Genomic DNA, 115343 nt, shown 5'->3' with positions numbered 1-115343 from the left:
GCGTGAGAAAACAGCCAACGATGAGCGCGATGAGGCGCTGCGTGAAATCGAACGCCTCGAGGCAAGCATCACGACATTGCGCGAGCACGGCCACCAGGATGAGAAGCGCATCGAGCAGCTGACGGCCGAAAACCACAACCTGATGACGGAGAATGCCACGGCCAAGCAAAGGGCGGCGGATGCTCTGGAGCGCGTCACCGATCTGCATAACCAACTTGCCCGCCAGAATGAGCAGCTGGAGACCATGCGTGGTGAAGGTCAGCGGCAACAAGCACTGATCGACAAGCTGCGAGACGAGAAGGCCGAGACCAGTACCCGATTGGCTACCCTCGAAAGCGAACTCAAGACCGCTACTCGGGAGCTGGAGGCTGCCAACCAACGGGAACTGCGGCTTCAGCAGACCCTCGAATCGGTCAACGAAGACCTGTCTTCCCTTCAGCAGGACTATGCCAGCCTGCGTGCAGAAAATGCCTCGGCAGTGAAACGCAATGAGGAGCTGCAGAGCGAGAATGCCGCGCTTCGTACTGACCTAGACACATTCAAGGCCTCGGCCAGTGAAGCACGTAGCGAGCTGAAGACAGCGAATAAGCGGATCGATGAGTTAGCTCACACCCAGCAGGAGCTGACCGAAGCCAGAACTCAACTGGCGATCATCCAATCTCGAGAAGAGGATTTGCGCCAGCAACTGGCTGACCAAAAGGCACGGCAAACGCCGACGACGAAAAGCAAAGGATCGAAGGAAGACAAATGATGCGCAGAATACCTCGCGTGCTTGCCGGGCTCTTGCTGGCGCTGGCGCCAGCCGTGGCCACCGCGGAGATGATCGTAGGTAGTTGGGAGGTTTTTTGCCGGAGCGCCCCAACCAGGCCTCCTGTCTGTCATTTAGAACGAAGCCACTTGGTATCAGTTAGACAGGTGCACCTACTACCTACGTCCCGCACCACGTTCCATCAACTCTCGCCTTCGTAAGCTGCTGGGACGCAGAAGGTGGAGGGAATACTGCAATCGCAATTGGTAATGTTTTGCAACATCCAGATTCAGCTGTACCGCCTAACTTCTGAGTAGCTCAGGGTTCGCTATTGGTGAGAGTATGAAACCAAGAAAAACCAGCCGACACTGTCAGCTGGCTCTTGTTGCATGAACTATCGGCTGATGCCGTAGCTCAGTCTTGAAGATATAAAGTACCTAACCAGGCTTATTGGCGAATACCTTCAAGCACAACATATAACTCGACTTCATGCATGACTTCGGGGAATTGGCTCATATCGATACCGTAATCAGCCAGCTCCAATGTGGTGCTCCCCTCGAAGCCTTGGGGCAGCATCTCCCAGGGAATGCCCGAGCGCAGCACAAACAGGATGCCCGTCAAGGCTGCGCGATTGGAGATGGGAGGCCGGCCACCGCGTGGCCTGGGCGTCGGTGGTGGCAGCAGTGGCTCGACAATGGACCAGAGTTCGTCGGATACGATTTTCTTAGCCATACCGAAAATCTAGGAATGACTGAAGGGGTTTTCAAGGTTTTGAAAGGCACTCTTAGTCATTCGCATCTCTTTCACTCCTTTCACGCAATTAACCAATATCAATACTGAACAAAAGTCAAAATATTCCCACAATCTACCGCCATGAATCAAGCATAAAGACGTCCCACTTTCCCCCTTTACCCTTCTTCAGAAAATGGCTGTGCTTCCACACCCTTTAGGCCAACAACAATCAACCCCCCAATGTTCAGCGCCATTTCAGCTTGGCTGCGCAGACTGACAGCTGACAAGGGTCAAGAAAAGAATCCTTAACCACTTCCTCACTTTACCCTTGAGCAACCCATAGGTTGTATCCTGATAACAAGCTCGCATTCGCAACGTGGCGATAGGTTGACGGCAGACGGCAAAGGACAGCGACGATGAACAGGCTGGTGCTGTTCATGCCACAGGCAGGAATCACCTGAAGCCCCCTCTTCTGAGCTGCACAGGCTATAGTGCCTGGGCTCATAGAATCACCGCAGCACCGTTGACTACACGGTAGAGGCAGGAGAGCCAGACGACTACCGAGGGGCCGCACTGGATTCCACCCACCGAAGACGTGGATCCCGTGTGTGGCAAAACCGTCAGTACCGAACAGGCCAAGCCGAGTGTTCACGATGGCCATGACTACTTTTTCTGCTCCCGTGACTGCCATTGAGGACGAGCAGGACAAAACATGCGCCGCTGTGGGTGCTCGGCGTGAAGGTGCCACTGGCGATTGCCACCGCCCTGGGGCTTCGTCCACTGAAGCAGGCACAGCATGAGGAAAGCGCTCGGGCTTTGATGGCATCTGCCAGCCGGCTGTCATTCATCCCCAAGGAGGCCGAGTGGGTGCAACGACAAGCGTGGGAGATCGGGATTGGAAAACATGGCCAGGCAGAAGAAGCCGGAAGACGGCGCCCCTTCCCGCTTATCCCAAGCCTCGAGGCGGCGCATCCTGTGTGGCGTTGGGCTGCTTGCCGCCTTCCTTGCCACCACCCTGCTGCTGTGGCGCACCGGGACGCTGGAAACCCTGCTGACCGGCGACACCCTCGAGCAGGCAGTGATACGGCTTGGCCCGTTGGGGCCGGTCCTGGTCATCGGCCTGATGACCCTGGCCATCGTCATGAGCCCGATTCCCAGCGCCCCGATAGCGCTTGCCGCCGGCGCGGCCTATGGCCATGCCTGGGGGACGCTCTATGTCGCCATCGGCTCCGGCACGGGGGCGCTGATCGCCTTCTCCATTGCCCGCCTGCTGGGATATGACGCCCTGAGGACCTGGTTGGGCGTGCGCCCTACTCCAAACCTGCTACACCGTTTCATCGGCTCGCAGAATGCCCTGATGGTCGCGGTTTTCGCGACCCGGCTGATGCCGTTCCTGTCCTTCGACGTCCTCAGCTACGCGGCCGGCCTCACCCCCCTCAAGGCCTGGCGCTTTGCCGTCGCGACGCTGCTCGGGATCATTCCGGCGAGCTTCCTGCTGGCGCATTTCGGTGACGAGCTCGCCTCCAGCGATCTGCGCCGCGCGGGCCTCACGGTGCTCGCGCTCGGCACCATCACCCTGCTCCCCCTGGCCTGGAAGGCGGCTCCGGCGCGCTATCGCGCGACCGTAAGGCGCTGGCTGCATCTCGGGTAGCCGAGTCTCAGCCCCGCCAAGCGCCCTGCTTGAAGCGTCAATGATGGGGTTCTGGCATGGGGTACGGGGACGCCTAACCCGGCATGCCTAGCCGACATCCCAATGACATGACGCCCCAACAGGCTCCGCCCATTCAGGGTTGGTTCAGCTTTGCCATCTAGGCTAGGGGTGAGCCTCACAAAACCGGAAATTGCATGACATCGATCAAGGTTCGGAGCTATCCGCAACCCTGGTGCTCCCCACTCGCTTGACCTTTGCGTTACCCAAGGGCTTTAGGCTTCGAGCAAATCGGCGGCTTCCCAGCGTCCAGGTATCGCCAGAGGCCTAGGGCCGGCGACGGCATCAAGGATGCCCTGGGCCGAAGGGGGAGTAGATCAGTATCGTCATTGCGATCAGCTCGGTGTCGGTGGCGGGCAATGCTCCGCACTTCCACCAGATGTGGATCTACCCGTGCATGACGAAATGGCAGAAGGGAGAGTTTCGTATGTCAAAGAACGAACACCGCCTCGGCGTCTCCGAGGTCAATCTAGTGACTCGCAAGCTGAAGCTCGAGCCCTGCGATCAGGATGAGTTACGCGTCGCCATGGACGAGATCGATGGGCTATACGGGCTCGAGCGAGTCACCTATGACACCGAGAAGCACAAGCTCAGTATGGCCTATGATGCGACGCGGCTGTGCATCGACCATATCGAGGCGATCCTCGCCTGGCACGCCATCGAGATCAGCCATGGCTGGTGGACGCGCTTCAAGGAAGACCACTACCGGTTCGTCGACCAGAACATCAAGGACAATGCCAGCAAGGAGCCATGGAGTTGCCATTGACTGCTCTCTTCATCGCCGCCGCAGCCATGTCGTTCGGCTCGGTATCGGTGATACGACACTCCCTGCGCTCGAGCCAAATGAGGATCTGACCACGAGGTCTGTCGATGGCTATTGATCGATGTCGATCTCATCGACGTTTTCCATAGCCCCGACCGTCTGCTGACGGTCGCCCACGCCCCACAGGGGCCTCAATACTTAGGACATGTCTCTCATGAAGAACTCTCTGCACAGTTCTTGGCTGGCTAGTCTCATGGCCGGCATCGCCCTCGCAGCCTCAACGACCGCCCTGGCGGCGAGCGACCGGGCCTTCGTGCCGATGGGGACGGCAGATGCCGTGGGTATCATCGACCTGGAGCGTCAGGAGGTGATATCGACCGTGACCGATACGATCAATACGCACGGCTCCGCCCTCACTCCTGACGGACGACACCTCATCGTGGGGAGCCTTTCCCCGCAGGATGCCGGTCGCGAGATCGTTCGTCCCGAGGGGGTGACGGAAGACGAGCACGCGGCCCATCATGGCGATGGCGCAACGACCTCCCCGGAGGAAGCGAGTACCGGCCTGCTCTACGTCGTCGACACGGCCACGAGCCGCATCGTCAGAACCCTGGAAGTGCCAGGGGCCGTGCATCATGTGCTGGTCACGCGAGACGGGCGTCATGCCGTCTCGACCCACCCCACGGGCGGAGGCATCAGCATGGTGTCGCTGGATAGCGGCCAGGTCATCGCCTCCCTGGCCACGGGGCCGAATCCGAACTACCTGGTTCAGCACGAGGAGGGGGGTAGCATACTGGTCAGCAACGCCGGTAACGGCACCATCAGCGAGGTGGATCCTCAGCACTGGTTCGTGCGGCGCAACATGCGCGTCGGCGGGAACCCGGAACACATGGTGCTCTCGAAGGACGGTAAATCCCTCTACGTCAACGATCATGCCGGGGGCCGCGTCCTGGCGGTGGATCTGACGACAGGCAGTGTGGCGGAGGATTATGAGATCGGCACGGCGCCTCACGGCATCGACCTGAGTCCGGATGGCCAGACGCTCTATGCGACGAGTCAGGGCGACAACCGCCTCGTCAGGATCTCCCTCGAGGAGGGCACACGGCATGCCGCCGAGCTGGCACCGGCCCCCTACCATCTCGCCGTTTCGCCCACCGATGGGCGGGTGCTGGTCACCAGCCGCGCCGAACCCCACCTGTGGATCATCGCCCCGGACACCCTCGAGGTGTTGCAGACCGTGGAGCTGGGGGGCATCGGTCACCAGATATCTCTCGGGGCATCGCCTTCCAGGTGAACCAATGAGTTGGTGACCGCGAAGTCTGCTTCCGCACCTAGGCCGGCGACCCTGACGATCGCCGGCCGATAGCCATTCCCTTCATTTCACCCAGGTAGAAGCTCTGTGGAAACGCTCTCCTCCATCGGCCTGATCGGCGCCCTCTTCGGCGGGCTGCTGTCGTTCTTCTCGCCCTGCACCCTGCCCTTGCTGCCCGCCTATCTGTCGGTGGTCACCGGCGGCAGTGCCGGCAAGGCGGATCGGCGCTTCGAGGCGTTGCTGCTCAGCACCTTCTTCGTCTTCGGCTTCAGCGTGGTCTTCATCCTGATGGGCCTGGGGGTCACCAGCATCGGCCAGCTGCTGCGTGGTTATCGCCAGGAGCTCAACTGGATCACCGGCAGCATCGTCATCGTGCTCGGCCTATTCATGACGGGCGTGTTCCGGCTGCCCGTCCTGCAGCGCAGCTTTCAGTGGTCGCCCGAGCTGAGAGGGGGCTCTCCCATGGCGGCGACCTTCTTCGGCATCTCCTTCGCCATCGGCTGGACGCCCTGCATCGGCCCGATCCTGGGGGCGATCCTGATGGCCACCTCGACCACCGCCAATGCCCAGGCCGGCATGCTCTACCTGGCGACCTACTCCCTGGGCCTGGCCCTGCCCTTCCTGGCCAGCACCCTGCTGCTCAACAGGTTCAGCCACTACCGGGGCCGCCTCGGTAAGTGGAGTGCCTATGCCCGACCAGTCGCCGGAGTGATCCTTATCCTCATGGGGTTGCTGATCGTCTCCGGGACGCTCACCCGGCTCTCCAGCATCCTGGTGGACTGGTTTCCGGCCCTGGCCACAATCGGCTGAGGGCGTTGATCGACATCCAACCGTCGAGTCTCCTGCGACTTCTCAACGTATCGCCCCACGTGTTCCGTGTCAGACGGCGGCACCTCTGCCGGGGAGAAGCACTCGTCATGCCCCGGTGCATGGGCAGATGAGGGTCAATCCAGCACGATCAGATGATTGGGCAGTTCGTTGCGCTCGTGGGTGGCTGGTACCTGCTCCTTGAGATGTTCGCCGCATGCCTCGATGCACGCCAGGAAACCCCGCAGGGTCTCACCTGCCTTCACCTGCTGGGTGAACGCCGCCACGATGGATTGCCAGGTCTCGTCGCTGATACGTGCCGAGATGCCCCGGTCAACCAGGATTTCCACATACCGCTCGGCTTCGGAGACGAAAATCAGCATCCCCGTTCCCCCCTCGGTGTGGTGCAGCTCCTGTTCCAGGAACTGCCGCCGGGCGAGGTTGGCCGCCCGCCAATGACGAACCGATCGCGGGATCAGCCGGGTGGTGATGGCGGGGATGCGAAACACCAGTCCCAGCACGATGAAGGTCGCCCACTGCACCAGCGTCAGCTCGTAGGCCGTCAACCAGCCGGGAAAGTAATTGACCGCACCCGGTACCACCAGGGCCAGCAGGCCGGCCCAGAGCAGCGGGATATAGGCATAGTTGTCCGCTCGCGGAGCCAGCACGGTGACCAGCTCGGCATCGGTGTCGCGTTCGACCCGATGAATCGCCTCGGCTACCTGGCGTTGCTCGTTTTCACTCAGTAAGGCCATGGGGGTTGTGATCTCCGAATCCTGATTGTCATGTCGGTGTCGCCACCGGCGGGAAGGCTGGCTTACCAGCCGCCGGAAGCGCCGCCGCCACCGAAGCCGCCGCCGCCACCGCCGAAGCCGCCCCCGCCGCCGCCGCGCGACCTGCCGCCGAGCGCACCGCCCAGCAACATGCCGGCCAGCAGGCCGCCGCGACCGCCCCGTACCAGCGTCATGACGATGACGAACATCACGAAGAAGAGAATCGATGCCGGTCCTTCAGGTCCCTGTTCCCGAGCCGGGGCGCTGGCGGTGGCACTGGTGTCCATGGGCTCGCCACCCAGCACCTGGATCATCGCCTCCACGCCCTCGGTGATGCCGCGGGCGTAGTCGCCCTCACGGAAGGCCGGCGTCAGGGTCTGGTTGATGATCACCGAGGACTGGGCGTCGGTCAGTCGACCCTCGAGGCCATAGCCGACCTCGATGCGCACCTTGCGCTCCTTCGGCGCGACGATCAGCAGGGCGCCGTTGTCCTCCTCTTGCTGGCCGATGCCCCAGTGGCGCCCCAGCTGATAGCCATACTCCTCGATGGTGACGCCCTGCAGGTCCGGCAGGGTGGCCACCACCAGTTGCTCGGTGGTGGCTTCTTCGTGGGCCGCGAGCCTCTCGCTCAGGCGTGATTCGGTGGCCGGATCCAGCAGCCCGGCCTGGTCCACCACACGACCGGTCAATTCGGGAAAGTCGAGTTCCTGTTCCTCAAGCTCCTGGGCCTGGAGGCCTTGTGCCTGAAGGCCGAGGCCCCCCGACAGCAGCAGCGCCAATAGCGGGATGCGCAGAAGATCGCTCATTCAAACTCCACCTGGGGGGCCTGGTCCGCGTTCTCGGTCGTGGCTTCGAAGGTCTCGCGCAGCGGCATGTCGCTGTAGAGGATGCTGTGCCACAACCGCCCGGGGAAGGTGCGGATCTCGGTGTTGTAGCGCTCGACCGCGGTGATGAAGTCGCGCCGCGCCACGGCGATGCGGTTTTCCGTACCCTCCAGCTGGGACTGCAGGGCCAGGAAGTTCTGATTCGACTTCAGGTCGGGATAGCGCTCGGACACCGCCATCAAGCGGCTCAGTGCCCCGGTGAGTTGCTGCTGGGCCTGCTCGAACTGGCGCAGCTTTTCCGGGTCGTCGAGCGACTCGGCGTCGATCTGGATGGACGTGGCCTTGGCCCGCGCCTCCACCACGGCGGTCAGGGTCTCCTGCTCCTGGCGGGCAAAGCCCTCGACCGTCTCGACCAGGTTGGGCACCAGGTCCGCGCGTCGCTGGTACTGGTTCTCCACCTGCGCCCAGGCCGACTTCACCTGTTCGTCATAGGTGGGGATGTTGTTGACGCCGCAACCCGTCAACAGCATCGCCATGATCAGCACAAGGACAAACCGCCAGACGCGAGGGTCGGGAAGCGTGGTGTATCTCGTCAGCATGGGGTCAGTCATCCCTGTCATTGCGAATCGATGAGGTCCAAGGTACAGCTCAGCTTGATGCGAAGGAAGCGATGCCATGCCGCCACGAAGCCGACAACGTACATCAGGCCATACCAGTGAATCTGCACCGGCCCGATGGCGATGGCAACCGGATCGATCTGAGGATACTGCAACCGAGGTTTGCAGCGCCATCTGACTTGATCTGGATCAATCGACAGGATCCGGTTCTGGGCTATATGGTGGGGACATAACCTGCCACAGGAGCCCTGCAACATGGCCAGGCATGCCCTCTTTCCCAAGCATTCCACGCGGCCTGACGTCGCCTGGCCGCGCCTTGGGATGGGCATCCTGCTGGGCATGGTGCTGGTGCTTCTCTTCAGTGCCGCCACGGCGGCGCCTGTGCCTTCCTCGACCGCGTTTGGCCAGGTTGGCGTCGAGTTTCTCTCGGACACGCACTCGAGCGCCGAACGCATCGACACGGAACACCCTCGGCCGCGCTGCCACCATGGCCATGGCGCTCGCCATGCCGGCAGTGCCCTGTTGCGCCTGGAACGCCAGGACCTCGAGTGCAAGCTTCTTCCCTTGAGCATGGCTGCCCCGACCATAGCGCCCCGGGTTGTCACCGCCAGCGGCACGCCACGTGCCCTTCCCGCCCCTTCTCCGGTTGCAGTCTACCTGTTGAGCCAACGCTTCAGAGTCTAAGTCATCCCCATTTCCCCAGCCCCACGACTCCAGACGGATACGCGGGGAGATAACTCGTGCCCGCCCTCGTATCGAACCAGGCGACTGCCGGAGTGGCCGCTGTGCGTGCAGAGACTCTTCCCACCAGACTTATCAGCATCTCGAGCTATAAACCACTGCCAGGCGTCGGGGTGCTTCGCTTTTCAGCGTCAATTCAGTTTCGTTGCGTATGCTTTGAGACACTCCGCGAAACCGAGAGGCGTAGGGCAGCGACTCCGGCCTTGACCATTGTGTCACACATAGGCTCTAGCCTTTCTCTGGACAGCTTCTCGGCATAACGAAGAAGGCGGCCGATATGACACGGGTCCCGATAATGAAATAGCAGGAGAGAGTCCATGAACGAGCTCGTATATTTCATGCTCTGGGCGGGAATCATCTTTCTGATGATGCGCTTCGGCTGCGGTGCTCACGTGATGGGTCATGGTCGTGGCAAGGCCAAGCATGGCGAGGGGGCATCAGAGAGGCAGGCGACCACCGAGAGCCTGCGCTGGATTCCGCCAGCCGAGGACGTCGATCCCGTCTGTGGCAAGACCGTCAGCACCGAAAAGGCCAAGTCGAGCGTCCACGAGGGCCATGTCTATTACTTCTGCTCACGTGACTGCCGAGAACGCTTCGAGGCCGCGCCCGAGCAATATCTCGCCGCTGAAGCCATGAGCCCGCCCGCCCAGCCGGAGAATGAACATGCCTGATGCCGATGTTCCGCCGACAGCCAAGCCGCATTACGGAACCCGCTTGCCGGTTCAAGCCGTGCCGCGGATCCCGGTGATCGCACTGGGTATGAGCCTGGGGCTGTTTCTGGCCGTGACCTTCATCCTGTGCGTCGGCTTCGGCCTGCTGTTTCCCGACCGGGCGATGTATGAGAGCTGGCTGCGCCTGCTGCCTGGCTTCACCTGGTTGAGTTGGCCAAGCTTCTTCCTGGGCCTGGCTGAAAGCTTCGGCTACGGCTGGTACGTGGCCCTGGTCTTCGGCCCGCTCTACAACTTCTTTGTCACACGCCTCAACCGGCGCAGCGGAGCGTAGGCCATGAACGAATCCCTCAACCATACCGGCGCCTGGGGCCTCGCGCTGATCGTCATCGTCTTGGTGTCCTGGTTCTTCTATCGCTATTTCGCACCGAAGAACTGGCGCGAATGGACCGGTGCCGGCGCGGTGCAGGCCTTTATCATCGCGCTTTACGCCGAGATGTATGGCTTTCCGCTCACTATCTATCTGTTGGTGCGTTTCTTCGGTCTGGATAGCGAGTATGTCAGCGCCAGCCTCTGGTCGACGCTGGTGGGGCTGGGAGAAACCGGCATGCTTGTCTCCATGCTGCTTGGCTACGGGCTCGCGTTTACCGGCATCGGGATCTTTATCCAAGGCTGGCGGCAAGTCTACAAGGCACGGCGCGAGAACCACCTGGTGACCGGCGGACTCTATTCCCTGGTACGGCATCCCCAATACACCGGCTTGTTCATCGCCTTGTTCGGCGAAGGTGTGGTGCATTGGCCGACACTATTCTCGATCGGCCTGTTTCCAGTGATCGTGCTTGCCTATACCTGGCTGGCCCACCGCGAGGAACGGCAGATGCTGGCCTGGTTCGGTGACGCCTATCGCGCCTACCAGCGGCGGGTGCCGATGTTCATTCCTCGCTGGGGACAGTGGCGGAAGCTAGCGGGTAGCTCACGCAATACTCACGATGAGCCGGGGGTTCACTGACATCCTGGATTCACACATCAACACACGCGGGCGGCGTTGATTTCATCCCACTGAAGATGCCGAACGTTGACCGGGATCAAGAGCCGCATGCTTTCACCTCATATTATCTTGACCCTTGGGTCTCCCACAGGTTTTAGCCTGATATCAGGATGATTCAACTTGAAAGGAGATCCGACCATGTGGGACGACATGACGGCGTATATGGGGAGTTACGGCTGGGGACATATGCTCTTCGGCGGGGTCATGATGGTGTTGTTCTGGGGCGCCGTCATTGCCTTGGCCGTTCTCCTGGTGCGTGGCCTGACCCGAGGCCGGGGCGAGCCATTTTCTCAACGGCGGCCAACGGCCCTGGACCTTCTTCAAGAACGCTACGCCCGGGGAGAAATCGACCGCGAGGAGTACGAGCAACGCAAGCGCGATCTTCTGCTTTGATCGCACCTCCTGATTATTGGATACGGCACTATTAGTTTCGACCCTATCGAGATAGGGCCACGAGGTTGAATCAAGACGCGGAAGCGACGGAGACGATTCCATGACGCAACACCAACACGACCATTGTCACGGGCACTCCTCGCACGAGGCACCGACACGAGGCAGCGGCGATACGGACCAACACGCCGCCGGCAGCCAGGGTGGCGCCCAATACACCTGCCCGATGCACCCGGAGGTCGTCTCCGACCAGCCGGGTGACTGCCCCAAGTGCGGCATGCACCTCGTGCCCGTGGGAAGCGACGACTCGCAGACGCATGACGGGCATGGTCATGGGGCCTCCGCGCCGGCCCACGGCGGCAAGTACGACAAGGTGCCGGCCGGGCATGCCGGCGCCGTCTACACCTGCCCGATGCACCCCGAGGTGCGCCAAACCACTCCCGGTGCCTGCCCCCTGTGCGGTATGGGTCTGGAGCTGGAATCGGCGGCGGTCGGCGATGAAGGGCCGAATCCCGAGCTGGTCGATTTTACCCGACGCTTCTGGGTCGCGGCCGTGCTCACGCTTCCGGTCCTGATTCTGACGATGAGCCCCTACCTGGGCCTCGGGGCCATTCGCGACTTCTTCGGTGAACGCAACGCGATGTGGATCGAGCTGGTGCTCAGCACGCCGGTGATCCTGTGGTCGGGCTGGCCGTTCTTCGTGCGCGGCTACAACTCCTTCCGCACCATGAACCTCAACATGTTCAGCCTGATCGGCATGGGGGTCGGCGCGGCCTATCTGTTCAGCATCGTGGCGGTGCTGGTGCCGGGCGTCTTCCCCGACGGCTTTCGCCGGGAAGACGGCACCGTCGGCGTCTATTTCGAGGCCGCGGCGGTGATCGTCACCCTGGTACTGCTGGGTCAGGTGATGGAGTTGCGCGCCCGTGAAGGCACCGGCAAGGCGATCCGCGCGCTGATGGACATGGCCGCCAAGACCGCGCGGGTGATCCGGCCCGACGGCAGCGAAGAAGAGGTCGCGCTGGAAGACGTGCAGGTGGGCGACCACCTGCGGGTGCGCCCCGGCGACAAGGTGCCGGTGGACGGCGTGGTGGTCGAGGGCCGCTCCTCGATCGACGAGTCGATGATCTCGGGCGAGCCGGTGCCGGTGGAAAAGGTCAAAGACGACAAGGTCACCGGGGCCACGATCAACGGCACCGGCAGCCTGGTCATGGAGGCCACCCGCATCGGCGCCGACACCATGCTCAGCCAGATCGTCGAGATGGTGGCTGCCGCCCAGCGCAGCCGCGCACCGATCCAGAAATTCGCCGACAAGGTGGCGGGCAAGTTCGTGCCCGCGGTGATCGGCGTCGCCATCCTCTCCTTCATCGCCTGGGCGATCTGGGGGCCGGCGCCGGCGCTGTCCTATGCGCTGGTCTCGGCGGTGGCGGTGCTGATCATCGCCTGCCCCTGTGCACTGGGGCTGGCCACGCCGATGTCGATCATGACGGCCACCGGACGCGGCGCGCAGGCCGGCGTACTGATCAAGAATGCCGAGGCGCTGGAAGGCTTCGCCAAGGTCGATACGCTGATGGTCGACAAGACCGGCACCCTGACCGAAGGCAAGCCGAAGCTGGTGGCGGTGCTGCCCGAGGAAGGGCATGACGAGGCCGAGGTATTGCGCCTGGCGGCCAGCCTCGAACGTGGCTCGGAACACCCACTGGCCGAGGCCATCGTCGCCGGCGCCGAGGAGCGCGGCGTATCCCTCGCCGATGCCACCGATTTCGAAGCCGTGACCGGCATGGGCGTCAAGGGGGTCGTGGACGGCCAGTCGGTGGCCCTCGGCAACGCCAAGCTGATGGCCGAACTGGGCCTCGATGGCGGCCGGATCTCCGAGACCGCGAACGCCCGCCGCGATGAAGGCGAAACGGTGATGTTCGTCGTGCTCGATGGCCAGATCGCCGGCCTGGTCAGCGTCGCCGACCCGGTGAAGGAGACCACCCCCGAGGCCCTGAAGGCGCTGCACAAACTTGGCTTTCGCATCATCATGGCCACCGGCGACAACGAGCGGACGGCCAAGGCGGTGGCCGGGCGACTGGGTATCGACGAGATCCGCGCCGACGTGCTGCCCGAGGACAAGGCCCGCATCATCCGCGAATTGCAGGAACAAGGCCGCAAGGTGGCCATGGCGGGCGACGGGGTGAACGACGCTCCCGCCCTGGCCCAGGCCGATGTGGGCATCGCCATGGGCACCGGCGCCGACGTGGCGATCGAAAGCGCCGGCTTCACGCTGGTCAAGGGCAACCTCGACGGCATCGTACGCGCCCGCAAGCTGTCGCTGGCCACCATGCGCAATATCAAGCAGAACCTGTTCTTCGCGCTGATCTACAACGGGGCCGGCGTGCCGATCGCCGCCGGGATCCTCTATCCCTTCCTCGGCATCCTGATCGGGCCGATCTTCGCCGCCTTCGCGATGAGCGCCTCCTCGCTATCGGTGGTCTTGAACTCGCTGCGCCTGCGCCGGGTGAGGATCTGAGCATGGCCAACGACCAGCGCTGGTTAGACCGGCAACCAGGGAAGCTTCGCTTCTGGATCGTCGTGGGGCTCTCCCTGGCGGCCGTGGTCTTCCTGCTCTGGGAGGAGCACCGAGTGCATCTGCTCGGTGCCCTGCCCTGGGTGATCCTGCTGGGTGCTTGTCTGCTGATGCATGTGTTCATGCACGGCGGGCATGGTGGACACGGCGGCCACGGAACGAATGGCGACCATCAGGCACCGCACAAGGAGGATCGCGATGAGTAGCGAGATACCGTCCTATGGCCTGTGGAGCCTGGTCATCCTCAACTCGGCGATCTTCATCTTCTTCGCCTTCAGCTTCTTCAAGCCACAGACGCGCCGGGACTGGCGCTCGCTCGGGGCCTTCAGCGCCTTCCTGGTGGCGCTGTTCACCGAGATGTACGGCTTCCCGCTGACCCTCTACTTCCTCTCCGGTTGGCTGCAGTCGCGCTACCCGGAGGTGGACTGGTTCGCCCACGACTCGGGCCACCTACTGGAGATGCTCTTCGGCTGGCAGGCCAACCCGCATTTCGGGCCGTTCCACCTCCTGAGCATGGTATTCATCGTCGCGGGTTTCTGGCTCATCGCCGCCGGCTGGCGGGTGCTCTATGCCGCCCAGCGGCGGGGAGAACTGGCCACCACCGGACTCTATGCCCATGTCCGGCATCCGCAGTACGCCGGCTTCGTGCTGGTGATGACCGGCTTCCTGCTGCAGTGGCCCACCCTGCTGACCCTGGTCATGTTCCCGGTATTGGTGTGGATGTACTCACGACTGGCGATCCACGAAGAGCGCGAGGTAGCGCGTCGGTTCGGTGAGGCGTGGCAAGCCTATGCGACACACACGCCACGATTCATTCCCCAGTGGCGGACAGCGCGTACGAGCGATTGGCGCGCCTAGGTCGACCTTCAGGAGATTATCCACCGTGACGACGTTGGCGCAACAGGGCAAGGAAGAACGGGCGGCGGGGCTGGTCACCGTCGGCGCCATGCTCGTGGCGCTAATACTCGCCAACTCGCCACTGCGTGACTTCTACCAACTGGTGCACCATACCCCCGTGTCGCTGCAGGTCGGCACCCTGGGCATCGACAAGCCGTTGATCCTGTGGATCAACGACGGGCTGATGGTGTTCTTCTTCCTGCTGATGGGCGTCGAACTCAAGCGCGAGATGCTCGGTGGTCTGCTGGGCTCGGCCCGGCAGGTGGCATTGCCGGCGATCGCGGCGACCGGTGGCATGCTGCTGCCGGCGCTGGTCTACCTGATCGTCAACGGCACCGCGGGGATCGCCGCCCACGGCTGGGCCGTGCCCACCGCCACCGACATCGTGCTGGCCCTGGCGGTGCTGTCGCTATTCGGCGAGCGCGTGCCCCCGGCATTGCGGGTGTTCCTGATGGCCCTGGCGGTCTTCGACGATCTCGGTGCCATCGTGATCATCGCGCTGTTCTATACCGAGCGCCTCGCCGGGGAGGCACTGCTCATCGCCGGTGCCGCCCTCGCCGGCCTCGTACTCCTCAATCGCTTTCGGGTCATGCGCGCCCTGCCCTACGTGCTGCTGGGGCTGGTGATGTGGGTCGCGGTACTCAAGTCCGGGGTTCACGCGACCCTGGCCGGGGTCGTGATCGCTTTGGCCATTCCCGCCAGGACGCGGGATGGCCACCGGGAAGGCTCCCCACTCGATCGCACCTACCATGATCTGAGGCGCTGGGTCACCTTCGGCGTCGTGCCCGTGTTCGCCTTCTTCAACGCGGGGATCGCGGTGAGAGCAGGAGGCGAGGGCTTCGGCAACGTCTTCCTCGGGGTGACTCTCGGTCTCTTGCTGGGCAAGCAGTTGGGGGTGTTCACCTTCGCCTGGCTGGCGATCCGGCTGCGCCTCGCGCGGCTGCCCGCGGGCGTTCGGTGGCGCCACCTCTACGGGGTGGCCGTGCTGGCGGGTATCGGGTTCACCATGAGCCTGTTCATCGCCGGGCTCGCCTTCGATACCCCGGCGGCCCTGACCGCGGCCCGCCAGGGCGTGTTACTCGCCTCAGCCGTCGCGGCGCTGGTCGGCGCTGCGGTGCTGGCGGCGACGCTGCCCCGGCAGTCTGCACCACCGGCGGAGGATTCGACTATCGATCCTGGGAGGTTGTCATGAAACGCAGACGCTTTCTCGTCGGCGCGACGGTGGTGGTCGGCGGCGTCGGGGCGGCCTTCACGGCGGTGCCGTTCATTGCCTCCTGGCAGCCCAGTGCGCGCGCCAGGGCCGCCGGCGCCCCCATCGAGGTCGACGTCGACAAGCTGGAGCCGGGGCAGCAGCTGACCGTGGAATGGCGCGGCAAGCCCGTCTGGGTCTTGCGCCGCACCCCGGCGATCCTCGAGCGCCTGGCGACACTGACCGACTCCGACCGGCTCCGCGATCCCCTCGCCGAGGTGGAATCACAGCAGCCGACCTATATCACCGGGCCACTGCGCTCGCTCGAGGAGGAGTATCTGGTGGTCATCGCCATCTGTACCCACCTCGGCTGCGTGCCCCTGTTTCGACCGGAGCCAGGCTCGGTCGGCGACGACTGGCCGGGCGGCTACTTCTGCCCCTGCCACGGTTCCAAGTTCGACTTCGCCGGCCGCGTGTACAAGGCGGTGCCGGCGCCGACCAACCTGGAGGTTCCGCCGTACCGCTTCCTGTCCGAGTCCCGGGTCGAGATCGGCGTCGACCCGAAGCCCACGACATCCTGACACCGAGAGGTAATCCACCATGACCGCCAAGACATCGACCACCAAGGCCCCCGCGGCGCGTAAAGCCCCGCGCAAGCGCCAACCCACCGCCCCACCAGAGATGGCCGCCCCGATGACCGTACCCGAGCCCGAAGAGGGCCTCCTCCCGAGCCACCCGGCGACGGAACTGCTCGCCTACCAGACCGACCTGTGGCGGCGCGGCCTGCGCTACCTGGATACCCTGCGTGAGCGCGCGGACAACATGCTCGAGCATGAGCAGGCGGGCAAGCCGCCACTGCTCGACTTCGATTACGAGATGCTCGTGGATGGCCGTCGACTAGCGCGCCCCGCCAACTATGCCCTGCTGCGCATCACCCGCGTGGGGGATGACTGCCTGGAGGACTGCCTCGACGAGACTAGGCCGCCGGTGATGATCGTCGACCCGCGTGCCGGCCACGGCCCAGGCATCGGCGGCTTCAAGCGCGACTCCGAGGTCGGCATGGCACTGCATGAGGGGCACCCGGTCTACTTCGTGATCTTCTTCCCCGAGCCCGTCCCCGGCCAGACCCTGGAGGACGTGCTGCACGTCCTGCGGCGCTTCGTCGAGACGCTGGCCGAGCGCCATCCCGGCAAGCCGCCGGTGCTCTACGGCAACTGCCAGGCGGGCTGGGCCATCGCCCTGCTCTCCGCCGACTGCGAGGGCTTGGTGGGGCCGGCGGTGCTCAACGGCTCGCCGCTCTCCTACTGGTCGGGTGAATCCGGCGTCAATCCCATGCGGCTGGCCGGTGGGCTGCTGGGCGGCGCCTGGCTGACGCACCTGGCGGCGGACCTGGGCGATGGCCGCTTCGATGGCGCCCACCTGGCCGCCAACTTCGAATCCCTCAAGCCGGCCAATACCCTGTGGCAGAAGGACTATCGGTTGTTCGCCGACATCGACGGCCAGCGCGAGCGCTTCCTCGACTTCGAGCGCTGGTGGACGGGGTTCTATAGCCTGAGCAAGGAAGAGATCACCGCCATCGTCGAGAACCTCTTCGTCGGCAACCGGCTCGAACGCGGGGAGCTGCAGGTCTGCCCGGGCTGCACCGTCGATCTCAAGCGCATCCGCAACCCCCTGGTGATCTTCGCCTCCAGCGGTGACAACATCACCCCGCCCCATCAGGCGCTCAACTGGATCCCCGCGGTCTACCCCGATACCGCGGCACTCAAGGCCGCCGACCAGCGCATCGTCTACCTGCTCAATCCCCACGTCGGGCATCTGGGCATCTTCGTCTCCTCCAAGGTGGCGCGCCTCGAGCACCGAGCGATCCTCGAGAGCGTCGGCGAGCTGAATGACCTGGCCCCTGGCCTCTACGAGATGCGCATCGACAATCCCACCGGCGACCCCGACTGTCACAAGCCCCAGTTCCAGGTGCGCTTCGAGGAGCGCCGCGTGGAGGACCTGGACTATCCCGACCAGGCCCCGGCCTTCGATCGGGTGCGAGCGCTCTCCGAGCACAATGTGGCCCTCTACGAGACCTTCGTCGGGCCCTGGGTGCGGTTTTACACCACCCCCTGGTCCGCCGAGGCGCTGCGACAACTGCATCCGGCGCGGACCAGCCGGCTGATGTTCTCGGAACGCTTCTCCCCCTGGATGACCGGAGTGAAGTGGCTGGCCGAGATGGTGGAGACCGCGCCGGCGCCGGTCGATAGTGACACCCCCTATCGGCAATGGGAGACGCTGGTGAGCGACTCTATCGCCTCGACGCTGGAGCTGGCCGGCACGACCCGCGACAGCGTGTACGAGATGGGGTTTCACAGCCTCTACGGCGGGGGATGGTGGAGCGAGAACGAGTGACCCAGTCGAAGCCAACCCGGTTTACAGCCAATACCTATAGAGCAACCCACTAATGGAGAGCAATAAATGAAGATCGAGACCTTTCATGACCTGATCGACTGGACTCGCCAGCTGCATGCCCAGTTGGCCGAATGCTTCAGGCACTGTGCCACCCAGCAGGAGGAGGCACGGGCCAAATCGCTGCTGGAGTACCTCGCCGATCACGAGGCGGTCCTGGAGCACACCGTGGCCAGCTTCGAGAAGCAGGCCGACCCCAAGGCCCTGCACACGTGGGTTTACGACTATCTATCGCATGCGCCCATCAAACCCCATCAGGCGTGCAATTTGCCCTATGCCGAGATGGGCTTCGAAGACATCAGCCGGGAAGTCTTCTCGCTGCACGATCAGGTCATCGCGCTATACCGCTACCTGGAAGGACGCGCCGACATCCCCGAGGCTCGGGATCTCGTTCGCGAGCTCTTGAAGCTGGAGGAACACGAGGCGATGCGTCTGTCCCAACAGATCAACCGAGCCCGAGACCTGTAGCCAGGCGCTGAACAGGGATCACCTTTCGCCCCCGGAGAAGGAGGACTCGACGATGCCAAGCCGCCGATCGGCCATTCTGGTGGTCAACTGCGGGTCATCCAGCCTGAAGTTTGCCGTATTCGGTCTGACGGAAGGGCTCGCACGGCTGGTTTGGGGATCGGCCAGTGGGATCGGCACGTCACAAGGCCGGCTCCAGATGTCGAGTGCACAGGGAACGGTTGACGACCACCCCGCGCGACTGGCTGATCATGCCACCGCCATCGAGAAGGTCGACACCCTTCTTCAACAGCAGACAAGCCGACTGGACCTCGTCGGCATCGGGCACAGGGTGGTCCATGGTGGCCCCGATTGCGACTGCCCCCAAAGGATCGATGCCTCCCTGCTGGACCGGCTTCACGCTCTGGTGCCACTGGCTCCGCTGCACCTGCCACACAACCTGGCCGGCATCACCGCCATGCGCACGCAGTTCCCCGACGTGCCCCAACTCGCCTGCTTTGACACGGCGTTTCATCACGGCCTGCCCGCGGTCGCCCGGCACACCGGCCTGCCCCGGGAATACGCGGCCCAAGGGGTGCGTCGCTACGGTTTCCACGGCCTCTCCTACGAGTTCATCGTCGACGACCTGAGACGGCGCCACGGCCCCGCAGCGCTCGACGAACGACTGATCGTCGCACACCTGGGCAACGGGGCGTCGATGGCGGCGATCCGCCACGGGCGCAGCGTCGAGACCACGATGGGCTTCAGCGCCTTGGGCGGCATGCCCATGGGTACCCGCAGCGGCGATCTGGACCCCGGTATCCTGCTCTATTTGGCCGGTCATGACGGGCTCGATGCCGCAGAGATCGAGGAACTTCTCTATCGACGCTCGGGGCTGCTGGGGCTTTCCGGGGTGAGTGCCGACATGCGGGAACTCCTGACGCACCGCGAGGACACGCCGGAGGCCACGCAAGCCGTCGACTTCTTCTGCCATCGTGCCCGCCACTTCATCGGTGCCCTGAGCGCCGCGCTCGGCGGGCTGGACCGGCTGATCTTCACCGGCGGCATCGGCGCGAACTCACCGGCGATCCGGGCACAGATCTGCGCAGGAATGGGGTATCTCGGCATCACACTGGAGGAAGGACGCAACCGCACGCTCGGGCCGGTGATTTCCGCCGACGAGGGCCCGGTCCGGGTAGAGGCCGTGGCCACCGATGAAGAACGGATGATCGCCCGGCACGTGCAGCGCACATTAACCAACACCCAGGAGGTGACATGACCCAGATGGCAACGCCAGTGGCCCTTGCGACGCTCGATGACCTGATTCAGCAGGCCGGTGGCGGTGACCCGATCCGCGTCGCCGTGGTCAATGCGGCCCAGGCGGCGGTGCTGGAGACGCTTCGCGAGGCGGCGAGGCGACGCATCGCCGAGCCGGTGCTCATCGGCCGCCCCGCCGAGGTCGTCGAGGCCGCCGCGGCGATCGGGTGGGACCTCGATCCACAAGCGATGATCGAGGCCGATTCGGATGTGGAGGCCGCCCGCATCGGGGTGGAGCTCGTGCAGGCCGGACGCGCGGATGCGCTGATGAAAGGGCACCTCCACACCGATACCTTCATGCATGCCCTGCTGGGCAATGGCCTGCGACAGCCCGGCCGGCGAGTGAGCCACGTCTTTTTGGTGGACGTGCCCGACTGCCCACGCCTGCTGGCCGTGACCGATGCGGCCGTGAACATTACCCCCGACCTCAATGCCAAGGCGCAGATTCTCCAGAACGCCATCGAGCTGATGCACATGATCGGGCTCGAGCGGCCACATGCCGCGGTCATTTCCGCCGTGGAAACGGTCAATCCGGCCATCGTCTCTACCCTGGATGCGGCCTGCCTGACCCTGATGGCCCGCCGCGGCCAGATTGCCGGCGCCGAGGTCGACGGGCCACTGGCCTTCGACAACGCCATCTCGGAACGGGCCGCGCGCGAAAAGGGCATCGACTCCCCGGTGGCGGGGAAGGCCGACATCCTGCTCATGCCGGATCTGGTGTCAGGCAACGTGTTGGCCAAGAACCTCGAGTACCATGCCGGCGCCACGGCGGCCGGGGTGGTCATGGGGCTGACGGTGCCGGCGGTACTGAGTTCCCGGGCCGACCCGCCCGAGGCGCGCCTGGCCGGACTGGCCGTGGCGGCGCTGATGTACCGCGCGGGGATCCGCCTGCCCGTGCCCTCCCCTGACGAAGCGGAATCCACCTTCTGCTGTTCCCCGCAACCCGAGTCGGCCTGCTGCCCCAGGGAGGTGCGCTGATGGACACCACGACCCGAACCACCACCCGAGCCACCATCGACGGGACGACAGCGAGCCCACCGGCGACGACCACCGACGCGCGCCTGCACGCCATGATGAGCCTCTTCACAGGGGGGCTGTCACCGACCGCCGTCCAGCAGGCCTGGTGGGACTGGGCGCAACACCTGCTGCTGTCACCGGACAAGCAGACGGAACTCGTCGGCAAGGCCCTGCGCAAGTGGCAACGTTTCGGCAGCTACTGCGAGCGCGCCGGCCAGGCGCCGTGTGAGCCCTGCATCGAGCCGCTGCCCCAGGACAAACGCTTTCGCGACGAGGCCTGGCAGCGCTGGCCCTTCAACATGCTCTATCAGGGCTTCCTGCTGCAGCAGCAGTGGTGGCATGTGGCCACCACCGGCGTACCGGGCGTCTCGCGCCACCATGAGGCGATGGTGAATTTCGGCGCGCGGCAGATGCTCGACATCTGGTCGCCGTCAAACTTCCTCGCCACCAACCCCGAACTGCAGGAGCAGACGCGGCGCGAGGGTGGCGCCAACCTGGCCCGTGGTGCCTCCAATCTGCTGGAGGACTGGCAGCGACGCCAGGCCGGCGAAGGGCCGGTGGGGGTCGAAGCGTATCGGGTCGGCCGAGACGTGGCGGTGACGCCTGGCAAGGTGGTCTACCGCAACCGGCTCATCGAGCTGATCCAGTACGCGCCCACCACCCAGGAGGTCCATGCCGAACCGGTGCTGATCGTGCCGGCCTGGATCATGAAGTACTACATCCTCGACCTCTCCCCGGAGAACTCCCTGATCCGCTACCTGGTGGCCCAGGGCCATACGGTGTTCGTCGTCTCCTGGAAGAACCCGGGCAGCGACGAGCGAGACCTGGGCATGGCCGACTACCGCCGGCTGGGGGTCATGGCGGCCCTCGACGCGGTCACGGCCATCTGCCCGGAGCAGCGCGTCCACGGCGTGGGCTATTGCCTGGGCGGGACGCTGCTGTCGATCGCCGCGGCCGCCATGGGGCGGGACTGTGACACTCGCCTGGCCAGCCTGACGCTGCTCGCCGCGCAGACCGACTTCAGCGAGGCCGGCGAGCTGATGCTGTTCATCGACGAGGACCAGGTACGCTTCCTCGAGGACCTCATGGCGGTCAGGGGCTATCTGGATACGCGCCAGATGGCGGGCGCCTTCCAGTTGCTGCGTTCCCAGGACCTGATCTGGTCGAAGATGGTGCGCAGTTATCTGGCCGGCGAGCGTCCGCCCATGTTCGACCTGATGGCCTGGAACGCCGACGGCACCCGCATGCCGGCACGCATGCACAGCGAGTACCTCCGGTGGCTGTTCCTCGACAACGATCTCGCCGGTGGGCGCTACCGGGTGGACGAACGGCCCGTATCGCTGACCGACATCGAGATCCCCGTGTTCGCCGTCAGCACGCTCAAGGATCATGTCGCCCCCTGGCGCTCCGTCTACAAGGTTCAGTGGCTGACGCCGGCGGACGTCACCTTCGTACTCTCCAGCGGTGGACACAACGCCGGTATCGTCAACCCGCCCGGCGATTCACACCGCTTCCACCAGATCTCGACCATCCAGCCTGAGGACCCCTTCATGGATCCGGATGGCTGGCAGGCCTCTGCCGCGCATCATGACGGCTCCTGGTGGCCCTGCTGGCAGGGCTGGCTGACCGATCACAGCACCCAGCGCGTGCCCGCCCGGGAGCCGGGGGAGACCCAAGGCTATCCGGCGCTGGACGAAGCGCCAGGACGTTATGTCCTGGAGAAATGAGCCCGTCCTGCGGGGAAGGGGGCCGCTGCCATCGATGGCCCCAGAGCAGCCGTGCCGAAGGGCGCGGCCAATGTCATAGTCAGCGAGGTGAGCAATCATGAAGGAATCCAACGTCGTTCTCTGCGCCCCGGTGCGCACGGCCATCGGCACCTACGGCGGCACACTCAAGGCCACGCCGGCACCCGAGCTCGGCGCCACCGCCATCGCCGAGAGCCTGCGCCGCTCGGGCTTGGCCCCCGAGGACGTGCAGAGCGTGGTGCTGGGTCAGGTGGTCCAGGCCGGCGCCAAGATGAACCCGGCGCGCCAGGCCGCGATCCATGCCGGCTTGCCGGTGTCGGTGCCGGCGATGACGGTCAACCGGGTCTGCGGCTCCGGCGCCCAAGCCGTGGCCAGCGCCGCCCAGGAGGTGATGCTCGGGCATCTCGACTGTGCCATCGCCGGCGGAATGGAGAATATGGACCTCGCGCCCTACCTGGATCTCGCCGGACGCTGGGGCCATCGCATGGGCAATGCCGAAATCTACGACAGCATGCTGCGCGACGGGCTCAATGATGCCTTCTCCGATCAGCACTCGGGGTGGCACACCGAGGATCTGGTCAGCCGCTTCGGCATCAGCCGCGAGGATCAGGACCGATGGGCGGCGCGCAGCCAGCAGCGCTTCGGCGAGGCGCAGGCGGCAGGACGCTTCGACGCCGAGATCGTGCCGGTCGAAGTCAACTCCCGCAAGGGCACGGTGGCCTTCGGGCGCGATGAGCACAACCGCCCCGACGCCACCGCCGAGGGCCTCGGCAAACTCAGGCCGGCCTTCCGCAAGGAGGGCACCATCACCGCCGGCAACGCCCCCGGGCTGAACACGGGCGCGGCGGCGATGATCGTCGCCGATCGCGCCTGGGCGGAACGCCAGGGCCTCGCGCCCATGGCGCGTCTGGTGAGCTACGGCGTCGGCGCCGTCGAGCCCGGCTACTTCGGCCTCGGCCCGGTGCCGGCGGTGCAACAGGCACTAGCACGCGCCGGCTGGCGCATGGGTGATGTCGAGCGCATCGAGATCAACGAGGCCTTCGCGGCCATCGTCCTTGCCCTGATCGGGGAGCTCGGGCTGGCCGAGGACATCGTCAATGTGGAAGGCGGCGCGATCGCCCATGGCCATCCCATCGGCGCCACCGGGGCGGTGCTGACCACCCGGCTGCTGCACGCCATGGCCCGGGACGACGTGCGCCGCGGCGTGGTCACCTTGTGCATCGGTGGCGGCCAGGGGGTGGCGCTGGCGCTGGAGCGCCTAGCGTAACCGCGAATCAACCCGTACGCGCGGCTCGCTATGAAAGTGCCGAGCCGCGCCACTCAAGGAGGCAACATCATGAAAGCACTCGTCTATCATGGTCCTGGCCAGCGTCGCTGGGAGGACAAACCGCGCCCAGGCATCACCAAGCCCACGGATGCGGTGGTGCGCATTACCCATACCACCATCTGCGGCACCGACCTGCACATCCTCAAGGGCGACGTACCCGCCGTGGAGGATGGTCGTATCCTCGGCCACGAGGGCGTCGGCGTCGTCGAGGAGGTCGGCGACGGCGTGAGCCATATTCAGGTCGGCGATGAGGTGCTGATTTCCTGCATCACCTCGTGTGGCCGCTGCGACTATTGCAAGCGGGGTCTCTATGCCCACTGCCGCGACGGCGGCTGGATCCTCGGTCACCTGATCGACGGCACCCAGGCCGAGTACGTGCGTATCCCGCACGCGGACAACAGCCTGCACCGTTTACCCAAGGACATGGACCGCGCCGCGGCGGTAATGCTCAGCGACATTCTGCCTACCGGTCATGAGATCGGCGCCCTGAACGGCGAGGTGGGGCTCGGCGACACGGTGGCCATCGTCGGCGCCGGCCCCATCGGTCTGGCGGCCCTGATGACCTCACGTTTCTATTCTCCCGCACGGATTATCATGATCGACCCCGACGAGAACCGACTGGCCATGGCCCGCCAATTGGGTGCCACCGACACCATTGCCCGGGACCCACTTGAAGCCATCGACAAGCTGACCGGTGGCGAAGGCGTGGACGTGGCCATGGAGGCGGTAGGCATTCCCGAGACCTTCGATATCTGCCAGCGCATCGTGCGCCCGGGGGGGCATATCGCCAACATCGGCGTACACGGCAAGAGCGTCGAGTTCCGCCTACAGGATCTGTGGATCAAGAATGTCACGGTGCGTACCGGCCTAGTGAACACCAACACGACTCCGGTGCTGATGCGCATCGTCGAGGCCGGTGGCGTCGAGCCCGCGGGTTTGGTGACCCACCGCTTCAAGCTTGACGACATCGAGAAAGCCTACGACGTGTTTTCCCAGGCGGCGAAGGAGCAGGCCATCAAGATGCTGCTGACCGCCGAGTGATGCTCACCCGCACCGCGAATGGCGGTCACCTCGAGGTCACCGATATCGATCCTGTCAATCAAGGAGCTCAAGCATGGAGTTGAACGGCAAGACGATCGCGATCACCGGCGCCGCCCAAGGGCTTGGCCGCGCCATGGCGGTACGCCTGGCGCAATATGGCGCGCGGACCGCTCTGCTGGACAGGGATGAGGACGGCCTGCAACAGACCCACGCCGCTTGCGAGCAAGCGGGAGTGCGAAGCCGGTACTATCCCGTGGATATTACCGAGGAAACCCATGTGGAAGCCTGTTTCCAGGCGCTGGCGAATGATTTCGGCGCGCTGGACGGGGTGATCAACAACGCCGGCATCACCCAGGATGGCCTGCTGGTCAAGGCCAAGGATGGCCATGTCGTCAAGAAGATGTCATTGGCGGACTGGGACGCAGTCTCGCATATCGATATGCGTGGCGTCTTTCTGTGCGCCCGGGAGGCGGTGGCGCGGATGATCGAGATGCGGGCGGATGACACCACCCGCCAATCCCCTGGGCTGATCCTTAATATTTCGAGTATCAGCCGTGCGGGCAATATCGGCCAGACCAACTACTCGGCGGCCAAGTCGGGGGTGGATGCGATGACCGTCACCTGGGCCAAGGAGCTCGCCCGCCACAACATCCGCGTCGCCGCCATCGCTCCCGGGTTCTTTCGCACGGCCATGGTCGAGGCGATGCCCGACAAGGTCCTCGACAAGCTGCGGGCCCAGATCCCGGTGGGACGGCTGGGGGACCCCGCGGAAGTCGCTCACGCGGCGCAGTTCATCTTCGAAAACGACTACTTCAATGGCCGGGTCCTGGCGTTGGATGGTGGGCTGCGTTTGTAGACGGGGGACGCAGCCAGCATGCACCGTTCTGAATCATGAAAAGGGCAAACAGCGATGAAACACGAACAAGCGGAACGGAAGTCTTTCGTGGATCCGGTATGTGGCATGGCGATCAGCTTCCAGACTGCCGCCGTGGGGAGTGAATACCGGGGAAAGCGCTATTACTTCTGTTCAGCGGCTTGCCGCGAACAGTTCGAGGCGGATCCCGAACGGTACGCTCGTGCGCAGTGGCAGCATAGGTCGAGACGTGGGTGAACGTCGAGGCCCTTCAGCCGTGATCCAGGCCCAGACCGTCTGCGCCGTCCCCACGCGCCGGGAGCCCGTGACCGTGATCGGCGCGGGCCCCGCCGGGTTGGCCTGCGCCATCGTGCTGGCGCGCGCCGGGCAGCGCGTGATCGTGCACGAGCGCCGCCGTCGCGTTGGCGCCCGCTTTCACGGTGACTTCCAAGGGCTCGAGAGCTGGAGTGACGACATCGATGTGCTCGATGAACTCGCGAGCGCGGGGATCCGACCCAGCTTCGAGCATCATGCCATCTCGCACGTGACGGCCTTCGACGGCCGGGACGCTCGCCACGAGATTCGTGCGGAGAAGCCATTGTACTACCTGGTCCGGCGCGGGTCGGGGACGGACACGCTGGATCAGGCGCTGCTCGAGCAGGCCCAGGCCAGCGGCGTGGAGGTAAGGCTCTCCTCTCCCCTCAAGAGCGCTCCCGGCCTCGCCGTCGTGGCCACGGGGCCGGTGCTCGCCAACATCATGGCGGTGGGCTACCTGTTCGAGACCGCTATGCCGGACGGCCAGTGGGCCTGCTTCAGCGACCGCCTGGCGCCGGACGGCTATGCCTACCTGCTGGTGCAGGGTGGGCGGGGGACCGTCGCCACCTGTCTGTTCAGGGAGTTCACCCGCAACGACGAATTCCTGGCGCGCACGATCGCCTTCTTTACCGAGCATGCCGGGCTGGACATGCGCACCGCTCGCCCCTTCGGCGGGGTCGGCAACTATGGGCCGCCCTGCCGGGGCGAACACGTGGGACGCCTGCTGGTGGGTGAGCATGCGGGCTTTCAGGACGCACTCGCGGGCTTCGGCATGCGTTACGCCCTGCGCTCGGGCATCCTGGCCGCGCGCAGCCTGCTGGAGGGTAGCGATTACGACTCGCTGTGGCGGCACTCGCTGCTGCCGGCCATCCGCCAGAGCATCGGCAACCGACTGCTGTACGCCAAGGCCGGTGATCGAGGGCGACGGGCCATGTTTCGCCGGATGGCGGTGGGGGATGCGCGCCCGATGCTCGCCAGGCTATACAGCCCGAGCCTGTTGGGCCGGATCCTGTATCCATTCGCGCGACGGCACGGGCGCATACCCCAGCACGACCCGGACTGCTGCGACGACGCCTGCACCTGTGTGCGCTGCCTGTGCCAGCGCCACGTCACCTCAGGGGTTGTCGAGCCACAGCTGAAGACCCGACCACCGACATCCTAGAGAGAGGAAGGACGAACATGGAACTCATCGACATGAAAGGACGCAAGGGCCTGATCGTGGGGGCCGCCAACGAACACAGCCTGGCCTGGTCGGCCGCCCGGCATTTCCACCATGCCGGCGCGGAGCTGGCGCTCACCTACCTCAACGACAAGGCGCGGCCCCATGTCGAGCCACTGGCCCGGGAGGTGAACGCCGGGCTCTTGCTGCCCTGCGATGTCACCGTGCCGGGGCAACTGGAGGCGGTATTCGAGGCGATCCGTCAGCGCTGGGGACGGCTGGACTTTCTCCTGCACGCCATCGCCTGGGCCCGCAAGGAGGAACTGCACGGGCGACTCACGGACTGCTCGGCCGAGGGCTTCGCCGAATCGATGGTGATTTCCTGTCACTCCCTGATCCGCATGGCCCAGTTGGCCGAACCCTTGATGGACCGTGGCGGCAGCCTCATGACGCTGAGCTACTTCGGTGCCGAGAAGGTCGTCGATCACTATAACGTCATGGGGCCCGTCAAGGCCGCGCTGGAGGCCTCGGTGCGCTATCTGGCCCACGAACTGGGCCCCCGCAACATCCGTGTCAATACCCTTTCCGCCGGCGCGGTCAGGACCCGGGCGGCCTCCGGCATCGAGCACTTCGACGAGCTGCTCAACGAGTCCGCGAAGCGGGCTCCCCTGCGCCGTACCGTGGACGCCGATGAGGTGGGTCGCACTGCGCTGATGTTGGCCAGCGACTATACCACCGGCATTACCGGCGAGGTGCTCCACGTCGATGGCGGCTTTCATGTCGCCGGCATGGTCTTTCACTGAGTCATGACATTTCACTGCAACTAGCAAGGAGGCTTGCGTAATGTTGTCGGCATTCCTCAGTCGCATCGTTCAGGCCGGAGAGCTCACGGTGATAACACCGTCCGGGAAGCGGCAGTGTTTCGGGCCTGGTGGCGCGCCTTCTGTCACGGTGCGGCTCCACCACCGGGCGCTCTATCGCAAACTGATCATTAACCCCGACCTGTATCTGGGCGAGGCCTACATGGATGGGACCTTGACCGTGGAGGAGGGGAGCCTGCGCGACTTCCTCGACCTCTGCACCGCCAGCGTCGAAGCCCTCGATCGCCATCCGATGCAGCGGCTGCGCCAGCGGCTTGGCCGACCCCTGCGTTATCTACAACAGTACAATCCGCTCGGCCGCTCGCGCGCGAATGTCGCCCATCATTACGATCTCTCGGCCGAGCTGTTCGATCTCTTTCTCGACGCGGATCGCCAGTATTCCTGCGCCTATTTCCCTGACGGCAACGAGAGTCTCGAGCAGGCGCAGGAGAAAAAGAAGCGCCATCTCGCCGCCAAGCTGTTGTTGCAGCCGGGCATGCGCGTGCTCGATATCGGCTCGGGCTGGGGCGGCCTCGCCCTTCATATCGCCGAGAGCGCCGGGGCCCGTGTCAAGGGGATCACCCTCTCCGAGGAGCAGTTGCACGTCGCCCAGCAGCGGGCGGTGCGCTCCGGGCTGGGCGAGCGTGCGCGCTTCGAGCTGCTCGACTACCGAGCGGAGCACGAGGTCTACGACCGGATCGTCTCGGTCGGCATGTTCGAGCACGTCGGGGTGTCGCACTATGGGGGATTCTTCCGCACCTTGAAGGGCTTGCTCAAGCCCAACGGCGTCGCTCTGATTCATGCCATCGGGCGCATGGAGCCGCCGGGGCAAACCAATCCCTGGCTGCGCAAGTACATCTTCCCGGGCGGCTATTGCCCCGCGCTCTCGGAGGTGCTGGCCGCGGTGGAAAAGGCCGGCCTGTGGGTAACGGACATCGAGGTGCTGCGCCTCGACTATGCGGAGACGCTGCGGGAGTGGGCGCGACGCTTCGCGGCCAACCGCGAGCAGGTGCGTGCATTCTACGACGAACGCTTCTGTCGCATGTGGGAATTCTATCTAAACATGTGCGAGATGGCCTTTCGCAACGGACCGATAATGGTCTTCCAGATCCAGCTCACACGCCAGCGGGACGCCGTTCCCTCGCACCGGAACTACATCGCGGATTGGGAGCATGCCCTGGAAAACGACGCCAACGAAGTCGCGTGAGCGGGTCGGGTCGGAAGGTGGTTTTACTGTTGGGAGCGGTGCTCGCCGGATTCCACTGAGGTGAGTAAGGAGACTTCATGGTATTTTTGGCATTCTTCAGCCGTCTGGCTCATGAGTACGGTACCGCATGAGCGAGAACGGAAAGCTAAGTAATGGCGACACCGACGTGAGCCTTGATCTCGGGCATCCGCGAGACCCGAACGGCAATGCGAGCGACCGTTCGATTGGTGTGGTGGCAAAATCTAGCGCTGGTTTCAATACCCTGCTCGCCGCCACTTTCGTCGTCTTCCTCGGCTACGGCACGGTGCTGCCGATCCTGCCGCTGTTCCTCGACCGCGTGCTGGCAGTGACTATCCCCGGGGACGTATCGCTGCACACCGGGCTGCTGACGGGGGTGTATACGCTGGCCTTGTTCGGCTTCGCCCCACTATGGGGAAGTCTCTCCGACCGCCTGGGCCGGCGGCCCGTCCTGCTGTGGGGGCTGGCAGGGTTTGCACTGGCCATGCTGGGGTTCAGCCTGACTCGAAACCTGCCACTCGCCTATGGAGTACGGGCCCTTGCCGGCGCCTTCGCGGCGGCGGTGATCCCGGTGGCACTGGCGCAGGCGGCCGAGTGTGACGATGCGACACGCCGTGCACGTCGTTTCGCTTGGCTCAGTGCCGCCTCCACCCTGGGCTTCCTGTCCGGCCCCATGCTCAGCGGTTGGCTCGCCAGCATTCCGATGGTGATGCCGCAATCCGAGATGCTGCTCGGCGGACCCGTGGCCTGGCCCTTCGTGGTCACGGCGGGACTCGCCGGTGCGGTGTGGCTGTTGCTCTACCATCACGTTCGCGAACAGTCGGCACACCGTCCGCCTGCCGACGAGCCTGCCGGTGAGCCGGCGTCGCCTCGGGCCATCGGTGGCTTTCTGACGCTGACGCTGCTGGCGATGCTGGGCCTGGGGGCCTTCGAGGTGGGCCTCAGCCTGCAGGCGCGACAGTCAATCGGTCTCGACCCCTTCAGGGTCGGATTGCTGTTCACGGAGTGCAGCCTGGTGATGCTGGCGGTGCAGCTGCTGTGGTCGGCATACCCACCGAAACGACTCTCCCCCGGCCATCTGATCGGCGGGGCCTTCCTGCTGATGGCCGGGGGCATTCTCGGCCTCCCCTACGCCTCGGGCTTCTGGGAGGCATTCGTCGTGGTGGGGCTGTTGGGCGCCGGATCGGGACTACTGATTCCTTTGCTGGCCTATCAGGTCTCCCTGGCCAGCGGGCCGGCACAGGGTGCGGCGCTGGGCAAGCAGACCGCCTTGGCCAGCCTCGGGCAAGCCGTGGGGTCTGCGGGCGCCGGGATGCTGTTCGTGGGTAGTGCGCTCGGCACGTACTGGGGGCTTGCGGTCGTGCTTTTCGTTACTGCCATCGTCACTTTCGTTGTTCACTATCATCCTCGCGTGATAGCACTGGTTAAACACGCACCGCGTCAGGATTGAAGGGGAATGTTTCCTGTGTTTTTCAAGCTTGATATGGGTCAATGGGCAGATGGCATCACTGGCCTAAAGTAAGGGGACCGCTTCCCACCAGCGGCTTTCCCTCTCGACGAATTTCGCGTTGTCCCCGGCAGCGTCGCTTGCATCGTGCCGAGACAACCCCCTCTTGTGTGGAGTCATCGGCCCGGCATGTCACAACCCCTCAGTCACTATCGCAATATCCTCAGTATCGTCGGCGGCATCGTCCGAGTACGTGTGCCCCAAGGCGATGAAAACCGAGCCTCCCCGGCGCGCTTTCGCGATCTCGCCAGCCTGCGCAAGGCCGACGGCGAGACGGTGCTCGCCCAGGTGATCCGCATCGATGACGATGTGGTCTCGCTGCAGGTCTTCGGCGGTACCGCCGGCCTGACCACCCAGGCCTCGATCCGCTTCCTCGGTCACCCCATGCGGGTCATCTGCTCCCAGAATGTGCTGGGGCGGGCCTTCAACAGCCTCGGCGAGCCCATGGATCGCGGCCCGGCGCTCGGCGAGGATCGTCGAGTGGACATCGGCGGCCCCTCGGTGAATCCCATGCGCCGGGTGATGCCGAGCCGCATGATCCGCACCGACGTGCCGATGATCGACGTCTTCAACACCCTGGTGGAGAGCCAGAAGATTCCCATCTTCTCGGTGGCCGGGGAGCCCTACAATGCTTTGCTTGCTCGCATCGCCATTCACGCCGATGCGGACGTGGTGGTGTTCGGCGGCATGGGGCTGATCTTCGACGACTACCACTACTTTCGCCAGCGCTTCCTCGACGCCGGCGTGTTCGCCCATACGGTGATGTTCGCCAACCTGGCCTCGGACTCGGTGGTGGAGCGCCTGCTGGTGCCGGACATGGCACTGGCGGTGGCGGAGCGTTTCGCCGTGGAGGAGGGCAAGCGGGTGCTGGTGCTGCTCACGGACATGACCGCCTTCGCCGACGCCTTGAAGGAGGTGGGCATCAGCATGGAGCGAGTGCCGTCGAATCGCGGCCACATGGGGGATCTCTACTCCCAACTGGCGCGGCGCTATGAGAAGGCCTGCGACTTCCACGGCGCCGGCTCGGTCACGGTGCTCACCGTCACGACCATGCCCGGCGACGACATCACCCACCCGGTACCGGACAACACCGGCTACATCACCGAGGGCCAGTTCTACCTGCGCGACGGCCGGATCGATCCCTTCGGCTCCCTGTCCCGGCTCAAGCAGCACGTGATCGGCAAGAGCACCCGGGAGGATCACGGCGCGCTGATGAATACCATGATCCGGCTGTATGCCGGCGCACGGGACGCCCAGCAGAAGCGCGCCATGGCCTTCGAACTCTCCCGCTTCGACGAAAAGCTGCTGCGCTTCGGTGAGCTGTTCGAGACCCGCTTCATGGATGTCTCGGTCTCCCTGCCCCTGGAGCGCGCCCTGGACCTGGCCTGGAAGACCCTGGCGGAATGCTTCGAGCCCCAGGAACTGCTCATGCGTCAGCAGCTGATCGACAAGTTTTTTCCCGGCAAGCAGCAACAGCCCGGCGAGGAGACGCCAGCCGATAGCATGGCGTAGTCATCGGAAAAAGGATGTGGTGGCGTGGCACGACTCTCATTAAACAAGACCGCCCTGCACCGGGAACAGTCCCGGCTCCGGCAGTTCCAGCGGCTGTTGCTGTCCCTGGACCTCAAGCGCCGCCAGCTGATCGCCGAGCGCCGGCGCGCCCGGGAAACAGTGCAGGCCAGCGAGGCGGAGCTGGACGCCCTGGTGGCCCGGGTGCGCGAGCGGCTACCCATGGCCGGGGACGACACCCTGAAGATCGAGAATCTGGCCCAAGTGACGGCTGTGCGGCTGCGCGAGCACAACCTGCTCGGCGTGCATCTGCCGATGCTGGAGGGTATCGATATCGACCTCGCCGACTATCCGGCGCTGACCACGCCCCACTGGTTGGATCGCTATCGGGAAGTCCTGCGCGACGCGCTCGCATTGACGGTGCGCCTGCAGGTGGAGTGGGAGCGGCTGCATCGCCTGGAGCGGGCGGTCAGGCGGGTCACCCAGCGGGTCAACCTGTTCGACAAGGTATTGATTCCGCGCACCCGGGAGCATATCCGCCGCATTCGCATCCATCTCGCCGACGGCGAGCGCTCCGCGGTGGTGCGGGCCAAGCTCGCCAAGCGCAAGCAGGCTCAGGGAGCGCGCCGATGAGCATCGTGTCCCTGCGCCGAGTGACCCTGGTCGGCAGCCACGGCGACAAGCCGGCCACGCTGCGCGAGCTGCAGCGCCTGGGCGTCATGCACCTGATCGACCTGGGAGAGACAAGGCGCGACACCCCCACCGGCGCGGTGGCCGGCGACACCCGCAAGGCGCTGGCCTACCTGCTCGACTGCCCGGCCAAGCGCCATCAGGTGCCCAGCGACCCGGACTTCGATCATCAGGCCATCGTCGAGCGCGCCCTGGAGAATCAGCGCCGGATGCGGGATCTGGAGGACAGCATCGACTTCGCCCGGCGGCGTCTCAAGGATCTCGAGCCCTGGGGAGATTTCGACTTCCCGCCCCTGGAAAGCCTCGCCGGGCATCGCCTGTGGTTCTACGAGGTACCCCACTACAGGGCGCGCCAGCTCGCGGAAGTCGAGCTGCCCTGGCAGGAAGTGCATCGCGACAACCGCAACCGCTATATCGCGGTGATCAGTCGGGAAGAGCCCGCCATGGACGCCCTGCCGGTGCCGCGCACCCATACCGGCAGCGTGCCGCGCTGGCGGCTGCGTGAGCAGCTGCAGCGCCTGGTGGTGCGCCTCGATGAGTGCACCGCCGAGCGAGAGGCGCTGACCCGCTGGATTCATCTGCTCCATCGCCATCAGGCCCGGGCGGAGGATGCCACCCGCCTGACTCAGGCCCAGCAGCTCACCCGCGACACGGATGCGATCTTCGCCGTGCAGGGCTGGGTGCCCGAGGCGGCGATCGAGGACGTTCGACGCCTCGCCGAGCAGCAAGGGCTTGCCCTGCTCGACGAGCCGGTGGGTCCCGAGGATCAGCCCCCCACTCTGCTCGACAACGACGAGCGCACCGCCGGCGGCGCGGAGATCGTGCACTTCTATCAGATGCCCGGCTATCGCAGCTGGGACCCCTCCCGGGTGATCTTCTTCTCCTTCGCGGCGTTCTTCGCCATGATCCTCGCGGACGCCGGCTACGCCCTGCTGCTGCTCGGCGCGCTGCTGTTCTTCTCACCACGCCTCAAACGCAGTCGTACGGGATTGCGAGTGCGCACTCTGGGTTTTGCCCTGGTCGGCTTCGCCTTCGCCTACGGCGTGCTTGCGGGCAGCTATTTCGGCTGGAGCCCGCCACCGGAAAGCTGGCTTTCTCACTCGAGGCTCCTCGACGTCAACGACTTCGGTCAGATGATGCAGCTGGCGATCGGCATCGGCCTGGCGCACCTGATCGTCGCCAACGCCACCGTGGCCTGGCACCACCGGGGGCGAGCCGCCATGCTGGCGCCGCTGGGCTGGATTGTCGCCCTGCTGGCCGGTGTCATGCTTTTCTACGGCATGACCGGCGGTGCCGTCGCCATGACCCTGGGGCTGATCGGCGTCTTCGTCTTTACCGATACCCGCCCCATACGTGAACCGCTGGACCTGCTCAAGCGGGTCGGTGGCGGTCTCTACGCCCTGACCGACGTGACCCGGGCCTTCGGCGACGTGCTGAGCTACCTGCGCCTGTTCGCCCTGGGGCTCGCCAGCGCGTCGCTCGCGGTCACCTTCAACCAGCTCGCCGCGGACGCGGCGGCGGCCTTTCCGGGGCTCGGCATCCTGCTCAACGCGCTGATCCTGATCGTCGGCCACGCCCTGAACTTCGTGCTGGCGGTGGTCAGCGGCGTGGTGCACGGACTGCGGCTCAATCTGATCGAGTTCTACCACTGGGGCATCTCGGACGAGGGCTACCCTTTTACCGCATTCGCAAAAACGGAGACCACACCATGGAGCAACTGATTCTCGCCCTGGGCTGGGCGGGCCTTTACGGCCCCATGGCCCTGGGGGCCATCGGCAGCATCATCGGCTGCGCCATCGCCGGCCAGGCGGCCATCGGTGCCCTGCTCGAGACCGAGTCCGGCCACGGGCGCTTCATCGGGCTCTCGGCGATGCCCTCCTCCCAGAGCATCTATGGCATCGTGGTGATGTTCACCCTGCAGCGCCCGATCACCCTCGAGACCTCCGCGGGGCTGTTCTCCGTGGGCATCCTCGCCGGGGTGGCCCTATTGCTGAGTGCGGTCTACCAGGGCAGCTGCTGTGCTTCGGCGATCAACAGCGCGAAGAGCAAGCCGGAGATCTTCGGCCTGTCCATCGCCCCGGCGGCCATCGTCGAAGGCTTCGGGGTGTTCGCCTTCATCTTCGCCCTGGTGATCGGCGGCAATATTCCGGCCCAATGAGTTCGAGGAGATCCTCATGAGTCAAGCGGAATCCCTGCAGGGCGCCTCCTCCGGCGTCGAGGCGCTGATCGAGCGGCTGCGCGGCGAGGGGGTCGAGCAGGGCCGGGAGGAAGCCCGGCGCATCGTGGGGGATGCGGAGCGTCGCGCCACCTGGATGATCGAGCAGGCGGAGCGGGACGCCGAGGAACTGCGTCGGGAGGCCCGAGAGGAAGCCGGGCGCCTGGAAAACGCCGCCAGGGAAGCGCTGCGGGTCGCCGCCCGGGACGCGGTGCTGGAGATGCAGGCCACCCTGACCCACCGCTTTCGCGATCATCTACGCTGGCTGGTGGGCGAGGCCCTGTCCCGGGAGGACCTGCTGCAGCGGCTGATTCTCGAACTCGCCGCCCGCACCCGGGCCGAGTCGCCGCTGGAGGCGGAGAACGACATCGAAGTGATGCTGCCCCGGGACGCGGTGGGGCTGGAGGAGCTGCGTCGCCGCCCGGAAGCGCTCAAGGAGGGCACGCTTTCCTGGTTCGTGGCCGCCCAGGCCCGGGAGGTGCTGCGTGAGGGGGTACGCTTCACCACAGGCGAGCACGCAAGCGGCCTGCGCATCCGCCTGCACGAGCACGAGATGGAGCTCGATTTCAGCGACGAGGCGGTGGCGGAGCTGCTATTGCAGCATCTGCAGCCGCGCTTTCGCGCCATGCTCGAAGGCATCGTCAAGTAGCGATGTCATTAACAACGATGTCCAAACGCCACCAGTACGTCGACCTGCTCGCCAGCCTGCCGGCCCTGCCCGCCACGCCCTTCGGCCGCGAGCCCCTGCCGATCTCGGCGATTCGTCTGGAGCGTCGCCTGGAGACTCTGAGCGACGCCCATCGCGACACGCTAGAGGCGCTGGAGAGCCTGCTCGACTGGCGGCATCTGGGCCTGGAGTTGTCCACCGTGGCCTATATTCATCGCTACCGGCAGGCGGCGCCTCGGCTGGCGGAGCAGGGTGTGAAAGATCTCGTCGAGGCCCAGCTCGAACAGTGCACCCTGGTGGCGGCCCTGCGTCGACGCCGGTCCGGCGACCCTGCTCCGGCCTTGGGCGAAACCTGGGGAATCGGCCCGCGCCTGGCGCATATCGGCGCCCACTGGCAGGCAGCGCTGTTCGGCCTGGGAGCGGTCTTTCCCTGGCTCGCCGAGGCCCGGGAGCATCTGGCGCAGGACCGTCCCCGGGAGCTGGAGCGACGGCTCATCGAGGAGAACTGGCGGCGGCTGGAGCGGGCGCGGCGCTATGACCGCTTCGACTTTCGCGAGGTCGTCATCTACTGGCTGCGCTGGCGACTGATCGCCGCCTGGCGGCGCTACAACGCCGAGGCGGCACAGCGTCGTCTGCGAGCCGATATCGCGCGGGGGCTCGGCGACTACGGAGTGCTTTTTCAGGAGGTCGAGAGTGATGGATAAGGATTGCCGGGTGGTCAATGTCCAGGACGATATCGTGGTCATCGAGGCTCTTGAAGATTCGAAGGGGCTGATGAAGAACGAGGTGGTCTATATCCGTCCCGCCCAGGATGAGGAGGAACGGGACGTCCGCCTCAAGGGCGAAGTGCTGCGAGTCCAGGGCAAGCGGGCGGACGTTCAGGTCTTCGAGGATACCGGCGGCATCAAGGTGGGCGACGGCGTGGAGCAGACCGGCGAGATGCTCTCGGTCACCCTCGGCCCGGGTCTGCTGGGGCAGATCTACGACGGCCTGCAGAACCCCCTGGAGCAGATCGCCCTGCAGTCCGGCTTCTTCCTGCCTCGGGGGCTACACCTGGCGGCCCTGGACAGGACCACCAAGTGGTCCTTTTCCCCCAGGGTGCGCATGGGCGCCAAACTGCGCGCCGGGGACACCCTGGGCACCGTGCAGGAGGGGCGTTTCACCCACCGCATCATGGTGCCCTTCGACACCCGGGGGGAGCAGGAGGTGAGTTGGATCCAGGAGGGCAGCTTCGCCGTGGACGTACCGGTGGCGCGCCTCGTCGACGAGGCGGGCGTCGAGCGCCGGGTCACCCTGGCCCAGCGCTGGCCGGTGCGCACACCGCTGCCGCAGCGCCTGCTCGCCAGCCACGCCAGCGAGCGGCTCTATCCCGACCGCCCCCTGGACACCACCATTCGGGTGATCGATACCTTCTTCCCCATCGCCACCGGCGGCACCGCCTGCATTCCCGGCCCCTTCGGCGCCGGCAAGACGGTGCTGCAGAACCTTATCGCCCGCTACTCCACCGTGGATATCGTGATCATCGTCGCCTGCGGCGAGCGGGCCGGCGAGGTGGTGGAGACCATCACCGAGTTCCCGCGACTCAGCGACCCGACCACCGGCGGCTCGCTGATGGACCGCACCGTGATCGTCTGCAACACCTCCTCGATGCCGGTGGCCGCCCGGGAGGCCTCCATCTACACCGGCATCACCCTCGGCGAATACTATCGTCAGATGGGGCTCGACGTGCTGCTGATCGCCGACTCCACCTCGCGCTGGGCCCAGGCGATGCGCGAGACCTCCGGACGCATGGAGGAGATTCCCGGCGAGGAGGCCTACCCCGCCTACCTGGACTCGGCGGTGCGCAGCGTCTACGAACGCGCCGGCGTGATTCGGAACAACGCCGGCGACAGCGGCAGCCTGACCCTGATCGGCACCGTCTCCCCCTCCGGCGGCAACTTCGAGGAGCCGGTGACCCAGGCGACCCTGAGTACGGTCAAGGCGTTTCTCGGTCTGTCATCCGAGCGCGCCTACAAGCGCTTCTATCCGGCGGTAGATCCCCTGCTCTCCTGGTCACGCTATCGAGCCGAGCTCGAACCCGCCATCGCCGAGCGTCTCGGCAAGGAGTGGCCGGGGCGAATCGACGAATTATTACAGCTGCTTCACGATGGGGAGGACGTCAACCAGATGATGCAGGTCACCGGGGACGAGGGCATCACACTCGAGGACTTCCTCACCTACCACAAGGCCGCCTTCCTCGATCTGGTCTATCTCCAGCAGGATGCCTTCGATGCGGTGGATGGCAGCACCTCCCCGGCGCGCCAGCGGCGCAGCCTGGAACTGATCCATCCGCTGGTGAACGCGACATACGCCTTCGAGGAGAAGGACGCCATTCGCGAGTACTTCACCGCCCTGGCCAGCGAGATGAAGAACCTCAACTACGCCCCGCTGGATTCCAGCGAGTATCGTCGTCACTACCGGGAGATAGAACGATTGGCCCAACAAGCGGGACTCGAACTGGCAGCACCGCTGGAAGCGTCGAATGAGTCCACGTCGAAAAGATGAAATATCTTCATCCATCACCGAGCCGGGCCGCATCGACCAGCAGGACGACCGTCTGGCCATCGTCGACGGCTGAACCTTGGTGCACTACGCGGCCCTCGACGCGATCACGGCCATCTACCCGGCGCAGCCTGTCCACGGCGTGGGCTATTGCTTGGACGGAACCCTGCTGTCAACCGCCGCGGCCGCCATAGGGCGGGACGGTGCCAAGGCAACTGGAGGCGGTATTCGAAGCGATCTACCAGCGTTGGGGGGCTGGACTTCCTCATACACTCCACCGCCTGGGCACGCAAGGAGGAGCTGCATGGACGCCTCACCGATTGCTCGGCCGAGGGCTTCGTGGAATCGATGACGGTGTCCTGCCATTCGCTGATCCTCATGGTCCAGCTGGCTGAGCCGTTGATGGACCGTGGCATTTGCCTGGCTCAGTGCCGCCTCCACACTGGGGTTTTTGTCCGGCCCCATGCTCAACGGTTGGCTCGCCAGCATACCGATGGTGATGCCGCAATCCGAGAGGCTGCTCGGCGGGCCCGTGGCCTGGCCCTTCGTGGTCACGGCAGGACTCGCCGGTGCGATGTGGCTGTTGCTCTACCATCATGTTCACGAACAGCCGGCTCATCGGTGGCTTCCTGACGCTGACGCTGCTGGCGATGCTCGGCCTTGGGGCCTTCGCGGTAGGACTCAGCCTGCAGGCGCGACAGTCGATCGGGCTCGACCCTTTCAGGGTCGGGTTGCTGTTCACCGAGTGCGGGCTGGTGCCGCAGCGTCCGAATCCCCAGGTACGCACCCGTTGGTGCGTGCCCACCGGCGAGGCTCGCGGCAAACAGCCGAAGTATTTCGTCCTCGGTAAAATCTATACGCACTGACAGGGATGCACGGCCTGGCTTTCCCGACCCCGCGACATCTCGCGGGTCAGCCAGAAGCCGGCGCCGAGCAGCAAGGCGCCGCCATAGATCATGCCTCGGCCCGGCACCTCTGCGAAGATCAGAAAACCCAGGCTCGAGGCCACCACCGGCGAGACGATGATATCGACCAGGGCATAGACGTTGGCATTGAGCGACTTCAAGACGATGGAGATGCCGAAATAGGCGAAGCCCGTGGACACGATGCCCAGGCTTGCGGCCCAGAGCATCACCGGCAGTTCCACGCCGAGTGCCGGATAGGCGATCGTCATCGCCACCTGGCCGGGACCCGCGATCAACAGGAACGGCGAGAGCACCAGCGCCGCGACTAGCAGCGACCAGGCGATGTCATTCCCGGTCTCGGTCTTGCCCTCATAGCGCATGTAGGTAACCATCGCGGCGTAGATCGCCCCGGTGGCCAGCGCCACGAGGTTGCCCAGCATATGGCCGCCGCCGAGCGGATTGGCGAGCGCGATACCGATCAGGGCGATGGCGAAGATCAAGACATAGCTCCTGCGCGCCTTCTCGCCCAAGAACAGCGCCGAAAAGATGAACACGAAGAATGGCGCGATGCTCCAGAAGATCACCGCGTTGGCGATCGGCACAAGTGACATGGCGAAGTTGAAGACGCCGCCCTGGGCGGCGATCAGTACGCCGATGATGGCGGTATCCTTGACGTTGCCTTTGGGAAACCGAGGCCATTGCCGAGTTGCCAGGGCCCGCGCTATGAATAGGAAGGCCGCCGCGAAGGCCATGGCATAGAAGGTCAAAGTTTGGATCGGAATCCGCCCGTCGGTAAGCTTAACGAACACACCGATGGTCGCCTCGGAGACCGTGATCAGCGCAAGCAGAAGGAGGGTGTTCATGCCTGCCCTCCCTTGCTCGCCGGTCGCGTGACATCGATCACTTCGGCACCTGACTCGTCGAGACAGGTGGTCTCCACCTGCAGTGTGGCGAAGAAAAAGCCATAATGATCCTTGAGCATGCTATAGCCGGCTTTGAGCACGGCCTGTGGATCGGTGCCGTCGGAGATTCGCAGGTGACCGGAGAATACGTAACGGCCGCTGGTCAGTGCCCAGGCGTGCACGTGATGAGCATTTTCCACGCCGTCAAGCGCTATCAGTGCTTCCGTCACCTCGGCCAGTCGAATCTCGGAGGGCGTACCCTCCATCAGCAAATGGGTGGCATCGCGCAGGATACCCCAGCTCGCCCACAACAGTACGAAGCCGAAGGCCATGCCAAGCAGCGGGTCGATCAGCAAGAACCCGGTGAAGCGAATCACCAGCGCGGTGACGATGATGAGCAGGCTGCCGACGAAAGTCTGGATGATATGCCACAATGCGCCTTTGACGTTCAGGTCGCTGCGGCTTTGTTTCCAGATCAGGCCCAGCGAGACGATCTCGGTAAGCAGGCCGCCAGCCGCCGCCCACAGCATGGGTGCCGTGGACAGATCAATGGGGTCGGTCATCCGCATGCCGGCCATCACGACCACGATCAGCGCCATGCCCAGCAAAAAGCCGCCGTTGACCAGGGCACCCACGATCTCGGCGCGATACCAGCCGAAGCTGCGGTCCTCATCAGCCGGGCGGCGGGCGAGCCGGGCAGCGGTGATGGCCACCAGCACGCCACCCACCGCCGAGAAGGTGTGGAAGGCGTCCGAGATCACCGCGACCGAGCCGGTCCAAAGACCGATGCCCATCTCGATGAAGAAGTAGATCCCCGTCAGCCAGGCCGAAATCGCCATTCCAGATCCACTGGAAGGCATGTGCCCCGCATGGCCGTGACCGCCGTTGCCGTGATTCATAAGCGCACCTTGTCTCCGTTTCAGTACGTGCCATTCGATCATGGGCATCGTGTTCGAGCGATCACGTCCGGGCCCCGGCATGGCCAGAGATTCATTCATGACGCGGCCCCTGCCCAGTGTTGCCACGTACCCCTTTCGACTCGACATCTGATTGGGTCACCGACTGATCCGAAAGGCTCGAGAGTAACCCCGTCAATCTGCCCGCATGCATGAGCGGTTCCTCCAACTTGAGAAGAGCACCGCACGAACAAGGTACACCGGCCGAAGAGCAACGGGTTTGTCGAACGTCTGCATAGAACGCTGTTGGACGAGCATTGTCAATGGCCATCAGAACTGACCCACCAGTGGCCAACAAAACTGACCCACCCGTGATCGTCAGCTGAGCGTCTTCTGCTTCAGCCGGTAGCTCTCCCCGCCGAGCAGGTAGAGGTGCGAGTGATGGATGATCCGGTCGACGATCGGCACCGCCACGTTGTCGTCGTGGAAGAACTCGCCCCAGCTGGTGAAGTCCTTGTTGGTGGTGATGATCAGCGACCGGTGCTCGTAGAACCGGTTGATCAGCTGGAACAGCGCGTAGCGCGCCTGCCGGCTCATCGGCAGGTAGCCCAGCTCGTCGATCACCAGGGCGTCGACCTTGGCGAGCTTGTGCAGCGTCTTCTTCAGCTCGCCCTTCATCTCCGCTAGCTCCAGCTCCTCGACCAGGTCCAGGGCGTTGCGGAACAGCACCCGGTAGCCGGCCTCGATGGCCTTCTGGCCGATACCGATGCTTAGATGAGTCTTGCCCACCCCTGGCGGGCCGATGAACACCAGATTCTCGCGGTTATCGAGGAAGGAGAAGTCCAGCAGGGCGTTGATCTGGCGCTTGGTGATGGTGGTCTGGTGCCGGTAGTCGAACCCCTCCAGCCGCTTGTCGCTGGGGAAGCCGGCTTGGCGCCGGTAGAGGTCGATGCGCTTCGCCTCGCGGGTCTGGCGCTCGTGCTCGACCAGCATGTCGGCAAAGGCCAGGTAGGAGACCTCGTTAGCCTCGGCCTGAGCCAGCAGCGCGGTGAGGCCGCCGGCGATGGCGCCCAGGCGCAGGCTGCGGTAGCGCCCGACGGTCAGCTCAAGCTGCCCCATGGGTCACCTCCTGCTGGCCGCTGGAGTGGCCAAGCCGGCCGTACTGAGCCAGCTCCGCCGGTGTCGTACAGGGGATCAGGTATTTATGGCGGTTCTGCCTGAAACCCGCTTGGATCAACCTATGTGCAATTAACGCCGTGTATATTAGCCGCACCAAGCCCGAGCACTCCTCAAAACTCAGGCGTTCTCTGGTCTTTAATTCTCGCGATGGGGCGGGTTTCTTTCGCAGCGCTCAGTAATGTATCAATATTCCTGCCGAGCAACTTGGCCTCCTCAAGCGAGGTAGCCGACTCAAGAGCGTTGCGTAAGCCTTGAAGCTCGTGAGAGAAGGCAGCAATTTGCCGCTCGAAATAGGCCATCCTTTCGGCACTGCTGAAGTAGCCTGCCTTTTCATGGGCCATATGCAGGTATGGCGCTACGCCCTGCATTGATTTGTGGCCTGTCTGGCTCATCAGCCGCACGCCTATACCGGCCTGGGCCGCCGCAGATCCCCGGGTGTCCAGGGCATAGGCGCAAGCCAGGATGTCGATCCAGTTATGGCGCAGCAGATGAAGGTGCGCAGGCTCATGCAACCCGGCCAGCTTCTTCAGTTGTAGCACTTCATCGCTGAACGAGCGCGTCGCCCATGACCGGCCATCGCTTGCGACGAAAAGGAGTCCGGGATCGGCATCTATGATACCGTTAGTCTTGCCACGTAAGATCGCCCGCTTTCTCGGCCCCTTGATCCAGCGGATCGCTCGCATGATCAGTTCCGGTGCAAAAGCGACAACTCGCTCATCGTTAACGATGCCGGACTTCGCGACTGTCATGGCAACTCTGACGCTCTGCTGACTCTCGGGGCTGCGCCTCTGTTCCTCCAAACGGCGCTTAGCCTCTTCAATATCCTTCACTGTCAAACGCGACAACTCGATACGTCGTGCTCCTGTCTGCTCCGCGCACGAGAGAAGTAGCTTCATCCTATCCCGGCGAAACTTGCCGCTCTCACCTGGCACTCCTAATCTGGGAATCGCGTTCCAAAGCGCTTCAATCGTCTCCGAAGATACCGGGAAGCGCGGGACCCGGGCACTCACCGGTAGAAGTGAAGCATGAGCGAAAGTGCTCTTTGCGATTGCTCCACGCTTAGTGCGGATCTGATACGTTTCCATACCAATGACAATCTGCGCAGGATCCTCGGTACCAATAACCAAACTGTCGCCGAAGTAGTGCCTACGCTGTAGCCAACTAAGAGCATGGAAACAACGACGCAGAATGGTGTTGATCTGGTTGTTACTCCGCTCTGTTTTATCCCGGAGAAGGTGGTTGCGAAAGTCGACCATCGTCTGGCCATCAATGGCGACGAGCGGGAGCCTGAGACTGTCTAGGTATTGGACGAAGAGCGATAGATTGGCGGCATATGTCTGGAGTGAGCCCACGGCCTTCGTACCCGTGCCGAAGTACCGTAGCAGATAGTCTATGAACGGCCAAAAAGGATACCCGGCATTGTCGAGAATCAATGGCATACCAGCGTCATCGCACTTGTACGCTCTTTTGAATGCCGGATCGCGGATATTAGCGGCCTGCGTCGAGCGGAGAATTTTTCTCATCATTCTCATCCTCAGCCACTTGGCTGCCAGGTAAAGGCTGCTTTGCAGCAACGAGCGCAAGACGGTACTTGGCATGGTGGCGCCGCATCGCCTCTTGTCGATGGGCATTCATTTGAGCTTCGGCTTCCAGCGTGCTTACTGCGTCCAGGTAAGCAGCGCGCAACTGAAGGAGAGCATCTGTGAGGACGCTCACCTGGTGGTTAAGGTCGCTGTTGCGTGCTTTGAGCCCGGTCTTGGTATCCGACCGCTTCTTATTGATTAAGGTGTCCTGAGAATGTTCTCGGAGCGCTTTTTGCTCTTGGGTCTTATGAAGGGCGCGGAGTTGCTTCGAAAGTCCTTTTAAGTCCTTATACAGATTCAGGTCACAATTCTTTGCAGCGTTGACCGAGCAGCAGACAATCTCCAGGCCCTTCTCCTTACTCTTAAACTCCCACGCGCAAATGCATGCCACAGACGCGTAGGCTTCAAAACCATCAGGGATTCGGCCTTCAGTGAGCATTTCCTGCAGATGCCTCTGTTTCCATATCAAGCTCTTATGAATTCTCGCCTGCTTCTCGGCGATCCCGGACGCAATTTGACCAGACTGTAATCTTGGCAAGGCTATGCAACCTCCCTCTGATATCGGATAATGAGCGCTTCGCCTGCGCTCTTCACATCCGGACTGGCAACGACCTCGATGTTGAGCGCTCCTGATTCGTGCAAGTATTCAAGATAGTCTTGGAGATCCTCGTCAGGAATGACTTCGAGGCGGTTGACATTGAAATGGCGCTCCACATCCGCCTCAAGCTTTTCCCGGTTTTCAACATTGGCGATGTGCCTACGCAGGGCTTCCATCGTAAAGCGCGCCTCCTCCTCGAAGAGTTCTGCCCCACCCATGGACTCTTGGATGTAGCGGAGGGTTTGCTCTTTGTTCAGGTGACCCATGAACCATGACAGGGCGTCGAGGGAGGCGTCGCGGCGATGCCAAAAGAAGGCCATCGCGAAGAAGCGACGCAGTTCGTGTGGCTGCACGTACCAGCGAGCAAGAACGTCATTGACGGTCTGGGCTGGTACTTCGATCATGTCGGCGAACTGCGCCATGCGATTGATAATCAGATGCCTCCCCTCTATATCTCGAAGCGCGTCCCCGAAGCGAAAGATGAAGCCGCTCGTGCTGGCAGTCCCCGAGAGCGACGCAATAAGCCCGAATGCCTGTGCGCCGACATCGGGTATCGGCCGCAACACTTCCTGCATAGGTCCATAGTCACTTCCCTTTTCCAGGTAAAAGCGCAGCCGATAGCAGCCCGGCTCGCCGACCAAACCGTCTCCACGGAGCGCAACAAGCTCCTCGACTCGCCGCGCTGAGAACGCGCCAAGCACTAGGAAGCAAGCGCCGATGAGACAATCTATCGCATCGAAAATAGAGGGGGATTCGCGCCGGGTACGGTGTTTGACGCCGGTGTGATATCTGTGGGCACGAACTATATTCAGTGAATCAAGGGCTACAGGCTGGCGTACCTTGCCAAACGCAGCTGTGCCACTGTATTTGCTTAGTCTTTGGCCGCCAGTCGCATCCACTAGGTCGAAATAATAGCCGACCAGCTCGTGGCCATACTCAACCACCCATTTGATCGCGTGATTGAGGTAGTGCAGTGCGATTGGGTATGGAATGGTAGGGGTTCTGTTGGTGCCGCGACCGAGTTGTTCTGCGTATAAGCTTGGGCTTGATTCGATACCGAAGGCGTCAAAGCCAATGCCGTCTGGCAGATACGGACGTTGGGTGAAAAGTTCTCGCCAGGGTAGCAGAAGACTATAGATCGTGTGCTTGCCAACGGTAGGCTCTACGTCATCACCCCAGCCATTCGCGATTCGAAGATCGACCAGCTCAGTTGTATAGGCACTTCGGTCATTGCGTCGCGGCATTGATAACCCGCTCTCCTCCAGAATGGCCCTCACTGCTGGACTCTTGGCTAAATGTACCATCGGGAGATCGGTCGCATCGGCCAACTTCTGATAGGAAACCAAGCCATCTGCATTCAGTATTGAGCTGTAGTCCTCGTTATCTTCTAGGTCCGCAAGATACGCCTGAATGTTCTCAGAGACACCGAGAAGGCCCTCCAAACCCCGCTGGACATCCTCAAGAAACCATTCGAAGTGCTTCACTGTCAGGGCCCCGAATCGGAGCATGGTTAAAGGCTCGCTCAAGCCTCGCAAGATCATCCAACGTATGAGGGCTATAGCGCCATGGGCAAGTTTTAGCTGCACCCTTGCATTCGATGTGAACATCGAAGGGCCGGAGCGGGAGAGCCACACCAGACGCCGGATCGTCTCCAGCAGATCCGCCATCTCCGGGTCTAGCAAAGTCCTTCCCTTCAGCAACCTAACGTCCCAGTTGATACGATTGGCTCTACGCCACCGATCGGTGCCGGGGACTCGCTCTTCTTTGCCGAACCCCCTTTTGATGTACCACACCGGGGCGTGCCAGTCGGACAGCAGCCAATCGGCTATAGGAGTCTCCGAGAAGTCAGGAGCATCAAGAAAGCTAATGAGTTGGGCGCGGTCGAGAGACTTTTTCATGTAGCCTCCAGGAGCTCGTTGAGACATGGGAACTCGATTTCGCAGTCTGTATTGCGCGCCAGCGCGAGGCCTTCTCGATAGATGCTCGCAAGTTCGCGGTCCATACAACTGCGCATGACGCCATGTAGACAATTGCGCAGGTCGAGCCAATCGCGAGCCAGAAAGCGTTTATAGACTCTATCTAGACTGAATCGGGGGTGCCTCGCCTGCAACTCCTTGAGCGCATCGCACAGCCGCTCAAGCACCGCGACATTCCTCGGGCTGAGCATAAATACCGATTGCTGTTGCGGAGTGGATTCGGCCACGATCTCCCGATCTCTTCTTTTGAACATGGGGGACCCGGACAAGGCCTTGTCTTGGCGAATCGCCTCCAGCTCGGTACTCAGCCCATCAAGGGACTCAAAACGCAGCGCTTTCACCAAAATATCGGCATCTTGCTGCGTTGCAGCGATAACTAAGAGGTTTTGGAATTTGCGAATCTGATGCTCATAGAAGGCGTCCTGGATCTCTTTGGGAATGTAGTTGCGGAGGGCGACGTCGGGTCTGTTATTAAGATACGCGGCGGCGACCTGCATATCGCCTCCGGCTTCGAACCAAACCACAACGCCCCCCAGGACACGGACATCCGCTCGGGTTATAGGCTTCGAGATAAGCGCGCTGATACTAGGCCAGCGACGCAAGAACGCTTTCCAAAGGCTCTGATGCTTTCCTATCGGAGCCGGCACATCGCCCCTTCTTGGTGCCAGCCACAGGGCCATTTCGCCATCTTGCCGCCAGTGCTCCGTCATCGCATACAGTGCGGACATGATCTCCGAGACACTGATCGCCTCGCTTGGGCCTGCAAGCTTATGAACGACCTTCGCCGCCCTTGGCTTCACAACAGCAACACGGGTCAGGGCGGGGTCGTCGAATGAGCTAGTTAGACGCAATTCGCCATTTAAATTTTGCAGGCGAGCCGAATCCAGTGACTCCACGTTCACTCCTAGCTCAATCACCAGCAGAATGAAGAACGCTACGGAGGTTGTTCGAGTCAGCCCAAGATGGCGACGAACAAATTCTCGACCGTAACTCTGTGTCACACTTCCCCATGAAAAGGGCAGTGCCTCCAGGACGGCGATTCCGTTGTGGCGGTGATGAAGGTAGCCCACGAGATTCTGCAAACCATTTGGGTGGTACGTCGAGAAGAAACTGATGCGAGCCTGGTATTTGCCATGCCGCAGATCAGGGTCACACGTAACGCCCCGGCCCAGGAAGTACTCCAAGCGCTCGATGTCACAGGCTCTAGCCATTTCCTGACCTCTCTTGAAGAGTTCGATGGATTCGCTGGCCTCCTGCTGAGCCGCCTCCCGAATAGCTCGCAAAAGCTCGCTGCTGGCTCTGTGAACGTCGTCGAAGAACTCTCCATCTTTCACGCTCGGGAGTGCAAGTTTGCGTGCACTGCTACTCGTAATGGCGAGCTTGTCCAAAACGGTCGGAGTAGAGCGATGAATTTTTCGAAGTCCCGGCACTTTCTTATCTAACGGAGGCAGTGGAAAAACCGGGATTACTTTGATCTGTTGTAATTGCCGCAGGTGTAGGCGACCGGCTTCCCAATAGCGATGAGAGGAGAGATATTCCCGCTCTTCCGAGCTGAGCCACGAAATCAGCCAGCTATGAAGATTATCAAAGACTTTGGTTGCGCTCGATTGGTAGAAGGATGGGTTCCGACCATGGGTGGTGCACCACTCCAGATAGTTATTTATCGGATAAATAACATGCTGCTGGGTGGTCTGCGACCTCCCCGCCAGTTGCCTCTCCATACCTGAACGCAGCCGATCAGCTTCAGAGACAGGAAGGTGGCGCAGCCCCGAGAACTGGTAGGTTCGGGTCTTTCGCCCTCCCGGGAGGATGCATGTGAGGGTAAAATTGGTACCTATGTCAGAGCGCCCGACTGTCATATAGCACCATTGCTTCTTTATGATTGTTGTCATTTAGAAGCGTAGCGTAGTTATCAGGAAGAGACCGAAAATAATTCCTTTTTAAAACTGATATTTATTAAATTGATAAATTTACTCACAAGCTAAATGATAGTGCAGCAGACCGACTAAAAATGTGCGCCAGCTGGGCTGGGACAACGGCAAGGACATCGAAAAACTGGCTCATATCATGCAGTCGATGGATCTCATCGCCGTGCAGGAGCTGATGAGTGAGGATGCCTTGGTAGCACTGGTCAACCAGCTCGAGAAGACGACCGGCGAGGACTGGGAATCGATGGCCAGCCATTCCCTTGGCAAGGGGGAGCGGTATCGAGAGCACTATGGCTTCGTCTGGCGCGTTTCGGAGGTGGAGTATGCCGAGGGCGCGGTAGTCTTCCTCGATCATGATGACGTATTCGCCCGGGAGCCTTATTCGGCTGTGTTCCGAGATGTAGAGTCTGGCCTCGAGCTGGCGCTGGCCAATGTGCATGTCGTATATGGCGATTCAGTCGGCGATCGCGTCCCGGAGATTGAGGCCTTGGCCGACTATTGGGAATGGCTTGGGGAGGTCTACCCCGACACGCCACGAGTGGTAGCGGGAGATTTCAACCTGGAACCTGATCATGTGGCATGGGCTGCACTTCGAGCTGCTGGGGCCATGCCGGCTTTGGAGCGAGTGGCCACCACCCTGGCACACGAGACAGGGGTTTACCGCAACCTTTACGATAATTTCTGGTACGAGAGCACCGGCTTGCCCGTGACGGATCAAGGGATGATCCCTTTCCCCAGCTTGTTTCAGATGGAACACGACGAAGCTCGTTCTGCAGTGTCTGACCATGCCCCGGTCTTTATGGCGTTGGGAAACACCGAGCTGAAGCTATACGCCTGGCCTGGCGCCAGCTCCCCAACTGTCGATACGGGTCAGCTCGCATCCGATTGCATCGACTTGAACACGAGCCCGGAGAGCGCTCTGGAGGGGCTGCCACACATCGGGCCGGTACGGGCCAGCCAGATTGCAGATATGCGCCCCTGGGGCTCTGTGGGCCAGCTGACGGACATCGGCGGCCTAGGGCAGGCCAGAGTGGCTGACATCCGCGATAGCGGCCTCCTGTGCCCGTTGGCCGGGTAATGGAACCTGAGCCACACTCAAGGCCGACCACCATCTAGTTAAATGACACGGGCACCGTGGTGGTGTCCGCTGCCCCTTTCCCCCGTCTCTTCAAGCGTCACCCTGTCCCCTAACTCCCTCTGAGACCTGCAATCCAGCAGGAATGAGAGAGGAGAGAATGTTATGCCGATGTCGACACAGGACCGCTTGAGCTGGCGCCGTTGGAATCTCGACTACACGAAACGGTTGCTTGCCAACGACCCTGAAAGCCAGATGGCGCGGGCCGTGCTGTCTTGTTGGCCAGCTCGTATTCAGCATGCTCTTGGTACGCGCTTTGGCCTGACCAAGGATGAGCCAACGACCGAGCCGGAGACCCGGACGTACACCGCGTTCTGCCACCAAAGAAATGGCGTTGGCACGATCTGGATAGGCACCGTTGAGGTTCCTATCCGGGACTACCGGGAAGATGAGCAAATGGAAGCTGTCTACCAGGCTCGATGTGCCTGTGCCCGTGACTGGGGCTGGCACTTTGAGGCAGCGGACGGTTCATCCCGGGAAGATATTAGCGAGATCGTCTGCATGGGCCTTGCAGAAGGCGATGTAACGATTGCGATGTGGGATGACACCCACCTCGAGTAACCTTCCAACAGGGCACCATTCCTACCGGGATGGTGCTCTTTTCGTCGCCAGGCCGAGCAGTGTCACCCTCCCCCCTACCTCCCCTTGAGACCTGCACAACGCAGGAATGAGAGGAGAGAACCAATGAAGACCATCGAAGCTGTATTGCACCGTGATGCCAACTCTGACTTAGCCTGGCTGCAGTTGCCGAAGCCGATCGTGAAGGGATTGGGCATCGACCATCGCCTGTCTCGCCAGAACCGCACGGATGATCGGTTCATCTACCTCCGGGACCGTCCTGACGCAAGGCTGGTTGAGCTTGTGCTCGAGGATAAGCTGGTGGAGCTATCCATCAGTGAGCAAGTCCATGAGGATGATGATTGGGTAGAGCGGCTGGCTCACTATCGGCCGGAGCTGCTAGGCGATAGCGTCGAGTACCTTGAGGATCAGCTGATTGAGCTGCCCCGGGCAGACGAGCTGAATGCGCAGACCATCTGCAAATACGCTGAGCACCTCCAGGATCGTGCCCAGCGCTACTGCAACGTCATGCTCCCTGAGCATGAATGGGTCGCGAATCTGTTGGAATTCAAGGATGGCGCGAATGAAGTGTATTCACTCTGTCAGGTTGCATCATTCTCCAACACGGTGGGCTTGATGACTGAATCCCGCAGAGGGAACTGCGAAGGGTATGTATGTACTGCATACCTAACGCGACTGCTGCCACATGCTGGCCTCGTGGCAGTGCCCCTGGTGAGCGGGAAATTCTGGAGCTGGGATGAAGCTGACCGGCTATCCAGAAAGATCCAGGATTGGTGCCGTTGAACTGAATCGGATCGCATGATCCTTCAAGCCCCAACACCGAGAGGTGGAGGGGCTTTCACAATCTGGGCTACATGCCCGCGTGGAGGTAAGCATGTCCAGTATCAAGTTTGTGACGGATCAGTGGCCCGGTGAACCCGATATTCTTGCGGGACATCAGCTTGAGCCATTGACCATCCAGGATCTCGATCGCACGAAGGTGCTGTTGCGTGTCCTGCCCTCTGGACCTTGGACTCATGAGGCCTTGGAGGAGACTGGTAGAGGTATTGAGCAGATGCTGCCCCAAGAGGTTGCTGATGGCGTAGACGCTTTTCTCGGCACCCAATGGGTCGGTAGCACTGAAGTGTGACACAGGGATCTTTGATCCATTCCAAGCCCCTACCACTTGCTGGCAGGGGCTTTTTCGTTGCGGCCGATGGCTGCGCAGGCTATCGATACGCCTCTCTAGCTTGTAAAACTATGTTACCAACACCATAGAGTTGAATGGACCCAGGGCGCAGGGTGGCCAGGGGCGATCGCAACCGGACAGGAGACACAGCATGAGCATAGATGCGCTGGCGCAGACGATTAACGATTTGGATGCTCACGACATATACAACCCGGACGATGAGAGCAACTTGCTCAATGGGGAGTTTCTTAGCGTAACGGATGACCGTACTCGGCAATTGATCGAGCAGATTATTGAACTTTCGAAAGACGTGCTTTTCAAGCCTGATGGCTCTCCCAACCGCAGGGCCATCACAGCGCTGCGCCAGCGAGGCATCAATCTCTCTGAAGCCGGTAGCCCTTACCCGAACGATCCCTATGAAACATGTGTCCTAATCAAGATTGAAGAAGGGTATATTCAGGCCACCAGCGTTCAGCTAGGCGTATAGCCTCTGCGCTGGCGCCAGCACTAGAGCTAACCGGCATCGGCCCTTTCCAATGGATAGGGCCGATCTGTTCGGCTAAGGCAGAGGAATTGCCTATTGGCGTAGGAGACTGCAGGCATAGAGCCAGTCGCAGGCCTCCCGGAGTAGGCCAGTTGCCGCCGTGGCTTTGTCGTGCTCACGGGGTAACTATAGGAGGCGATGGCCTACCTGACACGGCGGGGGATCAGGGTTCGAAGCGAGAAATTTGCAGGGATTCAAAGGGGTTTTTTTCGTTGGGGGTAAATAAGACAGGAAGCGCCACGTTGGCGCCCTGGATTCAAATAAGGAGACCCCATGAAATCCAAAAACTCTCTGCAAAAACTACTCGATAAGTGCCTCGACGCAATGGTGGGCAAAGATTCCCGCTGGTACACCCGACTTATCGCATTTGCCCCCTTTACCTTGCTTCTTGGGGCTTATCTCTTCCTTTGTCTTCTGGAATACCCGGACATATTCACTGGCTTGCTTGGGGCAGTTGTTACCATTCTCACAGCACCCTCCCTGCCGGTGGCTTTGGGACTGATCGCGGTGGGGGCGGTGTTGGCGTTAGCCATTTCAAGGCGTTTGGGGCGACGTTGGCCCTGACCAATAGATGGGATCGTGCTGCTTGGCTACTGCTGTAACATCGCGTGCCTGCCAAGAAATGCGCCGACATCGAGCCAGCCGTAGGCCCGGAATATGTCTGCTGCTGCCGTGGCTTTGTTGTGTTGTCGGGGGAACAGTAGGAGGCGATGGCCATCCTGCCACGGTGGGGGTGCTGCACAGGTGGCGAATGGTATCTGCGCTGCCGCCATGCGCTTCATGAAGGCCTCGTTCATCGTGTGATCCTCTGGCTCACAGAAGATGTCGAAAGCGGCGAGGATGCTCAGGGCGACCTCGGGATTCAGTGCATGCCTGGTCAGGGGAGCCTTTATGTGTAGCTCAGGATCGAAGAAGCCTGCAATCAGGCGGGCCGCGGCGAAGTGATGGGCGCCGCCCTGGTTGTGTAAGTGATAACCCCCGGGTTGCCAGCTGAAGCCTTCCAGTGACTCTCCAGCGCCGCCATGGAAGCGGAGTTCATGCCAGCTGAGTAAGGGTTCGATGCTGGCGCGATCGCTATGAACCAATCCGCGGCATTCGCCGAAGGCATAGGAGTCGAGAGTGGCGTAGTCGACAAGATCGCCTTTCCCCGATGCCAAGGAAATGATGTCCCTGATCGAGCAACTGAAGTTGTCATCGTAGGTGGTCGTTGTGAGCCCCGCGGCTGGAGAATACGGGAGACGCTGGCATTGCAAACCTCTAGGCCCTGGCTGCCAGTAGGCTATGTCGCCCCCGGTGCTAAGCGGCCATCGGTGTCACTGAATGATACCGAGTTCGCTGGCGCTGGCGGCTGGTGGATTCACCCGGGCCGCTAGGTGTGAAAATTCGACTGCATGCTGCACGGCTGCTGGATTGCCCCAGCGAGCATGGCGCAGCCAGCGGCCCAGTAACGTGGTCGCCGGCATGATATGTTCCCCCTACCCCTGTCCCGGTATGGTCACCCTCGGCTCTATCTCGGAGTGACATTCTGATTTTAATTTGGAGCCCAGGTAATGGTGTCTCAGCTTCAACAATGGCTTGCTAGACACAATCGGCCCATCACCCGGCAAGCTATCGGCATCATCGCGGCATTCTTGATTGGCACCGCCCTGGTCGTAAGCATGATCCAACGTCAGGTAACTGCTGTTGCTCCCGGCGTTCTGCATGCCAAGGACGGTCTGCACACGCTGACCCTGGAGATGGCTGCGACCCCGCGCCAGCGCCGGATGGGCCTGATGGAGCGTGATTCTCTGGCGCCCGATGCCGGCATGCTCTTTATTTACGATGAAGAACAGTCAGCCGACCATGCGTTCTGGATGTACCGCACTCGCATACCGCTCGATATTGCCTTCCTCGATCGCGCTGGGGAGATCCAGTCGATCACCAGCATGGCGCCCTGCACTGCATACAAGGTTGCCTGTCCACGGTATCCCGCTGGCGCCCGCTTCTGGATGGCCCTGGAGGTAAACGCCGGCTACTTCGATGAGCGTGGTGTGGCCGTGGGGGATCGCCTCGAGGTCGACCTGTGACGGTCAGCTGTCCCCCTATCCCCTCTTGAGACCTGCGCTTTTGCAGGAATGAGAGAGGAGCAAGATCATGAGCACATCCGTTATTTCTCACCCCAACCGGGGAAAGTGGGGCCAATCCAGCTGGCGGGGCAACTGCTCGGGATTTGTCTACCAGGACATCTTCCAGCAGCTTCAACCTCGAACGTTCTGTGATCCGATGGTTGGAAGCGGAACCTCGGTAGAGGTGGCTCAGGAGATGGGGATCGAGGCCTTTGGCCTGGATCTGCACTCAGGCTTCAACATCCTGCGGCACTCCATTCTGGATGCTACGGGCAAGCCGGTGGACCTCTGCCTTTCGCACCCGCCCTATCACGACATGATCGTGTACAGCGGCAATGTGTACCCTGGCGAGCACCCGGATGACCTATCCCGCTGCGCTGATCCTGACGAGTTCATGGACAAGCTCCAGCAGGCGTTACTCAATCAGCGAGAGGCTGTCCATCACGGCGGCTACTACGGAACGATCATCGGTGACCTGAGGCGTAACGGCCAATATTGGTCATTTCAAGCTGATGCGATCGCACGGATGCCAGGGAGTGAGCTGCGAGCGGTGCTGATCAAGGCACAGCACAACGTTCAGAGCGCATCACGTCAGTATGCTGGCATGCGTCTGCCCAGGGTGTCGCACGAGTACATCCTGCTCTGGCAGCGGCCTGACAGGAGCGTAGCGCTGTTGTCGACCCTCTCCTGCATGGCTCATGCCCAGCAGCGCCGAATCCGAGGCACATGGAAAGCTATTGTGCGACAGGCCTTGGTGTCGCTGGGCGGGGAGGCATCGCTATCGCGGCTCTATGAAGCGGTAGCAGAGCATGCGCCGGATCGGTTGGCAGGACGCCAACACTGGCGCGAGAAGGTTCGTCAGACGCTATACGTCAATGACTGGTTTGCCCCAGTCGAGCGTGGAATCTGGCGAGTCGCATAAGCACTTCAGCCCCCATGGATCACCTCCTGGGGGCTTTTCTCTTGCTGGTCTCAGTGTGAAAAGCCGCCCCCTGCCTGTCATGCCAACCCCTACCTCTCCTCGAGGCCTGCATCCGGCAGGTATGAGAGAGAGGAAAACCCTGATGTGCAGCAACTACGCTACTGAGAGTCGCCAACCCTACGCATCTCGAAACCGCATTCAGAGGGTGGAGGTTTGGGTGGTCGATCCTCGGGAGATGTTCATTGGTGGTGATGACCTGCGTTGGCAGGTGGCGTACCTAGACACCTTCTCTGGACGGTTGGCGCTGAGCCCAGTGGCACGCTCGCGTGGTTGGCCAATCTTTCTGATCAGCGATCGCATCGAGATCAGGATTGATGGTAGATCATACTTCGTTCACTGGACGGGGCATGGACCTGAGCCATGGCACGCAGAAGTCGAGGAGTGGGGAATGTACGACATTCGCGAGATCCAAAAGCATGGGGATTCGGTATTCCTTGACCTAACAGACCCGGCCTTTCAGCGTATTTGTGCCGCGGAGTTTCCTGGTGTCATGCTGGCAGCTTGATTAGGGCTGGCTCACCTATGGAGACAAGAATCTCAGCCCCTGCTTGTCAGGGGCTTTTCTTGGATGGACGTTGTTTCGCATGCGAAACGGTGAATAATCAAAATTCAAAACAGAAGTGAAGCCATCATGTGCGGACGCTTTGCCCTTTTTGATGATGTCAGGCAGGTGGCCGATAGTTTCAGCTACCCTATCGCTTCCGGTGCAACATTCCCCCCTACCAGTTACAACGTTGCTCCAGGTGATCCCATCGTGGCGATCGCTGCTACCGATGGTGAGCCGGAGGTGACCACGCTGAAGTGGACATTTCAACCTAGGTGGGCGCCAAAGGACGCGCCCCGTACTCATGTGGCCAAAGCTGAAAGCCTGGCGTCGAGCAGGTTCTGGAAAGGCGCGTTCACCCGCCACCGTTGCCTAGTGCCCGTGAACGGATGGTTTGAGTGGCAGCACGAGGGTGATCGCAAGCGACCCTTCTACTTCTGCGGTGCCTCGAATCGACTGATATTGCTGGCTGGGGTTTTCACTAAGCAAGCAGATGGCGAGTTGGGCTGTGCGATCGTGACCCAGCCGGCACAGGGACAAGCTAAGCGGATTCATAGCCGTATGCCGGTGGTCGTCGCGGCTGGCGCTGATGCTTGGCTCGATCCTGAAGTGCGAGACCGCGACACGCTGAAGAAGCACCTCAAGCCCTTGCCTCCGTGGCAGCTGGTCTCCTATCCGGTCAGCTCGGCGGTCAACGACGCGGCTGCAGAGGGCCAGGGCCTTCTGGCTTCGGTAGAAGGTGTTGAGGAATAAAAAAAATCTATCGTAGCAACGAATTTTCTCCCTAAAGCCTTCCCAGGTGTCACCCATCCCCCTATCTTATTGGCGAGGCCGTTCATTGAGCGGTATGGGAAACGAAAAATTGTAATCACGATAACCTCTTAGGTAGGTTGTCAGGTTGTTTCGACAAGGCCCGCTGGCTATTCGGCTATCACGCAAGGGCGCTTACGTCAGCAATCCTGATAACCTCCTCGAGGCATCCCTGTGGCTTTTCGCTCCAGGGGAAGCTGTCATGCACGGCAAATCTGCAGCTCTGTGCTGATCAGATTCAACGCTTTACCTTCAAGCCCCTTCTAGTTCGCTAGTTGGGGCTTTCTCTTTCTGTGTCAGCGCCGGCCCTATCTCCCTACAACCAGCCATTCATGAGCCAGGGGACAATAGGGGAATCACCATGCAGCAACGTGAAGGGCATATCGCCCAGACCGGCGACGCGCTAGTGACACACTACCTGGACAACCCCTTTTCTCGCTCCTCCGTGATTGGCGAGGCGTGCGTTCGTCTGTCATGGGATAGCTCGCATCCCATGTATCCCGAGCGCGAAACCCTCTTGCGTTATGTCGCGGCCGCCCAGGCTTTGGTGATTGATACCCAGCAGCACATGAATCGTCAGTCGTCACGAAAGCGATCGCGCTTCGCGGCTTCCGAATACGCGATGAGGATTCACGTCGCAGGACGTGTGCGCCAGCAAGCACTCCATGCCCTAACTAGCCAGGATGATTAACCCATGATCACTAGCATCGAATACACAAGTCGACGTGACATCGAGCGGCGGCCGGCAAACGCCGATACTGTAGTCCTGTCCATTCGGGGAATCGATGAGCGTTCACCCCGCCTGGCTAAGGGATGGACTGATGTTCTTTCCATACAGTTTGATGATGTCGTCCCAGGTGAGGGTTTCGGGTGTGAAGAGCCCATGACGCTTGAAGATGCGCGGACGATTTCTGGCTGGATTCGCCAGTGGGCCAGCGATCGCAGACAGGTGAAGCTGGTTATTCACTGCAATGCCGGTGTCAGCCGGTCAGCTGCGGTGGCTCTCTGGGCTGGCGCCTCGCTCAATCGCCCCGCTCAGGGAGTCGAAGGTGATGGCAGGGATGCCAACCCGCATGTTCGCTCCCTGCTTGACCGGACAGCTGCGTGACTCGCTATTTGGTCGCACAATCGCCTTCCGCTTAGCAGTATTGATTCAAGGCCCCTCTCCTCGAGGGGCTTTTTCATGCGCGAGGCCCTGGGCCTGTCAGTTTGTGACAGTGCCTCCCCTATCTCCCTTTGAGACCTGCAATACCGCAGGAATGAGAGAGAGAAAGATCATGGAAATGACGAAATTCGACTGCTTTGCTATCTGTAGTGACACCGTTACAGGTACACATGGCGACTTCACGATCACCGTGATGCTTGACCATGATCCTGACGTGACACCGCACTGCTTTGATACCTACTCAGTATCCGATAAGGAAACTTGGGCAGAGAATAAGTGGTTCTTCGGTGTACTCAAGGCCAAGGTCGAACTGAAGGTAGGCAGCCAATCAGTCCTTTTGGATGATGTGGCAGCCGTAAAGGGGGGTGTTGAGGTCAACAAGACCGAGGACAACACTCATCTTGATGCCTATGCCCTCGAGCTTGCTCGAGAAGCCCTCAACCGCGGCATTGGGCTGGTGCATATGATCAAGACCGCTGCGTAGTTCATTCAACAGACCCCTCACCTCGAGGGGTCTTTCTCGTTCTGGCTGCCCATGCCCAGCCTGTCATTAGCCGACATCCGCCGATCGCAGCTGTGCAACATCCCCCTCACAAGCTCAGCCATCGAACCATGTAGCTTCGGGCTCAACTATGCAACGTTCCCCCTGCTGGTCGGCGCCGATGACCTTCCTGGCGCAACCTGTGCAACATCCCCACCGCCCCGTTTTGGGTCACCTGGCCCCCTACCTCCCCTCGAGACCTGCATTTCGCAGGAATGAGAGAGGATCGGATCATGAGCAAGAGCACTGTGATTTACACCAAGATCGGCGAGCACCGGGGCAAGCAGCGGCTGTGGCTGGAAGGCAATCGGCTGGCGCGGACTGGAATTGCCCCAGGGCAACGCTTCAACCTTGTTGCCGGCCGTAAAAGCTTGACCCTGCAATTTGCAGAGGATGGTGCTTACAAGGTGTCTCGCAGGAAGCGTGGGGAGGTAGAGCTACCTGTCATCGACATTACGGCAGCTGAGCTGGCGCAAGCGTTGGGAAAGGTGGAGCGGGTGCGTGTCGTCGTCAGGGGCAACCGTGTCGACATCACGATTCATCACCATGATCTAGCGGAATCGGATCGTATGGGTCGGCTACTGCAGGCCCTGACCAAGGGTGAGCCGCTTGAAATTGGCTCTATCGCCCACGGTGGCGGTGTGCTGGATCACGCGATCCATTCTGGGCTAGCTGATGTCGGTATCCCCGCACGCCTGGCCTTCGCCAATGAGCTTGAAAGTGCGTACCTGGAGGCATCCCTGGCGAACAACCCAGTGTGGGACGAGGATAGCATTGCGATCCAAGGCCCGATGGAGGAAGTGGAGTGGCACAAGCTGCCGTTCATTCACCTCCTTTGTGCTGGTTTGCCCTGTACGGGGGCTAGTCTGTCAGGACGGGCGAAAAATGGGCTGGATCGGGCAGAAGCGCATGAGACGGCAGGAAGTCTCTTCGTTGCTTTCCTGAATGCCATCCAGACTTTGCGGCCGGCCATGGTGTTGCTGGAGAACGTACCCCCGTACCAGACGACCGCCAGTATGACGGTCATTCGCAGTGTGTTGGCAAGCATTGGCTATGACGTTCAGGAGACCATCCTGGATGGGTATGCCATGGGATCGTTGGAGCGGCGTGATCGGCTTTGCATGCTCGCGGTGAGCAAGGGCATCGAGGTCGACCTCGAGGCGCTGGAGCCGGTACGTCAACGTGAAGCGTCAATCGCTGAGGTGTTGGAGCCGTTTGAGGTAGTGCAGGATCGCTTCAAGCCCTACGACTACCTTGCCGAAAAAGAAGCCAGGGATCTGGCGGCGGGAAAGGGCTTTCGCCGGCAGCTACTCGATGGGACTGAGGATAGCCTCGGCACCATTGGACGTGGCTATGCAAAAGCGCGTTCCACAGAGCCGTTCATCCGCCATCCTGACGATGCTGGCCAGTCGCGGCTGTTGACGAAGGCAGAACATGCCCGAGTCAAAACCGTACCTGAAGAGCTAGTTCAAGGCCTGTCTGAGACAGTCAGCCACGAACTACTGGGCCAAGGTGTGGTGCATTGCGCTTTCCGCGCAGTGGGCCGTCTCATTGGCAACTGCTTGCATAACGTTCGTGAGCAGTACAAATCAGCCTGGCACCAAGGGGCGGCTAAGACGCTTTCCGCGGCTTAATCATTCACTGGAACCCCAGGCACCCTTCAAGCCCCTTTCCCTACAGGAAGGGGCTTTTCTCGGTCCAGAGAAACCGGCCGGCAGTGTTTCGCATGCGGAACATTTCTGGTTGGTGGCAGTGTCTCCCCTACCTCTCCATAGCCGTCACTGGTCGCCCTATCTACTTGTGAGATCCGGGCAACCGGGAATGAGAGAGGAGCAGATCATGAGAAACAGCAACAAGTACGAAATCGCTGATGTGAAGCGTGTTGCGGAAGGTCGGTGGGATATGGTCTTTCAGGCCTTGTGCCCGGAGCTGGAGGCTGCTCTAGCCCACCCGGGTCATCACATCGATTGCCCCATACATGGTGGCAAGGAGGACTTTCGCCTCGATCGCGGCTTCAAGCAACGTGGAACGGCCATCTGCACTTGCGGAAATTGGGATGGATTCAGCCTACTCAAGGACTTGAAAGGCTGGTCTCTTCCCGAAATCCTGGAGCAGGTCATGGGGGCTCTCGGTGAACAAGCCGTTGAGCCGCTGGCTCCCGCCGTATCACGCCCAGCGCCACCGAAGGCCGAGGAAAAGCAGGACATTCGGCCAACGCTGCGCAAGCGCTGGGAAGAAGCTCTACCCCTGGGAAGGGGGGAAGGTCGCTTCATGCTGGCGAGCTACCTGCAGTTCCGCGGGTTGCCTGTAAAACCGATGCTTAGCGTTCTCGAGACGGAGGCACGCCTCCACCCGAAGCTGGCCTATATCGAGAAAGGCAAAGTGCTTGGCCACTACCCTGCGTTGATAACCATCGTCAGGGATGCGGCTGGAAAGCCTGTAACGATGCATAGGACGTACCTCAACCGCGCCGCAAACGGGGTTGTGGAGAAGGCCCCGGTAAGCAAGGCTAAAAAGCTGTTCCCTGTGGTGAATGGAGGCGATGTCCATGGTGGTGCCATCCGCTTGGGGACTACGACAGGCGGCGTTATTGGCGTGGCTGAGGGCATCGAGACTTCGCTAGCTATTCGGGCGGCAACTGGGATGCCTGTCTGGCCGGTACTGTCAGCTTCGCTGATGAGGTCGTTCGAGCCACCTGAGGGTGTCACTGAAGTCGTCATCTGGGCTGATCGTGACCTCCCCGACAGGAAGGGTCGCAAGGCGGGCCAGGACGCGGCTGAAGTGCTCCAAGCTCGGCTCTTAGAGAAAGGGGTTCAAGCGTCAATCAAGATCCCTGATGCACCCAGCTCAGCTGATGAGAGCGTGGATTGGGCTGATGTGTACACCAGTAGCGGACTCACGGGTTTTCCCCGCACGAGCGAAGCTGCTTAACCCTTCAAACCTTCCTAACATCCTATGTTGGGAGGGTTCTTTCAATTTCAGCATAGTGGGATTTGGAATGCCGGGATGCATGGTTTCATATTGCTGAATTTGGGTTGGGCATAATCTCTCAGATTGGTTAGGTCATGACACCCCTCCCCGTTTGAAGCGCATACCTGCAGTATTGGCGCTTCTGAGCGTAGACAGCATGCCTCCTGGCGGTGCTTCTGTTCGCAAGGCTGCCAGCACAGGATCTACGGTTGCCGTGTGATCTGTCATTCCATAACCAGTCTGGCTTTTCTTTTCAGTTATTAGCGCTGAGACCAGGGTTGTATGGGGCCTAGGGATTTCATCTAGTTCCCTTACGTGCTGCATCAGTTCTCCAAGCTTTGCATAAAATAAACGTTTGTTTGATTTACCGCTGTCACGAGTCACCTCAGCGGCATTGCCACTCCCGAAATTCTCTCGTTATCACCTCCCCTTTGTCTGTCAGTGGCGCCCCTATCTCTCATGAGACCCCAACACCAGGGGGATGAGAGGAGAACACCTTATGATTCGTAGTGACTCGATTGCCAGCATTGGCAGAGCCTTAGCGTCGGTGCAGGCTGAGCTAGGTGGTTGGATCGCCCCGGATTCCACGAATCCGATGTACGACAGCCGCTATGCGAGCCTCACAGTGTTAATCGGCAGTATTCGCGAAGTCTTGAATAAGAATGAGATCGCTTTAGTTCAAGCGCCCGTGCCCGGGATGGTGGGCTCTGTGGTGATGGAGACCATGCTCATTCATGGGCCTTCCGGGGAATACATTGGCTCTTACTGTGAGATGCCTGTTGAAACCCTGGATAGCCATGGCGTGGCGTCAGCCCAGACCTATGCACGGCGGTACGGGTTGATGGCGCTTCTCGGCCTGGCTCACGGCCCGGACGATGATGGAAACGCTGCCAACAACGCAGCTGTATGTGCTTCAACGCCTCTTCCCCAGGAAGCGCCGGAACCATTAAAGCCGCGTGTCATGAACGGTCCTCGCCTGGCATCGCCCGAGGCGATTCTAGCAGAGATCGAAAACTCAGATGTTGGGCGCTTGGCTTCAGCTGAATGCTGGGTCAATAACACTCAACTGGACGCTCACCTGTCAGCTCGGCTCAAGGGAGCGATCGCACAGCGACGCCGAATTCTCCAGCGACAGCAACACCAACATGCTTGACGTTCCATAGCCCCTTTTCCTTTGCGGAATTGGGGCTTTTCGCGTGCATGAAACTTGTTTTGGAGGCCCCGTGACCGGGAACGCACATCGACTATTCGGCCTTGCGCTTGGCGCCTCGGCTGGCGCAATTCTTACCCCCTTCTATGGCGGCATGTCAGCGCTAGCGGTTGCGGCGATGGCGCTGCCTGGATCTACGGCGCCTGATTGGCTGGAAATTCGCATTGGACCCGCCACGCTCATCCCTCACAGGACCGTGACTCACTGGATGCTCCCTTGGCTGGGGCTGGCCGGGGTGTCGGTCGCATGGCTACCAGATGCGCCTTTGGTTGCCGCCCTCCTCTTAGGCTTCTCGGTCGGTGGGCTCTCTCACGTTATTGGAGATGCCGGCACACCCTTGGGAGTGCCTGTATGGCACCCCGCTAAACGCCACTCATTGAAGCTATGGGATGGCGGCACCTCGGAATTTTGGCCCGTGCTGTTGGCTTGGGTCATCGCCGCGATATTGATACGGAGCCTCGTGCTATGAAACACCAGACAGCCGGCCTTTTGCCGGTGCCAACGCTACTGCTCATGCTGGCGCTTTTGCTGACACTGAGTTCGCCTGCGATCGCCCAGTCCAATGGGAGCCGGGGGCAAGCCTGCCTTGATAGCAACAACCCCCGCGAGTGTGGGTGGTTCTGGGGGCACCTGAATGATGATGAAGAGGAGGACGAACCTGCAGAGCCTCCAGTAGAGATTCCCATGGCGAAAGCGCCAGAGGAGAAAGACTGCACAGACCCAGAACAGTGGGAACCCTCATGCGGTTTCGTCGACCCTCAGGGGAGCTTCGAGTTCCAGGCCAAGCAGCGTGACATGCTGCTGAACCAGTCGGTGATGAATCCCAACAATCCAGAGACGGTCGAGGCCTTTCAGCGCTATATGCGATGGGCTGTCGACCAGGCCATTACGATGTCGAGGATGTGGGAGTGGAATCAGATCCAAAACCAGGATCTCAACCCGCTGGTACATAGCCCGGTATCGAGCTTTGGGCTTCGAGCTGCCTCTCGAGCACGGGATGGCAAGCGCAACGCGGTCATGGAAGAGATCAATGACCAGGGTGGCTTCCTCGTCTGGTTTACCAGATCCAGCTGCCAGTTCTGCCACGACATGCAGCCAGTTATGAAGCAGCTCGGTCGTCGTACCGGGCTGACCATCTACAACGCCCCTCTTGATGGAGGGTGCATGCCTGAATTCGCGAACAGCTGCGATACCACAGGACGCTCAGTGGAGGCTGCCCGACACCTGGCAGTAGAAGCGGTGCCGGATCTATGGCTCCACCTACCACAGGATGACCTTTGGTTTCGCGTCTCCAGCGGTGTGGAAGCAGCGCAGCGCATTACCTCGAGGATTGAAGTCTTTTTCGGTGCCATCCAGCGGGCTGCGGAAAAGGGCCTCGAGGCGGTTGGAGACGGCACGAGCCCTCCCGTTGATTTCAGTGTCCCCGACATGCTTGAGCGGTCGTCCGGCGGTCTCGGCGCCGGCATTCCCCAAGGAGGTGAGTAATGTTCTCCCGAAAGAAATTCGTAACCATGATGGCGTCGACCGTGATCAGCGGGTTGTCGATAACGGCCACTACAAGCCAGGCCGAAGCCAACGCGCTTGAAAATGCGTTTGACCGGCTCTCCAGCGCTGGGGGTGGCTTCAGCAGCTCGAACAGTGCGTCATCGTTTGAGACACGAACACGTCACGGGTACACGGCCGGTGGCTTGACCATGCGCTTTTCACAGAATCGCTACTCGCTCGTCAATATTGACCCGCCGAGGCTGGATGTGGGCTGCAATGGCATCGATGCGCATTTTGGCGGGTTCTCCTATATCGACAGCGAGCAGATCCAGCAGATGCTCGAGCAGATCGCCCAAGGGGTCGTTGCCCTTTCCTTCCAGCTGGCACTCAAGCAGCTCTGCCCTATTTGCGGCGATGTCCTCGAGTTCGCCCAGCGTATGGCCCAGGCGGCGGCGAAACTATCCCAGGACAGCTGTGAGGCCGCTACTGCCCTGGTCGAGGGCTTCCCTGACTACTCGGGTGAATTGGGTAACCTCTGGTGCAGCTCAGTCGGGATGTTTGAAGGTGTGGAGAGTGACTGGCTTGCCGCTCAGCAGGACACATGCGATAGCAAATCAGATTCAGGAAGCGAGATTCGCGACCACCTCAGCAACAACCCAGGCGATCGCGCACTGGCCTTGGAGCTTGACGGCAACCGTACATGGCTAGGCTTGCAGGAGGCTGGTATTGCCCCAGGACGGGATGGCAGTAACAACATGGGGGCCGAAAACAAGATATTCGCTGAGCTGTTGATGAGTTGGATGGGTACTGAGGTTCGCAATAAGGGAGGTAGCGGCGAATCGAACACCTTTGCCCCGACGATTGAAACGGCCGATGCGATGCTGGACATCTTTCTGTGCGGAAGTGAGAAAGCCTCCGAGGCTGTTATTACGTACGCTGAATTCGTAAATAATTTTTGCGAGGACAAAGTATGGTCAGGGAGTTCAGGCCAGGCCACCGAGATTTATACCTGCAGCAACAGCGACTTGAGGGATTGCTGGAATCCGAACAAGACAAAGGTTGAGGATATTTCTCTAGGGCAAGGCTTTTTGACCACTGTTATCATGGAGCTTGAAGGCGCAGTTAAAAACGTTGCCAGTGGCAGCCCGCTGACCGACTCCCAGAAAGCCATCATTGCAGCAGCGCCCTTCCCGCTATACCAAGCTGTGAACGTTGCAGCGACCTACCCGGATCTTGCCTTTGACCTAGTAGTGGGCAACTCGACCATTCTTTCCTACATGATTTCCATCGAGTACATACGCTATGCCATCCAGGCAACGGCCAAGTCTTCGATGACATCCTCCGTGCCGGGTGAAATCTTGCGGGAATTCCGTGATGCACAAAATGAGCTGATGGTCATGGCCTCCCAGAAAGCTGAGCAAATTAACCGTATGGCTGAGATACAAGAAGACATCATGAGCCAAGTGGACAAAATCAATCGGGCCACTTTGCGAAACCTTCATGCCATGGGGCTCGCCGGCATGGACTTCGCTCGTGATATGGCCCGGGAGGTCGACTGATGAAATGGCTATTTCCTGTCCTGGCAGCTATTGCATTAGTCACTGTTCCGGGTCTCGCAATCGCTGAAACCATGACGCCAGCTAGTGGTGACACCTGGACCTTCTATGGCTATGGCAACGGTTATGCGCTGGCGCAGATACTGGAGGCGATCAAGCGACTGACAGACCCTGACTCTAACCCTGGATTCAGGAACCTTGCGCTGTTCCTGGCGATGGCGGGTTTCCTTGCGATGTGCTTTACCGGAATACTCGGTGGAAGTCTGCAGAAGGTGGCCATGTATTTCGCCGGGATGATCTTGACGGTATACATGCTGTTCTCTTTGAAGGTCGACATTCTCATAGAAGATATGGTGTGGGATGGGGTTGGATCGCCTCAATTCGTTCAGCATATTGAAGGTGTCCCAGCAGCCATAGGTCTCCCAGCCGTAGTCATTTCCGAGATCGGGATGTGGGCCACAAGCGGCATTGAAACAAACTTCACAACACCCAATTTCCAGAATCTAAGAATTTCAGAGGGGGCACCAGTTGGGATGGCGGCTAGCATGTTGAATGACATGAAGAAGATCCGCCTGACAGATCCCTATCTGCGATCGAGCATTCAAAGTTTCATGAATGACTGTGCCTTGCCGAACATCTTTAATGGCAAGATTACGCCAGTGACGCTTATTACCTCACAAAACGCATGGGGGGTTTTGGGCAACAACCTGAACCAAGCCGTTTATACGGTCGTTTATGACGCCACAGATCCCAACGGGGGAATGCAGGCCTGCGATGAAGCCTATGCGAGCATCGACAACCGCTTACAGGCTGCGGCACCAGCGCTGCTGAATGGGATGCGTGAGGCGTCTCCCTTCTGGCTGCAGCAGGCGGCAGGTTCAACTGCGTTGGCACAGGCTGCCTTGGATGATTCATTCCGCTGGGCCTCAGGGGGAAGTGCCGTCCAGAACGCCACAGGGCTGGCCACACAAGCCGCGATCGCAGAAATGTACAAGGGCACCTATGAATACGCAGCGATGGCCACAGGCTCAAGTGAGCTTATTTCGGCTCTGAATATGGAACAGGCGCGACGTGCCCAACAATCTGGATGGTATAGCACTGCGATACTCTTCAGGGATATGGCGGGCTACTTCTTCGCGATCCTGCAGGCGTTTGTCATCGGGCTGGCGCCCATTGTTTTTGCTGCAATTCTGGTCCCCGGCCTCGGCAAAAAAATGGGCACCTCGTATGCCCAAGTGATGACCTGGCTCATTTTATGGTGGCCGGGGCTCGCGATCGTGAACTACATCATGATGCTCTACTTTCAAGGACAGACAGCAGGCTACCTCGCTGATGGATTGACCATGGCCAACATGAGTGCAGTCAGTGAGATGTCGGACAAAATGGTTATGGCGTCCGGCTTCATGTCTACCTTGGTGCCAGCCATCATGTGGGGCCTGGTATCGGGTAGTGGCTACGCCTTCACCTCTGTCTTGGATAGGGCCTCAGGTAGCCAGCAGGCAGCAGCGGCGGCGAATAGTATGGCCATTGGTGCTGCCACGGCTGGTCAAGTGAGCATGAACAACGCAAGTATGAATGCTCACCAGACCTCACACCGCTATAGTTCCGGTGAAGAAGTATCGGCCCACCATGTAGGTGTTGGCGCTTCACAAGTAACGAATATGAGCGGCCAGGATACGAATGTAGGTCTAAGAGCGGTTGATATGAGAGAAAGTGTTTCGGCTTCGCAATCTTGGTCCGAGGCAACTCAGCAGACTCAAGAAACGAAGCAAGCATTCACCCAGCAATCTCAAAATATGATGACTGACACGCTCCGATCTGCGACTCAGTACGCCCAAGACAATGGCTATATGCAGAATGGTTCCATTGATTGGTCCCGAATGAGTCAGGACACTCAAGGGCAGAGGTATATGAGTGAGTTGGGTGCCACCCGGCAAGTGATGGACCAAGCAGGTCTTTCTGAGCGCGAAATAAACGATCTGACTATGCATGCAGCCGGGAAGGTAGCAGCAGAAGCTGGTGTTAAAGGCGAGCTAGGACTTAGCCTAAGCAGTGGTATAAGCGGTTATTACCGGGGTTCGGCGGGGGTCGAGGCTGGCGCACGATATTCTGACTCTAACCAAGATTCACGCGAAGAGTCGACCAGCGTGGCTCAATCCGATACCGGAAAGCTCGTCTTTGGTGAAGACGGTACGTTAAGCGTTACAGGTCAGGATGGAAGTCGCTTTTCTCAAAAGTTTACCGATGGAGAATCACGGCAGATCATTGAGGCCCAAGCAGGAGAAGATCGCGCCTCAATGCTGTTTGCGGCTTCGAATGATTACCAAGAGGCAGTACAGGCACAGCAACGTGCTAGCGAGGAATTGACCGCAAGTAGGTCTGGATCAATACCAACAGCAGCATCTCCACATACAATGGATAGCATGCAGAATGACGCAAATGCTGTGCGTGGGAAGGTTGAGGGCCAAATGCGAGAGGACGAAGCAGAAATATTAGGCCGCGGAGCTGCTGTCCAGGGGATGGTTGTTGCAAACACCGCTGATGTAAATGAAAGGGCAAGTCACGCGGGCGCAACAACAGCGTCAATTGGTGACGATGGTGTTAGCGGGCTATCCGTTGATACGGCAAGCCAGCTCAAGGATATACAAGCTAGTGCCCAGGCTCCTGTGGAGCGCCCCGATAGCTATCAAGTTATAGATACAGGTGAGAGCTTTACGGTTGCCGATCGCAGGGATCTAGCGGCTGCCGATGCCAGAAACGCTGACGCCCTGATAACGGGCGGTGAGAGAACGAACATCCAAGTTGGCAATGATACGTTCGTACCCGCGCTTTACACCCAAGACGAGAGCGGTCATGGGCAAGCTATCTATGCAGTAGAGCGTGAAGGCGGACATGCATATTACCAATATGGTGGCAATGGCACTTTTAAGCCGGTCAATGTCGAAGCACCGCCAAGTCAGTCACAGATTGATTCCCAAGCCAGCAATGGTCCTACCTTGAACGCAACTGAAGCAACGATAACAAGGATACAGGTCCGTTCTGGAGGATCTTCCTCAGATTCATCGAGCAATGAATCTCACCCGTCCCCTGGCCAAGGGGAGGAAATTGATCCTCGGGAATTTATGCCGTCTCGTTAAGAGGTGTCATATAGGCAAAGCCCCTGACAATGTGAACTGACCCCATAAAGTTGGACTGTTCATTTAGGCGGCACCCAAGGCCTGAGTCCTGTACTGCACAGGGCTTAGGCCTTTTAGTTTCATCTTGATACGCTCATGGTTGTAGTAGTGGATATAGTGGTCGAGCCCCTGCTGCAACTGCTCAATGGTCTCGAACCGGTTCAGGTGGAAGTACTCGGCCTTCAGGGTCCCAAAGAAGCTCTCCATGGCTGCGTTATCCAGGCAATTCCCTTTGCGTGACATGCTCTGAGCTATGGCCCGCTCTGCCAGCAAGTGTCGATAGCTGGGATGCTGGTAGTGCCACCCTTGGTCAGAATGCAATTGTGGCTTGTCTGACAGGCCCAGACGGGCAAACGCCTTGTGCAGCATGGCCCTCACCAGCGAGAACACGGGGCGGGTGCCGGTCTGGTAGGCCACGATCTCGCCGTTGTAGAGATCCATGACCGGTGACAGATACAGCTTCCGGCCGTTGACGTTGAACTCCGTGATATCGGTGACCCACTTCTGGTTGAAGTGGTGTGCCTGGAACTGGCGGTTAAGCAAGTTGGGCGCTACTCGTCCCACCGCCCCACGGTAGGAACGGTACCGCTTTCGGCGCACCAGGGACGCCAGGCCCAGCGCCTGCATCAGCCGCTGCACGGTCTTGTGGTTGATCGCCTCACCTGCCTGTCTCAGGACCGCGGTGATGCGGCGGTAGCCATAACGCCCTTGGTGCTGCGCGTAGATCTGCTGTATCCGAACTTTTAGCTCCGCATACTTGTCGCTAATCTCCAGCGTCTTGACCTGATAATAGAACGTGCTGCGCGCCAGCCTGGCAGCGCGCAACAGCAAGGCCAACTGATGTCCCTGCCTTAACCCCTGGATGGCTTGCGCTTTTTGCCTCGCGCTGCCGTCCGCTTTTCCTGGATCAAGGCATCGAGCTTTTTTAGGTAGGCATTTTCCGCACGCAGGTACGCCAACTCCTCGAGCAGTTCCTTGCGGGAACGTTCATCGTTGACGGGATCACTTGGCGGAGGTGAAGGCGGCTTCTGAGCCATTGGACATCGTCCCTTTCGCTTCGGTGCGAGAGCATTCAGGCCTCCACTATGATACTGCTGCTCCCATCTGCCAATAGCGCCTTCCTCACGAATGTCGAACAGTGCTTGCGTCTGACGCTGTGATAAGCCATCACGCCACATGCGTTCGAGCACCGTTCGCTTGAAGGCTTCGCTGTGGCAGCGAGAGGTCCTGCGCAACCCCAACGCACCATGATGTCGGTAACGCTCCGTCCATCGACGCACCATGGAAGGATCCAGGCAATGCTGGCGAGCGACTTCTCTTAGGCTGGCATCCCCTCGCAAGCATTCCTGCACTACCTGTAGCTTGAATGCCTCGTCATGCTTGGTTCTCATGAAAACACCCCGAAAGCAGGATCAGTGTCCAACTTCCGGGGTGCAGTTCAAATGCAGGGGCTTTTTTTATGTGTTACGGATGAGCCGCTTGTAGCGTTTCAGCATAGCTTGTTGTGCAAAGAACAAAGCGATGAAACCCGCCCAAATAAACGGGGCAAATTTGCTCAGCCCGCTGTTTGATGTGTACACGGTAAAGAAGAGTAGAAACGCAAAAATCACGGCATTAACTGCGTAGATAAAAATAACGTTCTGCCTGGCTCTCCACTTAAAAGCCCTGGCTACATCTTCTTCGTTAGCACCGATCAGTTGGTGCAGCTCATTTGCGACGAATGAGCCCTGGGTCGGCTGAGCGGCTTGTTGCCGTGCTGCGATCGCACGTTGGCGACGAGCTTTGCGATTTTTTTTAGCCATTTCGACCTCCGAGCGATCGACGCAGTTACCTTTCTGTCTTTAAATTTTACTGTACGACGATTTCAAAGTCAAACCAGAAAAACCTATTTCCTGATTTTTTCGGCTGGATCAAAATATGAACGGCGATGACATAGATGTGTCACAAGGTCGATATGAGCGTGAATTATTGTTTTGGCTAACCAAAGTATGTAGCCCCCCGCAAACTTTAAAACCTCAACCGTTCCCTTGGATATAATATCCATGAGAGGCCTAAACACTTCCTTGACTCCTGGAAGTATTCCTAGGAGGAGCATGGCGAATATGGCAATGGTCACCCAAAATAATATCGTAATCATTTTTAAACCTAAGCTGTTGCAGTAAGAAATTCGTTTAGCCGCTCCTCGAAGTTGAGCGCCTGCTTGTCTGCAGGAATCTTCATCTTGCGTTTAATTACCTTGAATGATGGTATGTGCTTTGGATAGTTGATCATTGGCGTTCGCAAATGGTACATACGTGCGCCCATCATCATGACCGCTTGGCCCATATCCATCGCTCGCAACTGATCCGGTGTTACCCGAAATTCCTCAACTTCACGCCAGCTTTCGCCCATACCACCGCCATCAGACATACTAGATTGAGGTGTGGTTCTCAGATACTGCGCACTCTCGCCCTGGTTGGCCGAGACTGACACGGTACGCTGGAATCGCTTAGTTTTGCCAAGGATCTCAGCGGCCTCTTCAGGGCTGTCTTTCGCGCCGAATTTGAAGAATATCTTGTTCCATGTGTTCTGGATTACGATGTCAGCAAAGTCGGGCGATACCCGGTTGAGCTGACTAAATGACTGGAAGGCAGGAATAAGCGCAATATTTGCCGATCGCGCTTGCTCGAAGAGACGGCCTACCCCTTCCATTACATAAGCCCCCATCTCGTCTAGGAGCGCGATGAAGTGCTCTGGCCTTTCACCCTTGGGTAGATCCTGTATGTAGGCTACAGCCGAACGAATGTCCGAAACGATCATTTTCCCGAGGTTAAGAGCTGCGGTGTCCTTGCCCATCGTTGGGAGCGAGACGTAAAGCATGTGACCCTTGCGGATGATCTCTGTGAGCACGATCTCCGGCGCATAGACATTGAACACCTTACCGAATTTGCCCTGGGCGAACAGTGCTATACGGCCTGCCATGCCACCTAGCGTTTGCTTCATGCGGTTGAGGTCAATTCGTGTCCCTTCCTTGGTACGGGTACGGAATTGGTCGAGAAAAATTGATAGCGCCCGCCTCTCTGGCCCTTGGGGCGTCATACGCTCGAGGTTTTCCAAAGCTCGATCGGACTGCAGCAGAATAGACAGATCGCCAAAGTGATATAGCTGCCCCGAGGCTTGCAAAGCCGCAATGATGACCGTCAATGCATGGTTGGCGGATTGGCGGTAGTGATCCGCACCGGGATTGTTTTCAGCCGATGGGATGAGGTTCATCAGGCGAGAAGCCACCTCATCAGGATCGCCATGTAGAACGGGATTGTAGGTGTTGGCGTTATCAGGATCTGAAACGTCGATGATGTAGAGTTCATCCTCACGGCCTGTCACTTTGGCCATGTACGCTAAATGGTCCCGAGTGTCCCGATCGATTTTCGCATCGATGAACAGCCATCCTCGTCCCCGCGCCGTTTGTTGCCAAAGGATGTATTCTCCCAGAGTGGTTTTACCAACACCCGACTGGCCAACGATCGCGGTATGTCGCTGCCCGAGGATGTCGGGCATGTTAATTCGCGTGTTTTTGTCGGTGGTCAAACCGATGTGTAAACCTGGCCCGTTGTGCTCTACTGGATCGTCTGAGGGCAGTATGAAGCCCTCACGAGAATCTTCGTCGTACTGGCGCAACTTGGCCATTGCCTGGCTCCAAGTGAGCTGCGCCATGCCCAGCGACCCGAGAATGCCGGCAGGCCATGCAGGCAACGTCCCTGCAGCCCAGGGCGTTGCCGCTGCTACGCCTGCAGCAATCGCTGTGAGGGCCAGCGCATCCATTCTGCCGGCTATCATGGGCAGCCCTCCAGCTTTATGGTTTCAGCCTTGAAAAGACCTGCTGCCCATGAGGCAGGAGCTGACTTACTGTGACTATCCGGTAAGGGCAGCTGACGGCAGCGTATCGTCGTGGTCGTCGTATCAGTACGGGGATGAATGCTTACAAGGTGTCCAGGATAGGATGCGAAAACTAACAGGCCAATATAGCCTGGTGGTAAATCCTTAGGTGGCTGGCCACCAAGGTATTTGACCCATGCATTGCTCCAGCTTAGTTGATCAGGTGTGATTACAGACTTGCCTAAAAGCTGTCCGGCATCAGGACCACCGTAAATTTGCACGCGATGGTTTTCGTCTTGCTGCTGCGCATTAGCATGTGCTATTCCAAACAAGGTAAGCCCTGCAGTTACGCAAGCAGCGAAAATTATAGTTTTCATTGGCTGTTCCTGTCGAAAAATCCGCTTGGCAACTTTGCTCGTCCATCAGCACCATTCACGTTTGGTAGTAAAGAGTTTGGAAGAACACGGCCTCCCGGCACAAGTGAGTTTAGGTAGTCATTCCACATGCTATATTTGAATTGCTCTGTGAACACATCGCCTGAATAGGTTACGAAACTGATTCTGCCTGTATATACAATGCTACCGTCTGGTGTGATGGAACCTCGATCGCTTCGATGGCCGTAGGTATGATAGATAGGTTCTCCTGGTTTGGCTGTTGAAGGAGAAGATCCGTCCCCCCAATCCACAACGGCCTTAACTACCTGCCGTACGTTTTGCCCGCCATATTCATAGGATGTATAAAGTGATGCTATGTCTAGTCGTGTTTTTAAACCGACATAGCCATTATTTGGTGTCAATTGAAACGGACGTTGACCAGCATCCATTACGACACCCTGAGTACCTGCGTTTCCATTGGCTAAAGCGTTAGCCTGGTCTGTTACTAAGTCTACAGGGCTCCCGTAGGAGCCCATGGATGCGAGACATGTGAAGCATGCCAGAGTGAAGCGAAACTTTATCTTGCCCATGTCTGGTTAAACTCCGCTTGTGCTTTTTCGGATAGAGTTTCGACATATTCTGAGAAATCCATATCACCCAAGTCCAAAGCAAGGAATTCATTGATAGTGAAACCCGAGCAATCAGGCCTATATTGCCTATCGTAGGTAGTTGACGCTTTAGCTACGCAGCTACCTAAGACTTTGAGCATGCATGGTTCATATTTCTTTTCTGAATACGTGTACCAAGGCTTAGCGTTAAGATTAACTTCAATTGTCGCTCTAAACTCGCATTCTTCATCGTTGCAACCCCCTGTCAATGTAACAGGAGGAGCATTGTTGACATAATTGGCCATATCGCTTATGTCAGAAGAAATATTTAACTCTTTCCATGCAGCCCCTGTATCGCAGTCGTACTCTGATCCCACACACATTCTTAGTCCACGTTTAGGGGAAACTGTGCCTAGCGGATTAGTAAATGCCTCAAAATGGACATTGTTGTGGTCCCAAGAGAACTCTCCCCACCCATCGTTAGGGAAATTTATGGGCCATTTCATGTCCACAGGGATACGAAGTTGCCCACCAGCTCCGGCTTTCCAAGCATGGACTTTATATTCGCACGATCCATCTTCGTAGCATCCGCCATCTATCACCGAATAGCGATTTAGCGCCCGCGTGTGGTGATCTTCTGCAGCAAGTCTGTGCGTTTCCCAACCAGGGCTGAACCCATAAACTGGGTGATCAGGAGGTACACCACAGGACGATTCAGAGCACACAACAGCATATATATCTGGGCTTGACGGGCAATCGTATCCAGAGACCATAGAGTTAGTGAAACCTTCGTCCGTGGCGCATTCCTCTTTCCATTGCCAGAACCTGACTCGATTGCCATTGACGTTTAACTCATTAGTCCACCCGCCAGTTGACTTGTAAAAGGCAAAGTCGATTTTCTTTGTTTGTGCGCCACCAGCATTCTTTGATGCAAGCTCGGCAAGCTGTTCTCGTCCCTGTTCTTGAATGATCCTTGCGAGCATTGAATCGAACTCACACCAACGTTGATACTCATCTACTTGTGTTTGTGTGTTGGCAATTGACCATGGTTTTGTCCAGTGGGCGCAAATCTGCTTGGCATAGGACATATCCCCTTTGGCAGGGGCATTGTGCAGATAGTTGGCTATCGTGCAGAGGGTATTATTTGTCGGAACGAAGCCAGGTGTGACCTGGACTGCACGCTTGGCCATGCGTGCAGCTGCAAGCTCCACATCTTCGAGATCGCAGTAGTCGGCACCCACACCCGTTGCCATTGAAATAAAAGAGCTTGTCAATACGACATCTTCAGGGTCATCTTGGCAGCATTCCATGTGTTCAATGGCGTTCATAATGTCAGCCTGGGCTGTGCCAGCAAGTGCTGCGCCGAGTGGACCGCCAAAGTATGTTGCCAATACTGTCGCTACTGTCGTGTTGAACTCCATCATTCTGCGGAAATCACTTGTTACGGCTTTGCATTCGCGCTCCAACCCCGAAAAAAACCGCATGTTTTCATCGAAACCACCCTCGGCCGCTATCATGTCCATGATGCCAGCAGCAGCAATGGCATCGGAAAATGCGCCTTGATCATCACTAACCTCGGGCATGATCTCATAAGAACTAGGATCGCAATGGCCATCCTCTCGGCAGGTATAGGTCTGTTCTTGTCTTACACACAGCCCATCTTGCTCTTTGGTACATTCATAGCTCGTTACGCTACAGTTGGGATCGTTATTACAACGAGGTGTCTCGCCTATATAACAGCGCTTTGTGACTTTTTGACCGACGACATTACCTGATTTGTCAAGTATATCTTCACTTCTTATAGCTGGCCCACAGCCATAGGAAGTGTCAGCGCTGCAAGAAGCTTCACTGCGTTGCCACTCTTCGATCCAGCTATCTGGAAGAATGCGAGAATATTCCGAATATGTAGCCGGATAGGTTTCATTGTACCTGTTCACCAACTCCCAATCATCGTCGTTTTGTAATTCTTGCAGATTGCATGTGTTGCTATATGGATCGCCATAACAACGGTACGTGACAGCATATTCCCAGCACTCGCGGCGAACGGTCTCACCCATTATCTTTCGGGGAGCCGAATCAATACAGGTTTCGCCAAACTTATAGCATTCTTGATAATCTGTAACAGCCCCCAGGCTGATTTGAGGGTTGAGTGTCAAGGCTAGTAATACACTAAGTATAAAATATCTCATATTACTGAACCTCAGGGCGGCGACTTTCCAAACCAGTACATTCATCGACTACTTTATCTGTAAATTCGATCCTCATAGGTATAGGGAAACTGCTTGAACCCGCATAACTTATACCTCGGCATGGGTTTTCAAAATAAGCAGTTACATTGCAGGTCGTGCCATTACAGTTCTGTTTGTAAGCAACTCGATAGCAACTACTTCCCCCCATGTCTTCTATAACCACTGTTTTAGGTACATCAATGTTCAAGCCGCCTGTAACTACGTTTTCATGAGGTCCGCTAAAGCGCTGGTTATTTGATTTTCGTACTGTGTCGTAAACAACCCGATAACCTTGGTCATGGCAGTAAAAATTATATCTAAGGTAATCAATGCAGCTAGAGCATGGGTTGCTTGTTATGGTTAATAGGTGGTCGCCCTGTTCACAGGTTGGTATTTTTCTTCCTGTTACCTCAAGTTTTCTTGCGCATGTAAATTTTTCAGAATCTCGCTTAACTTCACATTCCCGTGATTCTGGCTCGCAAGTAACTAGCCTGGTTGGAATGTCTACTACGCAGGATTCCTTTGTGATGCGATCTGGTTCGCACTCCCCGCCGCTATTTATATCAAGAAAATCTATTGTCCTTGGATCTTCTGGATCGCAAGAGACTGGTATATCTCCTTCGCTGAACAGCTGGTTAATTTGCCCACCAAGGCACTTCGATCGTTCATCTGCGTATTGACTGCCTTGGGTAAATGTCGGGTTGTCCCGTACATCGGCTATAGTGTTTGAGGGATGGCTTGGATCTTTATTTACCCTGTCATTTCCTTGTTGCCGCATATCGTTACCGCCCCATGCATCACCATGTAATTGGTGCATGGTCATTGTGCAAGAGGATGATGAGCATTCCGCCTCGACTCGATATGCTCCGTATAGGATACCGCCGCTAAAGGCAGCTTCTCCCCCTATCGGAATTTCACGATTGATGGTATATCGGTCGTCGCTACAGCGTATCCCTTGGGTTAAAGCGTCGCAGATTGAGACGCTAATCCTCTCCAGTTCTCCGTTGTCGCTTTGTTCACACTCTTCAATAAGCACCCGAATACCGCCTGCTGTGAGTCGAGCGCCGTCGCGACATTTAAAGTTTCGCTGTTGTTTCTGCTTTACCTGGAGACCAACCTCGCCACCAAGCTCGCCTGACGTTTTGGTATCTTCAAGCCCGAGGCTGGATGTGGCGGACTGAAAAGCATTATTTGGATTGAAATCTCTAGCCCATGCTCCTCCAGCGCTCATCCCCGCTTGGCTAGGGTCTGCGAACGCGCCAGCGCTCAATGGAACGAGGGCCGCGATAGCGGCCCCCATAGCAAGCATTTTGAGGCAATTGCCCTTCGGCATGTTACTCCTCCCAGAGATGGTCAGTATTCTGTCCTGCAGGACCAACAGCCGGCCCCATGGGCGTGTCATAGACTTCGCGATCGGTGCCCTGATACCGCTCTTTGAGTCTTTGCGCGTTGCGCTCAGCTAACTCATCGGTCAGCGACTCCCACTGTGCTGTTGCAATGCCTGCCTGCTCTTGAGCGCTTTCGGCGCCCTCGCCTTTCAATGCGTTGATGTAGACCTCGGCATTGCTGGCCCCGCGTTTGCTGAATTGCTCTAAGGCATATAGGGCAGTGACTGACCCTTCTGCCTTCCAGTAGTCCTCTGGGTCGCCCTTGGGGCAGCCTTGGTACTCGAGCTGCTGACCATTGATTTCGCCGATTTGCCGCTTGGCGGTCTGGCACACACCCATGGGATCTTCCTTGGCAAGGACGATCGTGGGTACGGTCTCGATGTCGTAGGTATCGAAGAGTCGCGGGTCGATCTGGATCGGCGCTGTCATCCCTCCTGGTCGTAGAACCTTCAGCAATCGCTCCATGGTGAAGTCGCGGAGGTTCATGCCTGGCTCCACACCACGCAGAACCAGCTCACCGCCAGCTCTGGCCGCGTCGAGCGCATAGCCTCGAATCAAGCTCTCGGGCATTGAGAACGAGATGAAGAAATACAGCCTGTCCTGCTCGCCGAGATCCAATGACTCCCTCAGAGCCTGCCATTCAGCTGCCATCTCGGGGTCTGCAATGCCTCCCGTTTGGCCCTGGGCACGGACGTTCTCAATCATCTCCATTCCAGCAACCTGCCCAGCAGCACCCCCTGTACCCGCCCCCATGGCTTCGAGAATGGCCTCAGGTCTTCCCTGGCCAGAGAACAGATTGTTTGGTGCCTGTGAGCCTTGGAGAGCGGTGAACGCGCCCTGGGCGGCTTCTACGGGCGTTTGTTGGCTTAACGCGGACGTGCTGATCAACGTCAAAGTAATCGCGGTCAGAGTGCGCAACATTGCTTACCTACCCAGATCAAGAATGCGGAATCGGTACGAACGGCGGTGTTGGCGGGAGGCAGCATCCCCCAGCGGAACTCGGACATCCCCAGAACGGCGGTTTGGTTACTGGCTACGGGAGCCACAGGATCAATCCGATATTGACTGCGGATCATGTTCGGCAGGTAAACGGACTGGCATTCCGCCCATGGGCCGGTAGTCGATAGCAGGCCTGCCATTCGCGTCTTTCGCTGCATGTATTTGCCAAGAACATGGAGGTTGCCGCCTTGAGGGGAGCTGTGCGTGGTGCTAGAGCCTGTGAGTGGGTAGACGACGCCCTGCGATCCCTGGCACCAAAACATCATGTCAAGCGGGCGCCCTGCGGCCGAGGCCACGGCGTCGGGGATACACGAAAGAGCGCCAACTGGATTGGCGAAGAGAGCTGACTCTGGAAAGGCAATCGAGGTCCAGGTGTCATCCTGCCAAGTGGCATCGACCTCTGTAAGGTTTGCAAGGTTGAAACCGGAGGTGTTCATGCACCCCAGTGAACTCATCATGTTGAGGACGCTGAAGAGTGGGTAGATATACCAGTGAATTTGCATCCTGGTGACGCTGCTTTCACCACGTCCCGAGCCATACGTCTGGTTGGAAGTCAGCGAGTCGTATCCGGTAAGCACTTGTGTGCCACCGAGAGTCGACATACAGCCAGGTGTTCGTGCCACTTCAGCTAAAAAAGTTGGCTCCCAATAAGTCATCCCAATCCCTGGCATATCGACACCATAGGGGCCGGGGCACATACAAATGGGGTCCATGTGCATGAGGGATGGGTTGGAGCCACCGCCCGTGGAAATACCGGCCACGGTGACTGGAAACATGTTGTTCCAATTCGCGTCGTTGATGGGATTGAAAACCTCACCTCGACATGCAGCTGAACCGGATAGCGGCGAGGAGCTGTAAGCATTCCCCGAAGTGAGGGCAGCCACAGTCAGGACAGAGAGCAATAGCCTCTTCATGGCAGGTATTCCTCCAAAGTGGTGGCATCGTAGGGGTAGGCGAAATGGGTCACTTCGATCACGTCTGGCCGGCTGTCCCTGACGCCAGCAAGCGAGGGTGTGTGCGTAATACCTAGCCGGTCGAAATGCCACTCTTCTGCGAAGTACACGGCTTGCCCAAGATCCGATGCCAAATCACCGGGGTCACCCGCTGTGACGATCACTGTCAGGTTGGCTGGGTGACGAGCCTTGAGGGACTTGGCCAGCTCACGTTGTTCGTCGGCACGGAGATCCACGACGAGTAACCAACTCTCGGGCTGCATGTGCTCGAGGGGATTGACCTTGGTGCCGGCCTCGTAAATGACACCCCATTGGTATGTTCCATCGGGTTGCCGCTTCAGGGCCTCGATGTCTTCACCGAGCGTGTAGGAGGGATCTACAAAGTGAGTTTCGGTGTGCTCGGCTATCGGGACGAACCAATCAGGTATGTCTCGAGTATGATTCTGGGCCTGCTCTGCAAGGTGCTCATTGACGGCGCCCCAGTCGACACCGCGGGCCTCTGCCACGATCGCAAGCCGCATGTCGGGCTCAATGATTTCCCAGGTAGGACCCAGCACCCCCAGATCCTGCTCTGAGGCAAGTGCGGCTGAGGGTATGGCGGCAGCTGAGAGCGCTACCGATAACGCCGCAATTTTACTATACTGTACTACGTTTTCCATGTTTAAGCCGTTCCAATCTGCGGTATACGCTGCGCTCGGTCATGTTCGCTGCGGCTGCGATCTCAGCGGCTGAAAGGCCTTCGCAGTGTAGGGCTAGCAGGTTTTCATGAGACAGCTCAGATCGAGCTGAGCGTTTGGGTAGGTCGATGAGGTGCGCTGACACCGTTGAGGTGGCCTCGATAGAGGCTTCAGGGTCAATGTCGATTTCGTCATTGAACTCTTCAGTGAATCCGGGGATCTGTTCGGCCATCAGGTCAAACTGTTCAGCCCTGGGTTCACTATCGGCCTGGCCGGCCTTGTGAACGGTCACTGGTAGGATGGTATGGCGGCGCCATGTGCTGACCGCGAGGAACGCCGCCTCACCAGCATATTTCATGATCGCATCATGGGAATACGAAGGGTCATATTCCTTAGAGAACCAGGCCACGTATATTTCCTGCTTCATATCCTCCTGCCATTGTCTGGGGATATGCAGTCGGGCAGCCGTCCAACCAACAAGTCGCTGCATTTCAGAGGGCGGTTGACTTGCCAGATATTCAAAGAGGTTAGCCATGCGTGACGCACTCCTGAACGACCTGATCAACACGCTTGAAAGGCATGGCTGCGAGATCAAGGTCAGCATCCCGACAACCCGAGGACGTGTTGCTCGAAGCACGACCGACAGTGACCTGGCTCGACGTATAACTACGCTGCGTGACGATTACGGCATGACGCTGGCCACGATCGCAGGGCACCTGACTGCGAAGCTTGGATGCTCGGTTTCCTTGGCCTCTATCCATACCTGGACAGGGGGAGCGGTCCCTCGAAAGGTGTCCTATGACAAAGTGCTCGAAGCCATTGATGAAATCATGGCCGAGAACGTCGCCATTGAAGGCGGTGCTTGGGTCGATGCCAAAGAGGTCAAAGCCACAGTGGATCGCTGGATGGAAGTGATGACCCCACGCCAGATAGCTGTAGCCGCTGACGAGGCGGTAACCTCTGTGCGCAGTTGGGCCACAGGTAACCATCGCGTTCTGCGAACCAAGTGGCGACGAGTTGTGCCCCTGGTTGAACAGATGTGTGAGGTCATCCAAGCACAGCATATCGAGACCTAGCGCCCTTATGCCTGGTGGGGCTCACGCTGATGGCTCGGTGCCTCAGCGTGAGATCCCGTAGCAGCCTGTTCTGCTGAGGGGGTCTCCCCAGCCAATTTCTCCTGCTGCTTTGCCTCCTGCTTTTTCCTCCGCTCCACCTCCTTTTCGTACCGCCTGAAAGCGCGGTCCCTGTCCATGAGGGTGGTGAGCATGAGGTCTACCAGATCGCTGTTCGCAACCTTTTCACCAAATGTCTGCTGGTACAGCTCCTTGTACAGCTCAAGTCGACCGAGCGTTGACTCAGGCAACTGCAGCGGAAGCTGTTTTTTGGGATCGTGCTCGATGCGGCCGATGAGCATTGCTAACTCCTGGGTTATGATGTAGCGATGCAATCTTGCCGCCGACACAGCGGCACCGGATAGGCGATAGGGAATTAAATCTGTCATCCGGTATAGTTCAATTTGACTAGCTGAAATGCCGTGGGGCATATGGGAGAGAGACTTGGCTCAGGGGAACAAGGACAAAGACCTACGAACGGTCGTGGAAGCCGGAAAGCGCAAGCCTGGCTCTGGCCCCAAGGACGGGCAGAAGGGCAAGGCCAAAGGGCCAAGGACTGACTACCTGCAAATAGAACCGGAGACGCCTGGCTACAAGCTCGTGCAGGTAATCTTCGAGCGAGCCGTTAGCGAAGGGGTAGCTTCCACTGACCTGGCGGAACACCTCGGTATTGCACCGAGCACCCTCAGCCACCTGAAGACGGGGCGAAGGTTAGCCAGCAGCTTGGGGCGTGATGTGATAGAGCGGTTTGCTGAGTGGCTGAACTATCCAGTGCTGGCCGTGATGATTTTGGCGGAACAGGTACGGCTGGCTGACTTTTACTCACCGCGAAATGACCTGGATCGCGCCATTGACCGGGCTCTCCAGTTTATGGCTGATGATCCTGAATGGGGCGGCATGATGCCCAAGGACATTGAAGGCGCCTCTACCCACATGAAATTGTGGAGCGTGTGGATGTATGAGCGTGCCACCAAGACCCGCCTGATTACGGGCGGAATCGATTATCTTGACCTCCTCAAGAGCATGGATGAATTCAGGGGCGAGTACCCCAGCAAGGAATAAGCATTTCCCCTAGCCAGGAGTGAGAGCTTTTGGCTTGGCTCGATGGGTTTGGCCCTTACGCTCGACTCATCGAGAGGCAGCGAGACAAGCCGGCTGCCTGACGAGAGGGAACATTCCCACAACTACCCTGATTTGATTATAAGGCCGTGATCCGTTCGAGTTAGCCGTCTCGGTCAGCTCCCCATTCTTGCCCCTTTTCTGAAGATAGCACTATCCGCGTGTCCTTTTGGCGTCTTGTAAGCTCCTAATTCTAAGGTGTTTATAGGCGGCAGCGGCTCGTGTCTTATGGTGCAATTCTAATGGTTTCGTGTGCGTTCCTGACGCCTGTTCCAGAGCATAATTGTTGTGTCCACCGTTTCAGTTATTACTGAGTCAACGAAAAGCACATGAGCCGCTTCGCGGCTGAATACGAGGCGCGCCTCGAAAGGCCTAGATTGATCAATGCTGTTACCGTAAATCCGCCCCAAGTCACTTCGTTCTCGGAGGGCGAAGAGGCATGTTGGTGTGGAGTGATTAGGTCATAGCGTAGTTTCAGCGTTGCACTCCACGAAATGCACATGGGCCGCTTCGCGGCCGATCATGAGGCAAGCCTCGAAAGGCCTAGGCCTTGCAATTACTGAACTTGGAATTCGCCCCGAATCAACTTCGTTCAAAACGGCTAATATAGGCACACGCTCACGCATCGAAGGCGCCAGCATCGAGCACGGTGGCAAGGCCTCCCCCACACCCCGACACGCACACATTCATCGTGGTTGCTCACGCATCGAAGGCGCCAGCATCGAGCGCGGTGACATGACCTCCCCCACACCCCGACACGCACACATTCATCGTGGTTGCTCACGCATCGAAGGCGCCAGCATCGAGCGCGGTGGCATGGCCTCCCCCACATCCCGACAAGCGCACATTCGCCGTGGACGTTCACGCATCGAAGGCGGAAATATTGAACATGGTGGTATGGGCTCCCCCCACACTCCGTAGGTGCATACAGTCCCCAGTCGGCCTTAATCGGGAGCGGGTAATATTGGAGACCAGAACAGCTTTCGAGTGGGCAGAAACTCTGCTTACTAACGTACCTATGTTGTCTCCCAGACCTATCTCTATGGAGAGCCGTTGAGTATGCGCTTAGCATCCTCTCTGGTTGCTATTGCATCTATGTTTCTATGCATCGCAAACATACATGGACATGGCGAGTTGGATCGCGTGTAGCGGTGCCCCTGTGCCCATCTTAATGGGTTGGTGGAACGCAGTAATGGACTCGGTAACCTGGCTCTACGAAAGGTCACGGACAGTGGCGCATCGTATGCATAGGCTTAGTATCGTGAGGGCCATAAAAATGGCTCGCAGTGGCGGCCTGCGAGCCATGGAGAGATGTTCATGAACTTTGGTTACTGATGTGTTTAGTCGCCCTCAGTAACGCCTTGCTGGCACAGCTCTGGACGATAGTGGCGAGCTGTACCAATCGCTTTGTTGATCCGCTTCAAGTGCTCGATAAAACGTGCTCTACGCTCGATCAGAACGAGGGCTTCAGCAATCAGTTCCCGTGCTTCCTGGGGGACGGACTTGGCTCTTGCAGCTACCCCTGGCCGCTGTATTCTAACGGCGTGCCAGGTAGAGGGGGCGTGCCGGCTATGCTGTTGTCGGTTGACCCATTTCTTCCATACCGGGTGGGGGCATCCCAGGCAACCATAACCACAGCGGCTGACATCCAATAGTACGGCTCCATGGGAGCGTGGCTGGGCTTGTCTGATGCGCTCAACGATGTCCAGAAGCTGCCTTGTGTACTCTCCCATAATCGCATCTATATCAGCCGTCAGTGCGCCCACCATAAGCTCGGCTTCGTGCGCCAGCACTTCCCTATCGACAGTACGGCGGGATCGACGTTGTTGAGCAACTTCTGTCTGCATTTCTTCGTCGTCGTGATGTGCTTCGTGCATGGTGGTTCCTATTATCCTCTACCCCGCTACAGGCTTCTCGCTCTGTGCGGTCGAATATGTCTGAGCGATTCCGGTTTGGAGGGAGTTCAGTGAGCGCCTTCCTTGGCAAGGGGAGTCCTTTTCGGTTGTGTTCTTTGCGATTAACCTTATGTTTTATCCCCGTCCAGGGGGTGCCCGGGCGTGCCTCGCGGCGGGCTAGCGCGGGTGCTCGTTCAGGAACATGCGGCATTCCTGTATGGAGGTACGTGCAGCCTCGGGTAGCTGCACTCGGTAGCGCTTTGCTGCGGACTCTGCAGCGGCAATCATCTTCGCGGTCGGTGCCTTGGTCTGCATGTACTTATCGATAAAGGCTTTGCACTCCTTGAAGGAGGTCAGCTCACCGTTCAGTGTCACCTCATTCTCTTCCGCCAGGCGCATTGCCAAGGCCTTCATCTTGTCAGTAGGAGGCGGTGTCTGCTGCATTACCTCGTCCAGGAATGCGCGGCACAGATCGAAGCTGTTTTCGATGCCTTCCGGTAGCGTGAGACTGCGAGCTGCGGCGATTTTGCGAGCTGCGGACAGCATGTTCTCTGTGGGACCGTTGGCTGCCTCCATAACGGCTTCTGGTGCATTGTCCATGATGTCGATTGCCTCGTTTATGCGGGTGGTAATGAAGTCGCGCTGAGCGGTTATGAAGGCGTCTCGGCCTTGCTTGGCTGCGGTATCGTTGGGGGCGTTCTGGATCGCATCGAGCTGACGTTCCCAAGCGGCGGTCACACGAACATCGGAGAGTTCGGTGGGGGTGTGGTCGATGAATGCGCGGCCTCGCGGGGTGGAGACGATCAGCTGCTGTTTGCCCTTGCGCTTGGTTGCGATGTATTCGCGATCGAACAACGTCTGGATGACCGTATCCCTGGTGGCTGGTGTGCCGATTCCTTCAGCCTTACGGAGTGCAGCAGCATCTTCCCCATCGACGTGCCGGCCGGCATTCAGCATGGCGCTCAGCAAATCGTGCAGCGTGAAGTGTTTGGGCGGTTCGGTGCGTGCCTCGTGAAGCCTGACAGCCTCGATCGGAATGCTGGCGCCGGCCACCAGTGGGGGTAGGTCATTCTGGGCTTTCTGGGCCTCGAATGCGGTCATCCAGCCGTGGTCAATGATGCGCTTGAAGGTGCCGGCGAACAGGGCTGGCTGGCGCTCCAGTACGTCCTCAACATCGATGCTGGCGCTGACACTCAATGCCTCGACGGTAGCGGCCGGTAAGAGGGCCTGGATGAATTGCTTGGCGCATGCCAGGTAGACCTTTCGTTCGGCCTCAGTTCGAGCGGAGAGGTCGGGTGTCTTGCGGGTTGGGATGATCCCGTGGTGGTTCATCGGCTTGTCGGTAAAGCAGCGTGGCCGTGGTGCCTCAGTGCCCTCCATGCAATGCCGACGACCGGCCTGGCGAGCTGGCGCCATGAGCGCGTCGTCAGCCTTTGCTGCGCCACCCAGGATGGCCAACAGGTCGTTCCGGTTATACAGGCTGGCCGGTAGCTCGCCGTGCTCTGTTCGGGGATAGGTCAGGTAACCGTCACTACGCATAGAGTCGGCCGCTTTCAGCGTCTGTGTGGCCGTCAGCCCGTACAGTTTGGACATGTCCCGCTGAAGCGCTGTGAGGCTGTATGGCAAGGGTGGATGCTTGGCCGTCTGCTTTGTCTCGGCCTCCAGAATGGAAGCGGTATCGGCAGCCTCGAGGCGCTTTGTGAATGCCAGCATGGCAGCCCGGTCCAGGAACATTGGCTTGCCGTCATCCTGGAGCTGGATACTGCTGGCGCCAGCGATCGGAGGGGCTGGAGAGTAGGTCAGCTCGCCCCCGCCCAAGGTGATCTTTGCCTGGTAGTGGTCGACCGGAACGAAGGTCTCAATGGCGCGATCGCGAGTGACGACCAGACCCAGGGTGGCGGACTGGACACGGCCGGCTGACACGACACCGGCCTTGCCCTCCCCTTTCGCCAAATCGCTTCCCATAAGGCCAAGGCGAGCGGTTGCGGTGTAGGCGCGTACAAGGTACTGCCAGAAGCCATCGGCGTTGGCTCGAGCCTGTTGAGCCCGCCAGAAAGAGATGGTTTCCCCGGCGTTCCTGAGGCGCTTGGCCGCGGCCTGAACGTCGGCCGCTTCCATGGAGCCGGTCAGCCACATCCGCTTCACGGTTCCCCGGTACTTGGCGTACTGCAGGATCTCGTAACCGATGGCCTCCCCTTCGCGATCGGGGTCGGTCGCGAGCCACACCTCACTGGCTTGGGAGAGTTCCTTTTTCAGGTTGCCCAGGTACTTCTTGCCGCGGTCGGTGGGCGTCTGAGGAAAGGCGGTCGGCAGGGGTAGAAGGCTGCGGGGATCACGCCAGTTGGCCTCGGGGCTCACCTCGGAGGGTTCGACAGGCGCCAGCAGATGGCCAGCTGCCCAGACGAGGGTGAGGGACACGCCATTCCAGGTGCCGGTGTAGGCGCTGCCACTGCGGGTAAGCCCCAGGGCTGGGGCAATCTTATCGGCCTGGTCCGAGTGTTTCTCACACAGAATGAGTGCTCTTGATGTCATCCTGAAGGTCGTCCTTCGGTAGGGAAAGAAGAGCGGAAAATCGCACCGCTCAGAAGCAAGCCGACAATACGATGTCTTTCATCGACAAAGTGTATTGCTTTCTTAAAAAGTGTCGTCTAGTATAGCAACACATAGGCGTGAGAAACAGAGTTAGCCATCCCGCTGACCGAATAAAGCGGAGTGCGCCCGTGATCTCCTCTCTCCCCTGACGCGGCTTCGGGGATGCGCATCAGCCGTCTGGTCGTCCCGATTACGGGGCTACCGGAGAGCCTTCTGAGCTAGCCCTGATCCGGCTTCTCTCTCACTCTCAACTCAGAGGGCTCCCCAGTAGCAGATCCAGAGTTTGATGTCGGGCGTGGCCCGGGCGTGCTGACATGCCGCGCTCCCCTGTATGAGCCTGATTTCCCTACCTCACCCGGCCTCCCCAGCCGGGTTTTTTTATTTGCGAGGGCGATTCATGGACAACCTGGAGGAATTGAGCGGTGTGGTTAGTGCCGTTCGTTTCGTCGGTGAAGAGGGGTTCCAGATCCTGACCGTGCGCGATGCACAGGAACAGGAGGTAACGCTGGTGGCCGTATGCCAGCCGCTCAATGAATCGCCCCGGGTATTCTAGACACCCCTCAAGCTCTGGAAGTAACGCCGCTCATACTCAACGGGTGATAGGTCATCACTCGTCCCATGGCGGCGCCTTGGGTTGTAGAACATCTCGATATAATCGAACACATCGCTCCGGGCAGCTTCTCGGGTCGGATAGATTCGCCGCTTGATCCGTTCACGCTTGAGGAGTTGGAAGAAGCTTTCTGCAACGGCGTTGTCGTGGCAGTTACCACGGCGACTCATGCTACCCACCAGTTGATTGGCCTTCAGAAAGCTCTGCCAATCGGTGCTGCTGAACTGGCTTCCCTGATCCGAATGCACCATGACAACCCCTTGCGGCTTTCGCCGCCAAACCGCTGCCAGCAAGGCATCCAATGCCAAGTCAGTGGTCATGCGAGACTTCATCGACCAGCCCACCACCTGTCGAGAGAACAAGTCGATGACTACCGATAGGTAGAGCCAGCCCTCGTAGGTACGGATGTAGGTGATGTCGGTGACCCACACGATATTGGGTGCTGTTGCCTCAAACCGTCGGTCCAGGTGGTTGGGCGATACCCTTGCCGGTGCACCGCCGTAGCAACCAGGGCGGCGTCGGTAACCCGTCTGGGAGCGTAGCCCTTCCCGGCGCATCAGGCGGGCCACCCGATGCTTGCCACAGGCTTCGCCAGCCTCCCGCAAGTCCTGATGGATTTTACGATAGCCATACACACCGCCACTTTCGAGCCAGGCGTGCTTGATCAGTCCCAGCAGGCGCTGGTCATCCCGGGCCCGCTCAGACAGAGCATTACGGCACCAGGCGTAGTAGCCACTGGGATGCACCGCCATCATGTGGCACAGGCACCGCACCGAGTATTGGTCCGCATGGTCGTGGATAAACGCGTACCTCAGTCGGACTCTCTGGCGAAGTACGCGGTGGCCTTTTTTAGAATATCTCGTTCTTCTGATACACGCTTCAGCTCTGCCTTCAAGCGCCGGTTCTCAGCTTGAAGATCAGCATCCTGTTGTCGATGTTCCACAGGCTTGGCGTAGCGTTTTATCCATTGATACAGGCTATAGCCGGACACGCCCAGCCGGGCGGCGACTTCAGCAACGGGATGGCCTCGCTCCGTCACCTGCTTGACGGCTTCGATCTTGAATTCTTCGGTGTATCGTTGACGGCTCATGGAACCTCCTGATGCCTTCAGTATAAGGCTTGGAGGTGTCTACGAAACTAGGGGCGATTCAGTTGATTGATCGCGCCATGCCCCAAAGGAACCAACCCGAACGAAGCGGGGCAGATTTTTGATAGCCAAGCTAGGCCGTTTTCCGTTTTAACACGGCCTGGAAGGGTACCGACTTCCGGAGGGTAAGCGATGCCGAGCTACGACGCGTGGTAGAGAAGCTCAACAGCCGATCCAGGAAGCGCCTGGGTTATCGGACACCTGCCCAGGTATTTCTCGGTGAATATTCAGGGGCAGTAAAAACCGCAGGTACTGCGCTTATTAGTTGAATTCAGGAATCCAAGTGTCCCTGGCCTCTGAAATCGGCCTAATACTCCAGTTAGGCCGAATCATTGATCAGGCGGTCAATAATACCTTGATAGCCTTTTCCGCAGCGGCACGCGAGAACACATCGTAGGCCTGCTCGATCTCGTTCAGGGCAAAGCGGTGCGTGATCAAGCTCTGCGCGTCGATGCCACCGGCTTCGAGAAAACGCATCAGCACTGGAATGGTGTTGGTATTCACCAGCCCCGTGCGGACCGTGACGTTCTTGATCCACAGATCCTCGAGGCGGAGCTCGACGCTGCGGCCGTGCACACCGATGTTGGCGAGCTTTCCGCCAGGTCGCAGGATACGCTGGCAGGTATCGAACGACTCGGGGATGCCCACGGCTTCCATGGCCACATCGACGCCGTCGCCGTCGGTGAGTTTCATGATCGCTTCGACAGGATCGGTACTGACAGTATCGGTCGCCCCCAACTGGCGGGCCACGGCCAGCCGGTTCTCGTCGGGATCGATCATGATGATGCGGGCCGGCGAATAGAAGCGCGAAGTCAGCAGGGCCGCCAGGCCTATCGGTCCGGCGCCGATGATGGCCACGGTATCGCCGAGCTTGACCTCGCCATTGAGTGCGCCGATCTCATGGCCGGTGGGCAGGATATCGCTCAGCATCAGCGCGGCAGCCGGGTCGAGCCCCGGAGGTAAGCGGTAGAGGCTGTTGTCGGCATGCGGGATGCGCACGAACTCGGCCTGGGTTCCGTCGATCTTGTGCCCCAGAATCCAGCCGCCATCACGGCAGTGAGCATACATGCCCTGCTTGCAGTAGTCGCAGTGGCCACAGGACGTGATGCAGGAGACAAGCACCTGATCGCCAGGCTTGAGGCTGCTGACGCTATCGCCAACCTCCTCGATGATACCGATGCCTTCATGGCCCAAGGTGCGGCCGGCTTCAACCGCGGGGACGTCACCTTTGAGAATATGCAGATCGGTTCCGCAGATGGTGGTATGCGTCAACCGAACGATGGCATCCGTAGGTTTTTCGATGCCAGGATGGGATTTGTCTTTCCAGTGACGTTGACCCACCCCTTCATAGACAAGTGCTTTCATCGATCCGGTACTCCTATATACGCGACCAGTGACTTTGGCCGCTGTTCACTAAAAGTATGGATGTTACGAGATGCCAGGACTTGATTGATGTCAGAATTATTGCTGGTGAAGCCTTTTTCATGAGCAGATTAATTCTAGAGAATGAATCGCGAGTCATATGTTTGCCGGGCCATCTCCATTCGCTATAGGAATGCCAAAGCCGTGTACCTTCATCCCGGCGATTTACGCAGCCGGGACAGGGCGAACAGGAAAAACACCGTGCCAATGGCCACTAACGCCAATAGCTGCGGCCAGACGATCGATAACCCTGCGCCACGAAACAAAATGCTTTGCCCCAGCATCACGAAGTGGGCGGTCGGTACTGCGAGCATGAGGGTCGCCTGCTTGGTCAAGCCAAATCCGCATGAAGCACCAAAGTCCCCTTTTCGGCTGATTTCGCCATGCGTGGGCTTCACTCGCTACTTTTGTAAAGGTAATTCTCTTAGTGTCCAGTCGACCAACTCGCTGGCGAGCTGGTCGGCGGCGCGGCCGAAGGCCTCGACTACGGCCTCTAGGCTGTCGTCATCACTGGGTGCCGCTACCTCGAAGCGTCGGCTGGCCAGTACCTCGTGGTTCGCCTCGTCGAGAAGCTGGACGTCAAGGCGCATTATTACCTCGGGCGTGCCCTTGCGGTAGCGGCTATAGAAGGCCCCTAGATGGCTCGCCAGGGTGGTGTCGCTGCGTGCCCGGCTGGCGTCGTCCACTACGGCGGCCAGGCGACCGTCGAGGCGGAAGGCTTCGATCAGATGATCGCGCACCAGTCGTGGGGCATCGTCACGCCAGCGTGCCCCGGCATAGACCTGGAACTCACCAGGGGGGGACATGACCAGTAGGCGCGGGCCATTCAACGGCGCCCCGGCGTTCGGTGTGTCGACCCGCAGAGTCAGGTCGCGGACGGCGTCAGAGGATGCCGACAGTGACGGTTCGGAGAGCGTGAACAGGCGTACCGGCTCGCGCTCGGGGAGCACATTGCAGCCCCCGAGCAGCATGGCCAGAATCAGGACCGGCAGTGCCATGGCGAGGCGTGGCATACGGGATGGATTCATGGGCTGAACTCCTGTATCTCGTCGCGGCCTAGTAAGGCTTCGGCCGGATTCTCCTCGAAGCGCCGCACCAGACGGTTCAGGACGCGCAGCGTAGCGTGCAGCTCGCGCATGGCCGGGTCGAGTTCACCCACGCCTTGAAGGCCCCGGGCCAGAGAGCCCTCGTGGCGTGCGGTCAGGCTATCCAGCCGGGCGGTAGTAGACTCCAGCGATTGCATCGCGCGGCGGGCACTCTGCAGAGCCTCGCCACCCTCCTTGTCCAGTAGGCCGTTGGCAGTCTCGCCCAGTCGGCTGAAACTTTCGAGGGCCGCCTCGAACTGCTCGCCGGCCCGTCCGAAGCGCGCCATGGCTTCGCCGAGGGCGTGACGCTGGTCGACCAACGCCCGCGAGACGCTCTCCAGGTTGCCCAGGGTGCGCGTCAGACTTTCGGCATTCTCTGCGGAAAGCAGCCGGTTGGCGCTGGTCAGCAAGCGCTCCACCTGGGCGAAGAGCTCCTCGCTGTTGGCGAGCAGCGAGCTCAGCGGCGAAGGTTCGGCCTGGATCAGTGGAGGATCGTCGCGGCCGCCTTGCAGGCGCGGACTCTGCGGGGTGCCGCCGAGCAGTTGGATGTTCATGGTGCCAGTGATGTTGGCCAGCGCCAGGCTGGCGCGGGTATCCTGCTTCACTGGAACGTCGCTATAGACGCGGATCAGCGCCCGTACCTGGCGCGGGTCCTGGGGGTCGAGGCGTAGCCTGACTACATCGCCGACCTCGATACCGCTGTACTGGACTGCATTGCCCTCGGCGAGCCCGCTGACGGCCCGGTTGAAGCGAATCTCGTACCAGGCATAGTCGCGGTCGACGCTGGACTTGCCGAGCCAGAGGGCGAACAGCAGCGCGCTACCCAGGGTAATCACCGTGAACAGTCCGATCAGCACATGATGAGCACGAGGTTCCATCGTCAGGGGCTCTCTTCTGGATGGGCCGCCCGATAGGCGGCGCGGCCTCGGGGGCCATGAAAGTAGTCGTGGATCCATTCATCGTCGGTGGCCGCGACGATGTCGAGCCGATCGGCAACCCGCACACGCCGGCGCGATAGCACGGCCACCCGATCGCAGGCGGCATAGAGAGTGTCCAGGTCATGAGTGACCAGGAAAACGCTCAGACCCAGGGCGTCGCGCAGGGTCAGAATCAGGCGATCGAAGGCCGCCGCACCGATCGGGTCCAGGCCCGCCGTCGGCTCGTCCAGGAACAGCACTTCGGGGTCCAGTGCCAGGGCACGCGCTAGCGCGGCCCGCTTGATCATGCCGCCAGAGAGTTCGGCGGGGTACAGGATCGCGACCTCCCCGGGCAGGCCGGCCAGGGCCAGCTTGACCCGGGCCAGGGCTTCGGCGTCGGCGCGGGGGAGTCCGGCGTGCTCGATCAGTGGCAGGGCGACGTTCTCCTGCAGGGTCAGTGAGGTGAACAGCGCACCACGCTGGAAGAGCACTCCGAAACGGCGTTCCACTCGGGAGCGATCCCGGGCGGGGAGCTGCGGGAGGTCTTCACCGAACACCTCGATGCGCCCGGCGCTGGGCCGCAACAGGCCGACGATGCTGCGCAGCAGAACCGACTTGCCGGTGCCCGAGCCGCCGACTACTCCGAGGATCTCGCCCGGGTAGAGGTCGAGATCGAGGTTCTCATGAACGCTGTGCTGGCCGAAGCGGTTGGCCAGTCCGCGAACCCGGATCAGTGGTTCCCGGGACGCGCTCACCAGCCCATCTCCATGAAGAACAGCGCCGCCACTGCATCCAGCAGAATCACCACGAAGATCGACTGCACCACGCTCGAGGTGGTGTGTTCGCCCACCGACTGGGCGCTGCCGCTGACCTTGAAGCCCTCCAGGCAACCGATTACTGCAATGAGGAAGGCAAACAGCGGTGCCTTGGCGAGTCCCACCAGGAAGTGGTTGAGCGGGATGTCACGCTGCAGGATGGCCAGAAACTGGATAAGCGAGATATCCAGGGCCTGCAGGCAGACCAGGGCACCGCCGAGAATGCCGCTCAACATGCCCACGAAGGTAAGGATCGGCAGGCTCAGCATCATCGCCAACACCCTGGGCAGCACCAGTAGCTCGATGGGATCGAGGCCGAGGGTACGCACGGCATCGAGTTCCTCGTTGGCCTTCATGGCGCCGATCTGGGCCGTGAAGGCGCTGGCGGTGCGACCGGCAAGCAGGATGGCGGCGAGCAGCACGCCGAACTCGCGAAGGAAGGCAAAGGCGACCAGGTTGACGGTGTAGAGGGTGGCGCCGAAATCGCGCAGCACCGTGGCGCCGAGGAAGGCCACCACGGCGCCCACCAGGAAGGTCAGTAGGGCGACGATGGGCAGGGCATTGAGGCCCGTCTGGTGCAACTGGGCCACCATCGAGGTAAGACGCCAGCGGCCCGGCCGCCAGCCAGTGGCGACGAGGGCGGCGAGCACCTGGCCGATGAAGCCGAGCAACTGGCGTTGCTGCTGCCAGATTCCCTCGACGAGCTGGCCGATCCGGGCCAGGGTGTCCCAAAGCGGTCGGCCGGGGCGCACCGTGGGAGGCGGGTTGTCGGCCATGGCTTCGCCCAAGGTGCGCAGCAGGGCGCGGCGTGTCGCCGGCAACTCGGGAGCCCTGTCGTCGATCTCGGCAAGCCATTGGGCACCGACGAGTTCCGCCAACAAGGCGGCGCCGGCGGTGTCCAGGGCGCCGAGTTCGGTGAGATCGATTGCCGCGGCGGTCATTTCACGCCGGGGACTGCGATCGAGTTCAAGGCGTAAAGCGGCGTAGTGCGGCAGGGTCCAGGCACCGACGATGGCCAGGCGATTGTCCTGCTGTTCGATGTGGCCCGGCTCGGTCATGGATGAAGGCATCTCAGGAGAGTCACGATTAGAGGCATCGGTAGGCATGGCAACAACTTGTGCTCTGTTCATCTTGTGTTCGCTCATCCCAGCGATTTACGCAGCCGGGACAGGGCAACTGCGAAAAAGACCGCGCCGATGACTACAAGCGCCAGCAACTGCGGCCAGACGATGGCTAGTCCGGCTCCTCGAAACAGGATGCTTTGCCCCAGCATCACGAAATGGGTGGTAGGCGCGGCGAGCATGATGTTCTGGATGAGTTCCGGCATGCTTTCGCGCGGTGTCATGCCGCCAGAAAGCACCTGCAGAGGCATGAGGGTCAGGATGATCAGCAGGCCGAGCTGAGGCATGGAACGGGCCACAGTGCCGAAGAAGATCCCCAGGGACGTGGTCGCGAACAGGTGCAGCGTCGTGCCCAGCAGAAACAGCGCTACGGACCCGGTAATCGGCACGTCCAGCCACTCTTCTACGATGAAGTGCAGGGCCAGGGCGGCGGCTACCAGCACCACCAATCCCATCGACCAGACCTTGGCGGACATGATCTCGAAGGGGGTCACCGGCATGACCAGCAGATGCTCGATGGTGCCGTGTTCACGCTCGCGGATTAGCGCCGCACCGGTCAGGATGATCGACAGCATGGTGATCTGGTTGATGACCGCATTTATTGCGCCGAACCAGGACTGGTACAGGTTGGGGTTGTAGACGGTACGTACGACCGCCTGGACGGGGGGGGAGGCGTCGGGGGCGTAACCGGACAGGAAGGTGGCGACTTCGCTGCTGACGATCTGCTGAATGTGGCCGGCGCCGGAAAAGGCCTGGCTGACTTGAGTGGCGTCGACATTGAGCTGGATCGCTGGCGACCTGCCTGCGAGTAGGTCGCGCTGGAAATCGGGCGGAATATTCAAGGTGAAGGTATAGCGCCCTTTGTCCATGCCAGCGTCCATTTCGGCATGGTTCGTCAGCACCGGTTCGAGAAAGTAGGGCGCCTGAAAGGCATCGATGATGCGCTGCGATGCTGGCGAGCGGTCCTCGTCGACCACCGCGATGGTGGCCCGATAAGGCGATTCCGGGATCCCGGTGGCGCTGGAGTGGATGCTGAGTGTGAAGGAGTAGACGATCAGCACCATCATTGCCGGATCGCGGAAAAGTGTACGCAGTTCCTTGAAGCCAAGGTGCAGGATGTTGGCAATGGCGTTCATCTCACCGCTCCTGCTTTTTCAGGCCCAGGATGCTCAGTGCTCCCAGGATGGGAATGGTCACTAACAGGGCCAGAAAATAGGGATAAAGATCGAGCAGCCCCAGCGCCTTGGAAAATACGCCCCGGCTAATGAGCAGAAAGTGGCTGGTGGGATAAAGATACCCGATGATCGCCGAGACCCCTTCCATGGCCGAGACAGGGTGCGTCATGCCCGAAAACTGGATGGCCGGTACCAGGGTGACGATGGCGGTGCCGAAGATGGCAGCAATCTGACTGTTGAACAGCGACGAGATCAGAAGTCCCAGTCCCGTGGCGCACATCACGTAGAGCAACGCACCCAGCGTCAGGACCAGCAGGCTGCCCTTGACCGGCACACCGAAGACGACGATCGAAAGCACTATCAGCAGGACGAAGTTGACCATCCCCATGGCCACGTAGGGCAGTTGCTTGCCAATCAGAAATTCCAGGCGGGTCACCGGCGTGACATAGAAATTGGTGATCGAGCCCAGTTCCTTTTCGCGCACCACCCCCAGGGCAGTGAGCATGGCGGGAATCATCATCAGCAACAGCGGGATGACCGCTGGGACCATGGCCGGCAGGCTCTGCACGTCGGGGTTGTAGCGATAGCGCAGGGCGATATCCACCGGTGCTCCGGCGTCCGACACGCCAGTGTTGCGTGCCAGTTCCTGCAGGTAGGCATTGTGGATGCCCTGCGCGTAGCCCTGAATCGTGCTGGCGCGACTCGGCATGGCGCCGTCGATCCAATAGGCGACCTGTGGCGAAGCGCCGCGCTTGAGGTCGCGTCCGAAACCGGGCGGAATTTCCACGGCGAGGCTGATATCGCCGCTGCGCAGGCGTGCATTCAGGTCGGCGTAGCTCTGCAGAGGCGGTTGTTCCTCGAAGTAGCGCGACCCGGACAGGTTGAGAATATAGTGCTGGCTGGTGGTGGTCTGGTCGCGATCGAGCACGGCGAAGGAAAGATCCTCCACATCCATGGTAATGCCGTAGCCCATGATGAACAACAAGATCAGCGTTCCCGCCAGGGCCAGTGTGGCGCGAATCGGATCACGACGCAGTTCCATGCCCTCGCGTCGGGCGTAGCTGAGCAGTCGGCGACGGCTGAAACGCGGCGGCGGCGTGTCTGCACCGGCCGGTGCCGCGGCGGGTGGCGCCTGGGGCGGTGTCGAGTCCGCCGCCGTATCCGGTGCCTGGCTGGCCTCGCGCAGATAGGCGATGAAAGCCTGTTCCAGGGTGTCGGCGCCGCGCGTCTCCTGGAGCGCCTGAGGCGTATCGCTGGCCAGTACCCGGCCGGCGTGCATCAGCGAGATGCGGTCGCAGCGCATGGCCTCGTTCATGAAGTGGGTGGAGATGAAGATGGTGACGCCGTCCTCGCGTGACATCTTGACCAGTTGGGTCCAGAAATTGTCGCGGGCGACCGGATCGACACCGGAAGTCGGCTCGTCGAGGATCAGGATCTCCGGACGGTGGAGTACCGCAACGGCCAGCGACAGGCGTTGGCGCACCCCCAGCGGCAGCCTGCTGGGCAGGGCGTCGATGACGTCCTGCAGGTCGAACTGCTCCAGCAGCTCCTGACGGCGTGTCCGATAGTCGGCGGCGTCCATGTGGAACAGCCGGGCATGCAGGTCGAGGTTCTGGCCCACGCTGAGTTCGCTGTACAGCGAGAACGCCTGGGACATGTAACCGACCCGGCGTCGCGATTCGATGTCGTTGGGGTCGACCGCCTGGCCGAACAGCCGAGCCTCGCCCTCTTCGAACGGCAGCAGGCCGGTGAGCATCTTCATGGTGGTCGACTTGCCGCAGCCGTTGGAGCCGAGGAAGCCGAAGATCTCGCCACGTTCGATGCGAAAATCGACATGATCCACCGCGGTGAAGTTGCCGAAGCGCTTGGTCAGGCCATGGGCCTCGATGGCGATGTCGTCGTTGGCGGGTCGCGGTGGAATGGTCAATTGGCGGTGGCCGCGGCGTTTTTCCGTCGGCAGCAGTGCGACGAACGCCTCTTCCAGCGAGCTGCAGCGGGTCTTCTCGAGCAGCGCCCGGGGCGTGCCGGTATCGAGCACCTGGCCGTCGTTCATCGCCACTAGCCAGTCGAAGCGTTGGGCCTCGTCCATGTAGGCCGTGGCCACCAGGACACTCATATCGGGACGTTGCTGACGGATGCGGGCGATCAGGTCCCAGAACTGGCTGCGCGAGAGCGGATCGACCCCGGTGGTCGGCTCGTCGAGGATCAGCAGGTCGGGATCGTGGATCAGCGCACAGCACAAGCCCAGTTTCTGCTTCATGCCGCCAGAGAGCTTGCCGGCGGGGCGCTCGGTGAAATCGGCCAGGCCGGTACTGCGGGTCAGGTCGGCAATGCGCCGCTCGCGCTCGGCCCGCTCCTGGCCGAACAGGCGAGCGAAGAACTCGAGGTTCTCGCGTACGGTCAGCGTCGCATACAGGTTCTTGCCAAGTCCCTGGGGCATGTAGGCGATGCGCGGCCCCGTGAGGCGGCGATGCTCTGCGTTCGCCATGTCACCCCCGAGCACTTCCACGCCGCCTGCCTGGAGGCGTCTGGCCCCGGCGATCAGCGCCAGCAGGCTCGACTTGCCAACGCCATCGGGACCGATCAGCCCGACCATTTGCCTGGCCGGGATCTCGAGGCTCACGTCGGCCAGGGCCACCGTGCTGGCGTACTGCAGGCCGACGCTGTGCAGCCGTATGACGACATTCCCAGTCATGACGAAATGTTCACCTGTAGGGAGTCGGGCCACTCGGCGTCAGGATCGAGCTTGAGGTAGGCCATGCCGGGCAGGCCGGTCTTGACCTGGTCGAGATGATCGCGCAACAGCTGCGGATCGATGCGTGCGCGAATACGGAACATGAGCTTTTCCCGCTCACTGGCGGTTTCCACCGTCTTGGGGGTGAACTGCGCGGAGCTTGCGACGAAGCTGACCCGGGCGGGAATCACGTAGTCGGGCGCGGCATCCAGAATCAGGTGTACCTCGTCACCGAGCGCCACGCGACCGGCCTGCGAAGTGGGCAGGAAGAACGTCATGTAGACGTCGGTCAGGTCGATCAGGTTGAGCACCTTGCCCCCGGCGGCCAGCACTTCGCCCGGCTGAACCACGCGATACTGGACGCGAGCCAGGCGGTCGGCACGCAACTCGCTATCCGTCAGGTCCGCCTGCACCCGTTCCACCCGGGCCTCGGCGGCCTCGATGGCGGATTCGGCCTCGATGACCTGCGAGCGGGACGCCGCGCTCGTCGCCTGGGCTGCCGCCACCTGGGCTCTGGCAGCCGCCAGTGCAGCCTGAGCACTCTGCATGGCAGCGCGGTCGTCATCCACCTGCTGACGGGAGATAGCGTTGCGCTGAAGCAACGTGTTCGAGCGCTCGAAGCGCTTGCGGGTCGCAGTGAGTTCCGCCTGGCGCTGCTGAACGACCGCCTCGGCGGAGGCCTCGTTGCTTTCGCTCTGGGCCACCATGGCATGGGCGGTCTGCAGGGCATTGCGGGCACGCAGCGCCTCGGCCTTGGCTTGGCTGAGCTCCGCCTGCAGGGTGCGGGTGTTCATGCGCGCCAGCACCTGGTCGGGCTCGACGAAATCGCCTTCGTCGACGAGGATCTCCTCGACCCGGCCGCTCAGTTGGGTGGCGATATCGATTTCGGTGGCCTCGATACGTCCGTTGCCGCTGGCGATGGCGTCGCCCAGGCCACTGGGGCGCAGCTCATACCAGGCGACAAGGCCGATGGCACCTAGCAGGACGACGAAGAGCAGAGCTTGGATAAGTCGCTTACGGTGTGGTCGATTCATGATATTGACAGGCTCCGGTCGCCATGGGGCAGGGGCTGTAAAAGCGGTGTGATGGCATAAGGAAGCATACATTCAGGCATGTATGCTGTTCCCGGTCAAGGCGTGCAGCGGCCAGCGACGGTGCTGCGCCCGGTCGAGTCGCCGCTCAGCGATACTCGATTCCTGCTGTCGACAGGCTGATGCGCGTCCCGGCCGTACCCTGGACAATGGCCTCGATATCCGCCAGGGAGCCGATGACGGCCTCCTTGCCGGTGCGACGGGCGAAGTTGCAGGCGGCCTCGATCTTTGGACCCATCGAGCCTGCCGCGAAAGGCAACTTCCCCAGCGCATCGGGATGAGCGCGGGCGATGGCCCTTTGGGTGGGCTGGCCCCAGTCGATATACGCAGCATCGACATCGGTGGCGATGACCAGCAGGTCACTGGCGAGTTCCTGAGCGAGGAGTGCCGAGCATGAATCCTTGTCGATGACCGCTTCGATACCGTGCAGTTTGCGTCCCTCATCGTAGGTGGTCGGGATACCGCCGCCGCCGGCGCAGATGACGACGCTGCCTTTCTCGAGCAGCCACTTGATGGGACGGATTTCGAAGATGCGTTTGGGCCGCGGGCTCGCAACCACGCGGCGAAAAGCCTCGCCATCGGGGGCGATGTCCCAGCCCTTTTCCTTGGCCAGACGCTGAGCCTCCTTCAGCGAGTACACCGGCCCGACGGGCTTGCTCGGATGCTGAAAAGCCGGGTCGGCGGCATCCACCTCGACCTGGGTGAGAAGGGTGGCGAACGGGACCTCGACAGGCAGCAGGTTGCCCAGTTCCTGCTCGATCATGTAGCCGATCATGCCTTCCGTCTGGGCACCGAGTACATCCAGCGGGTAGGGGGCTACATCGCTGTAGGCTGCGCTCTGCAGGGCCAGCAGGCCGACCTGGGGACCATTGCCGTGGGCGATCACCACTTCGTTGCCGGGAATGATCCTGGCAAGTTGGGCACAGGCGATGCGTACATTCTCGCGCTGGTTGTCCGCCGTCAACGGCTCACCCCGGCGAAGCAGGGCATTGCCGCCCAGGGCAGTGACGATGCGCATCGTGTTTATCTCCGTGTCGCGACTGTCAAATATCACCAAGGGTGGCGACCAGCACCGCCTTGATCGTGTGCATGCGGTTCTCGGCCTGTTCGAAGGCGATACAGGCCGGGGATTCGAAGACCTCCTCGGTGACCTCGACGCCGTTCGCCAGCTCGGGGTATTGCGCGGCGATCTGCTTGCCGATCTTGGTATCGGCGTTATGGAAGGCAGGCAGACAGTGCATGAACTTCACCCGAGGGTTGCCGCTGGCGTCCAGCAGGGCCTTGTTCACCTGATAGGGCGTCAGAAGCCGGATACGCTCGCCCCAGGTCTCCATGGGTTCGCCCATCGAGACCCAGACGTCGGTATGGATGAAGTCGACGTCCTTGACCGCCTCGGCGGGCGTTTCGGTGAGTGTCAATCGACCGCCCGATTCCTCGGCGAATCGTCGACATGCCTCGACATGCTCGGCATTCGGCCACAGTTCCTTGGGCGCCCCGATGCGAACGTCCATGCCCAGCTTGGCGCCGATCAGCAGCAGCGAGTTGCCCATGTTGTTGCGCGCATCGCCCAGGTAGGCGTAGCGAATCTCATGCAACGGCTTGTCGCTGTGTTCGCGCATGGTCAAGACGTCGGCGAGCATCTGGGTCGGATGGTATTCATCGGTCAGGCCGTTGAATACCGGGACGCCGGCATGCCTGGCCAGTTCCTCGACGATTGCCTGGCCTGAACCCCGATACTCGATGGCATCGTACATGCGCCCCAGGACCCGTGCCGTGTCCTTCATCGTTTCCTTGTGGCCGATCTGGGAAGAAGTGGGGTCGATGTAGGTCACGTTGGCGCCCTGCTGATAGGCGGCCACCTCGAAGGCGCAGCGTGTGCGGGTCGAGGTCTTCTCGAATATCAGCGCGATGTTCTTGCCCTTCAGGTGCTGCTGCTCGCTGCCGGTGTACCGGGCGCGCTTTAGATCCCGGGAAAGATCCAGCAGGTAGCGCAGCTCGCGGGGGCTGTGATGCATCAGGCTGAGCAGGCTTCGGTTATGCAGATTGAAGGCCATGGCAGGCTCCTCGATGAAATATTGAACAGGACTTGCAGTCAGTAACCTGCGGGGTCTCGTATGATCGGGCAGGTCATGCAATGGCCGCCCCCGCGGCCGCGGCCCAGTTCGCTGGCGTCGATCGTGATGACCTCGACCCCGGCCTTGCGCAGCAGCGTATTGGTGTAGGTATTGCGGTCATAGCCGATGACCACGCCGGGCTCCAGGGCCACGACGTTATTGCCGTCATCCCACTGTTCGCGCTCGGCCTCGTAACTGTCGCCCCCCGTCTGGACCGTGCGCAGCTTTTCAAGGCTAAGCGCCTGTGCCACGACCTCGAGGAAGCCCTGCGTTTCGCGACGCACGTCGATGCCGCCCGGCTTGCTTTTATCCGGGCGCAGGCTGAACGCAACAATGGACTGCACGGCCTCCGGGTAGACCGTCACCAGGTCGTGATCGCAGAAGCTGAATACGGTATCCAGGTGCATGGCGGCACGGGATTTCGGCAGGCCCGCGACGATGACTCGCTCGGCCGCCCCCTGCTTGAACAGGGACTGCGCAAGCTGGCCTATCGCCTGCCGCGAAGTCCGCTCGCCCATGCCGATCAGCACGATGCCCTTGCCAAGTGGCATGACGTCGCCGCCCTCCAGCGTCGCCATGCCATGGTCGCTATCGGGATCGCCGTACCAGACCTTGAAACCGGCATTGGCGAATTCGGGGTGGAACTTATAGATCGCAGTGACCAGCAGGGTTTCCTGACGGCGTGCCATCCAGTGCATGGGATTCAGCGTCACGCCGCCATAAATCCAGCAGGTAGTATCCCGGGTGAACAATGTGTTCGGCAGCGGGGGAAGGATAAAGCTCGAGTGTCCGAGGTAATCGCGGAACATCTTGACGATCTCGCTGCCATGATCGCCTGGAAGATCGTCCCCCGAGACCCCGCCGATGAGAAATTCGGCGAGTCGGCGTGGCTCTTGTTCTTCCAGCCAGGCGCGGACTTCCTGTTGCAGGCCCAGGCCTACCAGATTGGACGTGACCTTTCGATCGAGAATCCATTGGAGGGCGTCGGGGTTCTTTACCGTCTCAGCCAGCAGGTTGTGCATTTCGAGGACTTCGACGCCGCGCTCGCGCATCTTGGTGACGAAGTCGAAATGGTCGCGCTTGGCCTGGTTGACCCAAAGCACGTCGTCGAAGAGCAGGTCGTCGCAATTGCTGGGCGTGAGTCGCTGATGGGCCAGCCCTGGCGAGCAGACCAGCACCTTGCGCAGTTTACCGATTTCCGAATGAACGCCGAGTTGCAGGGGGGCAGTCATGAAATTCTCCTTGGACTATGCCGACTCAGCCGGCTCTTTAAGCGTCTGGGTTCCAGGCTCAAAGCGACAGATAACCGGTGTACAGGCCATAGGCGGCGAATGCGGCACCGGCCAGCACGACAGCGAAGATCAGCTTCTCTAAGGGACGAAAAACCGGCCGGTTCTGCTCGCGCTTGGCCTGGGCGAAGAACAGCGCGCCTGGAGCGTAGAGCAGCGCCGAGAGCAGGATGTATTGAACGCCTCCCGCATAGACCAGCCAGGCACTGTAAAGGACGGCAATCAATGCGATGAGCAGGTCCTTGTTACGTTGGCGACGCTGAGATTCGTAGGTTTCGCCTCGCCAGCTCACCAGCACGGCATAGGCCGCTGACCAGAAGTACGGCAGCAGGATCATCGAGGTGGCCAGATAGAAAAGACTGAGATAGGTGGATTCGCTGAATAGCGTAACGATCAGAAATATCTGGATCAGGCCGTTCGAGACCCACAGCGCGTTGCTGGGGACCTGATTGCGGTTCTCCTTTTTCAGGAAGTTCGGCATGGTATGGTCGCGTGCGCCTGCGAAAAGAATCTCCGCGCACAGTAGCGTCCAGGCCAGCAGGCCGCCGACCAACGATACCACCAGCCCAACACTGATCAGGATGGAGCCCCAACGGCCCACAACCTGCTCCAGCACACCCGCCATGGAGGGGTTTTGCAGGGCGGTCAGTTCAGGCTGTTGCATGATGCCCATGGAAAGCACGTTCACCAGAACCAGCAGGAGAAGAACGCCGAGAAAACCGATCACCGTGGCCTTGCCGACATCGCTGCGCTTCTCGGCCCGGGCCGAATAGATGCTTGCTCCCTCGATGCCGATGAATACCCAGACAGTGACCAGCATCATGTTCCTGACCTGGTCCATTACGCTGCCCAGTTCGAGATTTCCTTTGCCCCAGAAGTCGGTGAAAAAGATGTCGGCATCGAATGCAAATAGCGTAATGATGACGAACAGCACCAACGGCACGATCTTCGCCACGGTCGTGACGAGGTTGATGAAGGCGGCTTCCTTGATTCCGTTCAGTATCAGAAAGTGAATGCTCCACAGCAGCAGCGAGGCACACGCGATGGCGATCGGCGTATTGCCTTCGCCGAAGATGGGGAAAAAATAACCCAGGGTGCTGAACAGAAGGACGAAATAACTGACATTGCCGAGCCAGGCACTGATCCAGTAGCCCCAAGCGGACGAGAAACCCATGTAGTCGCCGAAGCCCGCCTTGGCATAGGCATAGATGCCCGAGTCCAGATCGGGCTTGCGGTTGGCCAGGGTCTGGAAAACGAAAGCCAGGGTCAGCATGCCTATGGCGGTGATCACCCAGCCGATCAGTACCGCACCCGCGCTGGCACTTGCCGCCATATTCTGTGGCAGCGAGAAGATGCCTCCGCCGATCATCGAGCCGACAACAAGCGCGACAAGCGCTCTGAGTTTCAGTGTTCGTGTAGCCTGGGTCATTTTAGCCTCACACGGAAGAGTGGCCGTTCATGTGACAAGCATGGATGGCCAGGTCTCTATTGGGTGGCACGGTCGATTATAAAGTTGGAGACGCCTGTTCCGGGCTCATGTAACCGACCTGTTATTGCAGGCTGCATCATAGGCGATAAAACCCTTATAAAACTTGCTCTAAATCAACCAGCGTTTAAATAGGACGACCGTTGCCGATATAACTGCTCCCAGGCACCCGAGGTTTGCGATGCATTGGGGGCGGGGCGGCCCAACGTCGCATCCAGGCATGCTCTGAGCAGCGCTTGGGAACTCCTCGCCATCGGCAACCTCTCCTGGCCGATCGGCGATGGATCGGGTACAGCCAAATATGCCAAGATTATTTCAGACAACTAATTAGTTGCTCTAGATCAATTGTCGGCCGGTAATATCTCCCGTCACTTCAATAACTTCCCAGCAAGAGGCTATACGCTACAATTGTGCATGCCGTGATCCCTGCTAGGCTCTGTCTGAAAAGTCGGCGAGCGAAGGACAGGCAAGGCAAAATCAGCGAAAAGGCGGACTGGGCTCGCACACAAGTTTACGGAGGTGTGAATGAGTATTTTGATCGGACTCGCGCCCGAGCTGATTTTTAACGCAGTATGGCCGAGCGCAGGCAGTTTTTCAGGCAGGGGCCAGGGAAGGCAACAAGAAAGCGAAACTAGGCAGGCACTCGGTGAGGTGGGCTAGGTCACATCCAGGTGCGGGAAAAATGACAATGAAGGCTATGGTGCTTGAGACAGGTGGCGGACCGCTCCAGGAGCGGGAGCGGCCAATTCCTATCCCTGGACAGGGGCATGTGTTGCTCAAGGTTGAAGCCTGCGCGGTGTGCCGCACTGACCTGCACTTGCTGGATAACGAGCTCCCCGATATTTCCTATCCCATCGTTCCTGGGCACGAAATCATTGGCCGCGTTGCTGGTCGTGGCCCCGGTGTTACGCTCGCTCATGGAATGCGCCTGGGCGTTCCGTGGCTGGGATACAGCTGTGGTGAGTGCTGGTATTGTCTGCATGGACATGAAAATCTGTGCGACCGGGTCCGCTTTATCGGTTATCAGATCGATGGCGGCTTTGCGGAATATACCCTGGCTGATCAACGCTTCTGCTTTCCTATCGCTCCCGATTTCAGTTCGGCAGAAGCAGCACCGCTGATGTGCGCTGGCCTGATCGGTTACCGTTCCTTGAGTATGTGAGGCTTGATGTCGATTCGTAACCTTGATGCGCTATTTTCCCCCGCCACGATTGCTCTGATTGGTGCCAGCAATCGTCCTGGTTCAGTGGGCGCTGTGCTGGCACGCAATCTCTTCGATGCCGGCTTCGCGGGGCCTATCCTGACCGTGAACCCAAGAGAACGGGCCATTCGCTCGACCCTGAACTACCACTCCGTCAGTGAATTGCCGCTGGCACCGGATCTGGCGATTATCGCGACTCCTCCCGATACCGTCCCCGGGCTCATCAAGGAGCTTGGTGAGCAGGGCTGTCGTGCCGCGGTGGTGATCACGGCAGGCTTCGGCGAGGGGGAACGTGCGGATGGCAAGGCGCTCAAACAGGCCATGCTGGAGGCGGCCAGGCCCTACCTGATGCGCATCGTCGGGCCCAACTGCCTGGGCATCCTGGCGCCGCACCGGGGGATCAATGCCAGCTTTGCGCATATCACGCCAAAGAAAGGCGACGTGGCCTTCGTGACGCAATCTGGTGCCGTGGCGACAGCTATTCTAGATTGGGCCTCGGCGCGCGGTATCGGCTTTTCACATGTGGTTTCCCTCGGTTCGATGAGTGATGTCGACTTCGGCGATATGCTGGACTATCTGGCCCTCGACCCCCACACGCGTTCCATCCTGCTCTATGTCGAGGCCGTTACCGAGGCACGCAAGTTCCTGTCAGCGGCCCGCATGGCCTCGCGCAACAAGCCTGTGGTGGTGGTCAAGGCCGGGCGCAGCGATGCCGGTGCCAAGGCGGCGTTGTCGCATACCGGCGCGCTGGCCGGCTCCGATATTGTCTATGACGCTGCGTTTCGGCGAGCGGGTATGTTGCGGGTTCACACGCTCGACGAACTTTTCCAGGCTGCGGGTACGCTGGCCACCGGCATTCGCGTGAAGGGCGATCGGCTGGCTATCCTCACCAATGGTGGCGGGATCGGTGTGCTGGCAGTCGATGAACTGGCCGACATGGATGGATGTCTGGCAGAGCTTTCCGAAACGACGCTGGCGCGCCTGGATACCTTGCTTCCCAAAGCGTGGTCGCATGCCAACCCCGTCGACATCCTTGGTGATGCTCCCGGACAGCGCTACGCAGGCGCACTTGAAGCCTTGCTCGATGAGCGCAATGCGGACGCGATCTTCGTCATGAACTGCCCCGCGGCAGTCGCCGATAGTCTGGATGCTGCCCAGGCCGTGGTCGAGACACTCGGCTCGCGACGATCGCCAGTACTGACCTGCTGGTTGGGTGAAGGCGCACCTGCCGAGGCCCGGCGCTTGTTTGCTGCGAAACGCATTCCATCGTATGAAACGCCGGAGCAGGCCATCAGGGCCTTCTGGCACCTGTCTAGCTACTGGCGGAACCAGCAGACCCTGATGGAGACGCCTCCAGCCGTTTCCGATGCCATCACCACTGATCAGACCAGGGCGAACGCTATCATCGATAGTGTGATCGAGGATGGACGTAGCGTGCTGACCGAGCCTGAGGCGACAGGAATACTGGTGGCTTATGGCATTCCGACAGTACCGGCCATCACGGTGCGAACCCCCGAGGAAGCCCGCGAGGCGTCAACAAAGCTGGGTTTCCCGGTCGTGCTGAAGATCCTTTCTCGCGATATCTCGCACAAGTCGGATGTAGGGGGCGTACAACTGAATCTGGCCTCGCCCAATGCCGTGGTGCAGGCGGCCGAGGATATGCTTGCCACGGTACGCCGAGTCGCACCCGGAGCGCGGATCGATGGCTTCAACGTTCAGCCGATGATTCGCCGCTCGGGAGCGCATGAGCTAATTCTGGGCGTTGCTGAAGATAGCGTCTTCGGTCCGGTCATCCTGTTTGGCCAAGGAGGCACGGCGGTGGAGGTCATCGGCGATCGGGTTGTCGGTCTCCCGCCGCTCAACCCTCTCCTGGCGCGGGATATGATCCATGCAACACGCGTCTCACGCCTGTTGCATGGCTATCGCGACCGCCCGGCGGCGGACATCGAAGCGATCACGCTCACACTCATCAAGTTGTCGCAATTGATCAGCGACCTGGACCGCGTGGTCGAACTCGATATCAACCCGCTGCTGGCCGACGCTTCGGGCCTGATCGCCCTGGATGCACGCATCGTGGTCGAGTCCGAGCGTGGCCAGCGGCGTCCGCTTGCCATTCGCCCGTACCCGCAACACCTCGAGCAGAACATCGAGGCGCGCAATGGCCAGCGCTATTGCCTACGCCCCATTCGCCCCGAAGACGAAGGCGCACTGGTCGACATGTTCCGTCATTCTTCACCCGCTGATGTTCGACTGCGGTTCTTTGGGGCCATTCGAGGGCTCGATCATGCCTTCGCCGCTCGCTTGACCCAGATCGACTACGACCGGGAAATGGCCTTCGTCGCGATGCCGCCAGGCAAGCAGGACATCGTCGGTGTTGTCCGCCTGTCTGCCGACCCCGACAAGGAAAGAGCCGAATTTGCGATCATGGTGCGCAGTGACATGAAAGGAGCCGGGCTTGGCTATCGGCTCATGCAGCAGATCCTCGACTATGCCCGTGACACCGGAATCCGGCAGGTATTTGCCGATGTGCTGCGAGAAAACCATGCCATGCGGCAGATCACGGAAGAGTTCGGCTTCATGGCCCAGCCATCGGACGATGGAGGGGACACCCTGACGGTTACTCTCAGTCTGTAACCCTGGATTCATAGAATAACCGCAGCACTTTGGTCACCACGGTGGAGGCAGGAGGGCCAGCGCCGGTACCCTTCTCGGCTCACCGACCAAAGTGATGCAGAGCATTGGATACCGAAAGCTGACCCAGACCCAATGATACCAGATCCACGCCCGCTATGACTTGGGTATCAGCCAGCGCCAGATCGGCAGGGAGCTTGGCCTACATAGCAGTACGATCAGCCGTGAACTGCGGCGCAACGACATCTCCGGTGGCTACGATCCCGACCAGGCCCAGACCCTCAGTGATCGCCGGCGCCGTACCGCCTGGAAGAGAACCAAGCGCCTGCCAAGCCTGATTGCCGCTGTTGTCGGCCGGCTGCATGAGGAGTGGAGCCCACAGCAAATCAGCGGCTTCATCGCGCCCCTGGCAGGCGTAGGCGTCAGTCATTAGTGGATCTACTCCTTGATTTGGGATGACAAGGCACAGGGTGGCGATCTCTGGCGGAATCTCCGCCAGCCCAAACGCCGCAGCAAGCACCGCGCTCAGGCCAAGAGCGCTGGGCTGGGCAAGATCCCTAACCGGGTAGGGATCGAGCACCGTCCGGCTGAGGCTGATGACCGGCGTTTCATCGGCCACTGGGAGGGCGACACCGTGATCCAGGGGCACAAGCAGTCGGGCCTAGTCACGCTGGTCGAGCGTCGCAGTGGCTATCTGCTGGCGGCACGTCTGCCAAGGATCTCCGCGGAGCTGACGAAAGCGGCCATGATCCGCCTGTTGAAGCCTCTCCGGGGCGCTGTCCAGACCATCACGCTGGACAATGGCTCGGAATTCGCCGACCACGAAGCCGTGTCCAAGGCGGTGACGGCGGCAATATACTTCTGTGATCCGTACTGCTCCGGGCAGCGTGGGACCAACGAGAACACGAATGGCCTGATACGGCAGTACTTTCCCAAGGGAACAGACTTCCGCCAGGTCACCGATACTGAGTTGCGCAGGGTGATCAGGAAGCTGAATGACCGTCCTCGGAAACGCCTAGGCTATCGGACACCGGCACAGGTGTTCCTGGGGGAATACTCAGGAGCCCTAAATACCGCAGGTGCTGCGCTTATTGCTTGAAGTCAGGGTCCAAAGTGCTGCGGTTATTCTATGAATCCAGGAATTAGAGTCCGACCTAACCGGAGGACGAACAATGAAGCGAGCGAGATTAACAGAAGAGAAGATCGTAAGTATCCTCAAGGCCAACGAGCACTGCGTCTCGATCGCCGAGCTGGCCCGTCAAAAACGGCGTGACCGAACAGACCCTTCGCTGGAAGGCCAACTAGAGCAGCATAGAGGTCTCGGAGGCCAAGCGCCTCCGCGAGCTTGAGTCGGAGAACGCCAGGCTCAAGAAGCTGTTGTCGGAAAGCGCTATCGACAATGCCGCGCTCAAGGAGATCGTCTTGGAAAGTGGTGATGCCCGAGCGAAGCGGCTGGCCAGCGCGCACTTCCTGGGCGACCACGGCTAAACTTTGACCGTGCTCGCCGGCACGGGCCGCTTTCACCTAGGCGTTGAGCGCCAGAATATTGGTCTGGAAGGTGATCGAGTCGGTCATGGCGATGATCTCGCCGATCTCGTCGCGACTCACCACCACGAGACGGCGGATCAGATTGCCCTCGCCCTGGCGATGCCCTGCATGGCGCTGGCGGTGCGGAAAATGGGCTGAACAGTGTGCGCCGGGTCAACTAGAAGGCGACAAGAACCACGCTAATGAACAGCACGACCCCGATTAGGATAGTCGCAGTCATTAGCTCGCGTAACTCGACGGCCTAGGTGGCTTCGACGTTGGCCATGGCCTCGTCGATCTCATATTGGTACCGGCGCCGCGCACCCAGCGTATCCGGCCGGTGAACACACCTTCCGCTGAGCCCCGACTTCGATGACGGTAGGTGTCCACCTATTCCTTAGTGGACACCTACCATGAGTGAGTTAAGCGTATTGGAGGCGCCTCGCAAGCGCCGCCGCTGTACGGCCGAGTTCAAGGCCAGGATCGCCGAAGCGTGCCAGCAACCTGACGCCTCGGTAGCCAGCGTCGCATTGGAGCATGCCCTGAACGCCAATCTGGTCCATAAATGGATCCGTGAGGCTCGGCGGTCGGCGCCGGTAAGTGATACCCCGGCGTTTATCCCGCTGCCAATGGCCAGCACCACAGCGCCGGTGGCGGCCCAGCGTCAGAATGTCGAGTCCATTCGCCTCTCGATTCCGGGCACCAAGGGAACAATAACTATCGAGTGGCCGGTAGCTGATGCAGAGGGTTGTCGGGCGCTGCTTCGGGACCTGCTGTCGTGATCCGTATCGACGCGATCTGGCTGGCCACCGAGCCGTTGGACATGCGCGCCGGCCCCGACACGGCCTTGGCTCGGGTCGTGAAGGTGTTCGGCACCGCTGCGCCTATCTGTTCGCCAACCGGCGCGGTAACCGCATGAAAGTGCTGATTCACGACGGTCTGGGCATCTGGCTCTGCGCCCGGCGTCTGAACCAGGGCAAGTTCCATTGGGCCGGCAACGGGTACGGCGACCGAGTGGAACTGTCGCCTGAGCAAGTGACGGCGCTGGTTCAGGGCCTGCCCTGGCAGCGCATCGGCCCGGCGGGGGCCATTTCGGTGTTGTAATAGCCGGCAAGTACCGGCACAGAACGCGGCGCCTGACCATTCGATGATCCGCGCATCCCGCTGTTGTCAGCGGACTGGCATAATCGGCGGATGAATACGTCGCCCGATCTGTCCCAGCTCTCACCCGATCAGCTCCGCCACCTGGCGGCAACGCTGATGGCGCAGGTCGAGGAAAAAGATCAGGCGCTGCGTCACAGCGAGCAGATCAACCAGAAGCTGACCCACGAACTGGCACTGCTCAAGCGTCACAAGTTCGGCCAACGCAGCGAGCATCTCAATGGGCTGCAGATCAGCCTGCTGGACGAGGGGGTCGATGCCGACATCGCTGCCATCGAGGCCGAGCTGGCAGAACTCGTTACCCCGGCAACGCCGCCCGCCATCCAGCAAAAGCCCAAACGCCAGCCCTTGCCCGACGACCTGCCGCGTGTCGAGATCCGACACGAGCCCGACAGCGAGCACTGCACGTGCGGCTGCCGGCGGCGCCGCATCGGGGAAGAGATCAGCGAGAAGCTCGACTACACGCCCGGCGTGTTTACCATCGAGCGGCATATCCGCGGCAAGTGGGTCTGCGACGGGTGCGAGACGCTGATCCAGACGCCGATGCCGGCTCACGTGATCGACAAGGGTATCCCCACCTCGGGGTTGCTGGCCCAGGTGATGATCGCCAAGTACGCCGACCATCTGCCGCTCTACCGGCAGGCACAGATTTTTGCCCGCGCCGGCGTGGAGATCCCACGCTCCACCCTGGCGGAATGGATCGGCATCTGTGGCGTGCGACTGCAGCCACTGGTCGATGCCCTGCGTGGAACCCTGCTCACCGAACCGATCCTGCATGCCGATGAAACGCCGGTGCCGATGCTGGCCCCAGGCAAGAAAAAGACCCACAGGGCCTACCTCTGGGCCTACGCCACTACCCCCTACGCCGAACTGAAGGCCGTGATCTACGACTTCGCGCCCGGGCGTGGCGGCCAGCATACCCGTGACTTCCTCGGCGACTGGCAAGGCAAGCTGATCTGCGACGATTACGGTGGCTACAAACAGAGCTTCGCCAATGGCGTCACCGAAGTGGGCTGTATGGCCCATGCCCGGCGCAAGTTCGTCGACCTGCACGTGGCCGGCAAGAGCCAGATTGCCGGGCAGGCCATCGAACTCATCGGTCAGCTCTACCAGGTGGAGCGCGACGCCCAGTCACTGAGTGCCGAAGAACGCCAACGGCTACGCGATACCCGGGCGAGGCCCATCGCCGCCACGCTGCACCGCTGGATGCTGGCCCATCGCGAGAAGGTCCCGAACGGTTCGGCGACGGCCAAGGCGCTGGACTATAGCCTGAAACGCTGGGCGGCGCTAGCGCGCTACCTGGATGACGGCGGGTTGTCGATCGACAATAACCGAGTCGAGAACCTAATCCGTCCCTGGGCGCTGGGCCGCTCGAACTGGCTATTCGCCGGTCACTGCGCAGCGGCCAGCGTGCCGCCAATATCATGAGCCTAATCCAGTCTGCCAAGCTGAACGGCCTTGAGCCCTACGCCTACCTGAAGGACGTGCTGGCTCGATTGCCAACGCAGAAAGCCAGCCAGGTTCACGAGTTGCTGCCCCAGCACTGGCAACCAGGCGACTAATTACCCGCAAAGGGTGGTCGCCGTTCGCTTACCGAAGGCGATTTATCACAACAGGTTGATGAACCGACCGCGGATCAACGCGATGCCCATCGAGCCCGCGCAGTGCCCGCGGTAATGGCGGCTGATGCACGGTTGTCCGATCAATGATCAAAACCGCTAATGACAGCCGGTAGGCACGCTTGCGGTTGATCACCAGGTCTTCCTGACGCAACAGTGCATGCCGTAGCAAGTAGCCTTTGCGGGGATAGCTCGTCGCGAAGGCTTACAGGCGTGTCCGAAGCAAGGTGATTCGGACCACTACGCATTACTAGACAGTTATAAAGTCGCTCCAGTCCTGCATCATCGACCGCCGTTTTTCGAACAGGTCACCTCGACGGTAGGCCGCTTCCACCTTGTTTTCGATGGTGTGAGCCAGAGCCATTTCGGCCACATCCCGTGGATAGCTGGAAACCTCACCTGACCAGTCGCGAAAGCTCGAGCGGAAGCCGTGGGGGACGTAATCGCCATGCACGCCACCGACGCCATACCCCATACCGCGCATCAGCTGCAGCATGGCCATGTTCGATAGGGGTCTACCGATCCGTGCACCTGGAAACACGTATGGATTACTCTGCACCCGCGGCAGGTCGGAAAGCAGTGACACTGCCTGGATGGATAGTGGAACCCTATGCTCCCGTCGCGCTTTCATGCGGTCGGCTGGGATCGTCCAGGTCGCTTTCTCGAGGTCTATTTCCGGCCACTGCGTGCGCAGGACTTCGGAAGTCCGCGTCGCTGTCAGAATTAGTAACTGCAGCGCTTTCGAGGAAATGCTGGTATAGCCTTGAAGCTCGGCCATGAAGACTGCCACTTCTTCGTATGGCATAGCCGGATGGTGGCTGACTGACTTGACCCGGGAGGGCTTGGCCAGCAGTTTGTCCAAGTGGCCTCGCCACCTGGCGGGATTGGATTCATCGCGGTACTTGTGAGCTGCGGCATAATCCAGGACGTTTTCGACTCGACCCTGTACTCGTTTCGCTGTTTCTGTTTTTGATGTCCAAATAGGATTGAGAATCGTTACGATATCTTGGGTGTCGATTTCGTCCACCGGCATATTACCAATTACCGGGCGAGCATACGTTTTCAGCGTGCTGACCCACTGTCGAGCATGCTTCGTATTGCGCCAACTACGCCGGTGGGATTGGATGTAACGGGCAGCGCAACTTGTAAAAGTAGGCGTAGAGGTCTCTTGCTGTTCTGCGTCTCTCGCCTGAATCGGGTCGGCTCCGTTCTTGGCGAGACGACGATAATGCTCAGCCTTGCGACGAGCATCAGCCAAGCTGGTGTTAGGGAAGCTTCCTAGCCCCATCTCACGCCGCTTGCCCTTCAGGGTGAATCGAAGCACCCACTTCTTTGCTCCGCCCCCTGAGACTACCAAGCGAAGCCCGCCGCCATCCTCGTGCTTGCCTTGTCCCGCGGTTGTGACCTTGCGCGGACTGAGCTTGTGTATTGCCATCGCTATCCTTTACTCTATGGAAGGGGCGGTAGTCCCCCATATGGCCCCCCAAGATGATTGGATTACGGTAGACCTCGCCGGACGTTGACGCAACACAAATTGTTGATATGTAATGGGGATGTAGATTGTGTAGGACATCGAGGGAAGCTAACGTAACGGACTCCCTCTCCGCCACAGGATTTTGAAGGGGATCAAGCACAGCTTGGTCCCCTTCGTCGTTTTAGGCTTTTGGGAAGGGTTTTAGGAATATTTCTGGGAATGCTTATAGAGTGAGTAGCTTCTCAATCATCTCGGGAACATCCTGCCCATCGATTCTGAGCCACTTTTCGTAGCGGCTCCGGCTGCGTCATTTGCTGTGCATGTAGTCGCAGCAGCTTGAGCAGGTAGGCGCAAGCGTCGTTGTTACTCAGTGGTGCATGCCGGTTTCCTTCATTCCCTGGCGTTTTGCGGTTTTGAGGACGAGCCGATCCGCCCTGCCGTCACGAAGGCCAGCGGGAGAAGGCTCCGCCTGATGGTGTTGTTTGGAGTTTAGCTCGAACCGAACATCAACTGGGCGAGCAGCGACTTACGGCAACTCGGGTCCATCGGGACGCGTACCTCGGGGTTGGATTGACGGCTGGAGGTGCTGGTAGTAGCAAACTCCACCAGCACCTTGCCAGCTCAGCCACATTAAGGCCGGTACATCGCGCATAGACCTCGTAGAGCGCAGGCGCGGGGGGCTTGCTGGTACGGGTAATGGCGCGCTCATGGCAGTGGGGGCAATAGATCCCACAGGTGCCTGTGCAATCCTGACCATGCGGCACGGGTGTGCATTGGCACCCTGGCGCAGTGTATTACTGGCCCATGCTACAGCTTCTGTCCAGTTTCCTTATGCTATCTTTCCCAGCCTGCGTATGAGAATTAATCCCGGTTAGTTCTAAAATTCTTATTAAATTTGTACAAACTTGATGTGAGTTATTGTTTTTTACAAAAAACGTGAGATCAGCCTAATTTTTTCCTTCCTGTTGCCGATATTCAACCTGCCTTTGGGAGAGGCGCGTGCCCTTGCGTTTGTTGCAGCGTAGTGAAGGCATTTTTGTTATCTAGGCTGGATTATCAAGGCTGACTAATCCTCCTCCTTACGAGATCAAAAGATGTCTAATTTGTTAAAAAACTTGACGGTTAAGTCAGGATTGACAGCCGTATTGGTATTATTTACGGCCTTGATTCTGCTCGTGGCTGCGCTTGGCTATCAATCCAGCACCCTGGGGGCTGGCTCGATAGACGAGCTGAACCGAATTAATGTACAGCAGCTAAACTCACTGAACCGCGCACAGGTCAACGTCGCGGATACCCAACTGTTCTTTCTGAACCATCTAGATGCATTGAACGAAGGAGATAAGGCCGCAGCGGCCATGTATCTGAATACGGCTGGAGAGAAGCTACAGGCGGCTCAACAACGTTTCGATGCTTTCGTTGCAGCTCCCAAAACCGTACAGGGCAAACCTATTGCTGATGCCGTTGAGACAGCTTTCTCTCAGCTCATTACGCAAGGGCTGGCCCCTCAGTATGAAGCACTCAAGCGCGGTAACGAGGGGGACTTCCGAGCAGCCAAGCGCGAGGGTGACAGGCTGAACTTGGCATATATTAAAGCCAATGAAACCTTTATCGATTTCGCCAGAACGCGTGGGCAGGAACTGCTGTCCGGTTTCCGTTCGACGATGACAACGTTTGCCTACATCGGCTTGGCGGCTCTGGGTCTGGTTGTCCTGTGTGTCGCGATGGTTCGTGTCGGGATAATGCGTGTCGTCATTCGTCCCTTGCAGGAAGCCGTGAACCACTTCGAGCGCATTGCCCAGGGGGATCTGTCGCACAAGATCGCCGATCGGGGTCGTAATGAGATTGGTCAGTTGTTTGCGGCCATGAAGCACATGCAGACCGGGTTATCCCAGACGGTTTCCGTGGTTCGTGACAGTAGCGGCTCGATCCATATCGGTACCCGTGAAATTGCCAGCGGCAATACCGATCTATCGTCTCGTACCGAGCAGCAGGCCGCGTCACTTGAAGAGACGGCAGCCAGCATGGAGCAGCTGACCGCGACAGTGAAACAGAACGCCGACAATGCGCGTCAGGGCAGTAGCCTCGCTAGCGAGGCCTCTGCCACAGCCGAGCGTGGCGGTGACGCGGTTGATCAGGTCATTGTGACTATGCGCGGCATTTCTGAAAGCTCGAGGAAGATTACCGATATCATCGGCGTTATCGACTCGATCGCCTTCCAGACTAAGAGTATCTTTCAAAACCGCCCCTGAAGCTTGTTCAAGCAGATCAGGGAACAGCCCAGCAATGTAAAGGCATAGTGGATATCGACACGCCGTTCA

At 60.2% G+C, this 115343-nt stretch carries 109 protein-coding genes and 4 pseudogenes (1 of these 113 running past the window's edge); 70 read left to right on the top strand and 43 right to left on the bottom strand.

Features of this window, described 5'->3' with window-relative positions; all coding sequences use genetic code 11:
* A protein-coding gene (locus BM194_RS16230; RefSeq protein ID WP_218155412.1) for a DNA-binding protein crosses the window boundary here: on the top strand, positions 1-751 show its 3' portion. The gene continues 389 nt to the left of window position 1, outside the view; only the last 751 of its 1140 coding nucleotides appear in the window; its start codon lies off the left edge, out of view; its stop codon occupies positions 749-751.
* A gap of 444 nt (positions 752-1195) precedes the next feature.
* Here the strand turns inward: BM194_RS16230 and BM194_RS21080 are convergent, their stop codons facing one another.
* On the bottom strand, positions 1196-1480 hold the full coding sequence (locus tag BM194_RS21080; protein WP_084671837.1) for a transposase: 285 nt from the start codon (positions 1478-1480) through the stop codon (positions 1196-1198).
* Positions 1481-2384: 904 nt separating this feature from the next.
* Between BM194_RS21080 and BM194_RS16215 the strand changes: the two genes are divergently transcribed.
* The 4 genes from BM194_RS16215 to BM194_RS16200 all read left to right on the top strand — a co-directional run bounded on the left by BM194_RS16215 (position 2385) and on the right by BM194_RS16200 (position 6073).
* Positions 2385-3131 (top strand): TVP38/TMEM64 family protein, encoded by a 747-nt coding sequence (locus BM194_RS16215; RefSeq protein WP_052703828.1) that lies wholly within the window; start codon positions 2385-2387, stop codon positions 3129-3131.
* 484 nt (positions 3132-3615) lie between these two features.
* On the top strand, positions 3616-3954 hold the full coding sequence (locus BM194_RS16210) for a hypothetical protein (protein WP_035557675.1): 339 nt from the start codon (positions 3616-3618) through the stop codon (positions 3952-3954).
* 211 nt (positions 3955-4165) lie between these two features.
* Positions 4166-5245, top strand: a complete 1080-nt coding sequence (locus BM194_RS16205) for a YncE family protein (protein ID WP_092848856.1) — start codon at positions 4166-4168, stop codon at positions 5243-5245.
* Between the two features lie 105 nt (positions 5246-5350).
* Complete coding sequence (locus tag BM194_RS16200) at positions 5351-6073, top strand: cytochrome c biogenesis CcdA family protein (RefSeq protein WP_035557681.1); 723 nt, start codon at positions 5351-5353, stop codon at positions 6071-6073.
* A gap of 134 nt (positions 6074-6207) precedes the next feature.
* Here BM194_RS16200 and BM194_RS16195 read toward each other — a convergent pair whose 3' ends face one another.
* The 4 genes and pseudogenes from BM194_RS16195 to BM194_RS20495 all read right to left on the bottom strand — a co-directional run.
* The gene (locus tag BM194_RS16195; RefSeq protein WP_035557684.1) at positions 6208-6825 is read right to left on the bottom strand and encodes a TPM domain-containing protein; all 618 of its coding nucleotides are present in this window, start codon (positions 6823-6825) and stop codon (positions 6208-6210) included.
* 62 nt (positions 6826-6887) lie between these two features.
* Positions 6888-7649, bottom strand: coding sequence for a TPM domain-containing protein (locus BM194_RS16190; protein WP_092848853.1), 762 nt, complete (start codon positions 7647-7649; stop codon positions 6888-6890).
* Positions 7646-8287: a LemA family protein gene (locus BM194_RS16185; RefSeq protein WP_244890992.1), complete on the bottom strand. Its 642-nt coding sequence runs from the start codon at positions 8285-8287 to the stop codon at positions 7646-7648. The genes BM194_RS16190 and BM194_RS16185 overlap by 4 nt, the downstream gene beginning before the upstream one ends.
* A 53-nt stretch (positions 8288-8340) precedes the next feature.
* Positions 8341-8439: pseudogene (locus tag BM194_RS20495) on the bottom strand (prolipoprotein diacylglyceryl transferase family protein); the annotation flags it as partial.
* Between the two features lie 100 nt (positions 8440-8539).
* On the opposite strand from BM194_RS20495, the gene BM194_RS16180 reads away from it, so the two are divergent.
* The 32 genes from BM194_RS16180 (at position 8540) to BM194_RS16025 (ending at position 39535) form a co-directional block, all read left to right on the top strand.
* A complete protein-coding gene (locus BM194_RS16180) occupies positions 8540-8968 on the top strand; it encodes a hypothetical protein (RefSeq protein WP_092848850.1) in 429 nt (142 codons plus the stop codon).
* Between the two features lie 374 nt (positions 8969-9342).
* Positions 9343-9696: a YHS domain-containing protein gene (locus BM194_RS16175; RefSeq protein ID WP_035557701.1), complete on the top strand. Its 354-nt coding sequence runs from the start codon at positions 9343-9345 to the stop codon at positions 9694-9696.
* Positions 9689-10027 carry a DUF5676 family membrane protein gene (locus BM194_RS16170; protein WP_035557704.1) on the top strand — a complete coding sequence of 113 codons (339 nt, stop codon included), beginning with the start codon at positions 9689-9691 and terminating at the stop codon, positions 10025-10027. The genes BM194_RS16175 and BM194_RS16170 overlap by 8 nt, the downstream gene beginning before the upstream one ends.
* A gap of 3 nt (positions 10028-10030) precedes the next feature.
* On the top strand, positions 10031-10702 hold the full coding sequence (locus BM194_RS16165) for a methyltransferase family protein (protein WP_035557707.1): 672 nt from the start codon (positions 10031-10033) through the stop codon (positions 10700-10702).
* Between the two features lie 177 nt (positions 10703-10879).
* Complete coding sequence (locus BM194_RS16160; RefSeq protein ID WP_082072699.1) at positions 10880-11134, top strand: SHOCT domain-containing protein; 255 nt, start codon at positions 10880-10882, stop codon at positions 11132-11134.
* 100 nt (positions 11135-11234) lie between these two features.
* Positions 11235-13643 carry a copper-transporting P-type ATPase gene (locus BM194_RS16155; RefSeq protein WP_177223444.1) on the top strand — a complete coding sequence of 803 codons (2409 nt, stop codon included), beginning with the start codon at positions 11235-11237 and terminating at the stop codon, positions 13641-13643.
* A gap of 2 nt (positions 13644-13645) precedes the next feature.
* Positions 13646-13906, top strand: coding sequence for a DUF2933 domain-containing protein (locus tag BM194_RS16150; protein ID WP_092848848.1), 261 nt, complete (start codon positions 13646-13648; stop codon positions 13904-13906).
* Positions 13899-14558 carry a methyltransferase family protein gene (locus tag BM194_RS16145; protein ID WP_092848845.1) on the top strand — a complete coding sequence of 220 codons (660 nt, stop codon included), beginning with the start codon at positions 13899-13901 and terminating at the stop codon, positions 14556-14558. Before BM194_RS16150 ends, BM194_RS16145 begins: the two co-directional genes overlap by 8 nt.
* Positions 14559-14583: 25 nt before the next feature.
* Entirely contained in the window at positions 14584-15789 is a 1206-nt protein-coding gene (gene nhaA, locus BM194_RS16140; protein WP_244890991.1) for a Na+/H+ antiporter NhaA, read from the top strand.
* Positions 15786-16367: a ubiquinol-cytochrome c reductase iron-sulfur subunit gene (petA, locus tag BM194_RS16135; protein WP_035557715.1), complete on the top strand. Its 582-nt coding sequence runs from the start codon at positions 15786-15788 to the stop codon at positions 16365-16367. The genes nhaA and petA overlap by 4 nt, the downstream gene beginning before the upstream one ends.
* Before the next feature lie 19 nt (positions 16368-16386).
* Positions 16387-18180, top strand: a complete 1794-nt coding sequence (locus tag BM194_RS16130) for a DUF3141 domain-containing protein (RefSeq protein WP_218155410.1) — start codon at positions 16387-16389, stop codon at positions 18178-18180.
* A 66-nt stretch (positions 18181-18246) separates the two neighbouring features.
* Positions 18247-18705: a hypothetical protein gene (locus tag BM194_RS16125; RefSeq protein ID WP_045995010.1), complete on the top strand. Its 459-nt coding sequence runs from the start codon at positions 18247-18249 to the stop codon at positions 18703-18705.
* Positions 18706-18757: 52 nt separating this feature from the next.
* Positions 18758-19960, top strand: a complete 1203-nt coding sequence (locus BM194_RS16120) for an acetate/propionate family kinase (RefSeq protein ID WP_092848841.1) — start codon at positions 18758-18760, stop codon at positions 19958-19960.
* Entirely contained in the window at positions 19957-20976 is a 1020-nt protein-coding gene (locus BM194_RS16115) for a bifunctional enoyl-CoA hydratase/phosphate acetyltransferase (RefSeq protein ID WP_204249010.1), read from the top strand. Before BM194_RS16120 ends, BM194_RS16115 begins: the two co-directional genes overlap by 4 nt.
* Entirely contained in the window at positions 20976-22742 is a 1767-nt protein-coding gene (locus BM194_RS16110; RefSeq protein WP_045812300.1) for a PHA/PHB synthase family protein, read from the top strand. The genes BM194_RS16115 and BM194_RS16110 overlap by 1 nt, the downstream gene beginning before the upstream one ends.
* 97 nt (positions 22743-22839) lie before the next feature.
* Positions 22840-24027 (top strand): thiolase family protein, encoded by a 1188-nt coding sequence (locus BM194_RS16105; RefSeq protein ID WP_023004657.1) that lies wholly within the window; start codon positions 22840-22842, stop codon positions 24025-24027.
* Between the two features lie 69 nt (positions 24028-24096).
* Positions 24097-25128, top strand: a complete 1032-nt coding sequence (locus tag BM194_RS16100; RefSeq protein ID WP_035557727.1) for a zinc-dependent alcohol dehydrogenase family protein — start codon at positions 24097-24099, stop codon at positions 25126-25128.
* A 73-nt stretch (positions 25129-25201) separates the two neighbouring features.
* A complete protein-coding gene (locus BM194_RS16095) occupies positions 25202-25984 on the top strand; it encodes an SDR family oxidoreductase (RefSeq protein ID WP_092848838.1) in 783 nt (260 codons plus the stop codon).
* 54 nt (positions 25985-26038) lie between these two features.
* Entirely contained in the window at positions 26039-26239 is a 201-nt protein-coding gene (locus tag BM194_RS21160; protein ID WP_035557733.1) for a YHS domain-containing protein, read from the top strand.
* Positions 26205-27458 carry an NAD(P)/FAD-dependent oxidoreductase gene (locus BM194_RS16085; RefSeq protein ID WP_422730675.1) on the top strand — a complete coding sequence of 418 codons (1254 nt, stop codon included), beginning with the start codon at positions 26205-26207 and terminating at the stop codon, positions 27456-27458. The genes BM194_RS21160 and BM194_RS16085 overlap by 35 nt, the downstream gene beginning before the upstream one ends.
* A gap of 17 nt (positions 27459-27475) precedes the next feature.
* Complete coding sequence (fabI, locus tag BM194_RS16080) at positions 27476-28258, top strand: enoyl-ACP reductase FabI (RefSeq protein ID WP_092848831.1); 783 nt, start codon at positions 27476-27478, stop codon at positions 28256-28258.
* A 40-nt stretch (positions 28259-28298) separates the two neighbouring features.
* Entirely contained in the window at positions 28299-29522 is a 1224-nt protein-coding gene (locus BM194_RS16075) for an SAM-dependent methyltransferase (protein WP_092848828.1), read from the top strand.
* Positions 29523-29649: 127 nt separating this feature from the next.
* Positions 29650-30990 (top strand): MFS transporter, encoded by a 1341-nt coding sequence (locus BM194_RS16070; RefSeq protein WP_092848825.1) that lies wholly within the window; start codon positions 29650-29652, stop codon positions 30988-30990.
* 186 nt (positions 30991-31176) lie between these two features.
* The gene (locus BM194_RS16065; protein ID WP_035557747.1) at positions 31177-32559 is read left to right on the top strand and encodes a V-type ATP synthase subunit B; all 1383 of its coding nucleotides are present in this window, start codon (positions 31177-31179) and stop codon (positions 32557-32559) included.
* Between the two features lie 24 nt (positions 32560-32583).
* Complete coding sequence (locus BM194_RS16060) at positions 32584-33189, top strand: V-type ATP synthase subunit D (protein ID WP_035557749.1); 606 nt, start codon at positions 32584-32586, stop codon at positions 33187-33189.
* Positions 33186-34967: a V-type ATP synthase subunit I gene (locus BM194_RS16055; protein WP_035557752.1), complete on the top strand. Its 1782-nt coding sequence runs from the start codon at positions 33186-33188 to the stop codon at positions 34965-34967. The genes BM194_RS16060 and BM194_RS16055 overlap by 4 nt, the downstream gene beginning before the upstream one ends.
* Complete coding sequence (locus BM194_RS16050; protein ID WP_035557755.1) at positions 34955-35404, top strand: ATP synthase subunit C; 450 nt, start codon at positions 34955-34957, stop codon at positions 35402-35404. Before BM194_RS16055 ends, BM194_RS16050 begins: the two co-directional genes overlap by 13 nt.
* Before the next feature lie 16 nt (positions 35405-35420).
* Positions 35421-36110: a hypothetical protein gene (locus tag BM194_RS16045; protein WP_092848822.1), complete on the top strand. Its 690-nt coding sequence runs from the start codon at positions 35421-35423 to the stop codon at positions 36108-36110.
* Positions 36111-36127: 17 nt separating this feature from the next.
* Complete coding sequence (locus tag BM194_RS16040) at positions 36128-36832, top strand: hypothetical protein (protein ID WP_092848819.1); 705 nt, start codon at positions 36128-36130, stop codon at positions 36830-36832.
* Positions 36825-38672, top strand: a complete 1848-nt coding sequence (locus BM194_RS16035) for a V-type ATP synthase subunit A (protein ID WP_092848817.1) — start codon at positions 36825-36827, stop codon at positions 38670-38672. The genes BM194_RS16040 and BM194_RS16035 overlap by 8 nt, the downstream gene beginning before the upstream one ends.
* Before the next feature lie 147 nt (positions 38673-38819).
* Complete coding sequence (locus tag BM194_RS21155; protein WP_218155408.1) at positions 38820-39302, top strand: SDR family oxidoreductase; 483 nt, start codon at positions 38820-38822, stop codon at positions 39300-39302.
* A complete protein-coding gene (locus tag BM194_RS16025) occupies positions 39266-39535 on the top strand; it encodes a hypothetical protein (RefSeq protein WP_092848815.1) in 270 nt (89 codons plus the stop codon). The genes BM194_RS21155 and BM194_RS16025 overlap by 37 nt, the downstream gene beginning before the upstream one ends.
* Here the strand turns inward: BM194_RS16025 and BM194_RS16020 are convergent.
* The 7 genes from BM194_RS16020 to BM194_RS15995 all read right to left on the bottom strand — a co-directional run bounded on the left by BM194_RS16020 (position 39523) and on the right by BM194_RS15995 (position 48429).
* Complete coding sequence (locus tag BM194_RS16020; RefSeq protein ID WP_092848813.1) at positions 39523-40437, bottom strand: DMT family transporter; 915 nt, start codon at positions 40435-40437, stop codon at positions 39523-39525. The genes BM194_RS16025 and BM194_RS16020 overlap by 13 nt on opposite strands.
* Positions 40434-41315: a cation diffusion facilitator family transporter gene (locus BM194_RS16015; RefSeq protein WP_218155407.1), complete on the bottom strand. Its 882-nt coding sequence runs from the start codon at positions 41313-41315 to the stop codon at positions 40434-40436. The genes BM194_RS16020 and BM194_RS16015 overlap by 4 nt, the downstream gene beginning before the upstream one ends.
* Positions 41316-41750: 435 nt before the next feature.
* Positions 41751-42491: an IS21-like element helper ATPase IstB gene (istB, locus tag BM194_RS16010; RefSeq protein WP_092848808.1), complete on the bottom strand. Its 741-nt coding sequence runs from the start codon at positions 42489-42491 to the stop codon at positions 41751-41753.
* 170 nt (positions 42492-42661) lie between these two features.
* Positions 42662-44077 carry a tyrosine-type recombinase/integrase gene (locus tag BM194_RS16005; RefSeq protein ID WP_218155406.1) on the bottom strand — a complete coding sequence of 472 codons (1416 nt, stop codon included), beginning with the start codon at positions 44075-44077 and terminating at the stop codon, positions 42662-42664.
* On the bottom strand, positions 44040-44672 hold the full coding sequence (locus BM194_RS20680) for a hypothetical protein (protein WP_177223441.1): 633 nt from the start codon (positions 44670-44672) through the stop codon (positions 44040-44042). The genes BM194_RS16005 and BM194_RS20680 overlap by 38 nt, the downstream gene beginning before the upstream one ends.
* 2 nt (positions 44673-44674) lie before the next feature.
* The gene (locus BM194_RS16000; RefSeq protein WP_092848805.1) at positions 44675-46630 is read right to left on the bottom strand and encodes a hypothetical protein; all 1956 of its coding nucleotides are present in this window, start codon (positions 46628-46630) and stop codon (positions 44675-44677) included.
* Complete coding sequence (locus BM194_RS15995; RefSeq protein ID WP_143097609.1) at positions 46627-48429, bottom strand: hypothetical protein; 1803 nt, start codon at positions 48427-48429, stop codon at positions 46627-46629. Before BM194_RS15995 ends, BM194_RS16000 begins: the two co-directional genes overlap by 4 nt.
* 292 nt (positions 48430-48721) lie before the next feature.
* Here BM194_RS15995 and BM194_RS15990 point away from each other — a divergent pair, with 292 nt between their 5' ends.
* The 6 genes from BM194_RS15990 (at position 48722) to BM194_RS15965 (ending at position 52626) form a co-directional block, all read left to right on the top strand.
* Complete coding sequence (locus tag BM194_RS15990) at positions 48722-49714, top strand: endonuclease (RefSeq protein ID WP_244890990.1); 993 nt, start codon at positions 48722-48724, stop codon at positions 49712-49714.
* A gap of 162 nt (positions 49715-49876) precedes the next feature.
* On the top strand, positions 49877-50332 hold the full coding sequence (locus tag BM194_RS15985) for a hypothetical protein (protein WP_092848802.1): 456 nt from the start codon (positions 49877-49879) through the stop codon (positions 50330-50332).
* Positions 50333-50455: 123 nt separating this feature from the next.
* A complete protein-coding gene (locus BM194_RS15980; protein ID WP_092848798.1) occupies positions 50456-51133 on the top strand; it encodes a hypothetical protein in 678 nt (225 codons plus the stop codon).
* A gap of 91 nt (positions 51134-51224) precedes the next feature.
* The gene (locus BM194_RS15975; protein WP_092848795.1) at positions 51225-51479 is read left to right on the top strand and encodes a hypothetical protein; all 255 of its coding nucleotides are present in this window, start codon (positions 51225-51227) and stop codon (positions 51477-51479) included.
* A 190-nt stretch (positions 51480-51669) separates the two neighbouring features.
* Positions 51670-52005, top strand: a complete 336-nt coding sequence (locus BM194_RS15970) for a hypothetical protein (RefSeq protein ID WP_092848793.1) — start codon at positions 51670-51672, stop codon at positions 52003-52005.
* 330 nt (positions 52006-52335) lie between these two features.
* A complete protein-coding gene (locus BM194_RS15965) occupies positions 52336-52626 on the top strand; it encodes a hypothetical protein (protein WP_092848791.1) in 291 nt (96 codons plus the stop codon).
* Between the two features lie 26 nt (positions 52627-52652).
* Here the strand turns inward: BM194_RS15965 and BM194_RS15960 are convergent, their stop codons facing one another.
* Positions 52653-53315 (bottom strand): DUF6685 family protein, encoded by a 663-nt coding sequence (locus tag BM194_RS15960; protein ID WP_092848788.1) that lies wholly within the window; start codon positions 53313-53315, stop codon positions 52653-52655.
* Between the two features lie 60 nt (positions 53316-53375).
* Positions 53376-53525 carry a hypothetical protein gene (locus tag BM194_RS20675; protein WP_177223440.1) on the bottom strand — a complete coding sequence of 50 codons (150 nt, stop codon included), beginning with the start codon at positions 53523-53525 and terminating at the stop codon, positions 53376-53378.
* 87 nt (positions 53526-53612) lie between these two features.
* On the opposite strand from BM194_RS20675, the gene BM194_RS15955 reads away from it, so the two are divergent.
* The 14 genes from BM194_RS15955 to BM194_RS15895 all read left to right on the top strand — a co-directional run bounded on the left by BM194_RS15955 (position 53613) and on the right by BM194_RS15895 (position 68567).
* Positions 53613-54128, top strand: coding sequence for a DUF192 domain-containing protein (locus tag BM194_RS15955; RefSeq protein ID WP_092848786.1), 516 nt, complete (start codon positions 53613-53615; stop codon positions 54126-54128).
* 67 nt (positions 54129-54195) lie between these two features.
* Positions 54196-55089 carry a TRM11 family methyltransferase gene (locus BM194_RS15950; protein WP_092848782.1) on the top strand — a complete coding sequence of 298 codons (894 nt, stop codon included), beginning with the start codon at positions 54196-54198 and terminating at the stop codon, positions 55087-55089.
* Between the two features lie 142 nt (positions 55090-55231).
* On the top strand, positions 55232-55654 hold the full coding sequence (locus tag BM194_RS15945; protein ID WP_092848779.1) for a hypothetical protein: 423 nt from the start codon (positions 55232-55234) through the stop codon (positions 55652-55654).
* A 126-nt stretch (positions 55655-55780) separates the two neighbouring features.
* A complete protein-coding gene (locus tag BM194_RS15940; protein ID WP_092848777.1) occupies positions 55781-56446 on the top strand; it encodes an SOS response-associated peptidase in 666 nt (221 codons plus the stop codon).
* A 418-nt stretch (positions 56447-56864) separates the two neighbouring features.
* Positions 56865-57194, top strand: coding sequence for a hypothetical protein (locus BM194_RS15935; RefSeq protein ID WP_092848775.1), 330 nt, complete (start codon positions 56865-56867; stop codon positions 57192-57194).
* A gap of 3 nt (positions 57195-57197) precedes the next feature.
* A complete protein-coding gene (locus BM194_RS15930) occupies positions 57198-57611 on the top strand; it encodes a hypothetical protein (protein ID WP_092848772.1) in 414 nt (137 codons plus the stop codon).
* Between the two features lie 169 nt (positions 57612-57780).
* Complete coding sequence (locus tag BM194_RS15925) at positions 57781-58152, top strand: hypothetical protein (protein WP_092848770.1); 372 nt, start codon at positions 57781-57783, stop codon at positions 58150-58152.
* A 290-nt stretch (positions 58153-58442) separates the two neighbouring features.
* On the top strand, positions 58443-59843 hold the full coding sequence (locus BM194_RS15920; protein ID WP_092848767.1) for a DNA cytosine methyltransferase: 1401 nt from the start codon (positions 58443-58445) through the stop codon (positions 59841-59843).
* A gap of 205 nt (positions 59844-60048) precedes the next feature.
* Positions 60049-61140: a DUF7146 domain-containing protein gene (locus BM194_RS15915; protein WP_177223439.1), complete on the top strand. Its 1092-nt coding sequence runs from the start codon at positions 60049-60051 to the stop codon at positions 61138-61140.
* A gap of 538 nt (positions 61141-61678) precedes the next feature.
* Complete coding sequence (locus BM194_RS15910) at positions 61679-62332, top strand: ERF family protein (protein ID WP_177223438.1); 654 nt, start codon at positions 61679-61681, stop codon at positions 62330-62332.
* 43 nt (positions 62333-62375) lie between these two features.
* Positions 62376-62858 carry a metal-dependent hydrolase gene (locus tag BM194_RS21150; RefSeq protein ID WP_422730674.1) on the top strand — a complete coding sequence of 161 codons (483 nt, stop codon included), beginning with the start codon at positions 62376-62378 and terminating at the stop codon, positions 62856-62858.
* Positions 62855-63874: a conjugal transfer protein TraF gene (gene traF, locus BM194_RS15905; RefSeq protein WP_177223437.1), complete on the top strand. Its 1020-nt coding sequence runs from the start codon at positions 62855-62857 to the stop codon at positions 63872-63874. The genes BM194_RS21150 and traF overlap by 4 nt, the downstream gene beginning before the upstream one ends.
* Positions 63874-65433, top strand: coding sequence for a conjugal transfer protein TraH (locus BM194_RS15900; protein ID WP_092848758.1), 1560 nt, complete (start codon positions 63874-63876; stop codon positions 65431-65433). Before traF ends, BM194_RS15900 begins: the two co-directional genes overlap by 1 nt.
* Positions 65433-68567 carry a conjugal transfer protein TraG N-terminal domain-containing protein gene (locus BM194_RS15895; RefSeq protein WP_092848755.1) on the top strand — a complete coding sequence of 1045 codons (3135 nt, stop codon included), beginning with the start codon at positions 65433-65435 and terminating at the stop codon, positions 68565-68567. Before BM194_RS15900 ends, BM194_RS15895 begins: the two co-directional genes overlap by 1 nt.
* 63 nt (positions 68568-68630) lie before the next feature.
* Here BM194_RS15895 and BM194_RS15890 read toward each other — a convergent pair.
* The 11 genes from BM194_RS15890 to BM194_RS15850 all read right to left on the bottom strand — a co-directional run bounded on the left by BM194_RS15890 (position 68631) and on the right by BM194_RS15850 (position 80223).
* Positions 68631-69997, bottom strand: a protein-coding gene (locus BM194_RS15890; RefSeq protein ID WP_092848753.1) for an IS3 family transposase whose coding sequence is annotated in 2 segments (ribosomal slippage) — positions 68631-69535 and positions 69535-69997 — 1368 coding nt in all. Because the reading frame shifts where the segments join, the coding sequence is not laid out codon by codon here.
* 66 nt (positions 69998-70063) lie between these two features.
* On the bottom strand, positions 70064-70408 hold the full coding sequence (locus BM194_RS15885; protein WP_092848751.1) for a hypothetical protein: 345 nt from the start codon (positions 70406-70408) through the stop codon (positions 70064-70066).
* Positions 70409-70751: 343 nt separating this feature from the next.
* Complete coding sequence (locus tag BM194_RS15875) at positions 70752-72422, bottom strand: type IV secretory system conjugative DNA transfer family protein (protein ID WP_092848748.1); 1671 nt, start codon at positions 72420-72422, stop codon at positions 70752-70754.
* Positions 72419-72838, bottom strand: coding sequence for a hypothetical protein (locus tag BM194_RS20485; RefSeq protein ID WP_143097607.1), 420 nt, complete (start codon positions 72836-72838; stop codon positions 72419-72421). The genes BM194_RS15875 and BM194_RS20485 overlap by 4 nt, the downstream gene beginning before the upstream one ends.
* The gene (locus tag BM194_RS20480; RefSeq protein WP_143097606.1) at positions 72835-73425 is read right to left on the bottom strand and encodes a hypothetical protein; all 591 of its coding nucleotides are present in this window, start codon (positions 73423-73425) and stop codon (positions 72835-72837) included. The genes BM194_RS20485 and BM194_RS20480 overlap by 4 nt, the downstream gene beginning before the upstream one ends.
* Positions 73413-75677 carry a conjugal transfer protein TraN gene (gene traN / locus BM194_RS15870; protein ID WP_092848746.1) on the bottom strand — a complete coding sequence of 755 codons (2265 nt, stop codon included), beginning with the start codon at positions 75675-75677 and terminating at the stop codon, positions 73413-73415. Before traN ends, BM194_RS20480 begins: the two co-directional genes overlap by 13 nt.
* Positions 75634-77004 (bottom strand): hypothetical protein, encoded by a 1371-nt coding sequence (locus BM194_RS20475; protein ID WP_143097605.1) that lies wholly within the window; start codon positions 77002-77004, stop codon positions 75634-75636. Before BM194_RS20475 ends, traN begins: the two co-directional genes overlap by 44 nt.
* A gap of 1 nt (position 77005) precedes the next feature.
* Positions 77006-77980: a type-F conjugative transfer system pilin assembly protein TrbC gene (locus BM194_RS15865; protein ID WP_092848743.1), complete on the bottom strand. Its 975-nt coding sequence runs from the start codon at positions 77978-77980 to the stop codon at positions 77006-77008.
* Positions 77965-78972, bottom strand: a complete 1008-nt coding sequence (locus tag BM194_RS15860) for a TraU family protein (protein ID WP_092848741.1) — start codon at positions 78970-78972, stop codon at positions 77965-77967. The genes BM194_RS15865 and BM194_RS15860 overlap by 16 nt, the downstream gene beginning before the upstream one ends.
* Positions 78969-79670 (bottom strand): hypothetical protein, encoded by a 702-nt coding sequence (locus BM194_RS15855; RefSeq protein WP_143097604.1) that lies wholly within the window; start codon positions 79668-79670, stop codon positions 78969-78971. The genes BM194_RS15860 and BM194_RS15855 overlap by 4 nt, the downstream gene beginning before the upstream one ends.
* Positions 79648-80223, bottom strand: coding sequence for a hypothetical protein (locus tag BM194_RS15850; protein ID WP_092848735.1), 576 nt, complete (start codon positions 80221-80223; stop codon positions 79648-79650). The genes BM194_RS15855 and BM194_RS15850 overlap by 23 nt, the downstream gene beginning before the upstream one ends.
* On the opposite strand from BM194_RS15850, the gene BM194_RS15845 reads away from it, so the two are divergent.
* Positions 80222-80764 carry a hypothetical protein gene (locus tag BM194_RS15845; RefSeq protein WP_092848732.1) on the top strand — a complete coding sequence of 181 codons (543 nt, stop codon included), beginning with the start codon at positions 80222-80224 and terminating at the stop codon, positions 80762-80764. The two genes, BM194_RS15850 and BM194_RS15845, sit on opposite strands and share 2 nt — an antisense overlap.
* Before the next feature lie 5 nt (positions 80765-80769).
* Here the strand turns inward: BM194_RS15845 and BM194_RS15840 are convergent, their stop codons facing one another.
* Positions 80770-81102 (bottom strand): DUF2274 domain-containing protein, encoded by a 333-nt coding sequence (locus BM194_RS15840; protein WP_177223436.1) that lies wholly within the window; start codon positions 81100-81102, stop codon positions 80770-80772.
* 142 nt (positions 81103-81244) lie between these two features.
* Here BM194_RS15840 and BM194_RS15835 point away from each other — a divergent pair, with 142 nt between their 5' ends.
* Positions 81245-81862: a helix-turn-helix domain-containing protein gene (locus tag BM194_RS15835; protein WP_092848727.1), complete on the top strand. Its 618-nt coding sequence runs from the start codon at positions 81245-81247 to the stop codon at positions 81860-81862.
* Positions 81863-83259: 1397 nt separating this feature from the next.
* Here BM194_RS15835 and BM194_RS15830 read toward each other — a convergent pair.
* On the bottom strand, positions 83260-83796 hold the full coding sequence (locus tag BM194_RS15830; RefSeq protein ID WP_092848725.1) for a hypothetical protein: 537 nt from the start codon (positions 83794-83796) through the stop codon (positions 83260-83262).
* Between the two features lie 195 nt (positions 83797-83991).
* Positions 83992-86346, bottom strand: a complete 2355-nt coding sequence (locus tag BM194_RS15825) for a DNA topoisomerase (RefSeq protein WP_092848722.1) — start codon at positions 86344-86346, stop codon at positions 83992-83994.
* A 457-nt stretch (positions 86347-86803) separates the two neighbouring features.
* Between BM194_RS15825 and BM194_RS20670 the strand changes: the two genes are divergently transcribed.
* The gene (locus tag BM194_RS20670; RefSeq protein WP_177223435.1) at positions 86804-86959 is read left to right on the top strand and encodes a hypothetical protein; all 156 of its coding nucleotides are present in this window, start codon (positions 86804-86806) and stop codon (positions 86957-86959) included.
* Here BM194_RS20670 and BM194_RS15820 read toward each other — a convergent pair.
* Positions 86956-88106, bottom strand: a protein-coding gene (locus tag BM194_RS15820) for an IS3 family transposase (protein ID WP_092848719.1) whose coding sequence is annotated in 2 segments (ribosomal slippage) — positions 86956-87863 and positions 87863-88106 — 1152 coding nt in all. Because the reading frame shifts where the segments join, the coding sequence is not laid out codon by codon here. The two genes, BM194_RS20670 and BM194_RS15820, sit on opposite strands and share 4 nt — an antisense overlap.
* A gap of 161 nt (positions 88107-88267) precedes the next feature.
* Between BM194_RS15820 and BM194_RS20960 the strand changes: the two are divergent.
* A pseudogene (locus tag BM194_RS20960) lies at positions 88268-88432 on the top strand (IS30 family transposase); the annotation flags it as partial.
* A 67-nt stretch (positions 88433-88499) separates the two neighbouring features.
* On the opposite strand, the gene BM194_RS15815 reads toward BM194_RS20960, so the two are convergent.
* The 13 genes from BM194_RS15815 to arcD all read right to left on the bottom strand — a co-directional run bounded on the left by BM194_RS15815 (position 88500) and on the right by arcD (position 103355).
* Complete coding sequence (locus tag BM194_RS15815; RefSeq protein ID WP_092848717.1) at positions 88500-89528, bottom strand: zinc-dependent alcohol dehydrogenase family protein; 1029 nt, start codon at positions 89526-89528, stop codon at positions 88500-88502.
* Positions 89529-89737: 209 nt separating this feature from the next.
* The gene (locus BM194_RS15810) at positions 89738-89899 is read right to left on the bottom strand and encodes a hypothetical protein (RefSeq protein WP_177223433.1); all 162 of its coding nucleotides are present in this window, start codon (positions 89897-89899) and stop codon (positions 89738-89740) included.
* Positions 89900-89986: 87 nt separating this feature from the next.
* The gene (locus BM194_RS15805) at positions 89987-90613 is read right to left on the bottom strand and encodes an ABC-type transport auxiliary lipoprotein family protein (protein ID WP_092848712.1); all 627 of its coding nucleotides are present in this window, start codon (positions 90611-90613) and stop codon (positions 89987-89989) included.
* Positions 90610-91548: an MlaD family protein gene (locus BM194_RS15800; RefSeq protein ID WP_092848710.1), complete on the bottom strand. Its 939-nt coding sequence runs from the start codon at positions 91546-91548 to the stop codon at positions 90610-90612. The genes BM194_RS15805 and BM194_RS15800 overlap by 4 nt, the downstream gene beginning before the upstream one ends.
* A gap of 2 nt (positions 91549-91550) precedes the next feature.
* Entirely contained in the window at positions 91551-92342 is a 792-nt protein-coding gene (locus BM194_RS15795; RefSeq protein ID WP_092848708.1) for an ABC transporter ATP-binding protein, read from the bottom strand.
* The gene (locus BM194_RS15790) at positions 92339-93460 is read right to left on the bottom strand and encodes an ABC transporter permease (RefSeq protein WP_224415589.1); all 1122 of its coding nucleotides are present in this window, start codon (positions 93458-93460) and stop codon (positions 92339-92341) included. The genes BM194_RS15795 and BM194_RS15790 overlap by 4 nt, the downstream gene beginning before the upstream one ends.
* Positions 93461-93543: 83 nt before the next feature.
* On the bottom strand, positions 93544-94659 hold the full coding sequence (locus BM194_RS15785) for an ABC transporter permease (protein ID WP_092848704.1): 1116 nt from the start codon (positions 94657-94659) through the stop codon (positions 93544-93546).
* Position 94660: 1 nt separating this feature from the next.
* Positions 94661-97393: a ribosome-associated ATPase/putative transporter RbbA gene (gene rbbA / locus BM194_RS15780; RefSeq protein ID WP_092848702.1), complete on the bottom strand. Its 2733-nt coding sequence runs from the start codon at positions 97391-97393 to the stop codon at positions 94661-94663.
* On the bottom strand, positions 97390-98466 hold the full coding sequence (locus BM194_RS15775) for an HlyD family secretion protein (protein WP_092848700.1): 1077 nt from the start codon (positions 98464-98466) through the stop codon (positions 97390-97392). The genes rbbA and BM194_RS15775 overlap by 4 nt, the downstream gene beginning before the upstream one ends.
* A gap of 145 nt (positions 98467-98611) precedes the next feature.
* A complete protein-coding gene (arcC, locus tag BM194_RS15770) occupies positions 98612-99541 on the bottom strand; it encodes a carbamate kinase (RefSeq protein ID WP_092848698.1) in 930 nt (309 codons plus the stop codon).
* A gap of 25 nt (positions 99542-99566) precedes the next feature.
* Complete coding sequence (locus BM194_RS15765; protein WP_092848695.1) at positions 99567-100577, bottom strand: ornithine carbamoyltransferase; 1011 nt, start codon at positions 100575-100577, stop codon at positions 99567-99569.
* Positions 100578-100615: 38 nt separating this feature from the next.
* Complete coding sequence (gene arcA / locus BM194_RS15760; protein WP_092848693.1) at positions 100616-101869, bottom strand: arginine deiminase; 1254 nt, start codon at positions 101867-101869, stop codon at positions 100616-100618.
* A 58-nt stretch (positions 101870-101927) separates the two neighbouring features.
* Positions 101928-103355, bottom strand: a complete 1428-nt coding sequence (gene arcD, locus BM194_RS15755; RefSeq protein ID WP_092848691.1) for an arginine-ornithine antiporter — start codon at positions 103353-103355, stop codon at positions 101928-101930.
* A 745-nt stretch (positions 103356-104100) separates the two neighbouring features.
* Here arcD and BM194_RS15750 point away from each other — a divergent pair.
* From BM194_RS15750 to tnpC, 8 genes and pseudogenes are all read left to right on the top strand, one after another.
* Entirely contained in the window at positions 104101-104574 is a 474-nt protein-coding gene (locus tag BM194_RS15750; RefSeq protein ID WP_244890989.1) for an alcohol dehydrogenase catalytic domain-containing protein, read from the top strand.
* Positions 104575-104580: 6 nt separating this feature from the next.
* Positions 104581-107247, top strand: a complete 2667-nt coding sequence (locus BM194_RS15745) for a bifunctional acetate--CoA ligase family protein/GNAT family N-acetyltransferase (protein ID WP_092848690.1) — start codon at positions 104581-104583, stop codon at positions 107245-107247.
* Between the two features lie 142 nt (positions 107248-107389).
* A pseudogene (locus BM194_RS15740) lies at positions 107390-108343 on the top strand (IS30 family transposase).
* Positions 108344-108735: 392 nt separating this feature from the next.
* Positions 108736-108930 (top strand): hypothetical protein, encoded by a 195-nt coding sequence (locus BM194_RS21145; protein WP_177223434.1) that lies wholly within the window; start codon positions 108736-108738, stop codon positions 108928-108930.
* Between the two features lie 254 nt (positions 108931-109184).
* Positions 109185-109553, top strand: a complete 369-nt coding sequence (gene tnpA, locus BM194_RS15735; protein WP_092848688.1) for an IS66-like element accessory protein TnpA — start codon at positions 109185-109187, stop codon at positions 109551-109553.
* A complete protein-coding gene (locus tag BM194_RS20950) occupies positions 109550-109690 on the top strand; it encodes a hypothetical protein (protein ID WP_244890988.1) in 141 nt (46 codons plus the stop codon). Before tnpA ends, BM194_RS20950 begins: the two co-directional genes overlap by 4 nt.
* Positions 109687-109875 carry a transposase gene (gene tnpB, locus BM194_RS20945; protein ID WP_244890987.1) on the top strand — a complete coding sequence of 63 codons (189 nt, stop codon included), beginning with the start codon at positions 109687-109689 and terminating at the stop codon, positions 109873-109875. Before BM194_RS20950 ends, tnpB begins: the two co-directional genes overlap by 4 nt.
* A gap of 90 nt (positions 109876-109965) precedes the next feature.
* A pseudogene (tnpC, locus tag BM194_RS15725) lies at positions 109966-111494 on the top strand (IS66 family transposase).
* Between the two features lie 307 nt (positions 111495-111801).
* Here tnpC and BM194_RS15720 read toward each other — a convergent pair.
* Complete coding sequence (locus BM194_RS15720) at positions 111802-112986, bottom strand: tyrosine-type recombinase/integrase (RefSeq protein ID WP_092848685.1); 1185 nt, start codon at positions 112984-112986, stop codon at positions 111802-111804.
* Positions 112987-114119: 1133 nt separating this feature from the next.
* Between BM194_RS15720 and BM194_RS21040 the strand changes: the two genes are divergently transcribed.
* Positions 114120-115274 (top strand): Tar ligand binding domain-containing protein, encoded by a 1155-nt coding sequence (locus BM194_RS21040; RefSeq protein ID WP_280522554.1) that lies wholly within the window; start codon positions 114120-114122, stop codon positions 115272-115274.
* The last annotated feature ends 69 nt before the right edge of the window (positions 115275-115343 follow it).

Origin of the sequence: Modicisalibacter xianhensis, assembly GCF_900113605.1 — a bacterium.
Lineage (GTDB): Bacteria > Pseudomonadota > Gammaproteobacteria > Pseudomonadales > Halomonadaceae > Modicisalibacter > Modicisalibacter xianhensis.
Note: the sequence above shows the minus strand (reverse complement) of the source record. Positions and strands in the feature narration are given on the sequence as shown.

Coding starts and splice junctions, on each gene's coding strand:
- BM194_RS21080 (WP_084671837.1), bottom strand. CDS start 1,480: ATGGCTAAGAAAATCGTATCCGACGAACTCTGGTCCATTGTCGAGCCA.
- BM194_RS16215 (WP_052703828.1), top strand. CDS start 2,385: ATGGCCAGGCAGAAGAAGCCGGAAGACGGCGCCCCTTCCCGCTTATCC.
- BM194_RS16210 (WP_035557675.1), top strand. CDS start 3,616: ATGTCAAAGAACGAACACCGCCTCGGCGTCTCCGAGGTCAATCTAGTG.
- BM194_RS16205 (WP_092848856.1), top strand. CDS start 4,166: ATGAAGAACTCTCTGCACAGTTCTTGGCTGGCTAGTCTCATGGCCGGC.
- BM194_RS16195 (WP_035557684.1), bottom strand. CDS start 6,825: ATGGCCTTACTGAGTGAAAACGAGCAACGCCAGGTAGCCGAGGCGATT.
- BM194_RS16190 (WP_092848853.1), bottom strand. CDS start 7,649: ATGAGCGATCTTCTGCGCATCCCGCTATTGGCGCTGCTGCTGTCGGGG.
- BM194_RS16185 (WP_244890992.1), bottom strand. CDS start 8,287: ATGACAGGGATGACTGACCCCATGCTGACGAGATACACCACGCTTCCC.
- BM194_RS16180 (WP_092848850.1), top strand. CDS start 8,540: ATGGCCAGGCATGCCCTCTTTCCCAAGCATTCCACGCGGCCTGACGTC.
- BM194_RS16175 (WP_035557701.1), top strand. CDS start 9,343: ATGAACGAGCTCGTATATTTCATGCTCTGGGCGGGAATCATCTTTCTG.
- BM194_RS16170 (WP_035557704.1), top strand. CDS start 9,689: ATGCCTGATGCCGATGTTCCGCCGACAGCCAAGCCGCATTACGGAACC.
- BM194_RS16165 (WP_035557707.1), top strand. CDS start 10,031: ATGAACGAATCCCTCAACCATACCGGCGCCTGGGGCCTCGCGCTGATC.
- BM194_RS16160 (WP_082072699.1), top strand. CDS start 10,880: ATGTGGGACGACATGACGGCGTATATGGGGAGTTACGGCTGGGGACAT.
- BM194_RS16155 (WP_177223444.1), top strand. CDS start 11,235: ATGACGCAACACCAACACGACCATTGTCACGGGCACTCCTCGCACGAG.
- BM194_RS16150 (WP_092848848.1), top strand. CDS start 13,646: ATGGCCAACGACCAGCGCTGGTTAGACCGGCAACCAGGGAAGCTTCGC.
- BM194_RS16145 (WP_092848845.1), top strand. CDS start 13,899: ATGAGTAGCGAGATACCGTCCTATGGCCTGTGGAGCCTGGTCATCCTC.
- petA (WP_035557715.1), top strand. CDS start 15,786: ATGAAACGCAGACGCTTTCTCGTCGGCGCGACGGTGGTGGTCGGCGGC.
- BM194_RS16130 (WP_218155410.1), top strand. CDS start 16,387: ATGACCGCCAAGACATCGACCACCAAGGCCCCCGCGGCGCGTAAAGCC.
- BM194_RS16125 (WP_045995010.1), top strand. CDS start 18,247: ATGAAGATCGAGACCTTTCATGACCTGATCGACTGGACTCGCCAGCTG.
- BM194_RS16120 (WP_092848841.1), top strand. CDS start 18,758: ATGCCAAGCCGCCGATCGGCCATTCTGGTGGTCAACTGCGGGTCATCC.
- BM194_RS16115 (WP_204249010.1), top strand. CDS start 19,957: ATGACCCAGATGGCAACGCCAGTGGCCCTTGCGACGCTCGATGACCTG.
- BM194_RS16110 (WP_045812300.1), top strand. CDS start 20,976: ATGGACACCACGACCCGAACCACCACCCGAGCCACCATCGACGGGACG.
- BM194_RS16105 (WP_023004657.1), top strand. CDS start 22,840: ATGAAGGAATCCAACGTCGTTCTCTGCGCCCCGGTGCGCACGGCCATC.
- BM194_RS16100 (WP_035557727.1), top strand. CDS start 24,097: ATGAAAGCACTCGTCTATCATGGTCCTGGCCAGCGTCGCTGGGAGGAC.
- BM194_RS16095 (WP_092848838.1), top strand. CDS start 25,202: ATGGAGTTGAACGGCAAGACGATCGCGATCACCGGCGCCGCCCAAGGG.
- BM194_RS21160 (WP_035557733.1), top strand. CDS start 26,039: ATGAAACACGAACAAGCGGAACGGAAGTCTTTCGTGGATCCGGTATGT.
- fabI (WP_092848831.1), top strand. CDS start 27,476: ATGGAACTCATCGACATGAAAGGACGCAAGGGCCTGATCGTGGGGGCC.
- BM194_RS16075 (WP_092848828.1), top strand. CDS start 28,299: ATGTTGTCGGCATTCCTCAGTCGCATCGTTCAGGCCGGAGAGCTCACG.
- BM194_RS16070 (WP_092848825.1), top strand. CDS start 29,650: ATGAGCGAGAACGGAAAGCTAAGTAATGGCGACACCGACGTGAGCCTT.
- BM194_RS16065 (WP_035557747.1), top strand. CDS start 31,177: ATGTCACAACCCCTCAGTCACTATCGCAATATCCTCAGTATCGTCGGC.
- BM194_RS16055 (WP_035557752.1), top strand. CDS start 33,186: ATGAGCATCGTGTCCCTGCGCCGAGTGACCCTGGTCGGCAGCCACGGC.
- BM194_RS16050 (WP_035557755.1), top strand. CDS start 34,955: ATGGAGCAACTGATTCTCGCCCTGGGCTGGGCGGGCCTTTACGGCCCC.
- BM194_RS16045 (WP_092848822.1), top strand. CDS start 35,421: ATGAGTCAAGCGGAATCCCTGCAGGGCGCCTCCTCCGGCGTCGAGGCG.
- BM194_RS16040 (WP_092848819.1), top strand. CDS start 36,128: ATGTCCAAACGCCACCAGTACGTCGACCTGCTCGCCAGCCTGCCGGCC.
- BM194_RS16035 (WP_092848817.1), top strand. CDS start 36,825: ATGGATAAGGATTGCCGGGTGGTCAATGTCCAGGACGATATCGTGGTC.
- BM194_RS16025 (WP_092848815.1), top strand. CDS start 39,266: ATGTTCACGAACAGCCGGCTCATCGGTGGCTTCCTGACGCTGACGCTG.
- BM194_RS16020 (WP_092848813.1), bottom strand. CDS start 40,437: ATGAACACCCTCCTTCTGCTTGCGCTGATCACGGTCTCCGAGGCGACC.
- BM194_RS16015 (WP_218155407.1), bottom strand. CDS start 41,315: ATGGCGATTTCGGCCTGGCTGACGGGGATCTACTTCTTCATCGAGATG.
- istB (WP_092848808.1), bottom strand. CDS start 42,491: ATGGGGCAGCTTGAGCTGACCGTCGGGCGCTACCGCAGCCTGCGCCTG.
- BM194_RS16005 (WP_218155406.1), bottom strand. CDS start 44,077: ATGATGAGAAAAATTCTCCGCTCGACGCAGGCCGCTAATATCCGCGAT.
- BM194_RS16000 (WP_092848805.1), bottom strand. CDS start 46,630: ATGAAAAAGTCTCTCGACCGCGCCCAACTCATTAGCTTTCTTGATGCT.
- BM194_RS15995 (WP_143097609.1), bottom strand. CDS start 48,429: ATGGAGAGGCAACTGGCGGGGAGGTCGCAGACCACCCAGCAGCATGTT.
- BM194_RS15985 (WP_092848802.1), top strand. CDS start 49,877: ATGCCGATGTCGACACAGGACCGCTTGAGCTGGCGCCGTTGGAATCTC.
- BM194_RS15980 (WP_092848798.1), top strand. CDS start 50,456: ATGAAGACCATCGAAGCTGTATTGCACCGTGATGCCAACTCTGACTTA.
- BM194_RS15975 (WP_092848795.1), top strand. CDS start 51,225: ATGTCCAGTATCAAGTTTGTGACGGATCAGTGGCCCGGTGAACCCGAT.
- BM194_RS15970 (WP_092848793.1), top strand. CDS start 51,670: ATGAGCATAGATGCGCTGGCGCAGACGATTAACGATTTGGATGCTCAC.
- BM194_RS15965 (WP_092848791.1), top strand. CDS start 52,336: ATGAAATCCAAAAACTCTCTGCAAAAACTACTCGATAAGTGCCTCGAC.
- BM194_RS20675 (WP_177223440.1), bottom strand. CDS start 53,525: ATGCCGGCGACCACGTTACTGGGCCGCTGGCTGCGCCATGCTCGCTGG.
- BM194_RS15955 (WP_092848786.1), top strand. CDS start 53,613: ATGGTGTCTCAGCTTCAACAATGGCTTGCTAGACACAATCGGCCCATC.
- BM194_RS15950 (WP_092848782.1), top strand. CDS start 54,196: ATGAGCACATCCGTTATTTCTCACCCCAACCGGGGAAAGTGGGGCCAA.
- BM194_RS15945 (WP_092848779.1), top strand. CDS start 55,232: ATGTGCAGCAACTACGCTACTGAGAGTCGCCAACCCTACGCATCTCGA.
- BM194_RS15940 (WP_092848777.1), top strand. CDS start 55,781: ATGTGCGGACGCTTTGCCCTTTTTGATGATGTCAGGCAGGTGGCCGAT.
- BM194_RS15935 (WP_092848775.1), top strand. CDS start 56,865: ATGCAGCAACGTGAAGGGCATATCGCCCAGACCGGCGACGCGCTAGTG.
- BM194_RS15930 (WP_092848772.1), top strand. CDS start 57,198: ATGATCACTAGCATCGAATACACAAGTCGACGTGACATCGAGCGGCGG.
- BM194_RS15925 (WP_092848770.1), top strand. CDS start 57,781: ATGGAAATGACGAAATTCGACTGCTTTGCTATCTGTAGTGACACCGTT.
- BM194_RS15920 (WP_092848767.1), top strand. CDS start 58,443: ATGAGCAAGAGCACTGTGATTTACACCAAGATCGGCGAGCACCGGGGC.
- BM194_RS15915 (WP_177223439.1), top strand. CDS start 60,049: ATGAGAAACAGCAACAAGTACGAAATCGCTGATGTGAAGCGTGTTGCG.
- BM194_RS15910 (WP_177223438.1), top strand. CDS start 61,679: ATGATTCGTAGTGACTCGATTGCCAGCATTGGCAGAGCCTTAGCGTCG.
- traF (WP_177223437.1), top strand. CDS start 62,855: ATGAAACACCAGACAGCCGGCCTTTTGCCGGTGCCAACGCTACTGCTC.
- BM194_RS15900 (WP_092848758.1), top strand. CDS start 63,874: ATGTTCTCCCGAAAGAAATTCGTAACCATGATGGCGTCGACCGTGATC.
- BM194_RS15895 (WP_092848755.1), top strand. CDS start 65,433: ATGAAATGGCTATTTCCTGTCCTGGCAGCTATTGCATTAGTCACTGTT.
- BM194_RS15885 (WP_092848751.1), bottom strand. CDS start 70,408: ATGGCTAAAAAAAATCGCAAAGCTCGTCGCCAACGTGCGATCGCAGCA.
- BM194_RS15875 (WP_092848748.1), bottom strand. CDS start 72,422: ATGATAGCCGGCAGAATGGATGCGCTGGCCCTCACAGCGATTGCTGCA.
- BM194_RS20485 (WP_143097607.1), bottom strand. CDS start 72,838: ATGAAAACTATAATTTTCGCTGCTTGCGTAACTGCAGGGCTTACCTTG.
- BM194_RS20480 (WP_143097606.1), bottom strand. CDS start 73,425: ATGGGCAAGATAAAGTTTCGCTTCACTCTGGCATGCTTCACATGTCTC.
- traN (WP_092848746.1), bottom strand. CDS start 75,677: ATGAATGTACTGGTTTGGAAAGTCGCCGCCCTGAGGTTCAGTAATATG.
- BM194_RS20475 (WP_143097605.1), bottom strand. CDS start 77,004: ATGCCGAAGGGCAATTGCCTCAAAATGCTTGCTATGGGGGCCGCTATC.
- BM194_RS15865 (WP_092848743.1), bottom strand. CDS start 77,980: ATGTTGCGCACTCTGACCGCGATTACTTTGACGTTGATCAGCACGTCC.
- BM194_RS15860 (WP_092848741.1), bottom strand. CDS start 78,972: ATGAAGAGGCTATTGCTCTCTGTCCTGACTGTGGCTGCCCTCACTTCG.
- BM194_RS15855 (WP_143097604.1), bottom strand. CDS start 79,670: ATGGAAAACGTAGTACAGTATAGTAAAATTGCGGCGTTATCGGTAGCG.
- BM194_RS15845 (WP_092848732.1), top strand. CDS start 80,222: ATGCGTGACGCACTCCTGAACGACCTGATCAACACGCTTGAAAGGCAT.
- BM194_RS15850 (WP_092848735.1), bottom strand. CDS start 80,223: ATGGCTAACCTCTTTGAATATCTGGCAAGTCAACCGCCCTCTGAAATG.
- BM194_RS15840 (WP_177223436.1), bottom strand. CDS start 81,102: ATGCTCATCGGCCGCATCGAGCACGATCCCAAAAAACAGCTTCCGCTG.
- BM194_RS15830 (WP_092848725.1), bottom strand. CDS start 83,796: ATGCACGAAGCACATCACGACGACGAAGAAATGCAGACAGAAGTTGCT.
- BM194_RS15825 (WP_092848722.1), bottom strand. CDS start 86,346: ATGACATCAAGAGCACTCATTCTGTGTGAGAAACACTCGGACCAGGCC.
- BM194_RS20670 (WP_177223435.1), top strand. CDS start 86,804: ATGGACAACCTGGAGGAATTGAGCGGTGTGGTTAGTGCCGTTCGTTTC.
- BM194_RS15815 (WP_092848717.1), bottom strand. CDS start 89,528: ATGAAAGCACTTGTCTATGAAGGGGTGGGTCAACGTCACTGGAAAGAC.
- BM194_RS15810 (WP_177223433.1), bottom strand. CDS start 89,899: ATGCTCGCAGTACCGACCGCCCACTTCGTGATGCTGGGGCAAAGCATT.
- BM194_RS15805 (WP_092848712.1), bottom strand. CDS start 90,613: ATGAATCCATCCCGTATGCCACGCCTCGCCATGGCACTGCCGGTCCTG.
- BM194_RS15800 (WP_092848710.1), bottom strand. CDS start 91,548: ATGGAACCTCGTGCTCATCATGTGCTGATCGGACTGTTCACGGTGATT.
- BM194_RS15790 (WP_224415589.1), bottom strand. CDS start 93,460: ATGACCGAGCCGGGCCACATCGAACAGCAGGACAATCGCCTGGCCATC.
- BM194_RS15785 (WP_092848704.1), bottom strand. CDS start 94,659: ATGAACGCCATTGCCAACATCCTGCACCTTGGCTTCAAGGAACTGCGT.
- rbbA (WP_092848702.1), bottom strand. CDS start 97,393: ATGACTGGGAATGTCGTCATACGGCTGCACAGCGTCGGCCTGCAGTAC.
- BM194_RS15775 (WP_092848700.1), bottom strand. CDS start 98,466: ATGAATCGACCACACCGTAAGCGACTTATCCAAGCTCTGCTCTTCGTC.
- arcC (WP_092848698.1), bottom strand. CDS start 99,541: ATGCGCATCGTCACTGCCCTGGGCGGCAATGCCCTGCTTCGCCGGGGT.
- BM194_RS15765 (WP_092848695.1), bottom strand. CDS start 100,577: ATGGCCTTCAATCTGCATAACCGAAGCCTGCTCAGCCTGATGCATCAC.
- arcA (WP_092848693.1), bottom strand. CDS start 101,869: ATGACTGCCCCCCTGCAACTCGGCGTTCATTCGGAAATCGGTAAACTG.
- arcD (WP_092848691.1), bottom strand. CDS start 103,355: ATGACCCAGGCTACACGAACACTGAAACTCAGAGCGCTTGTCGCGCTT.
- BM194_RS15750 (WP_244890989.1), top strand. CDS start 104,101: ATGAAGGCTATGGTGCTTGAGACAGGTGGCGGACCGCTCCAGGAGCGG.
- BM194_RS15745 (WP_092848690.1), top strand. CDS start 104,581: ATGTCGATTCGTAACCTTGATGCGCTATTTTCCCCCGCCACGATTGCT.
- tnpA (WP_092848688.1), top strand. CDS start 109,185: ATGAGTGAGTTAAGCGTATTGGAGGCGCCTCGCAAGCGCCGCCGCTGT.
- tnpB (WP_244890987.1), top strand. CDS start 109,687: ATGAAAGTGCTGATTCACGACGGTCTGGGCATCTGGCTCTGCGCCCGG.
- BM194_RS15720 (WP_092848685.1), bottom strand. CDS start 112,986: ATGGCAATACACAAGCTCAGTCCGCGCAAGGTCACAACCGCGGGACAA.
- BM194_RS21040 (WP_280522554.1), top strand. CDS start 114,120: ATGTCTAATTTGTTAAAAAACTTGACGGTTAAGTCAGGATTGACAGCC.